The 113,791-nt window shown below is 41.6% G+C and carries 125 protein-coding genes, 10 tRNA genes, 3 rRNA genes and 1 other annotated feature (1 of these 139 running past the window's edge); of the genes, 12 read left to right on the forward strand and 126 right to left on the reverse strand.

What is annotated here, in order from left to right:
- From ACXAEY_RS20565 to acpS, 9 genes are all read right to left on the reverse strand, one after another.
- On the reverse strand, positions 1-55 hold the start of the coding sequence (locus tag ACXAEY_RS20565; protein WP_474814550.1) for an anti-sigma regulatory factor. It extends 347 nt beyond the left edge of the window; only the first 55 of its 402 coding nucleotides appear in the window; its start codon is at positions 53-55; its stop codon lies off the left edge, out of view.
- 3 nt (positions 56-58) lie between these two features.
- Positions 59-415, reverse strand: coding sequence for an STAS domain-containing protein (locus tag ACXAEY_RS20570; RefSeq protein WP_224885320.1), 357 nt, complete (start codon positions 413-415; stop codon positions 59-61).
- Between the two features lie 11 nt (positions 416-426).
- On the reverse strand, positions 427-1,251 hold the full coding sequence (locus tag ACXAEY_RS20575; RefSeq protein WP_270182830.1) for an STAS domain-containing protein: 825 nt from the start codon (positions 1,249-1,251) through the stop codon (positions 427-429).
- Between the two features lie 238 nt (positions 1,252-1,489).
- Positions 1,490-1,840, reverse strand: coding sequence for a type II toxin-antitoxin system endoribonuclease NdoA (gene ndoA / locus ACXAEY_RS20580; protein ID WP_048312992.1), 351 nt, complete (start codon positions 1,838-1,840; stop codon positions 1,490-1,492).
- 4 nt (positions 1,841-1,844) lie between these two features.
- A complete protein-coding gene (locus tag ACXAEY_RS20585; protein ID WP_270182831.1) occupies positions 1,845-2,129 on the reverse strand; it encodes a CopG family ribbon-helix-helix protein in 285 nt (94 codons plus the stop codon).
- A gap of 129 nt (positions 2,130-2,258) precedes the next feature.
- Positions 2,259-3,425, reverse strand: coding sequence for an alanine racemase (alr, locus tag ACXAEY_RS20590; RefSeq protein WP_474814552.1), 1,167 nt, complete (start codon positions 3,423-3,425; stop codon positions 2,259-2,261).
- Between the two features lie 320 nt (positions 3,426-3,745).
- Positions 3,746-4,750 carry a LolA family protein gene (locus ACXAEY_RS20595; protein WP_270182833.1) on the reverse strand — a complete coding sequence of 335 codons (1,005 nt, stop codon included), beginning with the start codon at positions 4,748-4,750 and terminating at the stop codon, positions 3,746-3,748.
- Positions 4,751-4,810: 60 nt separating this feature from the next.
- Positions 4,811-6,337 (reverse strand): NAD(P)H-hydrate dehydratase, encoded by a 1,527-nt coding sequence (locus ACXAEY_RS20600; RefSeq protein WP_474814554.1) that lies wholly within the window; start codon positions 6,335-6,337, stop codon positions 4,811-4,813.
- 57 nt (positions 6,338-6,394) lie between these two features.
- Positions 6,395-6,751, reverse strand: a complete 357-nt coding sequence (gene acpS, locus ACXAEY_RS20605) for a holo-ACP synthase (protein WP_474814556.1) — start codon at positions 6,749-6,751, stop codon at positions 6,395-6,397.
- 153 nt (positions 6,752-6,904) lie between these two features.
- On the opposite strand from acpS, the gene ACXAEY_RS20610 reads away from it, so the two are divergent.
- A complete protein-coding gene (locus ACXAEY_RS20610) occupies positions 6,905-7,666 on the forward strand; it encodes a rhomboid family intramembrane serine protease (protein WP_270182836.1) in 762 nt (253 codons plus the stop codon).
- 45 nt (positions 7,667-7,711) lie between these two features.
- Here ACXAEY_RS20610 and ACXAEY_RS20615 read toward each other — a convergent pair whose 3' ends face one another.
- From ACXAEY_RS20615 to ACXAEY_RS20645, 7 genes are all read right to left on the reverse strand, one after another.
- On the reverse strand, positions 7,712-8,461 hold the full coding sequence (locus ACXAEY_RS20615; RefSeq protein WP_474814559.1) for an STAS domain-containing protein: 750 nt from the start codon (positions 8,459-8,461) through the stop codon (positions 7,712-7,714).
- On the reverse strand, positions 8,454-9,107 hold the full coding sequence (locus ACXAEY_RS20620) for a cobalamin B12-binding domain-containing protein (protein WP_474814561.1): 654 nt from the start codon (positions 9,105-9,107) through the stop codon (positions 8,454-8,456). The genes ACXAEY_RS20615 and ACXAEY_RS20620 overlap by 8 nt, the downstream gene beginning before the upstream one ends.
- A 13-nt stretch (positions 9,108-9,120) precedes the next feature.
- Positions 9,121-9,489 carry a hypothetical protein gene (locus ACXAEY_RS20625; protein WP_474814563.1) on the reverse strand — a complete coding sequence of 123 codons (369 nt, stop codon included), beginning with the start codon at positions 9,487-9,489 and terminating at the stop codon, positions 9,121-9,123.
- Positions 9,486-9,791: an antibiotic biosynthesis monooxygenase family protein gene (locus tag ACXAEY_RS20630; protein WP_270182840.1), complete on the reverse strand. Its 306-nt coding sequence runs from the start codon at positions 9,789-9,791 to the stop codon at positions 9,486-9,488. Before ACXAEY_RS20630 ends, ACXAEY_RS20625 begins: the two co-directional genes overlap by 4 nt.
- Positions 9,792-9,809: 18 nt before the next feature.
- A complete protein-coding gene (locus tag ACXAEY_RS20635) occupies positions 9,810-11,261 on the reverse strand; it encodes a PH domain-containing protein (RefSeq protein ID WP_474814565.1) in 1,452 nt (483 codons plus the stop codon).
- The gene (locus tag ACXAEY_RS20640) at positions 11,251-11,733 is read right to left on the reverse strand and encodes a PH domain-containing protein (RefSeq protein ID WP_270182842.1); all 483 of its coding nucleotides are present in this window, start codon (positions 11,731-11,733) and stop codon (positions 11,251-11,253) included. Before ACXAEY_RS20640 ends, ACXAEY_RS20635 begins: the two co-directional genes overlap by 11 nt.
- 146 nt (positions 11,734-11,879) lie before the next feature.
- Positions 11,880-12,938 (reverse strand): hypothetical protein, encoded by a 1,059-nt coding sequence (locus tag ACXAEY_RS20645; RefSeq protein ID WP_474814567.1) that lies wholly within the window; start codon positions 12,936-12,938, stop codon positions 11,880-11,882.
- A gap of 168 nt (positions 12,939-13,106) precedes the next feature.
- On the opposite strand from ACXAEY_RS20645, the gene ACXAEY_RS20650 reads away from it, so the two are divergent.
- Positions 13,107-13,751: an O-methyltransferase gene (locus ACXAEY_RS20650; RefSeq protein ID WP_270182844.1), complete on the forward strand. Its 645-nt coding sequence runs from the start codon at positions 13,107-13,109 to the stop codon at positions 13,749-13,751.
- A gap of 55 nt (positions 13,752-13,806) precedes the next feature.
- On the opposite strand, the gene ACXAEY_RS20655 is transcribed toward ACXAEY_RS20650, so the two are convergent.
- A complete protein-coding gene (locus ACXAEY_RS20655) occupies positions 13,807-14,805 on the reverse strand; it encodes an NADPH:quinone oxidoreductase family protein (protein WP_474814913.1) in 999 nt (332 codons plus the stop codon).
- A 124-nt stretch (positions 14,806-14,929) separates the two neighbouring features.
- Between ACXAEY_RS20655 and ACXAEY_RS20660 the strand changes: the two genes are divergently transcribed.
- Positions 14,930-15,526: a TetR/AcrR family transcriptional regulator gene (locus ACXAEY_RS20660; protein ID WP_474814570.1), complete on the forward strand. Its 597-nt coding sequence runs from the start codon at positions 14,930-14,932 to the stop codon at positions 15,524-15,526.
- 200 nt (positions 15,527-15,726) lie between these two features.
- Here the strand turns inward: ACXAEY_RS20660 and uvsE are convergent, their stop codons facing one another.
- A complete protein-coding gene (gene uvsE, locus ACXAEY_RS20665; protein ID WP_474814572.1) occupies positions 15,727-16,692 on the reverse strand; it encodes a UV DNA damage repair endonuclease UvsE in 966 nt (321 codons plus the stop codon).
- A 145-nt stretch (positions 16,693-16,837) separates the two neighbouring features.
- On the opposite strand from uvsE, the gene ACXAEY_RS20670 reads away from it, so the two are divergent.
- Entirely contained in the window at positions 16,838-17,692 is an 855-nt protein-coding gene (locus ACXAEY_RS20670; protein WP_270182847.1) for a DegV family protein, read from the forward strand.
- Positions 17,693-17,804: 112 nt separating this feature from the next.
- Positions 17,805-19,754, forward strand: a complete 1,950-nt coding sequence (locus ACXAEY_RS20675) for a 2,4-dienoyl-CoA reductase FMN-binding domain-containing protein (RefSeq protein WP_474814574.1) — start codon at positions 17,805-17,807, stop codon at positions 19,752-19,754.
- A gap of 32 nt (positions 19,755-19,786) precedes the next feature.
- Here ACXAEY_RS20675 and ACXAEY_RS20680 read toward each other — a convergent pair whose 3' ends face one another.
- The 6 genes from ACXAEY_RS20680 to ACXAEY_RS20705 form a co-directional block, all read right to left on the reverse strand.
- Positions 19,787-20,116, reverse strand: coding sequence for a tRNA-binding protein (locus tag ACXAEY_RS20680; protein ID WP_474814576.1), 330 nt, complete (start codon positions 20,114-20,116; stop codon positions 19,787-19,789).
- Positions 20,117-20,179: 63 nt separating this feature from the next.
- Entirely contained in the window at positions 20,180-20,818 is a 639-nt protein-coding gene (locus tag ACXAEY_RS20685) for a nucleotidyltransferase domain-containing protein (protein ID WP_474814577.1), read from the reverse strand.
- A gap of 29 nt (positions 20,819-20,847) precedes the next feature.
- Positions 20,848-21,570 carry an alpha/beta hydrolase gene (locus tag ACXAEY_RS20690; RefSeq protein ID WP_474814579.1) on the reverse strand — a complete coding sequence of 241 codons (723 nt, stop codon included), beginning with the start codon at positions 21,568-21,570 and terminating at the stop codon, positions 20,848-20,850.
- 85 nt (positions 21,571-21,655) lie between these two features.
- The gene (gene mscL, locus ACXAEY_RS20695; RefSeq protein ID WP_270182852.1) at positions 21,656-22,144 is read right to left on the reverse strand and encodes a large conductance mechanosensitive channel protein MscL; all 489 of its coding nucleotides are present in this window, start codon (positions 22,142-22,144) and stop codon (positions 21,656-21,658) included.
- A 118-nt stretch (positions 22,145-22,262) separates the two neighbouring features.
- A complete protein-coding gene (locus ACXAEY_RS20700) occupies positions 22,263-22,727 on the reverse strand; it encodes a thioredoxin family protein (RefSeq protein ID WP_270182853.1) in 465 nt (154 codons plus the stop codon).
- On the reverse strand, positions 22,727-23,161 hold the full coding sequence (locus ACXAEY_RS20705) for a disulfide oxidoreductase (protein WP_270182854.1): 435 nt from the start codon (positions 23,159-23,161) through the stop codon (positions 22,727-22,729). The genes ACXAEY_RS20700 and ACXAEY_RS20705 overlap by 1 nt, the downstream gene beginning before the upstream one ends.
- A 658-nt stretch (positions 23,162-23,819) precedes the next feature.
- On the opposite strand from ACXAEY_RS20705, the gene ACXAEY_RS20710 reads away from it, so the two are divergent.
- The gene (locus tag ACXAEY_RS20710) at positions 23,820-24,722 is read left to right on the forward strand and encodes an aldo/keto reductase (RefSeq protein WP_474814582.1); all 903 of its coding nucleotides are present in this window, start codon (positions 23,820-23,822) and stop codon (positions 24,720-24,722) included.
- Between the two features lie 75 nt (positions 24,723-24,797).
- On the opposite strand, the gene ACXAEY_RS20715 is transcribed toward ACXAEY_RS20710, so the two are convergent.
- Complete coding sequence (locus tag ACXAEY_RS20715) at positions 24,798-25,184, reverse strand: DoxX family protein (RefSeq protein ID WP_270182856.1); 387 nt, start codon at positions 25,182-25,184, stop codon at positions 24,798-24,800.
- Between the two features lie 77 nt (positions 25,185-25,261).
- Positions 25,262-26,032: a divergent polysaccharide deacetylase family protein gene (locus tag ACXAEY_RS20720; RefSeq protein WP_474814583.1), complete on the reverse strand. Its 771-nt coding sequence runs from the start codon at positions 26,030-26,032 to the stop codon at positions 25,262-25,264.
- A 146-nt stretch (positions 26,033-26,178) separates the two neighbouring features.
- On the opposite strand from ACXAEY_RS20720, the gene ACXAEY_RS20725 reads away from it, so the two are divergent.
- Positions 26,179-26,691, forward strand: a complete 513-nt coding sequence (locus tag ACXAEY_RS20725) for an acyl-CoA thioesterase (RefSeq protein WP_474814585.1) — start codon at positions 26,179-26,181, stop codon at positions 26,689-26,691.
- A gap of 34 nt (positions 26,692-26,725) precedes the next feature.
- On the opposite strand, the gene ACXAEY_RS20730 is transcribed toward ACXAEY_RS20725, so the two are convergent.
- The 4 genes from ACXAEY_RS20730 to ACXAEY_RS20745 all read right to left on the reverse strand — a co-directional run bounded on the left by ACXAEY_RS20730 (position 26,726) and on the right by ACXAEY_RS20745 (position 31,192).
- Positions 26,726-27,073 (reverse strand): DUF1516 family protein, encoded by a 348-nt coding sequence (locus ACXAEY_RS20730; protein ID WP_270182859.1) that lies wholly within the window; start codon positions 27,071-27,073, stop codon positions 26,726-26,728.
- A 160-nt stretch (positions 27,074-27,233) separates the two neighbouring features.
- Complete coding sequence (locus ACXAEY_RS20735) at positions 27,234-29,336, reverse strand: heavy metal translocating P-type ATPase (RefSeq protein ID WP_474814588.1); 2,103 nt, start codon at positions 29,334-29,336, stop codon at positions 27,234-27,236.
- 104 nt (positions 29,337-29,440) lie between these two features.
- Positions 29,441-30,157 carry a ZIP family metal transporter gene (locus ACXAEY_RS20740; protein WP_270182861.1) on the reverse strand — a complete coding sequence of 239 codons (717 nt, stop codon included), beginning with the start codon at positions 30,155-30,157 and terminating at the stop codon, positions 29,441-29,443.
- Between the two features lie 93 nt (positions 30,158-30,250).
- Positions 30,251-31,192 carry an arginine deiminase family protein gene (locus tag ACXAEY_RS20745; protein ID WP_474814590.1) on the reverse strand — a complete coding sequence of 314 codons (942 nt, stop codon included), beginning with the start codon at positions 31,190-31,192 and terminating at the stop codon, positions 30,251-30,253.
- Positions 31,193-31,331: 139 nt separating this feature from the next.
- Between ACXAEY_RS20745 and ACXAEY_RS20750 the strand changes: the two genes are divergently transcribed.
- A complete protein-coding gene (locus ACXAEY_RS20750) occupies positions 31,332-32,642 on the forward strand; it encodes an amino acid permease (protein WP_474814592.1) in 1,311 nt (436 codons plus the stop codon).
- Here ACXAEY_RS20750 and ACXAEY_RS20755 read toward each other — a convergent pair.
- From ACXAEY_RS20755 to ACXAEY_RS20785, 7 genes are all read right to left on the reverse strand, one after another.
- Positions 32,639-33,388, reverse strand: a complete 750-nt coding sequence (locus ACXAEY_RS20755; protein ID WP_333489754.1) for a YqcI/YcgG family protein — start codon at positions 33,386-33,388, stop codon at positions 32,639-32,641. The genes ACXAEY_RS20750 and ACXAEY_RS20755 overlap by 4 nt on opposite strands.
- 62 nt (positions 33,389-33,450) lie before the next feature.
- Complete coding sequence (locus ACXAEY_RS20760) at positions 33,451-34,077, reverse strand: LysE family translocator (RefSeq protein WP_474814594.1); 627 nt, start codon at positions 34,075-34,077, stop codon at positions 33,451-33,453.
- Between the two features lie 261 nt (positions 34,078-34,338).
- Positions 34,339-34,677: a hypothetical protein gene (locus tag ACXAEY_RS20765; RefSeq protein WP_474814596.1), complete on the reverse strand. Its 339-nt coding sequence runs from the start codon at positions 34,675-34,677 to the stop codon at positions 34,339-34,341.
- 17 nt (positions 34,678-34,694) lie between these two features.
- Positions 34,695-34,964 carry a 30S ribosomal protein S14 gene (gene rpsN / locus ACXAEY_RS20770; protein WP_270182867.1) on the reverse strand — a complete coding sequence of 90 codons (270 nt, stop codon included), beginning with the start codon at positions 34,962-34,964 and terminating at the stop codon, positions 34,695-34,697.
- Between the two features lie 15 nt (positions 34,965-34,979).
- On the reverse strand, positions 34,980-36,152 hold the full coding sequence (locus tag ACXAEY_RS20775; RefSeq protein ID WP_474814597.1) for a GTP-binding protein: 1,173 nt from the start codon (positions 36,150-36,152) through the stop codon (positions 34,980-34,982).
- A 40-nt stretch (positions 36,153-36,192) separates the two neighbouring features.
- Positions 36,193-36,441 carry a hypothetical protein gene (locus tag ACXAEY_RS20780; protein WP_474814599.1) on the reverse strand — a complete coding sequence of 83 codons (249 nt, stop codon included), beginning with the start codon at positions 36,439-36,441 and terminating at the stop codon, positions 36,193-36,195.
- A gap of 238 nt (positions 36,442-36,679) precedes the next feature.
- Positions 36,680-37,330: an FAD/NAD(P)-binding protein gene (locus tag ACXAEY_RS20785; RefSeq protein WP_474814601.1), complete on the reverse strand. Its 651-nt coding sequence runs from the start codon at positions 37,328-37,330 to the stop codon at positions 36,680-36,682.
- Positions 37,331-37,645: 315 nt separating this feature from the next.
- Here ACXAEY_RS20785 and ACXAEY_RS20790 point away from each other — a divergent pair, with 315 nt between their 5' ends.
- Entirely contained in the window at positions 37,646-38,689 is a 1,044-nt protein-coding gene (locus tag ACXAEY_RS20790; RefSeq protein WP_474814603.1) for a metal ABC transporter solute-binding protein, Zn/Mn family, read from the forward strand.
- A gap of 446 nt (positions 38,690-39,135) precedes the next feature.
- Here ACXAEY_RS20790 and ACXAEY_RS20795 read toward each other — a convergent pair whose 3' ends face one another.
- The 18 genes from ACXAEY_RS20795 to sigW form a co-directional block, all read right to left on the reverse strand.
- Positions 39,136-40,992 carry a TnsD family transposase gene (locus tag ACXAEY_RS20795; protein ID WP_474814604.1) on the reverse strand — a complete coding sequence of 619 codons (1,857 nt, stop codon included), beginning with the start codon at positions 40,990-40,992 and terminating at the stop codon, positions 39,136-39,138.
- A complete protein-coding gene (locus ACXAEY_RS20800; RefSeq protein WP_474814606.1) occupies positions 40,992-42,638 on the reverse strand; it encodes an AAA family ATPase in 1,647 nt (548 codons plus the stop codon). The genes ACXAEY_RS20795 and ACXAEY_RS20800 overlap by 1 nt, the downstream gene beginning before the upstream one ends.
- Entirely contained in the window at positions 42,639-44,801 is a 2,163-nt protein-coding gene (locus ACXAEY_RS20805) for a Mu transposase C-terminal domain-containing protein (RefSeq protein ID WP_474814608.1), read from the reverse strand.
- Positions 44,782-45,609: a TnsA endonuclease N-terminal domain-containing protein gene (locus ACXAEY_RS20810; RefSeq protein WP_474814609.1), complete on the reverse strand. Its 828-nt coding sequence runs from the start codon at positions 45,607-45,609 to the stop codon at positions 44,782-44,784. The genes ACXAEY_RS20805 and ACXAEY_RS20810 overlap by 20 nt, the downstream gene beginning before the upstream one ends.
- 337 nt (positions 45,610-45,946) lie before the next feature.
- A complete protein-coding gene (locus ACXAEY_RS20815; RefSeq protein ID WP_474814610.1) occupies positions 45,947-46,420 on the reverse strand; it encodes a hypothetical protein in 474 nt (157 codons plus the stop codon).
- Between the two features lie 74 nt (positions 46,421-46,494).
- The gene (locus ACXAEY_RS20820; protein ID WP_474814612.1) at positions 46,495-49,467 is read right to left on the reverse strand and encodes a type I restriction endonuclease subunit R; all 2,973 of its coding nucleotides are present in this window, start codon (positions 49,465-49,467) and stop codon (positions 46,495-46,497) included.
- The gene (locus ACXAEY_RS20825; protein WP_474814614.1) at positions 49,464-50,840 is read right to left on the reverse strand and encodes a restriction endonuclease subunit S; all 1,377 of its coding nucleotides are present in this window, start codon (positions 50,838-50,840) and stop codon (positions 49,464-49,466) included. The genes ACXAEY_RS20820 and ACXAEY_RS20825 overlap by 4 nt, the downstream gene beginning before the upstream one ends.
- Entirely contained in the window at positions 50,840-52,879 is a 2,040-nt protein-coding gene (locus tag ACXAEY_RS20830; RefSeq protein WP_474814615.1) for a type I restriction-modification system subunit M, read from the reverse strand. The genes ACXAEY_RS20825 and ACXAEY_RS20830 overlap by 1 nt, the downstream gene beginning before the upstream one ends.
- Positions 52,880-53,574: 695 nt before the next feature.
- Positions 53,575-54,210 (reverse strand): hypothetical protein, encoded by a 636-nt coding sequence (locus ACXAEY_RS20835; RefSeq protein WP_474814617.1) that lies wholly within the window; start codon positions 54,208-54,210, stop codon positions 53,575-53,577.
- Between the two features lie 187 nt (positions 54,211-54,397).
- Positions 54,398-54,697, reverse strand: coding sequence for a hypothetical protein (locus ACXAEY_RS20840; RefSeq protein ID WP_474814619.1), 300 nt, complete (start codon positions 54,695-54,697; stop codon positions 54,398-54,400).
- 513 nt (positions 54,698-55,210) lie between these two features.
- Positions 55,211-56,044 (reverse strand): NYN domain-containing protein, encoded by an 834-nt coding sequence (locus tag ACXAEY_RS20845; protein WP_474814620.1) that lies wholly within the window; start codon positions 56,042-56,044, stop codon positions 55,211-55,213.
- Between the two features lie 337 nt (positions 56,045-56,381).
- Positions 56,382-56,597, reverse strand: a complete 216-nt coding sequence (locus ACXAEY_RS20850) for a hypothetical protein (RefSeq protein ID WP_474814622.1) — start codon at positions 56,595-56,597, stop codon at positions 56,382-56,384.
- Between the two features lie 793 nt (positions 56,598-57,390).
- Positions 57,391-59,196 carry a glutamine--fructose-6-phosphate transaminase (isomerizing) gene (gene glmS, locus ACXAEY_RS20855; RefSeq protein ID WP_474814624.1) on the reverse strand — a complete coding sequence of 602 codons (1,806 nt, stop codon included), beginning with the start codon at positions 59,194-59,196 and terminating at the stop codon, positions 57,391-57,393.
- Between the two features lie 464 nt (positions 59,197-59,660).
- On the reverse strand, positions 59,661-61,004 hold the full coding sequence (gene glmM / locus ACXAEY_RS20860) for a phosphoglucosamine mutase (protein ID WP_270182872.1): 1,344 nt from the start codon (positions 61,002-61,004) through the stop codon (positions 59,661-59,663).
- 183 nt (positions 61,005-61,187) lie between these two features.
- On the reverse strand, positions 61,188-62,147 hold the full coding sequence (locus tag ACXAEY_RS20865; protein ID WP_474814625.1) for a CdaR family protein: 960 nt from the start codon (positions 62,145-62,147) through the stop codon (positions 61,188-61,190).
- Positions 62,147-62,965, reverse strand: a complete 819-nt coding sequence (gene cdaA, locus ACXAEY_RS20870; protein ID WP_270182880.1) for a diadenylate cyclase CdaA — start codon at positions 62,963-62,965, stop codon at positions 62,147-62,149. The genes ACXAEY_RS20865 and cdaA overlap by 1 nt, the downstream gene beginning before the upstream one ends.
- A gap of 181 nt (positions 62,966-63,146) precedes the next feature.
- The gene (locus tag ACXAEY_RS20875; RefSeq protein WP_474814628.1) at positions 63,147-63,770 is read right to left on the reverse strand and encodes a zf-HC2 domain-containing protein; all 624 of its coding nucleotides are present in this window, start codon (positions 63,768-63,770) and stop codon (positions 63,147-63,149) included.
- 19 nt (positions 63,771-63,789) lie between these two features.
- Complete coding sequence (gene sigW / locus ACXAEY_RS20880) at positions 63,790-64,350, reverse strand: RNA polymerase sigma factor SigW (RefSeq protein WP_474814629.1); 561 nt, start codon at positions 64,348-64,350, stop codon at positions 63,790-63,792.
- A 211-nt stretch (positions 64,351-64,561) separates the two neighbouring features.
- Here sigW and ACXAEY_RS20885 point away from each other — a divergent pair, with 211 nt between their 5' ends.
- Positions 64,562-64,750, forward strand: coding sequence for an aspartyl-phosphate phosphatase Spo0E family protein (locus tag ACXAEY_RS20885; RefSeq protein WP_270182876.1), 189 nt, complete (start codon positions 64,562-64,564; stop codon positions 64,748-64,750).
- 24 nt (positions 64,751-64,774) lie between these two features.
- On the opposite strand, the gene rocF is transcribed toward ACXAEY_RS20885, so the two are convergent.
- From rocF to ACXAEY_RS20960, 15 genes are all read right to left on the reverse strand, one after another.
- Positions 64,775-65,677, reverse strand: a complete 903-nt coding sequence (gene rocF, locus ACXAEY_RS20890) for an arginase (RefSeq protein ID WP_270182877.1) — start codon at positions 65,675-65,677, stop codon at positions 64,775-64,777.
- A gap of 218 nt (positions 65,678-65,895) precedes the next feature.
- Positions 65,896-65,971, reverse strand: a tRNA-Ala gene (locus ACXAEY_RS20895).
- Positions 65,972-65,975: 4 nt separating this feature from the next.
- A tRNA-Gly gene (locus ACXAEY_RS20900) sits at positions 65,976-66,049 on the reverse strand.
- Between the two features lie 9 nt (positions 66,050-66,058).
- Positions 66,059-66,133 (reverse strand) — tRNA-Gly (locus ACXAEY_RS20905).
- 6 nt (positions 66,134-66,139) lie between these two features.
- Positions 66,140-66,215 (reverse strand) — tRNA-Lys (locus ACXAEY_RS20910).
- 4 nt (positions 66,216-66,219) lie between these two features.
- Positions 66,220-66,304: transfer RNA gene (locus ACXAEY_RS20915), tRNA-Tyr, on the reverse strand.
- A 9-nt stretch (positions 66,305-66,313) separates the two neighbouring features.
- Positions 66,314-66,389: transfer RNA gene (locus ACXAEY_RS20920), tRNA-Thr, on the reverse strand.
- Positions 66,390-66,472: 83 nt separating this feature from the next.
- Positions 66,473-66,548 (reverse strand) — tRNA-Val (locus tag ACXAEY_RS20925).
- 24 nt (positions 66,549-66,572) lie between these two features.
- Positions 66,573-66,647, reverse strand: a tRNA-Glu gene (locus ACXAEY_RS20930).
- A 9-nt stretch (positions 66,648-66,656) separates the two neighbouring features.
- Positions 66,657-66,732, reverse strand: a tRNA-Thr gene (locus ACXAEY_RS20935).
- A 3-nt stretch (positions 66,733-66,735) separates the two neighbouring features.
- A tRNA-Asn gene (locus ACXAEY_RS20940) sits at positions 66,736-66,810 on the reverse strand.
- 10 nt (positions 66,811-66,820) lie between these two features.
- Positions 66,821-66,937, reverse strand: a 5S ribosomal RNA gene (gene rrf / locus ACXAEY_RS20945).
- Between the two features lie 262 nt (positions 66,938-67,199).
- A 23S ribosomal RNA gene (locus ACXAEY_RS20950) occupies positions 67,200-70,129 on the reverse strand.
- Positions 70,130-70,342: 213 nt separating this feature from the next.
- Positions 70,343-71,892, reverse strand: a 16S ribosomal RNA gene (locus tag ACXAEY_RS20955).
- Together the 16S, 23S and 5S rRNA genes with 10 tRNA genes alongside form the textbook arrangement of a ribosomal RNA operon.
- 248 nt (positions 71,893-72,140) lie before the next feature.
- The gene (locus tag ACXAEY_RS20960) at positions 72,141-72,365 is read right to left on the reverse strand and encodes a hypothetical protein (protein ID WP_474814631.1); all 225 of its coding nucleotides are present in this window, start codon (positions 72,363-72,365) and stop codon (positions 72,141-72,143) included.
- Between the two features lie 118 nt (positions 72,366-72,483).
- Here ACXAEY_RS20960 and pdaB point away from each other — a divergent pair, with 118 nt between their 5' ends.
- Entirely contained in the window at positions 72,484-73,242 is a 759-nt protein-coding gene (gene pdaB / locus ACXAEY_RS20965) for a polysaccharide deacetylase family sporulation protein PdaB (protein WP_474814633.1), read from the forward strand.
- A gap of 33 nt (positions 73,243-73,275) precedes the next feature.
- Here the strand turns inward: pdaB and ACXAEY_RS20970 are convergent, their stop codons facing one another.
- Complete coding sequence (locus tag ACXAEY_RS20970; RefSeq protein ID WP_270182816.1) at positions 73,276-73,881, reverse strand: KinB-signaling pathway activation protein; 606 nt, start codon at positions 73,879-73,881, stop codon at positions 73,276-73,278.
- A gap of 151 nt (positions 73,882-74,032) precedes the next feature.
- On the opposite strand from ACXAEY_RS20970, the gene gerD reads away from it, so the two are divergent.
- Positions 74,033-74,671: a spore germination lipoprotein GerD gene (gene gerD, locus ACXAEY_RS20975; RefSeq protein ID WP_270182815.1), complete on the forward strand. Its 639-nt coding sequence runs from the start codon at positions 74,033-74,035 to the stop codon at positions 74,669-74,671.
- A 34-nt stretch (positions 74,672-74,705) separates the two neighbouring features.
- Here gerD and ACXAEY_RS20980 read toward each other — a convergent pair whose 3' ends face one another.
- From ACXAEY_RS20980 to rpmG, 55 genes are all read right to left on the reverse strand, one after another.
- Entirely contained in the window at positions 74,706-75,737 is a 1,032-nt protein-coding gene (locus ACXAEY_RS20980) for a P-loop NTPase (protein ID WP_474814636.1), read from the reverse strand.
- Positions 75,738-75,842: 105 nt separating this feature from the next.
- Positions 75,843-76,556, reverse strand: a complete 714-nt coding sequence (cwlD, locus tag ACXAEY_RS20985) for an N-acetylmuramoyl-L-alanine amidase CwlD (protein WP_270182813.1) — start codon at positions 76,554-76,556, stop codon at positions 75,843-75,845.
- A gap of 85 nt (positions 76,557-76,641) precedes the next feature.
- Complete coding sequence (locus ACXAEY_RS20990) at positions 76,642-77,070, reverse strand: DUF2521 family protein (RefSeq protein ID WP_270182821.1); 429 nt, start codon at positions 77,068-77,070, stop codon at positions 76,642-76,644.
- A 184-nt stretch (positions 77,071-77,254) separates the two neighbouring features.
- Positions 77,255-77,647 (reverse strand): 30S ribosomal protein S9, encoded by a 393-nt coding sequence (gene rpsI / locus ACXAEY_RS20995; protein WP_270182812.1) that lies wholly within the window; start codon positions 77,645-77,647, stop codon positions 77,255-77,257.
- Between the two features lie 18 nt (positions 77,648-77,665).
- Positions 77,666-78,103, reverse strand: coding sequence for a 50S ribosomal protein L13 (rplM, locus tag ACXAEY_RS21000; protein WP_270182811.1), 438 nt, complete (start codon positions 78,101-78,103; stop codon positions 77,666-77,668).
- 164 nt (positions 78,104-78,267) lie between these two features.
- Complete coding sequence (gene truA, locus ACXAEY_RS21005) at positions 78,268-79,011, reverse strand: tRNA pseudouridine(38-40) synthase TruA (RefSeq protein ID WP_474814638.1); 744 nt, start codon at positions 79,009-79,011, stop codon at positions 78,268-78,270.
- Between the two features lie 10 nt (positions 79,012-79,021).
- Positions 79,022-79,819 carry an energy-coupling factor transporter transmembrane component T family protein gene (locus ACXAEY_RS21010; RefSeq protein ID WP_474814640.1) on the reverse strand — a complete coding sequence of 266 codons (798 nt, stop codon included), beginning with the start codon at positions 79,817-79,819 and terminating at the stop codon, positions 79,022-79,024.
- Positions 79,816-80,685: an energy-coupling factor ABC transporter ATP-binding protein gene (locus ACXAEY_RS21015; RefSeq protein WP_474814642.1), complete on the reverse strand. Its 870-nt coding sequence runs from the start codon at positions 80,683-80,685 to the stop codon at positions 79,816-79,818. Before ACXAEY_RS21015 ends, ACXAEY_RS21010 begins: the two co-directional genes overlap by 4 nt.
- The gene (locus ACXAEY_RS21020; RefSeq protein WP_270182807.1) at positions 80,661-81,500 is read right to left on the reverse strand and encodes an energy-coupling factor ABC transporter ATP-binding protein; all 840 of its coding nucleotides are present in this window, start codon (positions 81,498-81,500) and stop codon (positions 80,661-80,663) included. The genes ACXAEY_RS21015 and ACXAEY_RS21020 overlap by 25 nt, the downstream gene beginning before the upstream one ends.
- A gap of 308 nt (positions 81,501-81,808) precedes the next feature.
- Positions 81,809-82,171, reverse strand: a complete 363-nt coding sequence (gene rplQ / locus ACXAEY_RS21025) for a 50S ribosomal protein L17 (RefSeq protein WP_270182806.1) — start codon at positions 82,169-82,171, stop codon at positions 81,809-81,811.
- A gap of 47 nt (positions 82,172-82,218) precedes the next feature.
- Positions 82,219-83,163, reverse strand: coding sequence for a DNA-directed RNA polymerase subunit alpha (locus ACXAEY_RS21030; protein WP_224885182.1), 945 nt, complete (start codon positions 83,161-83,163; stop codon positions 82,219-82,221).
- A gap of 241 nt (positions 83,164-83,404) precedes the next feature.
- Positions 83,405-83,800: a 30S ribosomal protein S11 gene (gene rpsK, locus ACXAEY_RS21035; RefSeq protein WP_270182805.1), complete on the reverse strand. Its 396-nt coding sequence runs from the start codon at positions 83,798-83,800 to the stop codon at positions 83,405-83,407.
- Positions 83,801-83,817: 17 nt separating this feature from the next.
- Positions 83,818-84,183 (reverse strand): 30S ribosomal protein S13, encoded by a 366-nt coding sequence (gene rpsM / locus ACXAEY_RS21040; protein WP_270182804.1) that lies wholly within the window; start codon positions 84,181-84,183, stop codon positions 83,818-83,820.
- A 21-nt stretch (positions 84,184-84,204) separates the two neighbouring features.
- Positions 84,205-84,318 (reverse strand): 50S ribosomal protein L36, encoded by a 114-nt coding sequence (gene rpmJ, locus ACXAEY_RS21045; RefSeq protein ID WP_036787716.1) that lies wholly within the window; start codon positions 84,316-84,318, stop codon positions 84,205-84,207.
- Between the two features lie 36 nt (positions 84,319-84,354).
- Positions 84,355-84,573: a translation initiation factor IF-1 gene (gene infA / locus ACXAEY_RS21050; RefSeq protein ID WP_113808059.1), complete on the reverse strand. Its 219-nt coding sequence runs from the start codon at positions 84,571-84,573 to the stop codon at positions 84,355-84,357.
- On the reverse strand, positions 84,566-84,886 hold the full coding sequence (locus ACXAEY_RS21055) for a KOW domain-containing RNA-binding protein (protein ID WP_270182803.1): 321 nt from the start codon (positions 84,884-84,886) through the stop codon (positions 84,566-84,568). Before ACXAEY_RS21055 ends, infA begins: the two co-directional genes overlap by 8 nt.
- A 16-nt stretch (positions 84,887-84,902) precedes the next feature.
- Positions 84,903-85,649, reverse strand: a complete 747-nt coding sequence (gene map / locus ACXAEY_RS21060; RefSeq protein WP_270182802.1) for a type I methionyl aminopeptidase — start codon at positions 85,647-85,649, stop codon at positions 84,903-84,905.
- Positions 85,649-86,299: an adenylate kinase gene (locus tag ACXAEY_RS21065; protein WP_270182801.1), complete on the reverse strand. Its 651-nt coding sequence runs from the start codon at positions 86,297-86,299 to the stop codon at positions 85,649-85,651. Before ACXAEY_RS21065 ends, map begins: the two co-directional genes overlap by 1 nt.
- 66 nt (positions 86,300-86,365) lie before the next feature.
- Positions 86,366-87,661, reverse strand: coding sequence for a preprotein translocase subunit SecY (gene secY, locus ACXAEY_RS21070; RefSeq protein ID WP_270182800.1), 1,296 nt, complete (start codon positions 87,659-87,661; stop codon positions 86,366-86,368).
- Positions 87,661-88,101, reverse strand: a complete 441-nt coding sequence (gene rplO / locus ACXAEY_RS21075; RefSeq protein WP_270182799.1) for a 50S ribosomal protein L15 — start codon at positions 88,099-88,101, stop codon at positions 87,661-87,663. The genes secY and rplO overlap by 1 nt, the downstream gene beginning before the upstream one ends.
- 29 nt (positions 88,102-88,130) lie before the next feature.
- Positions 88,131-88,319, reverse strand: a complete 189-nt coding sequence (rpmD, locus tag ACXAEY_RS21080; RefSeq protein WP_270182798.1) for a 50S ribosomal protein L30 — start codon at positions 88,317-88,319, stop codon at positions 88,131-88,133.
- Positions 88,320-88,333: 14 nt separating this feature from the next.
- On the reverse strand, positions 88,334-88,834 hold the full coding sequence (gene rpsE / locus ACXAEY_RS21085; protein ID WP_048313339.1) for a 30S ribosomal protein S5: 501 nt from the start codon (positions 88,832-88,834) through the stop codon (positions 88,334-88,336).
- Between the two features lie 18 nt (positions 88,835-88,852).
- Entirely contained in the window at positions 88,853-89,215 is a 363-nt protein-coding gene (rplR, locus tag ACXAEY_RS21090) for a 50S ribosomal protein L18 (protein WP_270182797.1), read from the reverse strand.
- Between the two features lie 31 nt (positions 89,216-89,246).
- Positions 89,247-89,783, reverse strand: a complete 537-nt coding sequence (gene rplF / locus ACXAEY_RS21095; RefSeq protein WP_270182796.1) for a 50S ribosomal protein L6 — start codon at positions 89,781-89,783, stop codon at positions 89,247-89,249.
- Between the two features lie 28 nt (positions 89,784-89,811).
- Positions 89,812-90,210, reverse strand: a complete 399-nt coding sequence (gene rpsH, locus ACXAEY_RS21100; RefSeq protein ID WP_224885205.1) for a 30S ribosomal protein S8 — start codon at positions 90,208-90,210, stop codon at positions 89,812-89,814.
- A gap of 29 nt (positions 90,211-90,239) precedes the next feature.
- Complete coding sequence (locus ACXAEY_RS21105; RefSeq protein WP_224885207.1) at positions 90,240-90,425, reverse strand: type Z 30S ribosomal protein S14; 186 nt, start codon at positions 90,423-90,425, stop codon at positions 90,240-90,242.
- A 16-nt stretch (positions 90,426-90,441) separates the two neighbouring features.
- Complete coding sequence (gene rplE, locus ACXAEY_RS21110) at positions 90,442-90,981, reverse strand: 50S ribosomal protein L5 (RefSeq protein WP_270182795.1); 540 nt, start codon at positions 90,979-90,981, stop codon at positions 90,442-90,444.
- Between the two features lie 25 nt (positions 90,982-91,006).
- Positions 91,007-91,318, reverse strand: coding sequence for a 50S ribosomal protein L24 (rplX, locus tag ACXAEY_RS21115; RefSeq protein ID WP_224885211.1), 312 nt, complete (start codon positions 91,316-91,318; stop codon positions 91,007-91,009).
- 43 nt (positions 91,319-91,361) lie between these two features.
- On the reverse strand, positions 91,362-91,730 hold the full coding sequence (gene rplN, locus ACXAEY_RS21120) for a 50S ribosomal protein L14 (protein WP_270182794.1): 369 nt from the start codon (positions 91,728-91,730) through the stop codon (positions 91,362-91,364).
- A gap of 45 nt (positions 91,731-91,775) precedes the next feature.
- Positions 91,776-92,039, reverse strand: coding sequence for a 30S ribosomal protein S17 (gene rpsQ / locus ACXAEY_RS21125; RefSeq protein WP_224885215.1), 264 nt, complete (start codon positions 92,037-92,039; stop codon positions 91,776-91,778).
- 20 nt (positions 92,040-92,059) lie between these two features.
- Entirely contained in the window at positions 92,060-92,263 is a 204-nt protein-coding gene (rpmC, locus tag ACXAEY_RS21130) for a 50S ribosomal protein L29 (protein ID WP_048313330.1), read from the reverse strand.
- The gene (gene rplP / locus ACXAEY_RS21135; RefSeq protein WP_270182793.1) at positions 92,253-92,687 is read right to left on the reverse strand and encodes a 50S ribosomal protein L16; all 435 of its coding nucleotides are present in this window, start codon (positions 92,685-92,687) and stop codon (positions 92,253-92,255) included. Before rplP ends, rpmC begins: the two co-directional genes overlap by 11 nt.
- A gap of 3 nt (positions 92,688-92,690) precedes the next feature.
- Entirely contained in the window at positions 92,691-93,350 is a 660-nt protein-coding gene (gene rpsC / locus ACXAEY_RS21140; RefSeq protein ID WP_270182792.1) for a 30S ribosomal protein S3, read from the reverse strand.
- Between the two features lie 3 nt (positions 93,351-93,353).
- Positions 93,354-93,695 (reverse strand): 50S ribosomal protein L22, encoded by a 342-nt coding sequence (gene rplV, locus ACXAEY_RS21145; RefSeq protein WP_270182791.1) that lies wholly within the window; start codon positions 93,693-93,695, stop codon positions 93,354-93,356.
- A gap of 20 nt (positions 93,696-93,715) precedes the next feature.
- Entirely contained in the window at positions 93,716-93,994 is a 279-nt protein-coding gene (rpsS, locus tag ACXAEY_RS21150; protein WP_224885224.1) for a 30S ribosomal protein S19, read from the reverse strand.
- A gap of 58 nt (positions 93,995-94,052) precedes the next feature.
- Positions 94,053-94,889 (reverse strand): 50S ribosomal protein L2, encoded by an 837-nt coding sequence (rplB, locus tag ACXAEY_RS21155; protein WP_270182790.1) that lies wholly within the window; start codon positions 94,887-94,889, stop codon positions 94,053-94,055.
- Positions 94,890-94,916: 27 nt separating this feature from the next.
- On the reverse strand, positions 94,917-95,201 hold the full coding sequence (gene rplW / locus ACXAEY_RS21160; protein ID WP_224885228.1) for a 50S ribosomal protein L23: 285 nt from the start codon (positions 95,199-95,201) through the stop codon (positions 94,917-94,919).
- The gene (gene rplD / locus ACXAEY_RS21165) at positions 95,201-95,824 is read right to left on the reverse strand and encodes a 50S ribosomal protein L4 (protein WP_474814654.1); all 624 of its coding nucleotides are present in this window, start codon (positions 95,822-95,824) and stop codon (positions 95,201-95,203) included. Before rplD ends, rplW begins: the two co-directional genes overlap by 1 nt.
- Positions 95,825-95,841: 17 nt before the next feature.
- Positions 95,842-96,477 carry a 50S ribosomal protein L3 gene (rplC, locus tag ACXAEY_RS21170; RefSeq protein ID WP_270182788.1) on the reverse strand — a complete coding sequence of 212 codons (636 nt, stop codon included), beginning with the start codon at positions 96,475-96,477 and terminating at the stop codon, positions 95,842-95,844.
- Positions 96,478-96,525: 48 nt separating this feature from the next.
- Positions 96,526-96,834, reverse strand: a complete 309-nt coding sequence (rpsJ, locus tag ACXAEY_RS21175) for a 30S ribosomal protein S10 (protein ID WP_224885234.1) — start codon at positions 96,832-96,834, stop codon at positions 96,526-96,528.
- A 312-nt stretch (positions 96,835-97,146) separates the two neighbouring features.
- Complete coding sequence (tuf, locus tag ACXAEY_RS21180) at positions 97,147-98,337, reverse strand: elongation factor Tu (RefSeq protein ID WP_270182787.1); 1,191 nt, start codon at positions 98,335-98,337, stop codon at positions 97,147-97,149.
- Positions 98,338-98,441: 104 nt separating this feature from the next.
- Positions 98,442-100,520, reverse strand: coding sequence for an elongation factor G (fusA, locus tag ACXAEY_RS21185; protein WP_270182786.1), 2,079 nt, complete (start codon positions 100,518-100,520; stop codon positions 98,442-98,444).
- Positions 100,521-100,570: 50 nt separating this feature from the next.
- Positions 100,571-101,041, reverse strand: coding sequence for a 30S ribosomal protein S7 (rpsG, locus tag ACXAEY_RS21190; RefSeq protein ID WP_270182785.1), 471 nt, complete (start codon positions 101,039-101,041; stop codon positions 100,571-100,573).
- A 36-nt stretch (positions 101,042-101,077) separates the two neighbouring features.
- Positions 101,078-101,500: a 30S ribosomal protein S12 gene (rpsL, locus tag ACXAEY_RS21195; protein WP_270182784.1), complete on the reverse strand. Its 423-nt coding sequence runs from the start codon at positions 101,498-101,500 to the stop codon at positions 101,078-101,080.
- Between the two features lie 112 nt (positions 101,501-101,612).
- The gene (locus tag ACXAEY_RS21200; protein WP_270182783.1) at positions 101,613-101,861 is read right to left on the reverse strand and encodes a 50S ribosomal protein L7ae-like protein; all 249 of its coding nucleotides are present in this window, start codon (positions 101,859-101,861) and stop codon (positions 101,613-101,615) included.
- Between the two features lie 86 nt (positions 101,862-101,947).
- Positions 101,948-105,568 carry a DNA-directed RNA polymerase subunit beta' gene (gene rpoC, locus ACXAEY_RS21205; protein WP_270182782.1) on the reverse strand — a complete coding sequence of 1,207 codons (3,621 nt, stop codon included), beginning with the start codon at positions 105,566-105,568 and terminating at the stop codon, positions 101,948-101,950.
- Between the two features lie 35 nt (positions 105,569-105,603).
- On the reverse strand, positions 105,604-109,146 hold the full coding sequence (gene rpoB, locus ACXAEY_RS21210; protein WP_270182781.1) for a DNA-directed RNA polymerase subunit beta: 3,543 nt from the start codon (positions 109,144-109,146) through the stop codon (positions 105,604-105,606).
- 262 nt (positions 109,147-109,408) lie between these two features.
- On the reverse strand, positions 109,409-110,008 hold the full coding sequence (locus tag ACXAEY_RS21215) for a class I SAM-dependent methyltransferase (protein ID WP_270182820.1): 600 nt from the start codon (positions 110,006-110,008) through the stop codon (positions 109,409-109,411).
- Between the two features lie 124 nt (positions 110,009-110,132).
- The gene (gene rplL / locus ACXAEY_RS21220) at positions 110,133-110,495 is read right to left on the reverse strand and encodes a 50S ribosomal protein L7/L12 (protein ID WP_270182780.1); all 363 of its coding nucleotides are present in this window, start codon (positions 110,493-110,495) and stop codon (positions 110,133-110,135) included.
- 55 nt (positions 110,496-110,550) lie between these two features.
- Positions 110,551-111,051, reverse strand: coding sequence for a 50S ribosomal protein L10 (gene rplJ / locus ACXAEY_RS21225; protein WP_270182779.1), 501 nt, complete (start codon positions 111,049-111,051; stop codon positions 110,551-110,553).
- Positions 111,052-111,095: 44 nt separating this feature from the next.
- Positions 111,096-111,229: a sequence feature (ribosomal protein L10 leader region), on the reverse strand.
- A gap of 58 nt (positions 111,230-111,287) precedes the next feature.
- Positions 111,288-111,980 carry a 50S ribosomal protein L1 gene (gene rplA / locus ACXAEY_RS21230; protein ID WP_270182778.1) on the reverse strand — a complete coding sequence of 231 codons (693 nt, stop codon included), beginning with the start codon at positions 111,978-111,980 and terminating at the stop codon, positions 111,288-111,290.
- A gap of 142 nt (positions 111,981-112,122) precedes the next feature.
- On the reverse strand, positions 112,123-112,548 hold the full coding sequence (gene rplK / locus ACXAEY_RS21235) for a 50S ribosomal protein L11 (protein ID WP_048313309.1): 426 nt from the start codon (positions 112,546-112,548) through the stop codon (positions 112,123-112,125).
- Between the two features lie 145 nt (positions 112,549-112,693).
- On the reverse strand, positions 112,694-113,227 hold the full coding sequence (gene nusG, locus ACXAEY_RS21240; RefSeq protein WP_270182777.1) for a transcription termination/antitermination protein NusG: 534 nt from the start codon (positions 113,225-113,227) through the stop codon (positions 112,694-112,696).
- A gap of 80 nt (positions 113,228-113,307) precedes the next feature.
- Positions 113,308-113,502, reverse strand: a complete 195-nt coding sequence (gene secE, locus ACXAEY_RS21245) for a preprotein translocase subunit SecE (protein ID WP_270182776.1) — start codon at positions 113,500-113,502, stop codon at positions 113,308-113,310.
- A gap of 81 nt (positions 113,503-113,583) precedes the next feature.
- Positions 113,584-113,733 (reverse strand): 50S ribosomal protein L33, encoded by a 150-nt coding sequence (gene rpmG, locus ACXAEY_RS21250; RefSeq protein WP_270182775.1) that lies wholly within the window; start codon positions 113,731-113,733, stop codon positions 113,584-113,586.
- Between the last annotated feature and the right edge of the window lie 58 nt (positions 113,734-113,791).

Here is a 113,791-nt window from a genome sequence, read left to right on the forward strand (position 1 = left end):
TCGCTTTAACGATATCCCACTCGTTTCGGACTTCCACACAGGATTGGATATTCATTGCTTATCCCCCCAATTCCTGTTGTAATTTCTCTAACCCCTGTTCTAAATCTAATGCTGTAGGGACGTTTTTCATCATGATACCTAAGTCGATCAGAGTAATTGCAACGGCAGGTTGAATGCCCGTCAATACAACTCTAGCCCCCATTAAATTCGACATGCGCACAACATCGCCCAGTACTTTTGCGATGAAGGAGTCAATCATATCGACAGATGTAAGATCGATGACAACCCCCTTTGCTCCTGTTTCATGAATCTTCTCGAGCAAATCTTCTTGGAATTGCAGGGCAGTCTTATCATCCAAGTCAACTTGAATTGTTATTAATAGATACTCATTGAGTTTTAAAATAGGAATTCGCACGGTATATCCCCCTATTCATCAAGGTCGATCATTTGTCGTTTTGTCATTTCTAAAGCCGTTTTCATACCTTTGAATAAGGTACTCTTTGTCGGAAACTGTCCTAGATCTATACCTAAATTAACAATTGTTTGGGCAATCTCTGGTCTGATACCAACGAGAATGCACTGAGCACCGACCAGACGCACTGCTTCTGCAGCCTGTATAATATGATGAGCCACCATCGTATCGACAACCGGAACACCAGTAATGTCGATCAACACGACTTGAGAGCGGTGCTTGATCACGCCGGTCAATAGGTTTTCCATAATTAACTTGGCTCTCTCTGTATCGATCGTTCCAATCAGTGGCATCACACTGATATTCTCAAAAACAGGGATCAACGGAGCCGATAATTCCTGAAGAGCTACTTTCTGAATCGAAACCGTGTTCTCCCAGTTTTTTGCGCTCTCGTTTATCAATTGGTTGATGATCGGATCGATCCATCGGTCGATTTCGTCATACATATTGAAAACTTTTTCATTCGAATGATCTGCATCGAGTAGAACCGCTAAGATAATTCTACGGAATGTTTGAAGACCTTGTGTGATGTAACTCAGTCTCCAGCCAACCTTTAATAATCTCTCAGCAAACTCTGTCATCCGTTCAGTGGGTTTATGAACATTTTGTTCGATGTGTGTATAAATAATCTCAAAAAGTTCCTTATTTGTATCTTCATAAGTTGCGTCTGTAATCGACTGCAGCCTATGATCTTCACGTACTCGGTCCATCTCATCCATCCACATGGTATAGATGCGCTGGCGACTTTCGTTCAAAATCTGAATAATTAGCTTGTCCATGGTGCTCCTCCCTACAATCAACGTGCTTACCTTCTATCTTCTCATTACGAGTAACGACTCGCAATAAATATACTTACCGAATATGCACCTATTTCATCACTTTTATCTTAACACACTTTTCGACAGAGCTAGAAAATTCCCTTCTTTAATAAACATGAAAAGTTTTACAGCTTAATAATAGGGAAGATAAACAAAAAAAACTGCTCTTAGAGCAGCTTCGTTTGCGAATATCAAATTGTTAAAAATCAATAAGCCCAAGGCTGATTTGCAGGGCTTCTTGCACCCGCTGCATCATACCCTCATCAAGGTGAGTGATTTTATCAGTTAAACGCTGTTTATCAATCGTGCGTATTTGTTCTAATAAAATAACCGAATCACGTTCAAATCCGTACCGTTTGGCATCGATCTCTACATGCGTAGGGAGCTTTGCCTTTTGAATTTGTGCAGTAATTGCGGCAACGATGACAGTTGGACTAAAACGATTCCCGATGTCGTTCTGAATGATTAGGACAGGACGTACTCCTCCCTGTTCAGAACCAACAACAGGAGAAAGGTCAGCAAAATACACGTCACCTCGTTTGACAATCAAGCCGTTACACCCCGCTTACTAAGCGGTCCACGGTGTGCTCTGCTTCCTCCTCAACAAGAAAGGCTTCTGCTGCAAGGTTCAAATTAATCTTTGCCATCTCCATGTACCCCTGGCGCATGGCGTCACGAATCTGCCGCTTCTTTCGTTCGCGAATATACATTGACGTGGCCTGTGAAATGAACTCGTTACGATCGACCTGTTCCTGTTGAATAATACCATCCACCTCATTCAAAATATGTTGTGGGAGAGTTACAACAATCGATTTTTTGTTTGCCTCTGTCACAAACATACACCTCCGAAGCACTGCTACTCATAATATAATTCCACTATTAATACTACCATTGTAAGCGTCTCATTGCAAAACAACTTTCCACAAAACTATTTCAACAAATTCTTGCAAATTCCTGTTTATATTTTATTATTTTTTTAAAATTGTATTCATTACGCCTTTTTTTTCTCCATTTTCAATGAATACTCTTGGGACACGATGACTGATGATACAAGGAATTTCATAGTTTATCGTCTCTAGCTGTTCCGCAATGTCGTCTATTGTAATTTCTTGAGACCCCTGTGATCCTATTAACGTAACTTGTGTTCCAATAGGTAGTTCATGTGGTAGGCTCACCATAAATTGATCCATACAGATTCTTCCCACAATAGGTGCCTTAATGCCGTTTACTAACACGCTCATTTTGTTAAGCTTTCTGATCCACCCATCAGCATAACCAACTGGAACTGTCCCGATCCACTCTCCTGCTGACGTTGTATAGGTAGACCCATAGCTGATCGGATCACCTTCATTCATCTGCTTCACGTGAACAAGACGACTATGAAGACTAAACGCTCGCTCTAGCTCAAATGGCTTTCCCTCTTCCATATCTGGTGAAGGGATGAGTCCGTACATCGAAATACCGACTCGAACAAGATTACCGATGCGATCCGGAATTCGCATAGAACCCGCACTATTTCCAAGATGAATCCAGCTAGGATTGATTCCGAACTCTTTAAGAATCGTAACGAACCTTTCAAACCGCTTGAGCTGTGTTTCGATGAATGGATTTTCAGGCTCATCTGCAGTTGCAAAATGCGTATAAAGACCTTCAGGAATAATAGAAGGATTACGCTTGAGACATTCTCCTATATGTTTTGCTTCTTCTTCACCCTTTATACCTAATCTTCCCATCCCTGTATCCACTTTCAGATGAACACGAAGGTTTTTTCCATCTAGCACGTCCGAAACTTGATCGATCCATTCGCTTTGAAAGGCTGTAAGTGTAATATTGTGTTCAGATGCAAGATCGGCGTATGCTGCTGGTACGTAGCCTAATACGAGAATCGGAGCATCGATACCAGATTCTCTTAAGCTAAGCGCCTCGTCTAAAATAGCGACAGCAAGATATTTCGCTCCAGCTCGGAGCGCAGTTCTAGCGGTTTCCACTGCTCCATGACCGTATCCGTCTGCTTTCACAACTGCCATGATCGAAACATGGTCAGGTACGTGTTTCTTAAATGATAAAATGTTTTGGGTTATTGCATCGAGGTCAATTTCTGCCCATGTCTCTCGATAGAACGATTGATTTTCCATAATTATTTCCTCCATCAGAAGCGAATCACTCTGGCTTCTATTTTAGGAGTTTTTGATAAAAGATGCTACTTTTAAAACCATGAGAGGGGCAGGATTCTGCATGATATCCGCGAATTTCTCTTTTTATCCGCTATAAATTAGATTTATCCGCTCTTTTCAATTTATATCCGCGAAACGAGGACCATTATCCGCTAATCTGAGAATTTATCCGCGAACCCCCAATTTAAGAACTCCTAAAAATCACTCAAGCCGTCAAATGGAAATCTTGTTTTTTGAAAAAAGGCTCAGCCATGTACTCACAGCTGAACCCTCATGAAGTCTTATTTAATTACCGTCTTACCATATACTGACCGTGCGACTGCCGCCATTTCTTCCATCGATAGGTCGGTCGATGCAAGGAAGAAGTCGACTCCGTCATAATGCCAGGATATCGTTGTATCTGTCATAACACCCATCGTAAATCCAAGGTCGATCGGCTCACCATTACTCATCGTAACTGGCGTACTCGTTTCTAGCGCCGCTTCACTTTTTTCTTCGATAAGCGTAAAGGATTTTTCACCTGTGAAGCTTAGGATGACTTTGTTCTGAGACACTTCTTTTTCATCAGTTAGCCCTGTACCCTGTGGCTCATACATTGGATACACGACTTCGAATGGTTCATTCGTAGCTGCGATCACTGGCACTTCTAACTGAGCAGCTGTCATGTTACGTTCCATGTCGAACGAGCCTTTATCGAATGAAGCGTTGAACTTCATATCAGAAAACTCGATCGTTACGAGCGGCTTCATGTCTTGATTCATGATTGAAACTTTTTCAGGAGCAAGGTCCTTTTTGTTGAGGGTAATAGACTGCTTCGATAAGTTTTTGTTTTGATAGTTCGTATTTGTTGTAAAGACATAGTCTTTATCCCTCGCTTCAAACTTAGCCGTAGAATCATTTAGAATATCCTGTACAAGCGTGTTGTAAAGATACGCTTGACTTCCATTCTCTGGCCAGTCGCTTTGGAAGCGGAAGCTCTTATTCAGAGCCGGGGTAAGAACAAAAACCCCTTCATCATTTCTTAGGATGATTTGACTTTGTTCTTTTGACGCATTCTTTAATTCAACGCGATAATAAGATGGCTTCTGATACCATACTTCAACATCGTAACGTTGCGGCTCCTCACCTGTCTCGAGTGTCATCTTGGCGTTGACTTTATAGCTATCCATCTCATTTAGCTTTCGATCGAGTGAATCCACCACATCCTGCTGACTTTTTTGTCCACACCCTATAAGCACGACCATCATCAATACGCCAAGAAGTAAAACGGAACTGAACCTTTTCACTGTATTCAACTCCTTTGCCTCATTTAAAACGACAAAGAAGGTTCCTGCGTAATGAAAAACTTATCCGTAATGATGTTTCAGAAATGAATGCAGAACAGCCGGAATCTGTTCAATGACGTCGGTTGCCAGTACATCAAGCGTAGAATGCGCAGACTGGACGAGCATATCTGCTGCTTTTCCGTGTATATAAACTGCATTACTGATTCCCTCTTGAATGGAATTACTTTGCATAACAAAGGCAAGCACCATACCTGTCAATACATCTCCTGATCCACCTTTTGCTAGAGCTGGATTCCCAGTCGGGTTCACGAACTGGTTACCATTAGGATCAGTTACAAGAGTATAAGGCCCCTTCAACACGAGATACACGCCATACTCCCGAGCAAATTGGTAGGATAACTCAAAACGATTGCGTTGCACATCTGCAATTGAACAATCTGCTAACCTTGCCATTTCCCCTGGATGAGGCGTTAATATGGTCGGAGCTTGCCTTTGTAAAAGCTGATTTTTTAATCCCCTCAAGTGAAACAGAGCATCAGCATCGAGGACAAGCAGACAATCTTCTTCCATCAAGGTCTGAACGAGCTTTCTCCCGCCCTTTTCTCGTCCAAGACCTGGTCCAGCTGCTATTCCATCAAACGAAAGCGCTTCTGGAATAGTTCCGTTGAAATGTCCACCCTCAGAAGGCCAACCTTGAAACATCGCTTCAATCAGCGCACCAGCTGTAACCGAAAGAATCTCTTCTGGCACTGCAACGTGGATTAATCCTGCTCCACTTCGATATGCTGCTTTTGCCGTCATGATAGGAGCCCCAGCCATTCCGCTTGAACCACCAATAACCAGCCCTTTTCCATGGCTACCTTTATGAGAGGACGCCGCTCGATCACTAAGGGTGCTTGCTACATCCCGATCGGTCCAAATCTTTTTGGATTGCGCTTTCTCAAATGCTTTTCGAGGAAGGCCAATGTGTAGAACTTCAAGCTCTCCATAATAGTCAGCATCTGGATGGAGGAAAGCACCTGTTTTAGGAGCTTCAAGTGTATAGGTTCGATCAGCTCTTATAGGCTCTACTTCTCCTTCATACCCACCATCGGATCGTAATCCGCTTGGTAAATCCACTGAATAGATAGAGATACCTGATTCATTCATACGCTGAATCAACTCCTTATAAGGAGTACGAATCGGGCCTGATAGTCCAAGACCAAGAAGGCAGTCGATAAGAACGGTATAACGATCAAGATGACTGAGCCATTCATTACCTTGATTCAAGGCTTTCCATTCAAAGCCTGAACGTTGGAAGATGGTAAAGTGAGTCTTTGCGTCGCCCCTTAGCTTCTCTAAAGAGGGGACGACCCAGACATCTACGTCATAGTCATGTTCTTTTAAATATCGAGAAAGCACAAAACCATCTCCACCGTTATTTCCGGTCCCTATGACAACTGCAATCCTTTGACCTTTCAACTTTTCCTTCATCGCTTCGAACAACGCTTTCCCCGCATTTTCCATAAGCATAGCACCACTTAAGCCGATCTCCTCCATGGCAAACCGGTCTGCTTCATACATTTCTTTCCCGGATACGATTCTCACAACAGGTCCCTCCTGACCGTGATAAAATATATGAGACAACTCTCGATGATATGCAGACTAGCTTGACGAGCTTTCAATAATTATCTGTGCTATAGCATGATATTTCGTATGTGAGATCGAGACATGAACGATCTTTCCAGCCGCTCCATGAATAACTGGTGCTCCTTCTTTCGATTTTTGGACAGATATGTCTTGAAAGCTTAGTTTCCCAATACCAGTCCCCACTGCTTTCGCATATGCTTCTTTCGCAGCAAACCGTCCTCCTAGAAACTCGATCCTTCTATGGCCCTTAAGATTGTTGAACTGAGCAAGTTCTTCCTCTGTTAAAATTCTCTTAGGAAAATTTTCATTTCGTTCAACCGCTTTTTCAATTCGATCTAGCTCGATCATATCAATGCCTATACCCTGTATCATCTTACTCCTCCAATTGTTCTAACCCTATGTAATGCACCATAGTTATAATAATAGTGCTCTTCTAGCAGCTATGCTAAACTAGAATTACTTATATAGTAGATAAGCCTATACCAGGCATCTTTTCAATACTTCTTATTAAAGGTGGTCGACTTCATGTTCTTGAGAAATGAAGACTTTCGCTCATTTATTCGTTATTATCCTATCATCTCCACACTTATTGGTATACATATCCTCCTCTTTCTTCTCATAAACCTTTTGGGTATGCGGTCCATCTTTAACCTGGGAGCGGGAGTTAACGGATATATTGAAGCGGGGGAATACTGGAGACTCGTTACACCGATCTTTCTTCATGCAGGATTTGCTCATGTACTCTTCAATTCCTTTTCACTCTATTTGTTCGGCCCAGCTCTTGAACAAATGCTCGGCAAGGCAAAGTTTTTAATCGGATACTTTGGTGCTGGAATTATTGCTAATATCGCTACATTTTACCTCCAGGACAGCTATTTCAGTCACGTTGGAGCTTCTGGGGCAATATTTGGGCTGTTTGGGATTTACTTTTATATGGCGTTCTACAGAAAAGAACTGATCGATCAGGCTAACTCACAGTTAATCCTTATGATTCTCGGAATCGGTCTATTGATGACCTTCATCAGTCCGAACATCAATATTCTTGGACATATATTTGGATTCCTAGGTGGTGCTGCGCTAGCGCCTATGCTACTAATAAATGCTCGTCGTTTCGTTGATCGAGGTATGGTGAGGGTTCGGTATTCAGATGATCCAGGATCCATCCGCTTCAAACCGAACAGATGGAAAAGAAGAAGACCAAGAGGCGGACAAAGCTCTGTTTCAAAAGTGCTATGGGGAATTTTCATCGTTCTTGTCTTACTTGGTTTTATCGGAAGGTATCTATAAAGGCAAAGAAACCGGGGACCCAGTGGGTTCCCGGTTTCTTTACTTTCAAGATAGGTTATATTGTGAAATCGCGTCTTTTAAGCTCCCAGTGATGTGGAACGATTGATCCACATTGAAATCATTTTCCATCAATTGAAAAACATGCTGAGGCTTTAATCCACTTAGGATTGGAGAAACGCCGATCAACTGAATCATGCGGTAAAAAGACTGAAATGCAAAAACGCCTCTCTCCTCTATTTCACCTATGCCATTAAAGTCTAGAATGACATATTCATAATTTCCATTTTGAAGGGTCGAAAGTAATTGCTGTTCATTGATCAAAAATAATTCCTCATCAAGAGAACCAAATAGTGGAATAACACTTAAGGATGACGAAATCGGAAGAAAAGGACTCGACAACCTCTTAATTTTACTCATCGCTTCTTCCAGCTCTTCTTTTTTATCAAGTAAATCAAAATTGGTTTCTGCTAACCGATCACGCTGCATTTGGAGCATTGAAGAAAGTTCCATAATTTGAGAATCTTGTCTAACACACAAGAGTTGTCCTTCGCCGTCATGCCAACGCGCAAAAACTTTAAATAGCATGTAAGGTGACTCCACGGTGTTGAGTACGAGCTCGAATTCCTCTTGATCCTTCATTAGTTCAAGCGCTTTCTGCTTACTTCCTGAGTCAACGAAATCAAGGAAAGAATCAGGTTTAGAGAACAATTCTGTTGCCAGTCGTGATTGCCCCTTAATATTTAAATCGTGATCAACAAGAAATGCAGGTAAAGGATGATGAGTAAAGTCAACCATGATTAGAGACATCACCTTTCTGTTCTTCAAGCCACAATTTAATTTCTTTAAGACCAGGAACTAACACCGTATTTTCTGAGCAATACTTGGTTAGATCGTAATTCGACGCAAGCCTTCCACCTACCAAGATTTCTGGTTGAGACTGCAGGGTTCCGAGCTCGGCAACATAATTCTTTAATTGTTCAGCATGATACAGAATTGCGACGGATATTCCCACTACCGAAGGCTGCCACTTTTTGACGGTATGAACCGCATATTCAAGAGGGAGATTTGCCCCTAATAACCTTGTTTCCCAACCATACTCTTCAAATAATAGCGAGATCATTTTCAAACCTAGATAGTGCTGCTCTTGATCGATGCATAAGAAAAGTGCACGCTTCCCATTAGGAGACTGTTTCGATTTCTTTTTTGTATATGCGTATCGAGAAAGAACATAGTCACACGTTGTCGTAGCTAGGTGCTCATCAGCAACGGTGATTTTGTTCTCCTCCCACAGCTTCCCTACTAGTTGCATGGCGCTTGTTAACACTTCGAAAGTGAGGTGACTATTTTCCATTAGCTCTGCTTCATTTTCGATCAGTTCCCATGCGCGATCTTCTTCCCCTTCTAGAAGGGTATTGGTTAGTTTTTTGATATCTATAGGCAAATGATCACCTCTTTTACAATGAAGGACTGTCTACATTCAATTCTTCTAACTCAGCTTTACCTTTTGAAAGAATTCTTAGATAGTCCTCTTTATTTTCGAAAGTCGTTTTCGATATTTCTCGTTCAAGCCGCTCAAAATTATCTATGACATGCTTCGTTTCCATTCCTCTTGTTGTTAAGAGATTATTGAGCCAAAGAGCGTAGTCGATAAAGAACTCATCTGCATCTAAATTGCGAGCAGACTCTAAGTGTTTCATATGATGGTAGTTATCTTCGATGCATTTGGATCTGCCTCGTTCACCGAATTTCTCAAGAAGTTCTGGCATATCTTTGTATATTCCTTCTACAACACGTTCAACGATCTGATCGATGGTGCTTCTCATTCTGCAACCACCTTGTAGCGATATACTTTTGGCTTAACTGCAGCAAGTTCTGCATCTGGATACTTCTTTTCTAACTCGTGTATTTCTTTATAAGCTGGACTTCTCATCCAATTGAAAAAGTGCTCCTTCGTCTCCCACTGCATCTGTACGGTCAACTCTTCTGGGCGGTGTTCACTTTGTAGTAAAGTAAAGGATTTAAAACCATCGAATTCATCGACTCTCCTTGAACGTTTCTGATAAATCCCGATGACCTCGTCCACTTTTTCTTTAGGTACGTTGATGACAGAGTTCACAATGTACATTGATTTCCTCCTTACTTTTTATTCATCCGAATGATGATTCTTTTTCGTACTATTATTGTAAGAATACCAGTTCAACAGGTCATGTCCATTCAAAAGCTCAATATCTCTAACCCTAAATTGTTTACCTGCAAGACTAGAAAGAATTGAAACCTGTATTGTCGTCAACGATTTACGCTTTTGAAACAGCGTTGAATTTAGCTCCATAGCCTGGATCCTCTTACGTGGTACATAAACACGAACCCTGCCGATCTGTCTGAACTGCAGGAGCGATGTCGTGTCTTTTATACTCCAGCCGGCGTCCTTATGGTGAAGGTAACCAAGAAAACAAGCGACCGGAAGGATACTAAATGAAAGATAACCAAATGGAACGAAATAAGTGATCAACAAAGCAGGAATGAGTGACGGTAGCATAAACCGTATCATATAACGAATTCTTGCCTTCCGAGGAAGCGGCGTGAGCTCCTGATGGACAGGTACTTCAGGAATTAACTCTTCTAAAAATGCTTGGATTCTCTTACGTTTCAGGAGTGGAAATAAGATCGTTGAAAACTGTTCATCCTTTCCACCACCGCCTCCACTTTCAACATAGATCGTAGCATAGCCAAAAGGTTGCCTTAACAAGCCTTCAACTACCCTTATTGCCTGAACACGTTGCACAGGAATCGTCAATTGGCGACGCTCTAATATCCCTCTTTTTATAATAAGGTCGTCCTCTGTTCGAGAAAGGACAAACCCTCCGTATTTCAGTACTGTTCCTAATACAGAAAAAATCCACGATAGGAGTAAAACAATTAAAGCGATCACTAAGATAAATGTGAGTGTCGCATCCATGACTCGTTCAGTAATGATCGAGTAGAATTCATCAGGCAGGATATTATCCACCTGTGAACCGATCGCAGCGATGAAGGATAAGAATACCCCTATACCTCCAGACGTGGATGCAGCGATGATTAAGTCTTTCTTCAATAACCGATATTCCTTTACAGGAGGTTCATTTACGAACGTTTCCTCAGCCTCTTCCGGCCTTCTGGATTTATATAATTCTGATCTCAATTGTTCAGCATCAAAACGACTTAGAGCTGACATGACCACCTCTGGTTCTCCACCACCGCCAGCCGTTTCGATTTGAACCTTTACTAGTCCAAAGATCCTTTGGATCACTCCTTGAGATGTATCGATCGATTGGACTCGTTCACGTGGAATAAATCGCTTCTTTCGAAAAATAAAGCCCTGATGAATTTGTAATTCGTTGTTTCTTATTTGATACGTATAAAACCACCATGATAAAACACCGTTTCCTAACGTAAATAACAAGAAGGCACCCATGATCAAAAAGTGCCACCATGAATATCCTTCTCCACCTCTACCAATAAAGACGAAAATAATGAGTGGAAGTGCTACTTCCTTCAATGAAGCTAAGAAAGCAAGCAGCATGGCAACAGGATGCAGTCGTTTTTTCTCAGACATCATCTTCGGTCACCCTTGCAAGTACCGATATTTTATCTCTTAACTCATCAGCAACTTCATTAGAGAGAGCAGGTATTTCATGTGTGGTGGCTGCTGTTGAAATGGTTACGGAAGAAAGCTTATAAGCGCGCAGTAGCGGTCCTTGCCTCGTATCAACGTGCTGAACCCGTACCATCGGTATCAATGTACGCTTGACGATGATAACGCCATGTTTTAGTTCAATTTCGTGTTCACTTACTTCATACCGCCATTTTTTGTAGCGAAGAAGCGGTAATATCCAAATTTGTAGCATGATTAACACGGCTACAACAACACAGGTTGCAACCAAACTCCAAATTGGAAGTTTAACCACTAAGTAGTGCAAGCTGAACATCCCAGCTACAATTCCGAGTAGAAGAATTGAAAGAATGACACCTGTTATCTGCCATACTTTTAATCCTCTTCGATCTATTTTTTTTGAAGGATCAGGTCGCATCTCTTACCTCGCTTTCTTGCATATCTAGTACATCATATCTTCAATTAGTATATCACTGTTATTTTATGCTATCTATAAATGACCACTAGAGTCTTTCTTCCTTGAATAAATAAAAGCCCGAGCATCGAATGCTCAGGCTTTTACATCTAAAAGAGGGTTGAAACATGTGGTCGTTCAGACTCCCTCATACTCGTTATTTCTTTTAGTCGATGGTCCCAAAGTGATAGAACTTTATCGTCTGCATCATAAAACGTAAGGTGCTTCTCCGTACAGTCGATCAATTCAACGCTTGGAATCGAACATTTTTCTTGGACGCCTGTTTTCGCGCAAATATAGACGAGCTGATCGCTTTTACCCGTTCTTCCGTTCAGACCATGTACGATCAAGCAGCCGTTCCATGAATAGATCGTACGTGGGGAGAAGTCTAGAAGGAAAGATTGTTGAACACGAAACTCTCCATCTAGTAGTAGAATCTTATCTTGTTGAGCTGCCGATATCGAAAGAGCCGCGATATAGATACCATGATCTTCAACAAGCATGTTCACTGGAGAATATCCTTTCTCTAACTCAATGACATTCTTCCCATTCTCACCAAACACCGTAAGTAGTGCTTTATCTTCTTCCACGCAATAAGAGGAAACGATCAGCTTATTGCCCTTTCGCTTCAAATCACAAAATATTCCCTTCACATGCCATTGATGAGTGATGCGGGGGTCGTCTTTTGAAAACTCATAAATCCACCCATTCCACTCTTCACCTTCGCATGCGATGCAGATGCTATTGTGATACTCATAGAAACTCGGACTACCATTAACCTGAAACGTGCGCAGCTGAGCGAGACGATGAATGAAAACATACACCTCAAAATGGTTAGGGGCTAATTGTTTTGAGAACCAATAGTTATGATTTGCGTCTTTGACAACATTTGAATAACCTTCATCACTAGTAATCGGTAGTTTAGGTACATTGACCCGATCGATAGGTTGCGCAACGGTTAAAGGGTCCTGTTCTTCGTATAACGCTTTGTTACCGTATGCCATTTTCTTAATTCCCCCTCCATAGTCAGCCGCCTTTTTCAACGATAACAGGAAAAAGGTTGGATATTTAAGACCGATCCTTGCTGTTAGTACTAGTGTAACATTGAATGATATAAGCGGGTATTGGGAAATAGCAATAACTTTTGACTCATTATTTGCGACTTTCATTTCTTAGTTTCCCAACTCTCGTTAAAAAGAAAGGGACTAAAGTCCCTTTAACCCTTATTTTCCCAGGGGTTTATTTCTAAAATTCCTTGGTTCAGGAAAGTTTCTTGACAGTAGCTACTAACTAGACAACAATAATAGCGAATAGATCGTTGAAAGGATGAGATCCGCATGGCAACAAATCACGATGACTATATTCATTTATTATTTGGCTCTGAAGATCCCCTTCTTCAAGAGGTCAACGAGCGAATCAAAGCAAATGGAATGCCATCCATCTCAGTTAAACCTGAGGTAGGCCGCTTACTCTCCATACTTGTAAAGATGAGAAACCCTCGTCATGTTCTGGAAATTGGAGCGTTAGGTGGGTATAGCGGAATCATTCTTGCCGGAGCACTTGGTAAGGAAGGCTCATTAACATCACTAGAGCTTGAACAATCTTATGCAACTGTTGCTCATAGTAACTTAGAAAAAGCTGGACTAAAAGAGAAAGTAAAGTATGTCATTGGTCCCGCTCTTCAAAACATGGAATCTCTTTATAATGCAGGTCAAAGGTATGACTTCTTCTTTATCGATGCTGATAAGGTGAATTATCCTGCTTATCTTGATATGGCCATCAAGCTTGCATCGCCAGGGGCTATCATCGCTGCTGACAATACACTCCAAGGTGACAGAGTTTTTGACGAAACGATCAAGGATGACAATGTAGAAGCAATCAGAGAATTTAACCTGAAGATGGCAAACGACGAACGTCTCGAATCGATCATTCTTCCATTATGCGACGGTCTTACAGTTGGAAGAGTAAAGGAAGCAGAATAATAAAAAAGCCTTCTAACCTGTAAAATGGCTAGAAGGCTTTTTAGTTAAATGACTTTTAATTGTTGAAAGAAACGATCGTTCTTCCTCTTACCTGTCCTTTTAGAATTGTATTCAATACGTCCGGTAGTTCATTGATCGTTACTTCATTTGTCATTGCCTCTAGTTGATGAGATGGTTTGTACTCGCTCGCGATCTTACTCCAAACCTCTTTACGCACATCCATCGGACAATAGACAGAATCGATTCCTAACACGTTTGCACCTCGAAGAATAAATGGAAAAACGGATGTAGGAACTTTCGTGCCGCCTGTTAACCCGCTTACAGCGACCGCTCCACCATACTTTAGATTACTAAGAACTGCCGCAAGTGTTGAGCCTCCAACAGGATCAACGGCGCCAGCCCACTTTTGCTTGCCGAGTGGTTTAAAGTCTTCGGGTGCTGCTTCATCTCTACTGATGATGGAGGAAGCGCCTAGCTCTTTTAGGTAGCCATGCTCTGATTCTTTTCCTGTACTTGCAGTTACGTCATATCCTTTCTTCGCTAGGATCGAAACTGCCATACTTCCCACTCCGCCAGTTGCTCCTGTTACAAGAATCGGTCCATTCTCAGGAGTGATACCAGCTTGCTCTAATCGATGGACAGAAAGGGCAGCTGTAAATCCGGCTGTTCCGAATACCATCGCTTCTTTTAAAGTTAAGTTTTCTGGAAGAGGAACCATCCACTCTGATTTCACACGTGCGTACTCACTAAAGCCACCTGAATGGGAAACGCCTAAATCGTAGCTTGTTACGATAACCTTGTCTCCTTCTTTCCATTCCGGGCTGTCGGACTCAACGACCTCACCTGCAAGGTCGATCCCAGGAACATGAGGGTATTCCTTTACGATCTTACCTTTTGGGTGTGTTGCTAACCCATCTTTATAGTTCACACTTGAATAGTGCACCTTAACAAGAACGTCACCAGTCGACAGATCTTCTTTTTCTACATCCTTCACTGATACATTTGTATCTTCATTTACTTTATCTACTACGAGTGCTTTAAACTGTGCCAAAATAATCCTCCTTTAAACTCGTTATGAACTAACAGTAACAAAAATTATTCTGACCGGTCAAATAAATTGAATTGTTTATCTTCATTACCCAATTATGTATAATGATTAGTGCAAGGAGTTGTGATGAATGAAGCAAAAAGCTGAAATGAGAAGACAACAAATCATTAAAGCAGCCTTTGAGGCTGTCGCTGATAAAGGGTATGAAGCCGTTACTCTCCAAGACATCGCTGAATACGCGGATGTCAGTAAAGGGGTATCGAACTATTACTTCAAAAATAAAGAAGATGTTCTAGCTCACTTATTAATTCAGATTACTGAACGAATCTATGAAAAAGAAAAAATGGCTGTCGAAAAAGAAACGTCGGCAGAAGCCATGTTAAGAGCATACGTGAATTCCGTGTTCGTTGGTCCTCTTGAGAATGAACGCTTTTACAAAGTTTATTTAGATTTTCTCGCTCAAGCGACTCGGAACGAGCGTTATAGAGAGATCAATGCACGCTTTTATCAAAATTGTGCTTCGATCTGTAAAATAATCCTCCATCGTGGACAAAAAGAAGGTCGTTTTACCGTGGATGATATTGATGATGCTTCAAAAACGATCAGAAGCTTAATCGATGGATTCATGGTTCAATGGTTGATGACTGGTGATCACGATCAACATGCAACATACAAAGATCTATGCCTACATGCAATCAAAGCTTATATGACTAAAACGGCGTCTTGAAGCGCCGTTTTTCTATGTCCGCATAAACCGCTTCTTCATGGAAACGATACTTGGTAAGGAGGGGTTATCATGTCAAAGAAGAAGAAACGCGGAATGAAAAAAGAGCTTGCTCAAGCTGTTGAACATGCTAACGAAACAAATCCATCTACAAAACAAAAAGATAAAAAGATCACTGAATAGAAACCGGGAGTCCCCGGTTTTTATTTTAGTTTAAACGTAGATTGATCGATTACTTCGATATCATCCCTTCTCTTTACCTCTTCCATAAGTTGAAACAATGCTCGATCCTTTTGCTTTGCTTCAATCATGCAATCGATTTGCGGCGTGCTCCCTTTAACAGCGTTCAAGAACTCAAAAAACATATCACAATCTACATAATCCGCATGACTCCGAAACTCCTTTTCGCTCTTCGGAGAAGAAATATGCATTTTCACTGGTAAGGGTGATGAGTTCCATGTAGAAACAACTCTAGACCAGTCTTTCTCCCATTCTTCCTCACTGTGACAGGCCAGGTGATGATGGTAATCAAATACGAGCGGAATCCCTAGTTTTTCGCATAAATAAAGGGTATCAAGCATTGTGAACGTCGTATCATCGTTCTCTAACATGACGGTCTCTTGAATTTTTCGAGGGATATACATCCAGTTATGAATAAAACGTTCTAACGCTTTTTCTTTGTCGTTGTATCCCCCACCAACGTGTAGCACACACCGGTGTTTCGAATCGATCCCCATTTTCTCTAGCAACCTGACGTGCATCGCAAGTGTAGTCGTAGATGTTGTTAATGTTTCTTTTTTTGGGGTATTAAGTAACACAAAGTGATCAGGGTGAAAGTCGACTCTCATTTTCTCTTTCTTAGCAAAGTCTCCCAATGCGTAAAGTTCATCTTCTAAAGCTTCCATGTAATTCCAATCTTCTAATGCTTCGTGGTTAGCGAGTGGAATTAATCTAGAACTAAAGCGAAAGAAAGAAATTTCGTTCCCTTTGTTATGTTTCAAAAGACGCAGACAGTTCTCCAAGTTTGATTTAGCAATTCGTTCAAGCTTACGAATACCTGCTTCGCGGTTCGTGAGCTTCTGAAATTGTGTATACGTCATCGTCTGAGAAGGAGAACTATTCTTTAGCTCCATACTCATTGCTACGTATCCAAGTCTTATAATTGTCATGTTGGTCCTCCAATAACTGGTCGTTTTCTTAGACTTTCCAAACCTTCTTGTTTCATAACTGTAGGTTACAATCAATTTTCTGTCGAAGCGTGGTACAATAAACGTAATACCTGGTAAAGGTAATTTGTATAAAGGGGTAATATCCATGGCGATTCGAATTATAACGGACAGCAGCATCGACTTTCCTGAAGAAATGCTAGCTGACCTAAACGTAACGGTTGTCCCACTCAACTTGCTTTTCGGAGAGAAAGAATACAAAGCTGGGGTTGATATCGATACACCGACGTTTTATCAGAAGTTAAAGCAAGCGAAAGAACTACCGAAGTCTTCTGCCCCGTCACCACAGGACTTCCTAACAAAATTTGAACAATCCGAACCAGAAGATAAAATACTTGTTATTTCGTTGTCCAAGGCATTAAGCACAACTTACGAGAATGCCGTATTGGCAAAGCAGATGTTTCATGAGGAACATCCTGATCGAGATGTTGAAGTGATCAATTCAAAAACAGCGTCATCAGGTCTTGGTATTATCGTTTGTCATGCTGCAGAAATGGCTCAGAACGGTGAAAGCTTTGAAGACATTGTTAGGGAAACCGAAATGTATACAGATGAAACGCTAACGATGTTTCTTCTCGATACGCTAGAGAACGTTATCAAAGGTGGAAGGCTTGATCGAGTGAAAGGTACGATCGCTTCTGCGCTTAATATTAAGCTGCTCATGAGAGCGGGCGATGATGGTTCACTCGAGGTACTCGATAAAGTGCGTGGAAACAAACGGGCCATTCGTCAATTCATCCAAAAAGTTGGTGAATACGGGCATAATCTTGAAGACAAAGTGGTGGCGATCGCACACAGTAATTGTGAAGACAAAGCAAGAGCTCTGATGGAACAAATTCAAGAAAGGTACAAGTTTAAGCGCGTAGTCCTCTCGACTATGGGACCTTTGATCGGCACATATGCTGGTGAAGGCGGCCTTCTTGTTGCTTTCAAAAAAAATTAGATCGACTAGAGTGAAGAGCGCCCCTCGCGCTCTTTTTTTTTGGTACTTTTAAAGGAAATGAATGGTCATTCAGCGAATCCAGTCATAAACAAAAAGGTGTGGTGATTTGTATATGAAATGGAAAAGTTTGTTTGAACCAATCAAAATTCGTAAGCTTACCTTGCCTAACAGAGTCATGATGGGCTCGATGCACCTAGGCATTGAAGGCGTTCCTGAAAAAGAAGAAGCAATGATTTCCTTTTATACGGAACGTGCTGGGAAGTATGGGCCAGGACTGATGGTTACCGGTGGCATCTCGGTATCCCCTGAAGGAGACGGGGGGCATCATTTTTTAGGCTTTTATCGAGAAAAAGACCTATCAACGATGAAACGGTTAACAACACGTGTGCACCAAGCAGGTGGACGCATCGCCGCTCAGCTTTTTCACGCAGGTCGATACGCTTATTCTGAGTTGACCGGTATTCCTGCAGTTGCTCCATCACCGATAAGATCTCCGATTCATAGGGAAACTCCAACTGAGCTAACTGAACTTGATATTCTCAACCTGCTTGAATCTTACGCTGAAGCAGGTAGAAAAGCGAAGGAAGTTGGATTTGACGCTGTCGAAATTATGGGGTCAGAAGGTTATCTTATTAACCAGTTCATGTCACCCGCTACAAACAAACGTACAGATTATTGGGGAGGAAGCTTTGAGAAAAGAACGCGCTTTCCGCTAGCGGTGCTGAATGCTGTAAGAAAAGCTGTTGGAGATGATTATCCCATTATCTATCGCCTTTCAGGAATGGACCTTGTACCAAACTCTACTACACATGAAGAAACCCTTGCTTTTGCAAAGTTAGTTGAAGAGAACGACGCAGACGTATTAAACATAGGGATCGGTTGGCACGAATCCACTACTCCAACAATATCGATGATGGTACCAAGGGCAGGTTTTATTCAAATCGCCCTCGATATTAAGGAAAAAGTATCGATACCTGTTATCGGTAGCAACCGAATCAATGATCCTGTTCTTGCCGATGACCTTTTACAGCAGTTAGATATGGTCTCGATGGCAAGGCCGTTTCTTGCAGATCCTAACTTATTGCATAAGTCTCAGGCTCAATCTCTTGATCAAATCAATACGTGTATCGCTTGTAACCAGGCTTGTCTGGATCATGCGTTTGAAGGAAAAGCCGTCTCATGTCTTGTGAATCCAAGAGCGGGAAGAGAATACAAGTGGGTTTATAAGAAAGCGAGCGAACGGAAGAAAGTGCTTGTAGTCGGTGGCGGTGTTGCTGGTCTAGAGTCAGCAAGAGCACACGCCGAACTCGGCCATTCCGTCGTCCTTTATGAAGCGAGTGACTCGATCGGGGGACAGTTCAATCTAGCTCGACAAATCCCAATCAAGAAAGAGTTCGATGAAACGGTTAGGTATTATACAACTGAATTAAAACGATTAGGCGTATCGATCAGCCTCAATCACAAACCTTCTACTGAAGACCTGTTGAATCATTCTCCTGACCTTGTCGTCATTGCAACTGGTGTTGTACCAAGAAAGCCTATTATCCCAGGCGTCGAATTTGCTATACCTTACCCAGATGTACTCTCAGGCAGGGCAACCGTAGGAAAGAAAGTCATCATTATCGGTGCAGGGGGCATCGGATGCGACCTCTCTCACTATTTGATCGAACGAGGAGATCACGAAATATTGATGCTTCGTCGTAACGGAAGGATGGGAGAAGGTCTCGGTAAAACAACGAAATGGGCGATGCTTCAGGATCTTAAAAAACATGGAGTAAAGTTCCGTACAAACCTCCACTATGAAGAAATCACCGAGGAGGGGCTCGTGATTACGGATGGTGAGACGAATAACAAAGAATTTCTAAAAGCAGATGCTGTTATTCTAGCAGCAGGTCAAGAGTCTAATCTTCCACAAGAATATGATCGATTGACCGAAAAGGGCATTCAAGTGGCTGTTATTGGTGGCGCGAGGCTTGCTGGAGAATTAGATGCCAAACGAGCCATCTATGAAGGAGCAAAGATTGCGTTCGAACCGCAATCCATTCCAACAACACAACGTTAAGAAGACGGGGCATATCGCCCCGTCTTTTTCTGTTAACCTAGCTTGTCCCCGTTCTTCACCTTCATATCTGGCTGGATTAAGACCACTCCACTTTCTCCGTAAACACCTAACACCAATACTTCAGACATGAAATCTGCAATTTGACGAGGCGGAAAGTTAATGACAGCTAGCACCTGCTTTCCGATTAAGTCTGTCTTTTCATACAGATCTATAATCTGAGCACTAGACTTCTTCACACCGATCTCGTCACCAAGATCGACCTTTAGTTTATAAGCCGGCTTTCGTGCTTTTTCAAACGCTTCTACGTCAACAATCTCTCCAACTCGAATATCTAGCTTCATAAAATCTTCAAACGTTGCCATCTCTCTACCTGCCTTTATAAAAAGATAAGTAATGCCTTCGACCTCTTTCTCTATTAGTCCTGCTCATTCACTTCTTTTCATAACGAATTCCTTAAGCAACGAGAGTATGTGAGCTGAATCTTGAATCTCGTCACCTAACAAACAAGTAGAAAAGCATTCGACCAACTTGCGATTCGTTTTATCCTGTTCAGTTGAATACAAGTCTGAAATCGTCAGCGGATATTCCAACATGGATAAATATCGTTCGATTCGCATCACATACATAACACCGTTGAGAAGATCATACATCTCCTCATTTGTAGCGCTCGTATTCAGCCTGGATTCAATCGAATGTAACAAATTGATCTTACCTGATTGAATGGACTCTTTCTTTGGTAATTGAAAAGGCGTATCGCCATATAAAACAAGCTGCTCGAAATATGGAGCTACCACATCTTTTTCTCCACTCATCGTTAGCTCGTATTCTTCAATCGTCATGCTTCTGAGATGGACTGGAACTCCAGGAAGCTGAGGTAGATAAAGTGGCTTCATCACTTCTTTATGATAGAAGCACCATACATCTAAGTCTGATTTCGGACCCGCTTCTCCCCTGGCAAAACTGCCTGTTAGGATAACCCCTCGTAGTGCAGGAGTCTTCAAGCGATTCACTAATCTTTTTGCATATGTAGCAAACCTTATAGGCGTTATCTCGGAATTTAACATAAGTTCCTTCTCCTTTTTATAACGAGACCCTAAGAAGGAGCAAGCGTATGTTGAGACTGGTCCGTTCCATTTGTTAAGAACTGATACACTTTTTGAATAACATCATCGCGATCATCACCATGACAGATTAGGTGGCGTGAACAATCCATCACGTGAAATTGCTTTTGTTTTGAACCGATCGTCTGGTAAATGGTATGTGCTGTTTTATAAGGAACCATACTATCGAGCTTCCCTTGCAGGATCAAGGTAGGTACCTTTACATCGCGAAATGAGGGTCTTAATTTCTGAACGAGCTTTCTGAATTGAAGGGATGCTTGGAATGGCGTTACTTTAAGTTTCTCTTTATAACGAATGTAAAGTTCATTTTGGCTAATTTGCCCTCTGCTCGTATCTAACACCATTCTGCCGATATCTTTTACCATCTGAACGGGATGGATGTAGCGATAGGCTGCACTCAACAATACAAGTTTCTCAACTTTGTATGCTGTAGCAAGATATCCTGCTAACACTCCGCCCATCGAGAACCCTACGAGATAAACGGTGTCACATGTTTCTAGGAGCTCTTTAAGCTTTTCTTCCGCTGTATCGATCCATTCCTGAAAGGAGACGCCATGTAATGTTTCGTACTCTCCATGGCCTGGTAACGTAGGAACAGAAATTTTCCATTCGGTATTTTCTCTAAGGTAATCTGCAAGAGGTTCTACCTCATATGGAGCACCAGTAAATCCATGAATCAACATACATCCTACCATGATCAAAACCTCATCTTTCACAAGTTATCGTGTACTACTAGTATATCACCAGCAGTGATTCACCTGTGAACGATCAAGATTCTCCCTATTTTCTGAATGAAACTTTCGGTGTATAGCGTTCGTGTTGCTCTTCCCGCAATGAGCTTGAACAGTTTGGACAAATAATGGCTTTCGAGGGGATCGCAGTACAACAAAGAGGACACTCTTTGCGTGTCATCGCGTTCATTGGATCTTGTCCTGGTTTTCGCCATCGATTAAGCTGCCGTACAACAAGAAACACGGCGAAGAAAATAATGAGGAAACGAAGACCAGTAGATAAAAACAACCCATAGTTGATCGTTGCGGCGCCAGCTTCTCTAGCATCCGCTAAGGAAGAGTAGGTATGCCCGTTCAAGCTTATATATAACTCAGAGAAATTGATTCTCGCTAGTAAGAGACCTATTGGCGGAAGGATGATATCAGTCACGAGCGAGTCTATAAAGCTGCTAAAAGCCGCACCAAGGACCATTCCTATTCCCATATCAGCTGCACTACCTCTAATTGCAAACTGTCGGAACTCATGTAAAAGACCCATCGAAAACCACTCCCTTACTACCTCATTTCTATGCAAAAAGTAAACAAGCTATGATGACGATCAATAGTTAGAGCAAAACACAAAAAAAGACCGCCGAACGTATCGACAGTCTAACACTTTATTTATTTGATTCGATCCATGTCTTAAAGTTTTCCTCAGGCTGTGAACCTACAATGCGATCGACTTCCTCACCATTTTCGAATTTAACCACGGTAGGTGTGCTTTCGATTCTGTAGTCGTTCCAACCTTGTTCGAATTCTAGGATGTTATATTTCTTAAGGTCGATGCCCATGTCTTCTGCAAGAGGTACTAATACAGGTGATGTATTTTGACAATGCACACAATCAGGACTATAGAAATAAACAAATACGTCTTCTTCATTCGAAAGCTTTTCATCTAATTCTTCAGGTAGGATTTGATTTTGGTACAAAGGATCATCTAGCTGATCGATCGTTCCTTGCTCTAATGAATCTTTTCCATAAGGGTTGTCTTCACTCTTCTCACTATTGGAATAGCTTGTAATGAAAGCTAAGGCACCGAATAATACGATGATGATTCCAAGGAATATGATGATTTTTTTCATTATTTTCCTTCCTCCTTCTTCTGCATAGCCAATACGACCATAATAACACTAATAATGGTAAACCCAGTTAAAGCTAAGAACGGGATTGTAATAAATCCGAATGCGTTAATATATTCACCAGTACACGGAACTCTTCCACATGCCGGAGAGGACTCAGCGAAGAAGGTTGTTTTCTGAATCAAGTAATGATAGAACGAAACGCAAACCCCGATAAGCGAAATAGGAAGAACATACAGCCATTGTCCTGCATCTTTCTTTACAGCTGCTATTCCAAGTACGATCACTAGAGGATACATCAAGATGCGTTGATACCAACATAACACACATGGTTCATACCCCAGGATTTCTGAGAAGTACAAGCTTCCAGCCATAGCCATTACTGCAGTGGCCCAGGCACCAAACAATAAGTACTCTTTCTTATTTTCGTAACTCATTCGTGTAACCTCTCTTAAACGATATAATGGTCTAATCTATATGGCAGCATACTTAATAAAGCCCACCTATAGCATACGTGATATGTATTCCTTTGCACAACTTTTCCTATCTAACGTTTGATAAGTTGTCACAACCCAAAAGAAAAAAGACCCTGCAGAAGCAGCGTCAAGATATAAAAGGTGAATGTATCGCAACTAAGTAAAATAGCTACCGGTGCAGGCAGCTATTTGAAGGGGGAACTTCTCTTCTTCTTTGAAATGAACAATGTCGGGGAACACAATTCATTTTCATTTCCTTATGTGATAATGATAATCTTTATCAATTAAAAAGTCAATAGCCTTTTTTAATTGTTAGGTGAGGTACTTTTTCTATAAGTCGCGTGCTTCTATTTCGTGAATATCCACTCTTTTTGGCTTCCGATCTCAGAATGAATGCAAATGTAGCAAACGATGCAATTAGAATCATGAAAAACAATAACAGCTGTATAGTTTCTACCATCATCTCACCTCTCGTCTAAATTTTAACTTATTATATCATCCATAGTTGATAATGAGAAGCATTTTCAATGAAAGTGTTAGTTCATTATAGTTGTGCAAACGCTTGTATTTTTCTATGATAGTAGGTGTACGAACTATAGCTCATTCAGGAGGTTTATCTATGCAGCGCGTTAATCTAGGCGAAGATCTATCTTTTTCACGTATTATTCACGGACTATGGCGTCTTTCAGACTGGGATCAGTCGAGCGAAGAAACGTTAGCCCTAATTGAACACAACCTTGAACGTGGGATCACTACTTTTGACCATGCAGACATATATGGTAGTTACGAGTGTGAAGAACTATTCGGTAAGGCGACAGCTCTTAAGCCGTCTTTAAGACAAGAGATGGAGATCGTAACAAAGTGCGGCATCGTTCTCGAATCTCCAAACCGCCCTTCTCATACATCTCATATTTACAACACGAGCAAAGAACATATCATTGCTTCAGCAGAGCAATCACTGAAGTCTCTTGGCACTGACTATATCGATGCGCTCCTTATTCATCGGCCCGATCCGTTTATGGACCCTGAACAAGTAGCAGAAGCCTTCTCTACTCTCCAAAGAGACGGAAAGGTACGCCATTTCGGTGTATCGAACTTTAAGCAACATCAGTTCAACATGCTTCAATCTTATGTCGATCAACCACTCATCACGAATCAGATCGAACTGTCGGCATATAACCTGGAAAACTTTGAAGATGGCACTCTTAACTTATGTCAGGAAAAGCGCGTAAAACCGATGGCTTGGTCTCCTCTTGCTGGAGGAAACGTATTTAGCGCAACTGACGAAAAGGCAGCTCGTTTACGCCAGACATTAGAAAAGGTTGCTTCAGAAATTGGTGCGGAGGGAATCGACCAAGTCCTTTATGCTTGGCTTCTTAACCATCCAGCGGACATTATGCCGATCGTTGGATCAGGTAAAACGCATCGCATCGATAGTGCGATTGGTGCGCTTTCGTTATCCTTAACACGTGACCAATGGTTTGACATCCTCACTAGCTCTATGGGCCACGACATTCCATAAAAGACAAGCGTCCGGGCACATTCCGGACGCTTTCTTTATGAACACTATTCTGTTAAACAAACGTTTGATTGAATGCTATGATTTCTCATTCGTTATGATCTCAGCTATCGAAAATTTCCTACTTCCTGTTACAGCTAAAATAATAGACAGCCCTAGTAATGATAATGGAAACTCAAACCCGCCAATCAACCCCATCTGAAGCTTCGCAAGGACGATTGCTCCAAGCATCGTCAATCCTAGAATGATTGCAGAAGGAACAACGAAAACACCAAGGATAAGTGCGGCCCCACCTGCTGCTTCAACGATAGCAGTAAAATAAGCAAGCCAAGCAGGTTGTCCAATCTTTTCAAATAGTGCAACCGTATTATCCATGCCAGCGAGTTTCTGGATTCCATGAGCAAACATGATCACTCCTAATATTAACCGCCCTGCCAAAAGACCCCATTCTACTCTACGATTCACATTATGCACCTCATTTAATGTTTTCATAGCTAACGATGCGTTTACGTCATTAGATCAGTTTAAAATCCAAACTATCGTTACGGAACTTGCTTATCGATCATATCAAAGCTTGGAATTAATTCAGATAAAGGGACGATCGTTGCGTCTGATTGGTAGATAGGGATGTATTCGTTTAACACTTGAACCATCTTCTTCCCAGCTATCCCTACGTGTCCTATCGCGATATGGTTTTCGTCGTCATTAAGAAGCTTCTCAAGCTCTCTTGCTTTCTTACTCATGTGACTGATCGTATAAATATCATCGAAGAACAGTTCATTCTCGAGATAAGGGACTCCTATTTCGTTCGCTAACTTTGGAATAACGCTTTTATCCGTTGTTTTACTATCGAGATAATACAACCCTCTTTCCCTACAAACATCCAACACGATTCTCATTACGCGTTCATCTGCGGTTGCTTTTGATCCCATATGATGATTCATCCCAACCGCATATGGAACATCGTCGATCGCACGCGAAATTCTTTTTCTTATTTCTTTATTACTGAGGTTCGTTGTTATCGCACCTGGTCCAAGCCAGCTCGACTTTCCTCTTAGTGGTTCCATAGGAATATGTACAATCACTTCATGCCCCTTTTTGTGAGCTAATTTGGCATCTTCTTTTGTAGTTGAAAGAAAAGGCATGATTGCAACCGTTAATGGTACAGGAAGTTCAAGCATTTCCTCTGTTCCACCCATATTATTTCCAAAATCATCGATTACGATCGCAAGTTCAGAACGCCCCCCGCTCTCTGCATAAGTCGGAGACCACAGGACATTTAGCGCGATTATAGTAAGAAACAAAATTCTCATTCAACAAACCTCCTTTCCATTAAAATTCCCAGCATAAACGAATTTCATGAATGTATAACCTAATCTTTCATCACATGTTTTCTTCAAAGTGTTGAAGGGCATAGTAAAGTTAGACTAGTTATTTTGCACGAAAAGGAGAGGACAACATGGAAAAAAGATACATCACAGAAACGCTTGTGGTAAAAACGAGCCACGTGTTCCCAGAAGCGACAAACAATCACAACACACTATTCGGTGGTCAGTTGATGCGTGATATCGATGACCTTGCGTCTATTGCAGCTATGAGACTTTGCAGAAGTGAAGTGGTAACAGCCTCGACCGACTCTGTTGATTTCCTACATCCCATTACACCCGATGACTCCGTCTGTCTAGAGGCTTATGTTTCTTATACCGGAAAATCCTCGATGGAGGTTTTTGTGAAGGTGATTGCGGAACACCTTTTGTCAGGAGAAAGAAAAATTGCTGCTACTGCGTTTTTGACATTTGTTGCTCTTGATGAAAATAAGCGTCCTTTAGAAGTACCGCAGATTATCCCTGAAACAGAAGAAGAAAAAAATCTTCATAACACCGCTCCCGCACGAGCTGAAAAAAGACGAGAACATCGTCAGGCAAGTAAAGAACTTGCTGGACTATTAACAACAAAACGGCCTTGGGAATAAAAAAACGACGTCCTAATTGGACGTCGTTTTTAGGTTAGAAGCTTATTACATCATATCCGATCAAGAGTACGATAAGAAGCAATACTACAAATAGAATCCATTGTGTTTTGGTGGATTCTGACCGCTTTCGTTTCCCTACGATGATCTCCATCACTCCGATTAGAGCGATCGCAACGATTCCTTTGAAAATATAGAGAATTGGAAATGACCCCATTGTAAATTGTAGAACGATCATTCCTGCACCAGAAATAATCATTATGAGATAAAAGAGTCTTTGAATCATAATTGAAATGTTCTGCTTGTAGGCAAAAAAGCTAACGAATAGCAAAAGCACAAGAATTGCCCATGAACCTGCGTGAGACTGATAAAAAATATTGTACATGATGTGTTCCCCTTCCCATCCTTTATGGATCATGACATAAGTGTCATATCCTAATAGTAGAATTGTATAACCAACGACACAAGCCCCTAATGTGAAAAGGGTACAAATTTTTCATTTCTTCGAATTTAAAAACCCCTAGCACGTGACCAGGGGTTTCCGTTTATGAATGCTGTAGCTCTGGGTAAGGCTTTCCATCAGATTTCTTTTCTTTCTTGTTCCATAAAATGGTTAAACTAATCAATGTGACAAGGATGGTTGCACCCATATCTGATAGGATAGCGATCCAAAGCGTAAGGAGACCAGGAATCGTTAAGAGCAATGCAACAAGCTTTAAGCCAAGAGCTAAAGTGATATTGAACCGGATGGTACGATTGACTCGCTTTGCAATTCCGATTGCTTCAGGTAACTTACCGAGGTGATCTTGCATCAGCACGATGTCTGCTGTTTCAATCGCACTATCGGTCCCTTTCCCCATAGCAATGCCTAAGTCAGCTGTCGCTAGAGCAGGAGCATCGTTAATACCATCTCCAACCATCGCAACGTTACCGTTCTTTGTTAGCTCCTTTACTTTCTCTACTTTATCTTCAGGCATCAAACCTGCATAGTAAGAACGCACGCCAACTCGTTTTGTAACCTTCTCTGCCGTCTTTTGATGATCACCAGTCAGCATCACTGTATTTTTTATTCCTATAGAATGAAGCGCACTCATCACTGATTCGCTTTCTTCTCTAATCTCATCTGAAATCCCGAACATCCCTAAGATCGTTGTATCATCTGCAACCAGCACTAAGGTTAACCCGTCTTCCTTCATAGACGTGATGAGAGACTGAACACTCTCATCGATAGCTGCCCCCTCCACACTCTTCTCATTTCCAATTCGATAACGTTTCCCATCGATCTTTGCCACGATTCCTTGACCTGCAACTGCTTCTAGTTCTTCTGCTTCTTTTTCTCGATAAGGGAACTCACTCACCTTATTCATGATCGCTTTTGCTAAAGGATGTGAAGAATGCTTTTCGATGGCTGCAGCAACCGTGAGGAAGTTTGCGTGATCAAATGTCTCAACTCTTTCAACATATGGTGTTCCCTTCGTCAGCGTCCCCGTTTTATCAAACGCTAACGTATCGATCATACCAAGCTGCTCCAAATGAACGGACCCTTTTATAAGAATGCCATTTCGAGCATTTCTCGTTATTCCAGATATGTTTGCGATAGGAGAAGATAAGATCAATGCACACGGGCACCCAACAATTAATACGGCTAATCCTTGATAGAACCACTCGCCAAAACTTGCATTGAAGAAAACGGGTGGAACAATCATGACAAGTGCTGAAATGATCATGATCAACGGGGTATAGTATTTAGAAAAACGATTAATAAATTGTTCTGTCGGCGTCTTCGTTTCCTGAGCTTCTTCTACAAGATGAAGAATCTTCGCAAGAGAGGAATCTTTGTACGCCTTTGTAATTCTAATTCGTAGAACACCTTCATTGTTAATACTTCCTCCGAATACACTTTCTCCAACGGCTTTTTCAACGGGCATGGCCTCTCCTGTAATCGCTGCTTCATTGACCGAGCTGTTTCCAGTTTCGATCACACCATCAGAGGGAATCTTTTCACCTGACCTCACGAGTACCAAGTCATTTACACTTAGATTAGAAATCGGAATTGTTTCTTCAGAGCCCTTACGAATGATAACTGCCTCTTTTGGTGCGATTTTAAGTAGTGAAGCCATGGATTTTCTAGCTTTTTGCATGCCTAATCCTTCTAAGTATTCGTTTAAACCAAACAGAATGGCAACGAGGGTACCCTCTCTCCATTCTCCAATCGCAACAGCACCGACCAATGCGATCGTCATCAAGGTTTCTATATTAAATTTCAATCGAACAAGGTTTTTTAACCCTTTAATAAATGTTTGATAACCACTTAGTATAATTGCGGTAATGTAAAATGGTACAGCTGTAAAACTAGTCATTCCATCCACTAGAAGTGCAAGAATAAACACACCAGTAGCAATTCCAAGATAGACTTTAATCGATGATGGATGGCTGTGACCATGCTCATCTTCTTCAGTTAGTAACGAAGCATTATCGGTTGCTAAAATCTTTTTCACCTTTTTGAGATCGATCTTCTCATCAAGTTGAATCTTTCCCGAGTTGTACTGAATTTGAGCCGATTTTCCGTAATCTAATTTTTGAATTTGTTGCTCCATATCTGAAGCACAATTTGGGCACGATAAGCCTTTTAAGCGATACTCTTTCATCTCGCTTTCCACTCCTCTATTAGGAACCTTATGTCATTATATTCTATATATGAGCATGTGTTCATATATGATGTTTATAATTTTACTGATTCTTTTGCGATTTGTCAAAAAAGTTTATGAACGATCTTCATATATGTAACGATTATAAGTATGCCCATTGAGATATATAAAAATAAAGTTCTGAGGAAGACACGTCCTTTTACCTTTAAAATGATCTCGTACCAAGCCACATAAGAAAGTGACCCGATCGCAACACCTGTAAGAAATCCGTTAACGGTATAAGAAGGCGCAACATGTGTACCAAGAGCTGCAGATAAAACCAACGCGAAGGAAATCAATGCAGCTGCTAAGATCGAATACCTACTCTTTAATCCTGAAATAGCCATGAACAAAACTAATGCGACACCTTCAGGGATATGATGAATGAAGAGTGCTAACAGTAACACCCCTCCGAATTCCCCTCCATCTCCATTGATACCAATCGCAACTCCAACTGGAATACTATGTGAAAGGAGAGCAAATACAAATGCAATAACAGGCACATATTTATTATGTACAAGCCGATTATGAAAGCTTGCTTCAATCAATACGAACAATAAGAAAGACAACAATGCCCCTAAAAGAATGCCCATCGGCTCAAATGAATGCATGCTTTCAGGAATCAATTCAAATACGATGACCCCGATCAGCATGCCACCACACAGTAAATAAAGTTCTTCCATTCTATGTGAATAATGACGATACGCTCCTCTGCCTACAGCTGCTCCAACAAGTAAACCACTGATGCCAACAAGAAAAAGGTTCGTTAATAAGGAAAACATCAATCTGCCTCCTTTTTATAGGGCAAGCTCATACCACGTCCACTAAAATATATGAGCAAAATAAAAAAACAGAAGAATAACCCTTCTTCTGTCTTATCGTCTTTCGATCGGTAGCGTCATACAGCGAATACCGCCCCCACCTTTTTCGAGTTCACCTACATTTACTTCTACTAATTTCATCTTTTTTAACTTTGGGTGGCTTTTAAAGATTTTCTTGTTAGCTTTTGTACTGATCAAGAGTGTTTCTGGATTTAGATTCAAGAAGTTAATATCAGCTAACGTATGGGTGATTTCATCCGTCCAGACAACTTCACATCCGTGACGATTTAAAAACGCATCCATCATCATGTACTTAGACGACCCTTGTAACAAGACTTTCACAGGAAAAAATCTCATGTAGCTCTTAGCAAGATATACATCTGGTCCCACTGCGTTGCAATTCATATCCAAGTGAAGCGTATCTGCTCTTCTTGGCAGATCGATGACGCCAATTTCTGAAAAACCTGCTTCGAAGACCTGCTCTTTGATCGCTTCGATGCTATCGATACTTGTCCGCACTCCAGAATTAATGAATACAGCATCTTTATTTACAATCATCACATCTCCAAATTCTAATGCTTTACAATCGTTGTTTCCTTTGATGGAAAATGTATTTTCATCGAACCATTGTTGGAAGAGTAGGTGTGATGTCACGTATTCCGGCTTCCTCATCGTCGTACCAGCCTCACCTGGTAAAATATGATTGCCAAAGACGCAGCCAAGGTCTCGCACAAAGACTCGATTGATCAACTGCTTATGAAAAGCTAGATCTTTTTGTGATAAAAACGCATCATACTTCACTACATTGACTCCAGAATCTCTTAGCCCACTTACCATGTTTTCGTGATGTTCACATGCCTTTTCATGGTTAACAGGAGCTTCCCACTGAATATAAGAAGCTATTTTCTTATCTGGTACATCTAGAGAAGACGGGGAACAAACGATGACACTTTTTAACTCGCTATATTCATTCCAACAATTTGGGGATAAATTCATAATAAAGCAATCTCCTTTTAAAAGATTTACTTTATTACTATCTCCTCACCATATAAAACCATCCCAAAACGGTTAAGAACACATATTCCATTGCTTTCCTTCTCACACTAAGACTAACTATGAACGGGGAGAATGGGTCATGAGAAAAACTACAAAATCTGAAAATCTTCAATGGTGGCAGCTTTCTTTGATCGGCGTCGGATGCATTATCGGAACAGGTTATTTCCTTGGTTCTAGTATTGCGATTCAGAAAGCGGATAATGCCATCTTGATCGCATACGCAATCGCAGGGCTAGGGACATGGTTTGTCTTTCAGGCCCTTGCGAAATTAACCGCTCACCACCCTGTTAAAGGTTCATTCCGTACCTATGCGAAACATGCATTTGGAGATTGGGCAGGATTTAGTAACGGGTGGGTATACTGGTCATCTGAAATGCTGATCATGGGTAGTCAGTTAACGGCTCTCTCGATCTTTGCACAGTACTGGTTTCCGAATACTCCGCTATGGATTTTCGCAACGATCTTTGCCATCGCCGGGCTTTCAATCATCCTCATGGGCGTTCACAAAGTCGAACAATTGGAAAATGTATTTGGAATTATGAAAGTAGCAGCGATCGCCATGTTTCTCATCATTTCGATCGCAGTCATAAGCGGGCTGATCGATCCCCTTGAACGAGCAACTCCTTCCTCTTCTCCGCTGACTGACTTATTCCCACAAAGCGGGATCGGGTTATGGACCGCTCTTCTTTATGCGTTTTATGCCTTTGGTGGAATTGAAATTATGGGACTCATGGCTGAACACTTAAAAGACCCTAAAGATGCACAGAAATCCGGAAATATCATGTTACTCGTGCTGACTTCCCTCTACCTATTATCATTTTATTTTGTATTAAAACTGACTTCATCCTCTGCGATCACGCCAGATGAGAGTCCTTTTCTAACGGTATTAATCTCATATAAGCTTCCTGTTTTCGTCCCGCACATCTTTAATAGCATCCTAGTCATCGCAGGATTCTCAACGATGGTAGCTTCTCTTTATGCTGTTACGACGATGCTCTTGACACTTGCGGAAGAAGGAGACGCACCGAAGCTTTTTGCGCAAAGTGAGAAGGAGAAAGTTCCCCTTCCCGCTTTCATTCTCACGTGTATCGTAGTTGCGATCTCGATCATCATCGCGCTTTTAGTACCCGGAAAGATTTTCGAATATTTTACCACTGCTGCTGGACTTATGCTTTTATACAACTGGATGTTTATTTTGTTGTCTTTCCGAAAGCTTATGGATCAATCGTTAAAAAGCACGATCGGTATATGGGTTGCTTTTACATTTATTGCCTTCGCAATCACCGGCACATTGTTCGATAAGGTTAGCAGGCCTGGTTTCTTTGTAAGTATTGGATTTATTGTACTCATCGCGTTAGCGACTGTCATTAAACTAAAAAGAAAGCATTAAGGATGCAAGTTCTTTATCTTGTTCTTCATTGCCATGAAAGGACACTTAGATAGAGTCGTGTCTTCCTCATCGAGAAAATACTGCTTCCATTCATAATTATCTTGCTGTCCATACCACTTTAAAGCAGGGTGAGGCTTCTTGCCATCGTATTTAACCAGCCTGTTTCTGATGACCTTCTTTAACTTTTGCCCGAGAGATGTTGAAGCATTGATTTCTTCAAAAACCCACCTCGGTTGGAAAGCAAGCATAAAATAAGGAAAGCTTCGACTCTTTCGCACGCGATGAGCGGGTGTCGCACAAAATACAAAATAGGGTTCACCGTCAAAACAAAACTCCCATGCCTGGTTATGTGGGTCTGTCGGTATGTCTTCAGGCCATGGTTTTTCGTCTAGTTGATGGACGTCGTTTAATAACGTCCAAAACGTATCCTGATAATCCTCAATACTCTTGCCATCTTGATGATCAGCCTCAAAGAACACGACTAAAGAAGCGTACTTCCCTGTTTCCCGTGAAATTTCCCCATACTCCTTTAAAATGGCCGCAAGTTGCCTAGAAGCATGCTCTTCCCATGGAGGATCCGCAAACCCAAACCTGAGAGAGTTATCGATAAAGCCCATTTTCCCAGGAACACATGGATAGGGTTCAGATTCATTGCACATCATATCTGAAAATTGTTGGTAGGCTAACACATTCCAACCCTCCAACGCTTCACTATTCTCATCTATCATACTCTTTGTAAATAACATCAACATCCCTCCCAATAGCTACACACGGTATCCTATTGAGAGAATGTTCATTAGGTGTCTGTCTAACTAAGGAGCATAGTCATCGCTTGCTTTCCAAAATACAATCCAAATGCAATAAGCACGATTCCCGAGAGAATCGATATCATCCGAAGCATAGAAGGGTTTAGGAGCCTTCTTGCCCCTGATGCAATACTCGCCATTGTTAAATCCCATATTGTGATTCCAATAAAGATACCCGTGCTATAGATCAAGAAATGATAAGTGCCTAAGTTATTTGCGTTCTGAGCAAGGATGGATCCGTAAATACCTAGCCAGAATAAGATGTTCAATGGGTTTGAAAAGGCCATAAAGAACCCTGTTCGAAAAGACTTCCCCTTCGTTTCACTCTTTGTGCCACTCCTATTCTTTTGAACTCTCGACTTCACAATGCTTTCAACACCTGTATAACTTAACACGAAGAATCCAAACAGCCAGAGGAACGTTTTCATAAATGGAGAATCCACAATATGTCCGATCCCTATGTAAATCAGCAGCATGAAGATTGCATCTGCAACCATCGCACCTATTCCAACAAACCACGCATTCAAAAAACCATACCGAATTCCTTTGTTCATCTGTGCAGCATTAATCGGACCTACAGGCGCAGATAGTGATAAACCTAACAAGATATAACTAAAATAAATGCTCATCTCCGTCCCCTCCTTCGTAACATCCTATTCAAGCATGTCCAGAAGTATTAAAGAGAAAGAGGTACTTTATAAAGACTTCCTTATAAACATTGTTAAACGAACATGATTGTTGGAATTCAATTTGTTATTTCATTTTTAAAAACGCGCGTATCATAATGACACGCGCAAAAACGTTCGATAGCTATTTGATTATTCACCTTATAACACAAACATCAACTGGGCACTCGTCAAAAGTGATCAAGCTGTCAATCGCTGTACATATTAAATGTAAAGCGTAAACTTTTTTCGATTAGAGTGATAGGAAGGAGCTTCCAACCATTTTTTCGTGATGATTTTTTCCTCCACCTGATCAGAGAGATAGACTTCTACCCGCTGCATGATTTTCCTTACTTTTGATGGGTTCATATGAAAGAATGCCCCTGCTTCATGATAAGGACTATGCTTTTGAAGCAGATTTAAATAAGCGCCAGGGGAATCACTTTTTGAGATAAGGGATGTTTCCAATTTATCAATCCACTCATACAGCTCTCTTTCTTGCCTAGGGAGTTTAGCTATAGCATCCCTAACAATAATCCTAAGCAGATGCTCGTTTACTCTCACCTCGCTTCACCCGCCTTTTACCAGCTAGACTTTTTCACTCCAGGAATCTGCCCTTTGTGCGCATACTCCCTAAATGCGATCCGCGACATTTTGAACTTTCTAAGATGAGCTTTCGGTCTTCCTGTTACTTCACAGCGGTTGGTTAAGCGCGTTGGTGAAGAATCGCGCGGAAGCTTACGAAGAGCCTCATAGTCCCCCTTTGCTTTTAATTCCTTTCTGAGCTCCGCATACTTCTGAACAAGCTCCTGACGCTTCTTTTCTTTTGCGACTTTTGATTTCTTCGCCATATTTATCTTCCTTTCTTATTGGTATTCTGGCAATGGATCTAAAAGTAAAGACCAATCCTGCTTCATTTCTTCATCTGTTAGAAGGCATTGGTCAAGTGACTGTTCAATTTGCTCCTGGTCGAGGTGAAGACCAATCATCACAAGTTCGGTCAGACGATCCCCGTAAAGGTCATCCCAACGTTCAAGAAGATCAGGATCATCTCTCATGGCTTCCTTTTGCTCATTAGCTGAAGAGGTAGCAACCCATTTACCAGCAGATTCAATGCTAAGCGATGGTCCTGCTTGGGAAAGCAAGCCAGTGATATCATTCCGGGTAGCGAGCCAGAAAAAGCCTTTTGCCCGAACAACATCTCTAGGCCATTGCTCAAGCCATGCCATCCACCTTTCAGGATGAAAAGGCCGTTTTCTGCGGTATACAAATGATGAAATCCCGTATTCTTCTGTTTCAGGAGTATGTTCTTCATTCAACTCCTTGATCCAGCCTGCACTTTGACTTGCCTGTTCAAAATCAAACAGGTTAGTGTTGAGTATTTGATTAAGATGCACGTTTCCATAGGTGCTGGTCTTAATCAGAGCATCAGGATTCAGTGTGTTTAGAATCGAAGTTAATTTTTCTATTTCTTCTTGTTCCATTAAGTCCGTTTTATTAAGAAGGAGTATATTCGCAAATTCAATCTGATCAACAAGCAAATCAACAACATCACGTTCATCACTCTGATCGGCACCTTCTTTGCGGTCTAGCAACGAGTGACGGGAATGATAATCATGCCAGAACCGGTTTCCATCAACAACCGTCACCATCGTATCCAGTCTGCACGTCTCACTGAGGTCGATGCCAAGTTCCTCATCCATATATGTAAATGTCTGTGCCACTGGAATGGGCTCTGAAATACCAGTAGACTCAATCACAATATAATCAATTTCCCCTGCTTCCATCAGCTTTTTCACTTCAAGAATCAGGTCTTCTCTTAGGGTGCAACAAATACATCCATTTTGTAGCTGGACTAATTTTTCATCTGTTCTAGAAAAGCCATTTTTGATTAATTCTGCATCTATGTTGATTTCACTCATATCGTTTACAATGACTGCTATTCTTCTCTGCTCTCTGTTTGCGAGAATGTGGTTTAGGAGCGTTGTTTTTCCTGCACCTAAATATCCGCTCAGAACAGTAACAGGGATTTTCCCCATGCATATCCACTCCTTTAAATCAAAATAATTACGATTTAATTCATATACTTTTTGCAATGCGTTCAGCTGCTTTCCTCGCCCCTATGATATTTCGTGAGCCAGGACCGATTTCAAGCTCAGCAAGAGGTCCTGAAACAAACAAACGTGAGCTCCATTCCAGCGTCTTTTCTACAATTGGATAGCCACACGCTGCACATGGAAGCACTTCCTTTTCGATGAGGTTTTGCAGCCACTTCTGCTGAGGCATCTTTGCTTGAAATCCTGTGGCAAAAAGCGTTGTTGCAGGCATCATGCTCCCTTCAGTTATAAAAAGTGCATTGGACTTCCAACAAACAGATGTCACATTGCTTTGGATTATTGAAAGGGACCCCTGTTTCTCCAAACAGTTCAATTTCTGATGGGGTTCGGAAGGGATGGATCCCCGATGACGTGCTTCCTTGATCATTCTCCGTCTTCTTCTATAGCACGCTACCTTCTCATAACCGTTTAAATATTTTGGACCAATCCAGCCAGGATCACTGTCGAAATTATGCACTCTGAACGGATGCCGCGTAATAAGACTTACTTTGCCTGGAAACCGGTAGGCCATTGAAATGGCTGCGTGTGCTGCTGTTATGCCACCCCCCAACGATGGCAATCGGAGGAGTAATTTTCTCCATATCAAGACGAGAGTCAAAAAGGTGCCAGGCATTTTTCAATTTATCTCCCCAGTCCGGATAGGCAAGATCATTGTTTCCTATTGCAATCACGCAGTTCTTTGCAAAATAAATGCGTCCATCTTCTGTTTCAATCTCCCAATATGGACCTTCTTTCGCAACATTTACAACCTTACTGCTACACCAAACCTCTTGAAGGCCGACTTCACGTAAGACTGAATCTGCATGTTCATTAAAAAGATTTAGTGCCGGGCGATCATAATAGCCATAAAAAGGATTCGTATACGATTTTTCCTTTGCATATTTCTCCAGACTGAATGGAGGAACATCAATATGATGTACAGATGGAGACCTAAGAAAAGGCATTTGAATACGCCCTGTTCTCTCTTTCCATCTTGCAAGCGGAACTGAATGAGGATCAATCATAAGAAGCTCTTCCTTTTTGACTTTCCCGCTTTTCAAAAGTGTTGCTGCAATCGTACAACCATGTATGCCTCCACCTATAATAATCCAATTATACATATCCACCACTCCACAAATCGTATCGATTACGATTTATAGTGTATATGAATTAGTAACAAAATACAACAAAAGAATGCTGCTAGATTTAGCAAAAATGAGAAGTGTTAGTTTTAAAGATTCTAGTTCAATGCCTCCTCGTTGATCTCATCTTCAGCCAGAATGATCGTTTGCTCCACCTATTCCATTTTTCCTAAATCTTTTACTAGGTCCAGTCTTATACGAGACTGTTCTTATTTTAAACCGTAATAATTTCGTTTTACAAATCGTAACCATTACGATAATATGATTTATATGTATATCTAAGGGGGAGATATTATGACGTACAAGCGCCGAAGTATGGCATCGATAATGCTAATTGTTGTATTGCTTCTAGCAGCATGTGGCAGCAATGAGGCTAGTTCAACAGCTATGGAAAACAGCGATTCAGATGAAAAGTTAATCGTTTATACCACATTGTTTCCTATTGAGGATTTCACAAGAAAAATTGGTGGCGACCATGTTGACGTGGAATCAATCCTGCCACCTGGATCGGACGCACATACCTATGAACCTACTACAAAAACCATGGTAAGCATTGCTGAAGCCGATGGTTTTATATACAACGGTCTTGGGTTGGAAAGCTATGCAGAGGCAATCGCTGACTCAATTGAAGGAAATAATGTAAAAATGTTTGAAGCATCTACCGGAATCGAAGCAATTGAGCACAAAGATAACCATCATGAAGAGCAAGGAACTTCTGAAGATGGGGAACATGCTGAAGAAGGTGAACACCATGATGACCACGGAGCTTCTGAAGAGGAAGAGCATGCTGAAGAAGATGAACACCATCATCATGGGGACAAAGATCCTCATGTATGGCTGGATCCAGTTAGAGCAATTGCAATTGCAGAAAACATAAAAAATGCTTTAGTTGAACTACACCCTGAAGCAAAAGAGGATTTCGAAGCCAATTTTCAAGAAGTAAAAGCAGACCTTAAAAAGCTTGATAATGATTTCGAAAGCTTAACTGATTCAAAAGATAAGCCTGAAATGATTGTTTCACACGCAGCTTATGGCTACTGGGAAGAGCGATACGGAATCCATCAAATTGCGATTTCTGGCCTTTCACCGTCCAATGAACCGTCACAAAAAGCATTAGAAGAAATCATTCATACCGCAAAGGAAAAGAATTTATCATATGTACTATTTGAGCAAAACGTAACGCCGAAGGTTGCGAAGAGCCTGCAAAAAGAAATTGGCGCAGAGGCTCTACGGCTTCATAATCTCTCAGTCCTGACGGATGAGGATATTGCAAATGAAGAAGATTACTTTAGCCTGATGCGTAACAACCTGGACACTTTAGATAAAGCACTTCAATAATCTATTCAATTTAATAGTAAAAGGCGTAATCCCTAACAGAATCACGCCTTTTTCTTATAGACTGCAAGATTAGCAAGTAGATAGGAAGAAATCCCTATAATCATTGATTACTGAGACTGTTAAAGAATTTTTCACCACACAAACGTTCATGAATATAAAAACGTTCCTAAAAGTAATTACTCTTAGGAACGTTTTAATTTAGTTGACCTTTACCAAATAACTTGTTGTTACTGTTAGTTCACAAAAAAGTTCTATCCTTTCATCATTATCCAACTCGCATTCCTCCGTTTAATTCTCCATGACTTTTACAAAAAAGTTTTATCCTACTTATTGATTAAAATGACTGAATTTTCTTTCTATCTAACAAAAAAATCTTACCCTATCAAGTTCTAAAAAAAAGATGTCAATCAAGTGATCGACACCTTTTTATCATTCCACCGTTAACTTTATGGGTTTTCATAGTGATTTTTGGTTACCATCTTTTCAATTTCTTGAAGCACAACCTTTGAAGATGGGAGACAACCCAACTTAATAATTCTCCATTTAGCTACTTCGGTATTCTGCTTTTTTAATTCTTCAACTGCCCAATGAACTTTTCTAATATGAAACTCATCCACACTTTCCGTTATAGTTTCAATGTACTCTTTGGTTAAATGCATTTTGTGTAACTTCTTCACCAAGAGCGATGATTTGTTAATAGCTTTTCCTATTCTTGAAACAGTTAACCTAACTGGTTTTTTCTTCTTTAAAAGGGTACTGACTACAAGTTGAATTTCTCTTTTAACCTCTTTGTCTCTTTCGTCCCAATTTATTCTATTATTATTTTTTTTAGCTTTCTTTTTCGCTGGAGAATTTTCATCTAACCATTCTTTGTCATGCCTGTACAAATAGGCGTAAGTAGCAACGTTTAATTTTCTAATTTCGCTGATTGATAAACCCGGATTTTCTCTTCTTAGCACTAACCACTTTTGTCTATAAGGTTCATTTTCTTTTGACTTATCATCATGTTCTAGATGGATTGGTGTCTCGGATGGTTTAGAATATTTTTTTACAGTACCGGGGGTTACATCCAATAGACGAGCAGTTTCTCGATAAGACTTCCCTTCTCGTAAAACGTACTCTTCTAACTGTCTTTGCCAAACGTGACCAAACGCTTTAACTCTGCCTATTTTGAATATATCACTTTCCTCAATGTCCGGTCCACTTCTTGAATATATAAATCCGCAACTACACTCAAACGTTCCGACAAGTTTACTTGTGCTGGTACATTTTGTAATTTTAACCTCCTTGATAACCCGCTTTTTAAAATGAGAACAGGCTTTATTCAAACACAAATATGGTGCTTCTCCAAAAGGGCGGTACACAACTCGGCGCCTCTGTATAATTGAGTCTATTGTTTCCCCTAAAAATAAGATTATTAACATGTGACGAATTGGATGAAAACTACTTCTGTGCTTTCTTACCAAACCCTTCAACCAACAGTTGTCGTTTTCATAATTTACTTTTGATTGAAGTAATGATAATACCTCTTTTCCGAACAGTTTTTCAAAATCTTCGCAAAGCCTTAATTGATCAGTTCTTCCTTTAGGAGTTTTGTACCCTTTTACTTGAAGGATAGTATGATATTTAGACACCAATGCCTTAATATCAAATCCAAAAGAAATAGTTGCAAGCTTTCGGGTTTCTTCAGCGATTACTTTTAACCAGTACTTTGTTTTGTCAGTAACCATAATAGATGATTTTGTATTTTTGCAGTTATCAGGAGTAGCTTGAATAAACTCGTGGTTATTTATTCCTCTTATCAAAACATCACTTTCAATAAGCAGTTCATCATGCTTAAGACAATAAAAGCTACTTGGAAGTTGTTGCGTCATCCTCCAATAAGTTTCCCCATATTGTTCCATATCTTCATTTACACATTGGGAACAATACCGAAAGTAAGAGAAAGGCTTGATGGTGCTAATTGTTAATCCTATTTTCGTCTTTATACTAGTATCTCGTGCATCATTGATCATTAAATGATAAATTGTGCGCTTCAATTCTAATGGTACGAAATTGGTGTAGTAATTATACATTGAATGCTTGTTGATCCATTCACTAACATCTGAACCATTAAAGTGTTTTATTCTTTCATATAAATAGCCTAAATTTGTCGGGAAATCTGCTACTGAATAGGCAGATTTATTACCAAACAAATCAACAGTTGTGAATTTAATGGCGGTATTACCTGATTGAACATGGTACCTTGCAAACACACTATACATCAATTCGTCAACGTGAATTTTTGGGAAAAACCCTAGCATTATACCTTAACCTCGTTAAACACAAATTCTTCTGTAGGCTTTTTGATATAGCCCCTACTAGCAAGACTATGGTAGGAGGAAGAATGGTTTTTCTTACCACCATCCACTATTTTCTTAAGCTGATTTTCTTGTTTCTCCTTAGGAATTTTCTTTTTTGTTTTTTCCTCTAACAAAGCAATAGATTTACTGAGGACTTCTTGCTTAGTTAGATCACTGGATTTCTTCATCACTCTTTTAACAACTTTCTCGACTTTAGGAGCATCGTAGTCCAGCGAGATTAAAGCATTGATTACTTGCTCGCTAAGAAACAAATCTCGAGCTTGACGCTTTTTTTCATGAGCTTCTTTTTTAGCTTGAATTTTTTCTTTCATATTAATTTCTGGCAATTGATTACTTAAGTGGTCCTGAACATCCATCGGTATAATGTCTTCATACTTTTCAATGTGAGTTCTCAATCCTGATTTTAAGGCTTTTAACATTGGTTGAACTAAACGCAATTCTTCTTTACTAACCTTCCTGATCAGTCCAGGTGTAATCTTCTCTTGATTTGTTCGTATCGCTCTTCCTTGAGAGAGAACAAACAGTTTTACCGCAATATCTACAATCCCCTGACTTTCTTCATATAAGGTATCATTCAAGTCTGATGTTAGCTCAGTATAATGATTCGTCCATTGATATACCCACATGGATTCTATTAATACATCCCAATCATCGTTTTTCTTCATTTGCTCCCATACCATATCACCTTGTCCGCTTCCCCTTCTTGCCTGTCTAAAGTCACGTTGTAATACTGCTCTTGCTTTTGTAGTTCCAATCATCATAACAGGTATTCCGATTTCATTAACTAGCGTCACAAAGAAGTTCATCATTTTCTCAGAACCGTTAGCGTTGGATGTTAGTAAATGCTGAATTTCATCAATAATTAATGCGCCTATACAATGGAGACGTGCAATTTGTCCCATTCGAGTAATCATGGAACTTATTGAGTTCCTTCTGTGTCCATATTTTTCAAGATAGTTGGTTCCGATAAGGTTATCTATCTTTAGATAGAAATCCATACAAAGTGATTTTAATGAACCATCGTGGGGGCAATTTAACTTTAGCCAAACAACTTGAATAATATTTATTGGGTTTTCGTGAACGATTAACTGAGGATATATTGAGAGAATCCTTTCTATTGCAGTTGTCTTTCCAATACCTGAAAACCCCATTAGTGTAAAGCTTGAAGCAAAAGAACGAATATCAGGTATATCCGTAATTTCTTTTCTATCCTTTAACACTTTATGAAATTCATTCAATACTTCTACATGGTGTTTTTTAAGAGGGTTCCTACTTGTGTAGCCATTTCTAATAAAACGAGAAAAACGATCATGTAAATCTAAATGTTGTCTAACTGGTTGAAAAAAACGTGTCATATTCATCAAAGCATGATAACGATACTGGGCGGATAGCTCTCGTTCTTTTGAATTGTATGGGGGGTCATAGCTTAATTGTTCAAATGCCTCTTGTTGATCCAAGATAGGAGGTAAACACTCAATAAGTGGATTTCCTTTATACATTTCAAGCTCTTGTTCTCGATATTTTGCTTGTATTGCTACTTTTCCAGACTTTAATTCCAGGGTTTGAGAATCGTTTTCTTCTATCATTTATTTATCTCTCCTCCGTTTTCGAAACATTTCACGCACAGAAGGCAAATCGTAATTTTCTTCAGAATTATTATTGGGTTGAACCTTTTCAAAATCGCCACTTGAATGGTAATTATCAGTTTTTGTTTGATCGGAATCCAAAGCAAAAACTTCTTTTTTTCGATTAGTATTTTTTTCACTAGCCCGATTTTTACGAATGTCTCCAGTCTTTTTGGCTTTACTGGTATTTTCAAGAGGAGTCTGATTTTGGTTTGCTTCTTTAACCGATTCTTCAATAATATCTTCAACTACACTCAAGAAGTTCACTTCATTTTCTAAAGTAGAGTGTTTGTATTTTTTAACATCATGGCTTTCACGTTCTCTTAGATCTTTCACTTCATCAAGCGATTTATTCTTATATCGTTCTTGGTGATCAAGGAGAGAACAAACCTCAAATAATTTCTCATCATCATGAAGATAAATATTTGTAACGTCACGTACATCGTATGAAACGCTAACTTTCCAAGTACCTCTTTGGTTGGATCTTGCTAGAGCAAACCAAGAGTCTTTTATTGCTTTTTCACAACTATAAAGCATACCGTTAAATGCAATGCCCTTGTGTGTAACTCTGGCTTCCCCAGTAGGCATAAGATAAAAACGAATTGTATCACGCGGAGCTGTTTTTAACTTTCCAGCGCGATTTGTAATTCCCCAATCCCAGATCTCTCGTGGAGTGGACTTTATACCTGCTTTAATCATCTCTTCGTTCTGTAAATAGTTCTTCATGATATTATTGTTATTGTGATGAAGAACAAATCGAATCACTACCTTAGTAAACTGCTCAATCGTTAACTTGGCTTTTAGTCGGTAATCCTCTGCACCCCGTTCCCTAAAATCAGTATCTACATAACCTGGCAACATAGGTTTTAATTTATTTTGAGCAGTATCAAACATTTTTTCAACAATCCCTTTTAACTCAGGTCGATAAGCAGAATGGTTTTCTACTTTAACGTTAAGTCCCTTGACATAAGGTTCTAACTTCGTTGATTTAATCTCAGCATTATCTGCTATGATAGTTTCGGGCAGGTGTTCACAAGCCCATTGGCTTTCTGAAATCGTGATATCATAACGCTTACAGAATTCCACTTTGTTTGTTGAAGCATTTTCTAAAGCCATCATCGCTCCAATATAAGACGGTCCTTCAAGACCGATATATAACCCTGTAATCATTCGACTATAAACATCCATTACAAAGTAAATAACAGGTCTACCTATGATCCAATTGGAATTATAGGTAGACACGAGGTAGACATTACCAATGGTAGCATCAATTTGAAATCGTGACCCCGGTCCAAAAGTTTCGTATGTTGAAGAACCTAGAATAGGACGATGATCTCGCTGAAACGCTTTTTTCCCATACCTCCTAGAAATCGTTCTTTCAACGTTAAATTCTTTTTCATACCAATAACGAAATTGCCTCTCTGATGGGGTATTATCTTCATCTTTCAGTAAGATTTTCTCTTCACCATCTTCGTAATAAACATCTGCAGCATAGTGTTTTTGTATCATTTTACGATAAGCGAATGCTAACGAATTCTTCTTTGAAGACAAATAATATTTATTTATTGCTTCCTTAATGTTATCTTTCACCTCTTGGTCAACGTTTTTACCGATAGAGTCATAACTTCTGGGTCGACCTACTTTTTTATTGGACAGTAGCTTTTCCTTACCTTTTCCTCCAGAATTTCTATAATCCGGTGTTAAAGCAGCGATTGTTTTTCCCCTTTGCCAGTAACGTCTTAAATTTCTATAAACAGTCTTACGATTGTATCCCTTTTCCTTAACCAGATTTCGAACAATCTTGCCTCTCCTTTCTCTTTGATATATATCTGGCTCTAACTCCACTACATCTTTGATCATCGTCCAAGCTTTGTGTCGATGTTTTACTTGATTGTCTGTCATCTTGTTATTGAAGTAAGAGTTGTGAAAATCTTTCAATTTTAGTAGCGAACCTGAAACAATGAGTTCTCTTATCTCGCTTGTCTTTTGTACGTAAGGCAATGATGAGTCATCATTAACATCTATGAGGTATGCAATAATCCCTCCTTCATCTATCCATAGAATGCGGTATATGTTATCTGAATCAGAATCTTGTAATACATCATTAACCGACAAGATGATCATCTTCTGATCTCCTCCCTTTTGCCATAATTGTAAACTCACTAATTGGCTTTTGAAGCTCAAATTTTTGATTCATATTAAAGGTAATCACTCTGTTGCTAATCAGATGTTTCATTAAGTGTAGGGCAGTCCCACTATTAAGTCGGTATTCTTCTTCGAACCTCTTTGTAAATACCGCCATGATGATTGAAGGATTAACCATTTCTAATTCGTTTAGAAATATGTCAACCAGATATTCTTCCTCTGCATTTTCTAGGAACTTTGCGCCATGAACCCACATAATGTTATTAATCATCTCTACAGGAATCTCTTTTTCTGTAACAATTCCCCAGTTAATGTTTTTCTTCTCCCAATATTCACGCTCTATCTCAAGCTTCTCAATTGTCCTTTTGTCTTCCAACACCTCACTAGGCTTCACTGTTCTTGCAATATACTCAACAGAATTTCCTACTCTTCTTGTGATCAAGAAATCAGTTGTCATAACAATCGGTATAGACGATCTTGGATAAACTGGATGTTTTATGCCTATAGTTTCAGCAATGGAATTCGTTTCTTCTCTCTCTAGCGGAAACTGTTCCCGAATATCAATTACATCAGTTACCCACTCTAGTAGATAAAAATAATTCCTCTCAAGGTCAGATAAGAAGTGATGAAGCCTTTCAGTTTTTATCCCTTTTATTCTGTGAGAACGTCCTTCTGAGCTTATATCTCGTACGGTAAGCCAAGGTTGGTATGATGAAAATTCTCCAACACCACGTCCCTCTTTAATCCTCTTGGCTATCTTTTCTTCTGTCCATTTTCGTTTGGACATATTAACTCCCCTTTCTTAACTAAGGCTGTTTCTATGGCAATGAGGCTCCACTACTGCCAATGAATTCATCTAGAGTTATCATAAATTTCCATAGAAATTATTTCATTGCTCATTTATATCCAATCGAAAAATACAGAAAAAAATAATGGCTTTTGAATTATTTCGAGATAAACATTTTTATCGTAAGCAATAATCACATCCTTAGCTTTCAAAATTAATCCTCCTATTTTTATTTGTTGTTTAAAAATTACAATGCAATTACATATTGATTCAAAAATGTAGTTTTGATACTACATTTTTCACAAAAAAAATCGCTGACCTGATATTTCAACTCAGGTTAGCGACCTTTTTCCTTGATACGTATGAACTTATTGAAGCTTTGTAGATTTTCAAAAAATTTATCCTGCTGATCTTCTTCGCAATACAGAATGATGTTTTTAAAAACAGCTTTAAGCTCTCTTAAGATTACTTCATCATTCAAATGGTTCCTAATAGGAATGGGCACTGGCGTATCTGAGGTAATAGATAACAGTAACTGTCTCCATGTTCCCGGGAGTTTCACTTTCCCTTTCTTTAATGCTTCGAGCGCTCCATCCACACTTAACTCATCGAGAGTTAGCAAGTAGGCTTCGAAATAATTCGCCTTTGGTTCTTTGCCGTTCACGAAGTCACTCACACGCGTTTCAAGTTCTGATGGTTTTACATTTTTATTATATTTATCTTTAAGGATTTTACGAAGGCGGAATAGGAATTGTTGACGTTCATTGTGTTCTAACTTGGCAATCGTCCTTCGAACATTGTCTAAATACATCATATTCCTCCTTCACCGTAACATGTAATGCATGAAGCAAAGGGCTCTCTAAAAGAAATAAAGTCTTTTATGGTCTATGAGTCAGGATGTGTGAAAAAGTCATAAATATGCTCTCCTATGTAGCCTTCCAGCTGCGCCTGAAAATCATCATCCTCTAATACTTTTCCAAAAAAGCCCTGGTTTTTCTCAAATCCTTCTACAACATAAGCCATAAATCGTTTCTTAAATCCTAAAATGAAATCCTCGTAAGTATTGTTCTCCGCTTGGGTTTTCAGCGACAGGTCCTCTGATGCAATGTCTACGATCTGTTGAATAGTTAACCTTTCATGTTCACCAAAATCAGTACCATTTTTTGAATTGAGCTTTTCAAGAATAACAGTCAAAGGATCTTTGGGCGGTTCCTCGTTTGATTTTCCGCCACTTACTGCAACCGAAACGCTGTGTTCTTCTCCATCTTGACCAAGCGAAATACTACCTTCATCCTTCTTTTTTATCGAATAGTATTCTAATGCAACTTTATCTTCTAAATCTACGTTATTTCCAGGCTTCAAGCTGATTTTCTTTAACAGAAAGCGAAGATACACAAAAAGTTTGTGAAGGTCGACATCTTGAAAAGGTGTAATCTGTAGTACGAACATGTAGATGCTATTCAATTTCCTTGCCTTACTAACAAAGTCCCGTTTCTCTTCTTCTTCTAATCCTTTGTATCGCTCTAGCGCTTCATCTATGTAGTAATTCAATCTTGCTGTATCTTGCTTCGTTTGCTTTTGTTTGTAAAAAATCTCTACGAACTCGTCGATTTCTGCACTACGAAGGATTTGGTACTCCTCAAGCTCTTGTTGGATGCTATACAGTTCATTTGGATCCACATCGCCCTCGAGAACGGTGTCTTCATAATACGGCTCGAATGCTTTTCGAATGTCTTCAGGATCATTTACAAAGTCTAGGATAAACGTATCTTCCTTATCTGGATGCGTACGGTTTAATCGTGATAAGGTTTGCACTGCCTTTAAACCAGTTAGCTTTTTATCAACGAACATCGTATGCAGTTTAGGCTGATCAAAACCCGTTTGATATTTCTCCGCTACGATTAATACCTGATACTCATCGCTATCAAACTTTTTCGGCAGTTGCTTTTCGGAAAATCCATTCATGTCCGTTTCCGCATATTCATTGCCTCTATCTTTTACCTTCCCTGAAAACGCGACAAGTGCTTTCATATCTACATACTTCTTTTTTCGGATATAAGCATCAAACGCAAGTTTATAACGGACAGCATGTAGACGTGATGCTGTTACAACCATAGCTTTTGCTTGCCCAGCTAACTTTTTACTTGTAATCTTTCGGAAGTGCTCGATCATAATCTCAGTCTTTTGTTCAATGTTATGGGGATGAAGACTTACAAAACGTGAGATAGCTTTCGTAGCTTTCGCGCTTTCAAACTCTGGATCATCTTCAATCTTTTTTGCCACGCGGTAGTAGGTCTTATATGTGACATAATTCTTGAGTACGTCGATGATGAACCCCTCTTCAATCGCCTGCTTCATGCTATATAGGTGAAAGGGACGTGGCTTTCCGTTTTCGTCTTCTGACCCAAACATCTTGAGCGTACTCCCCTTTGGAGTGGCAGTGAACGCAAAAAAGCTAACGTTTGGTTGCTTTCCAACACGTGATAACTCATCGATGATCTTATCTTCTGCATCCTGTTCATTCGCTTCTGCTTCCTCATCCATCGTTTGTGCTTCTTCTAAGGTTAAACTTGTTGTGAGCGCTGCCATATTCTTACCACTTGTAGAGGAATGAGCTTCATCGATAATGATCCCATAGGATTTATCACGAAGTGTTCCGAGCTTATCAAGGATGTAAGGAAACTTTTGTATGGTGGTGATAATAATCTTAACTCCGTTATTCAATGATTCAGCTAATTGTGTAGAATCCTCTTCGATTTTCTTTACCATACCCGCTTTGTGTTCCAATTGGTAGACAGCTTTTTGAAGCTGCTTGTCTAATACTTTCCGGTCGGTCACCACAATTATCCCATCAAATATCGATTCATTATCATCATTGTGAAGCGTAGCGAGTCGGTGTGATAACCACGAGATTGAATTGGTCTTGCCACTACCAGCACTATGCTGAATAAGATAAGAATGACCGGATCCGAATGATCTCGCATGCGTTAACACTTTTTGAACAGCGTCTCGTTGGTGATATCTAGGGAATATAAGGGTTTCCTTTTTAATGATCTTACCATCATCATTTTCTTCTTCATCGACCTTCAAATAGACAAATTTCCCTAATATCTCAAGTAAACTATCACGTTGCAACATATCTTCCCAAACATAATGTGTTCTCAACTTATCCTCAACCGGAGGATTTCCTTTACCACCTTTGTACCCCTTGTTATAAGGGAGAAAGAACGTTTTCTTACCGTTTAGCTTTGTTGTCATGAACACTTCATTGGTATCCATTGCAAAACAAGCAAGGGTTCGCTGCTTAAATCGAAACAATAAGTCTTTTCCAGAACGATCATACATCCATTGTTGCTTGGCATCTTCCACGTCCTGACCAGTGAATTCATTCTTTAATTCAAAGGCTAGAACTGGTAAACCGTTCAAGAAGATCACGAGATCAATTCGTTCTTCTTCTTTATGAACAAGTTCCTCCGTCACTGAGAGTCGATTTTTTTCATATAGAGCGGTTATATCAGGGTTCAATGTCGTAGGAGGCTTAAAGTATGCTAGGTGCACCTGAACACCATAATCTTTTATGCCGTTTCGCAACACATCAACCATGCCACGTCGTTTCAACTCGGTATCCAAGCGAGAAAGAATTTTCTTTCTCGCTTGTCCCTTATAAATTTCCGTTAATTTGGCAATAGCCTTAGGCTGTGTGTCTTCTAAGAATGTGAACAAATAATTTTCATCAATGGCATATTTACTATTGAAATCTTTGTTGTACCCTTCTTGATAGCCGTGGTCAGTAATCAAAAACTCTTTAATCACTGTTTGAAACGCACGTTCTTTTAGAGTATTTGGCGTTACAATCATGACGTCACCTCCTGTTCGTACGTGACATACTCACGTACGTCTATTTTCCCGGTAACCGCTTCGTAGATGAGGGATTGACGATATTTTTGAAGTTTTTCTATCTGACATTCAATCCCTATAATTATTTCTTTAATATTTTTATTAATTGAATCCAGACGGTTTGCAATTGCAATTTGTTCATTAAGAGGAGGTACAAGGATCAAACCATTTTTGATTGCTTCCTTGCCTAATCCAAACCTTGTTACACCATTCGCTTTAGTTTGGTACTGTTCATTTATTGTGATAGATTTCAAAGCATAAAACAGAAACTTACCATCCATCTGTTTATTGGGTCTGATTAGTGCAAGGTGATACCCACACACCACATCATCAAAATCCTTTGAAACCCAAGCTGGAACAGCAATATCCGAAGGGGACTCTGAATCTTTTGTTATTAATACATCATTCTTTTTTAATTTGAATCGCTTGATCTGTTCAGGTTTTGCTGTTGCCTTCATAAAATCGATTGCATCGGAGATTTCGTCATTATAATAAACATCAACATAATTACACAGAAATATCTCCTTCTGACCTTTAACACTTTTCTTGTCTACGTTACTCAGGTGCACCTCAGACGTATATTTTAGACTCTTAATTTCCCAGTGCACTGGAATATTCCCGAGCCACCTTACTCCACTTTCCTTTAGTTTCACATCAGAATTTAATCCACGCGTCACAGTTTCTGTGATGAGGGATTGACGATATTGCTTTAGGATCTCGATTTGTTGTTTCTTTTTTGAAATTACTTCGTCAATTTGTTTACTTTTCTTTCGAAGGTAGGACACAATAATCTTTTGTTCAATTTTACTTGGTAAAACAATATTGGCAGATTTGATTATCTTAGAGTTTAAGCCAGACATTATGCTACCATTTGAATTCACCTTAAATTGTTCTTTTACATAATTACTTTCATCTATTACTAACGAAATAAATTCTGGAAAAGCTTTGTTCGTATCAACCCTTATTCTCATTAAATGAGAATCCATAATTCCTTGTTGAATTGTTTCTGGCACAACCTGACATTTTCCAATAGTGCCCATCATTGAAATTAATATATCTTTAGGCTTAACCTCGTATTGAAGCAGATTATTAAACTTATTATCACTAATAAACCGTCGACCAAGAGAAAAATCTCTTGAAATAAGATTCTCCTGACCATATACCTTATATGGAAATGACTCATGCATTTCATCTAATTTCAAACTGCTACCAAATGGTCCAATCTTAATATCATCTAGTAAATATTTTAATTTCTTAACTTCCCAACTTCTTGGGATCTCACCGACTGACTCCTCACCAGATTCTTTATATTGGTCATATAATTTTAATCTCATTATACTAAAACCCTCTTCAGAAGTTCCTGCACCTCTTCTTCAAGATTAATCGCATGTTGCTTTAACACCTCAGAAGACTCAAGCACTTCGTATTTATAAAAATAGCGAGTGAGTGGAATATCATACCCAATCTTTGTTTTACTTTCATCGATCCAAGCATCCGGAACATGGGGAAGGACTTCGCGCTCAAAGTAGTCATAAATGTTTTCTTTTAACGGTACATTCTCAGTATCACGAAGAGTAGGATCGGGTTCAGGATTCCCTTTTTTATCAAGACAAATATCCGCATTTTCATCCCTCTCCGATAAACCCATATAAATCGCTTTCCATAGTCCTGCTTTTATTTCAGGAATACCTTTAAACATTGGCTTCAATACCTTTAAAAACCCTTCGCGGTTCTGATATAAAACATCTGAAACATTATCTTTTAATACTGAAATTATCTTATCTTGAAGTACTAACCCTTCATAATAGTTCTCAATCTTTTTTAGATCAACTGCTTTTTTCTTTTCCTTTTGTTTAAGCTTGTCTAACTCATCTTGATTGTACAGTTTGGCAAAAGCAGATTCATTATATAGGTTTTGAATTCGTTCAGGTGTAACCATAAAATTCAGCTTTAATGGACGTTCAACCGTAATTTTTGAATATCCAAAGTCCTGCAAATCAAAAATTTTACTACGTTCATTCTCTTTAAATTCCCCGTAAAGACGTGAAATCTCAGAAATCTGCTCTTCAGTGATCTCATGTCGCTTATTCCCCAAGCTTTTACGCATCTTCACATAAGACTGGGTAGCATCTACTAATTGTATTTTGCCTTTGCGAACAGCCCCATGAGTTAAGTTATTATTTTTACGATTCGATAATATCCAGATGTAAGTAGATATACCCGTGTTATAAAAGAGTTGATTTGGCAAAGCAACAATGCCTTCTAGTAAATCGTTCTCTATGATCCATCTGCGCACTTCGCTTTCTCCACTGCCAGCGTCACCGGTGAATAGTGGAGAACCATTAAAAATAATCGCCATTCGGCTGCCTTTTTCATCCTGTTTCATTTTGGAAACCATGTGCTGTAAAAACAACAAAGATCCATCTGAGGTTCTCGGTAATCCAGCGCCGTAACGTCCATTAAAACCCATATCTTCATGTTCGTCTTTAATGTCTTCTCCATAATGTTTCCAATCAACACCGAATGGTGGATTCATCAATGCATAACGAACATTCAAATCTTTATGACCATCAGAATCGGTTAAAGAATTCCCAAATGCAATATGTCCAGCATTTTGACCCTTAATTAGTAAGTCTGCGCATGCAATCGCATACGACTTCGGGTTAATTTCTTGCCCGAAAACTTCCACTTGTGTATTAGGGTTTAATTGAGTAATAAACTCAGTAGCTTCAGATAACATACCGCCTGTTCCGCACGCAAAGTCACCTACTTGCACTATCTTTCCTTCTTGCATGAGGTCAGTTTGGTCTTCATTTAAGATGAGGTTGACCATAAGTTTGATGACTTCTCGAGGCGTATAATGATCCCCTGCCTCAGCATTTTCTGAGAAACGACGAATAAGTTCCTCAAAGATGTATCCCATTTGTAAATTTGACACTGTGGTTACACGTAAATCGATACTTGCAAACATCTGGATTACGCTATAAAGCAAGTTATGTTCATCCAGCTTCTTGATTTCATCTTCAAAGTCAAAACGTTCAAAAATTGTCCGGACGTTTGATGAAAAGCCCTGTATGTAATTTCTTAAATTATCCGCTACGTTATCAGGATCCTTAAGCAACGTAGGGAAGTCGTATTGACTAGTATTATTGAAATCATAGCCAGTTTCTTTATTTAATATGGCATCGTGTCTGATCGTTTTCGCTTTCTGAAGCACTTTTTCTTTGGTCGGTTCTAACAAACAATCAAACCGACGTAACACCGTCAATGGTAAGATTACGTCACGGTACTCTTCTTTTGCATACGGTCCGCGTAATATCTCTGCGTTCTTCCATATAAAACTGACGAACTCATTATTTTTTAATATTTCCATTGTAAATAGCCCCCTCCATAAAGAGATGTTTATGGATTTTCATAATATCCCTTGTTATGTGTTATTTTACCATACTCAATGATCATCAATAATCGCATATTTCCCTGTTTGCTTATCTGGTTTTCTTGAAATCCGATCGTTATTTATCTTTCAAATATTAGTACACATTTACCATATATTGTTGTAACCTATAGTAGAATCATTACATAAATGATTCATGTAAACTATTTATTCCCTTCAAGGAAAGGTAGTGCCCTTACCAGGAGAATGACTTTATGTCATTTTAGCATTGCCTTTTTCTTATTAATACACTGTTTGACTAAGTGCAGTCAGTACACCATGGACTTAGTTTAGAATACAATTTGAAAATAGAACCCACAGAAATAGATTTTTCCTTCAAAATTTAAGTATACAAATTTTGTATAATGATGTATATTTTACTATAAGATCCGAGGGCATTACTTTGGGGACTGAAGGGTTTTTGCGCTTCTTTGTTTAAGGAGTTATACGGGGGAGAGTGAGCTGGTACTCACTCTTTTTTATTTGTCGTCCTGAGAACACTCTCATTGATGCCGAAAGGGTAATACACCAATCGCAATCACTACTACCGAATAAGCTAAATTCAAATATGACTAAATAGCTGATAAATAAAACCTAGGCAATTGCCTAGGTTTTATAGAAGGAGGTAATCATTTTTAGTATTTATATTTCACGACAAAATCCGGATCAACTGTATACTGAAACCCTAGAACTGTGAGTCCATTTTGGAATTTTTGAGCTTGTTCTTCTATCACTTGTCCCTGTATAGCTTCTCCTTTAGTTCCCTCACTATCATAGTTCGCACCCGCCGGCAATATTGTGGTAAACCGGACCGTTCCTCTCGGCATATCAAACCCTTTGAAAGGTATCGTAGCTCTCACATAAAAATGTCCATCACTTTCAGGATAAATTGAATACTGGTAATTCAGTTGATACACATTACCTGAAACTGGCTGCATTTTTATTGGTTGCATATAAAGAGAAGCTAACCCAAGGAAAGCATCAGATTTTGCTTCTTCTCTATTTCCGCTAGCCACTTGTTCTTGGAAATCCTTAATCTCTTGTAAGACAACAGATTTTGGTATTGGAGAAAACTCTACATTTCCAGCTTGAAATAACTTTAAGTCTTGTTCTGGGATCTTCTCTAAACTCGGTACCAAGAATTCCTCTTCCTCTGGTAATTGTGTTGATAACTGAAAATAGGTTTGAACTGTAGCTGTGTCAAACTCTTTCCCGTATCTTGATGTAGGAACTATCGTTACTACTGCATCCTGCATTGTACATTGATACATAATAGAATACCTCCTGAAATTCCTCCTTCATAAAACGTAATATTCTACAAAAGCACTTCTTATCCTCCATATATTTACAAAATAAAAGCCGTTTTATGGAATAACATGAATGATCACTTCCTTCTTTCTATTGAGAAGAAAAAGATCGAACCACATAAATTGGCTCGATCTTTTTTGCGCCGTTACATTAGATAGTAAATACTTCTGTAATTTTCTCAATATCCTCTTCTGTTAATGAGGCAAATGAAGATCTCATATCAAACGATTCATCCAATTTTCTAATATAAAAATGTCTACCTATTTGAAAATTCCCATTCTCTATATCTAATTCTTCTTTATTTGCAACAATAATTGTTTCTTTAATAGGACTAGATACATAAGCGTAATCATTTCCCAGAACTTCCTCAAAAGCTTTTCTACTAATTTTGATACTTATCCTTTCAGGCACAATGTCATGAACATTTCTATAAAATAGTATATTTACCATTTTTATCCCCCTCTTTCCCTAATTATAGCATAACTGATCTTAGTCAATACTTGTTCTTTTTCCAATTCAATAAATTTGAGGGGGCATCTTTAGAGACAGGATGAGTTTTCTTTTGGAAGTTAACCACAATGAATTAAAGTTTCAAAAAACCTCGAACCAACATTTATTGGTTCGAGGTTTTTTAATCTTTTGTTTCTATATCAGTTCCCAACTCTTTTGTCCGGTTCCCGACTCTTTTATAATTCTACATCAGTTCCCGACTTTTTTGTCATTCTACAATTGAGTTACTTAATTTGAAATGTGAAAAATTCACCATAATAAAAAGAAGGCAAGTAGATGAATTCATCTACTTGCCTTCTTTTTTTACTTATCTTAAATTTCTGTGGTTCAAATAATTGTTTCAATATTATCATTGATATTTCGATGATTCGATGGTATTTCTATGGTTCGATGATATTTCTGTACTTCAATAAATTTTCGATGTTTCTATTATAGTATTCTTCTTTATTGTCATTATACCTTATTTCTTAATTCAATGTCAACATTTTTTTCCATTGTAATGACTTCTTTGTTAGTCTTGTTTAGTTTAAGAGTATCTTGAGTACCAGTACTTGAATGATGTGGTTGTTTTCCTCTTGCAAAAATCCCATGTTCGCATCCCTCTTCAATAATACTCATTATATTACTTATATTGTTAAATGGTGGGGCGGTCTTCCCTTGTTTCTCTCGCATCCGTTTAACTCCGTGAGCAACACCGATCCAAGTTAGTTCTGACTCATTTATCGCTCTCATCATATGAACTACCTTATGTAATACCACTTCCATATCTCTAGAGATAGGATTTATTTTTTCAAATGAATCTTCATCTTTAGTTTGTTGAAATCCGTAAATATCAAAGATGTCATCCAATAACTTTACTGGTAAATCGCAATCAGAAAATTTTTCGAAGCAACTTTTTTTTAATGCAATGAAGGAAACCTTCTTATCCTTTTCTCCTTTTAAAAATAATGCTGGATGTAGAAAAATACTATCTCCACTAACTATTATTACTTCTTCAAACTCTTCACTAGTTGTTAACACTTCTACCACCATTTTACCATCAGAACTATTACGTGCATTAACTACGGAGTCAATCATACTTAAATTCAAACTAGTGATTGTCTGTTTTAAGTGCTGGAAGTTATCCCAAACAGCAATGAGCTTAATATCTGACGACTTAGTTATGCTCCACTGCTTAATTAAATAATCTTTAAATTTCTTATAACCTTTAGGTGTTAACCTTAATCCATAGTTGTTTTCCAATGAATTATACAGGTTTTCAAAATCCACATAACATATAGTTGACATGTATAAACGCCACTCCTCAATACTCAGAATTAATTTTCCGTATAAAAACCTTACATTCTTGAATTAATGTACCCTAGACAACTTGTGCTGCTTTGATAAACACCCAATGTTTAGTCCTGTTACTATAAGATTTTGATGCAGGAACACTCAATAAAGTACTTGCGTGCTCACTCCTTCATAGGAAGTATAATTCTACTAAAACCAATCAATATCCTCCATTTTTTTACAAGTATATTAATGATTTTCATATATCTGTTATCCTGTAAAAAGTTCACCCTTAGAATATAATATTTTTTTGTTTTTGCTGACAACCTCTAACTGTTTTTCTCGATTTACATTAAAATCTCTTGTGATTGTTTTCTATTATTATTTTATTTGTAGCTTCAACCCAAGTAATAACTTCTTGTAAATCAACTTCGTTGTTCCAAAACTTCAGTTTAGTTCTTTCTAACTTTCGAAAAGTATCCATTTCAGATCCTCCCAAGAGATAGCCCTCACCAATAGCTAAGTCTATATACTGTTTTTCATTGGTGCTAGTTGCCCAAAGATCCATTCTTTCCTCTAGATGTTCAAAATCATTTCTAATGTTCCTCAGTGTCTGTGGAGGCGGGGGCATACCGGGGTTTCTTTCGTGGAGTATTTTAGCTCTTTCTTTAGATCTATGTACACATCTAGATCCAAGAGCATCGAGATCTATAATTCTGACCAATACCATTGCATGATTAATTATTGAAATTGCGTGGTTAAATGCATTAGTTGGAGGTTTAACCCTTAGCGCCTAGTTAAAGTTAATAGCTTCTTGTTTAATCCAATTATTCCGCACGTCAAATTCGTGTTCATAAATTCTCATAACTTTACTAAGTTCCGTGTCATCATTTGGGAAAAATTCATTCCTCATATATACCCTCCTATCCAATACAAACAAAACCTATGGACAGGTTATTGTCAAGATACAAAAACCAAATATTGATGATATTAAACTTTCTTTAGTTTTAAAAAAGCTCGAACCAGTTTTCGATAGCTCGAGCTTTTTCTAACATTATTCTTGATCAATAAGTGACTTTTGTGACATTATGCACTAGATAATTTTTTTCAATGATCAATATATACTTTTCGAGATAACACCTTCGAAACTAAACCAAGCATTTAAAAAAACCCCAAACCATTAATTCGGTCCGGGGTTTTATAATATTTCCCTTTTTAATCGGTTCACGACACTTTTGTCCTTTTACATTAGGGTAAAGCTTTTTTGTGAAGGATACATCTTTTTTGTAAAGGATACATCTTTTTTGTAAAAGGCAAAACTTTTTTGTAAAGCGTCAGTTACTGGTAACGGACGCTTCTATTTATTCTACAGTTACAGATTTAGCAAGGTTTCTTGGCTTATCAACATCACATTCACGGTGAAGTGCTGCATAATAAGCAAGCAGTTGTAGTGGTACTACAGAAACAAGTGGTGTTAAGTGCTCATGCACTTCATCGATTACGATTGAGTCGTTTTTCTCTTCAAGACTCTTCGTCGTTACGATACAAGGAGACGCGCCACGAGCAACTACTTCTTCAACGTTTGAGCGGATGCTTCCGTTCACGTGCTTCTGAGTTGCGATCGCAATAACAGGCGTACCTTTTTCAATAAGTGCAATCGTACCATGCTTAAGCTCTCCTCCAGCGAATCCTTCAGCCTGGATGTAAGAGATTTCTTTTAGTTTAAGTGCAGCTTCTAGACATACGTAGTAGTCTACGCCACGACCGATGAAGAATGCATTACGCGTTACAGAAAGAAATTCACGAGCTACCGCTTCAATCTTTTCTTTCTGATCGACGATCGATTCAATTGCATTCGCTACAATTCCTAGCTCCTGAAGAGGATCGAAATCAAGCTTAATGCCTTTAGCTTGTGCCGTATCAACCGCAAGAATGGTTAATACCGCCATCTGAGCTGTATAAGCTTTTGTCGATGCTACAGCGATCTCAGGACCCGCATGTGTGTGAAGCGTGTAATCTGCTTCACGTGAAAGCGTTGATCCAGGAACGTTTGTAATCGTGAGTGACTTGTAGCCTTTTTTCTTCACGTTTACAAGAACGCCACGACTATCTGCCGTTTCACCACTTTGTGAAATAAAGATGAATAGTGGATTTTTTGAAACGAGTGGCATATTGTAGAGGAACTCACTCGCAATATGCGTTTCAACAGGAACTTGAGCGATGTTCTCGATAAGCTGCTTTCCAACAAGACCAGCATTGTAACTTGTTCCGCAAGCAATGATGTAGATTCGATCCGAATCCTTAACAGCGTTTCGAATATCTTCATCTAGCTTGATGTTGTCATTATCATCTTTATATTTCGTGATGATATTTCGGATTGCAAACGGCTGCTCGTCGATTTCTTTAAGCATATAGTGCGGGTACGTACCCTTTTCAATATCGCTTGCATCGATTTCAGCAGTGAATGGCTCACGTTCAACCGTTTTTCCATCCATATCTTTGATCGTGATTGAATCACGCGTTACAAGAACGACCTCTTCATCCATCAATTCGATGAATTCATTCGTTACTTGAAGCATCGCCATAGAATCACTTGCGATCACGTTAAATTCATCACCTACTCCTACAAGAAGCGGGCTTTTGTTCTTTGCAACAAATAACGTGTCAGGATTTTCATTATCGATCAGTGCTAGTGCGTAAGAACCGTGAAGTTCTTGAAGCACTTGATGAAATGCCTCTTCTACTTGCATGTTGTGCTTTACTACAAATGTCTCAATCAGTTGTACCACGACTTCAGTGTCAGTAGCACTAACGAATTCAGTTTCGGATAAGAAGTTGCGTTTGATTTGTTGATAGTTCTCAATTACACCATTATGCACTAGCGTAAAACGTTCTGATGCACTTTGATGCGGGTGTGCGTTTATTTGACTTGGTTCACCGTGTGTTGCCCAACGTGTATGTCCAATTCCAGTAGTCGCTTCTACACTCTCATCAACTTGTTTACGAAGATCTGCAATACGTCCTTTTTCTTTCGTAAGGTGCAAGCCTTCGTTATTAAGAAGAGCGATACCAGCTGAATCATAACCACGATACTCAAGTTTTTCTAGCCCACGCAATAAAATTTCTCTAGCATCTTTATTTCCAATATATCCAACAATACCACACATAAAAAGTCCTCCTTCAGTTGAAGGAACAGGTGTACCTCGGGGCAGACCTGCCCCTTCTTTTCCGATTATCAAGTACGTTTCTTCACCAAGGTTTTGGTTTTGTACAGAAAGTCACCTTCCTGTTTTAACGCAAAACCGTACGATTGTGGTGAGCAATCGAGAGGTATCCGCCGATGTTCGATGAACCTCTTCCTCGTCAACTGTTCTCTACCGCTCGAGAGCAGTCCAGGCGCTTATCGTAGTAATAAACCCGCTTCCCTCACTTTCCCTTCTTGAATAGGATTAAACATAACTACAATAATACATTAGATGTAAAATAATGGTCAATCCTTTTTTTCAAAAAACGAAAATTAGTTCCGTCCGATTTACTAGTAGTTTTCTTTTAAATAATAAAAGGTATGCATGTATAGCTTGTTGTGTGCTACACACGCATACCATTCGTACTAAATCCATTTTTGTGTCGATTACGCTCCTAGTTCTTCCTCAACCATCGATACGACACGTTGTACATACTCATCACAAAGTTCTTTTGTAGGTGCTTCAGCCATTACACGTACGAGAGGCTCTGTTCCCGATGGGCGTACAAGGATTCGTCCTTCACCGTTCATATCGCTCTCAACTTGTTGGATCGTCTCCTGAATACGTTCGTTTGAATCAACCTTTGTTTTGTCAGTCACTCTAACATTCACAAGCGATTGAGGGTACTTCTTCATTTCAGCTGCAAGCTCAGACAATGGCTTCTGTGTCACTTTCATGATATTCGCTAACTGAAGTGCGGATAACATGCCATCTCCTGTTGTGATGTAATCGAGGAAGATAATATGGCCGGACTGCTCACCGCCAAGGTTATACCCTTCCTTACGCATTTCTTCCATCACGTAACGATCTCCAACTTTTGTTTTGAGAGAAGTAATTCCCGCTTCTTCCATCCCTTTGTGGAAACCAAGATTACTCATGACAGTTGAAACAACCGTATCATGACGAAGGTTCTTTTGCTCTTTCATGAACTTCGCACAAATGAACATAATTTGGTCGCCATCAACAATTTCCCCATTTTCATCGATTGCAATCAGGCGATCACCATCTCCATCAAACGCTAATCCTAGATCTGCGTTCTTATCCTTCATGAATTCAGCTAGTGCCTCTGGATGTGTAGAACCTACGCCAGCATTAATGTTTGTCCCTGTAGGATTCGTACCGATCGTAGAGATATCCGCTTCTAAATCAGCAAACAGGTGAGGTGCTAGCGAAGAAGTTGCACCATGAGCACAGTCGAGCGCGATATGAAGGCCAGAGAAATCTTCATCGATTGTTTGTTTTAAGTATTGTAGGTACTTCTGACAGCCCTCAAAATAATCACTAACAATTCCAAGATCTTCACCTGTAGGACGAGGAACCGTATCTTCATCACTATCGATAAGTGCCTCGATCTCTTCTTCTTGAACATCTAAAAGTTTAAACCCATCTGGTCCGAAGAACTTAATACCGTTGTCACCTACCGGGTTGTGAGATGCCGAAATCATGACACCTGCTTGAGCACTAAGAGCTTTTGTTAAGTGGGCGACACCTGGCGTGGAGATCACACCTAATCGCATGACTTCAGCTCCGATCGATAGTAACCCTGCTACAAGAGCACCTTCTAGCATGTACCCTGAAATTCGTGTATCTCGACCAATTAAAATCTTTGGCTTTTCAGCGCCTTTCGTTAGTACATGCCCACCAAAACGTCCTAATTTAAATGCAAGCTCTGGTGTTAATTCAGTATTTGCGACACCTCTAACACCATCGGTTCCAAAATATTTACCCATCGTAATTTCTCTCCTTTGTATCGCGCAGTTCAGTTATGTGTTAACGATTTTATATCATAAAAGCAGCTTTTGTTGACAAGGATGCAAGATATACCTCATAAAGCCGCAAAAAATATGAGCAACGGTTGCAGTAAGACCATCCGTTGGCCCCCTACCTTTTATGGGTATATCATCAAATGCTTTTTATCCTTCATCACTCAATACGATTTTCACCTTAACCTTTTGTGGTTCTACTTTCGTCATTCCATCAGGTACAGGCACATCAAGCTCCACCGTCGTATCTTCTGTAATCTCCGAAAGATCGATCGATGCCCCATTCAATACTTCTAATTTCTCAAGCGATTCTAGCGGTCCGAACACAGCTACTTCTTTTGGTTCGACCGTAATTGAAGAAATGCTTAATCCCTCAGGAAGCTCGCCTTCTTGCTCTACTTCAACAGGAACCTTCTTAGATGGGTTACTTATCGGCACTTCGACATCCACGATAGCCGGCTCGATCGTAAGCCCTTGGATCTCGTCCATATTTCCATCGTACACGTTGAGCGTAACCCGAGCGTTAATCGCTTCCTTTGCATTACTCACATCAACGTATCCTCTTACAAATGCTACTTGTTCGAGTTTTGAAGATCCACCTGTTACGGTTACTGTTTCAGGAGTGACAACAGGGTTTTCAGCTTGATAGCCTTCAGGCAGTTCTTCTGCTTTCAACAGATTGATTCCAGCTTGATACGTGTTCGATTTCTTTTCTTCGATCGTTACAGAGACTCTCGCTGGATCAATCGTTACATCGACGTTCTCAGGGAAATCTCGATGTTTAACCGTCACAAGGTGCTGTCCAGGAGTCAGATTGCGGAGATCGACGTAAACCTCTTTATTGGTCATCCTAGAGATCATTACTCCATCAGTTCTACCCTCTACGATCACGTCTACCGTTTCTGGCAGTTCGGAAACGACGACTTCTTCTTCATCATAAAGCACTTCTAGCTTCATATCAGATATAGGATAGGAGTCTCCCTCAGGATTGAGCAATCCATCCCCTCCAGAAGTTGAAGCGTCTGGCATAGCAACAATAGTATAGAGCATAAGGGCAAGAAGAAACGAGATAATCTTGACAAACCAATTACTTGTCAGCAACTTGTCCATTATTTTTTCCCCCTCCAACTACTCCAACGATTGGAAGTATCGTTCTTCGTAACAGCCGTATTGAGTTCTCCAGTGAGTAGGTCGCGAAGTACCTCCTCTGATACATTTCGATGAAGCTCTCCATTTTTAGCGAGTGAAATACTACCAGTTTCTTCAGAAACAACAAGAGTCAAGCTGTCCGTCACTTCACTTATTCCTAATGCTGCCCTATGTCTCGTCCCGAGTTCTTTCGAAATGAAGGGGCTCTCAGACAATGGGAGATAGCAGGCAGCTGCCAAAATTTCGTCCTTCTTTAAAATAACAGCTCCATCATGAAGCGGAGTATTCGGTATAAAGATGTTGATGAGAAGCTCAGAAGTTAATTTCGCATTCATCTGAATACCAGTTTCTACATAATCGTTTAACCCCGTTTCTCTTTCGATCGAGATTAATGCACCGATACGTCTCTTCCCCATATAAGAGGTAGATTTGATAATCGCTTCGATCATTTTGTTCGTTTCTTCTTCCTCTACTGCAGAACGAGTGAACAATCGACCTCTACCAAGCTGTTCTAATGCCCGTCTTAGTTCTGGCTGGAAAATGATGATGATCGCGAGTAATCCGTAAAGCACCACCCGCTCCAGAATCCAATGCAGCGTATTAAGTTCAAAGAAGCTACTCAAAAACCATGCCGCAATAATAACGGTGATTCCTTTTAAAAGCTGAACAGCCTTAGTCCCTCGAATCAACATGATAATTTTATAAATCACATAAGTAACTAGCAAAATATCTATAATTTCTGTTATGTAGTCAAGTACATTCACATTAGCAACAGGCAGCACGGCTCTTCCTCCAAACATAGTGAATTTAGCCTGTGGTTCCTAACCGTTACACATCTTGAAAACGTTGGTAACTTTTTAATTATATCATATTTTTAGTATGTTCAAAGTCAACCGTGTTTGTTCAAATCGATTTAAAATCGAAAAAAAACCGCTCGGTTAAGAGCGGTTTTAAGTGTGATTACTTATCAGATGAAAACACATCACCAATATCTATAAATACTTGTCTTAAGTGATACCATGTCCAATCAAGAATATGATCGACTTCCTCGATCTCCCCTGTTACTTGACCCGCAGAAGCCATATATTGCTCTCCATTAATAACGAGAACATCACCTTCGACTTTCCCCTCGATTTCAAGATTGCGGTTCTTAACAGTTAAATCTCCTTTTATTACTTCACCTTCCGGAACGATAACCGTATTTGTTTCCTTATCAAACGTCAGATTACCAGATAAAGCTGTCATTTGATCTTCACTCGTCCATGAAGAATATACTGATCCTGCCATTAATACTAGAAAGAGAACTGCAGCTGCCATCAGCGGATGAGATTTCATCCATCTCTTAATCCAAACGGTCTTCTTTTCTTGAGGAAGTTGCTGCATTACCTTTGATGTAAAACCATCGGGTGCCTTAAGAGAAGGCGTGCTGAGGAGAAATGATTCTGTTTTTTTAAGTTCATCATAATGGTGCTTACAGTCAGCACAGGTTTTTAAATGGTTTTGCACCGTAAGTTGTTCTTCTCTCGTTGCTTCATCATCAAGTACGTCATGCATCATTCGTACAATTTCTTCAGGGCATTTCATAGTTTCTCCCCCTTTCACATCACTCACGTAACTTCTTTCTAAGTGCTTCTCTCCCACGGTGGATACGGGTCTTCACAGTACCGACTGGTAATTCAAGAATTTCACTAATCTCTTTTAGTGAAAGCTCTTGAATATACTTAAGTGTAATAGCAGAACGATACTTCAAAGGAAGACTTAATATCGCTTGATGAATACCCTCTTGTGCTTCAAGAGAAACAACTTCATCATCAGGCAATTGATCAGTAGCAGCTACTTGTGAGTACATCGTTAGGCCATCAGTGCCAGAGACTTCAGCATCAAGGTAATAATCCGGCTTCTTCTTTCTCATTCGATCGATCGCCAAATTTGTTGCAATGCGATATAACCATGTTGAGAACTTTCGATCGATTTGATAGCGATCAATGTTTGTATAAGCTCGAATAAATGCCTCCTGCGCCACGTCTTCAGCTTCTTGACGGTTACCAAGCATTCGGTAAGTAAGTGCAAAAACACGATCCTTATAGAGCTCCACAAGCTCACCAAAAGCATCGTGGTCCCCTTTCCTTACTTGTACTATTATTCTTTTTACAATGGCATCCATATATCCAACCCCCGCTATTCCCTGCGGCTATTATTCAATACGTTCCAGGAAAAATAAAGTTTCGTTTTTTTTTATAATTTTTTTATCCTCCCCTATTTTAGCACGAGAAAACTTTATTAATAACCAAAATACATATATTTCTAAAAAAGAGGTTTTCAATCCATACATATCGGGTATATAGAGGAAAATGAATGAAAGGGATGGTCTGCAAATGGATTTTGCAAAGGGGCGGGAAAAAGAAATTTTACTTAAGGAAATTGAAGACTCTCGTAAGAAGATGAATCTCTTAGCAAGAAAGCAGCCATTAAGTTCCTCAGAAATAGTAGAAATCAGCACTTATCTTGATAACCTACTGAATAAATACGATGAATGTAAAAATAATAAAACAGCGGCTCTCTAACTTCTTAGAGAGCCGTTAATCATGTTATTTTAATTTTTCTCCGAATAAAGATCCCATCAGTGCAACAGCTACTGTTGCTGTCTTATTCTTCTCATCCAAAATAGGATTCACTTCAACGAACTCAGCAGAAGTAAGGATATCCGATTCCGCAAGCATCTCCATAGCGAGGTGGCTCTCACGATAGCTGATTCCTCCAAGAACTGGTGTACCAACACCTGGTGCATCGTGAGGATCTAGTCCATCAAGATCAAGACTTAGATGAACACCATCTGTGCCATTGGACACATGGGCAATTGCTTCTTCCATCACTTTTGTCATTCCCAATCGATCGATTTCATGCATCGTAAACACTTTGATTCCTTTTTCCTCTATCAACACTCGCTCACCTTCATCAAGAGAACGAGCTCCGATAATGACGATGTTCTCAGGTTTAATCTTTGGACTGTAACCTGCGATTCCTGTTAACGACTCATCGCCAATACCTAGACTCACCGCAAGCGGCATACCATGGATATTACCGGATGGTGATGTATCTGCAGTATTTAAATCTCCATGAGCATCGTACCAAATCACACCAAGATTATTATAGCTCTGCGAAACTCCTGCGAGTGTACCAATTGCGATACTATGATCTCCTCCAAATACGAGCGGGAAGCGCTTACGTTCAATCACTTCGTTAACCCTTGAAGCAAGCTTTTCACTAGCATCTGCAACTTCTTTTAGATTCTTTAACTGATGGTCTTGATTCTCTGGACGTTGCTCAGGTCTACCGATTTCAATATCTCCAAGATCTTCTATATCATAATTCAGTTTCTCTAATCGTTCTACAATTCCTGCGTACCTTATTGCGCTTGGTCCCATATCGACCCCACGTCTCATTTGACCTAAATCCATAGGTACTCCAATTATCGATAGTTGATTATTCATATCTCGTCCTCCTAGAGTTATGTCTACCTATATTGTAACCATTCCGTTTTTAATGACTCAACTGGACAGTTTTTTGAATAAGTATTCATGTCATGACAACATTTCTACGAATTTTCGGATATTTATAAGTACAAGAGGAGAAGTAATTCCGAGAAGAGGTTTAATAGTTGAGGAAATTTAGACATAAAAAAAACCTTATACCGATATATAAGGATAAATGGTGGAGCCTAGCGGGATCGAACCGCTGACCTCCTGCGTGCAAGGCAGGCGCTCTCCCAGCTGAGCTAAGGCCCCATTATGGAGCGGGTGATGGGAATCGAACCCACGACATCAGCTTGGAAGGCTGAGGTTTTACCACTAAACTACACCCGCATATGATATTGGAGCGGAAGACGGGATTCGAACCCGCGACCCCCACCTTGGCAAGGTGGTGTTCTACCACTGAACTACTTCCGCGAAAAATGGTGAGCCATGAAGGACTCGAACCTTCGACCCTCTGATTAAAAGTCAGATGCTCTACCAACTGAGCTAATGGCTCTAAATGGTGGAGGGGGACGGATTCGAACCGCCGAACCCTGAGGGAGCGGATTTACAGTCCGCCGCGTTTAGCCACTTCGCTACCCCTCCACAAATAGATGGTGCCGGCCAGAGGACTTGAACCCCCAACCTACTGATTACAAGTCAGTTGCTCTACCAATTGAGCTAGACCGGCGAAGTATATCTGAACTTACAAACAAAAAACAGTGCACTCTGTTTAGAGTACTCCTGAGAATGTAATCTTCATTATAAATGAAATGGTGGAGGATGACGGGCTCGAACCGCCGACCCTCTGCTTGTAAGGCAGATGCTCTCCCAGCTGAGCTAATCCTCCACAGAGTAAAACAATAAATTAAGTTGGTGACCCGTACGGGATTCGAACCCGTGTTACCGCCGTGAAAGGGCGGTGTCTTAACCGCTTGACCAACGGGCCATGTTGTCTTGGAGCTTCCAACCGGATTCGAACCGATGACCCCTTCCTTACCATGGAAGTGCTCTACCTGCTGAGCTATGGAAGCAAATGGCTCCACAGGTAGGATTCGAACCTACGACCGATCGGTTAACAGCCGATTGCTCTACCACTGAGCTACTGTGGAATAATGACAAGCCTGGCGACGTCCTACTCTTGCAGGGGGAGAGCCCCCAACTACCATCGGCGCTGAAGAGCTTAACTTCCGTGTTCGGCATGGGAACGGGTGTGACCTCTTCGCCTTCATCACCAGACTAATCAATGGTTGATCCACCACAAAGTGTTTAACCAAGGACAAGATATATATTACTATATGCTTGAAAGAAAATCAAGGAATTTTTTCATTCCCTGAAAACTAGATAGCACTCGCAACGTATTCCAATAACATTTTTCGCGATGTCTAGTGCCGCAGGCTATATTCTTGCCCATTTCACTCTTTCACTTCAGGCGGAAAACGCCTTCTGTTCAAGAGCTCCAATGGTCTGCGAATATGACCAAGCCTGCTTTACTTTTCGTTTGGTTAAGCCCTCGATCGATTAGTATTCGTCAGCTCCACGTGTCGCCACGCTTCCACCCCGAACCTATCAACCTCATCATCTCTGAGGGATCTTACCAGCTTGACGCTGTGGGAAATCTCATCTCGAGGGGGGCTTCATGCTTAGATGCTTTCAGCACTTATCCCTTCCACACGTAGCTACCCAGCTATGCTCCTGGCGGAACAACTGGTACACCAGCGGTGTGTCCATCCCGGTCCTCTCGTACTAAGGACAGCTCCTCTCAAATTTCCTGCGCCCGCGACGGATAGGGACCGAACTGTCTCACGACGTTCTGAACCCAGCTCGCGTACCGCTTTAATGGGCGAACAGCCCAACCCTTGGGACCTACTTCAGCCCCAGGATGCGATGAGCCGACATCGAGGTGCCAAACCTCCCCGTCGATGTGGACTCTTGGGGGAGATAAGCCTGTTATCCCCAGGGTAGCTTTTATCCGTTGAGCGATGGCCCTTCCATGCGGAACCACCGGATCACTAAGCCCGACTTTCGTCCCTGCTCGACTTGTAGGTCTCGCAGTCAAGCTCCCTTGTGCCTTTACACTCTGCGAATGATTTCCAACCATTCTGAGGGAACCTTTGGGCGCCTCCGTTACTCTTTAGGAGGCGACCGCCCCAGTCAAACTGCCCACCTGACACTGTCTCCGCACCGGATCACGGTGCTGGGTTAGAATGTCAGTACAGCCAGGGTAGTATCCCACCGACGCCTCCACCGAACCTAGCGGTCCGGCTTCTATGGCTCCTACCTATCCTGTACAAGCTGTACCAAAATCCAATATCAGGCTACAGTAAAGCTCCATGGGGTCTTTCCGTCCTGTCGCGGGTAACCTGCATCTTCACAGGTACTATAATTTCACCGGGTCTCTCGTTGAGACAGTATCCAAGTCGTTGCACCTTTCGTGCGGGTCGGAACTTACCCGACAAGGAATTTCGCTACCTTAGGACCGTTATAGTTACGGCCGCCGTTTACTGGGGCTTCGATTCAGAGCTTCTCCCGTAAGGGATAACCCCTCCTCTTAACCTTCCAGCACCGGGCAGGTGTCAGCCCCTATACATCGCCTTGCGGCTTGGCAGAGACCTGTGTTTTTGCTAAACAGTCGCTTGGATCTTTTCACTGCGGCTCCCCTGGGCTATTCACCCGAGGAAGCACCCCTTCTCCCGAAGTTACGGGGTCATTTTGCCGAGTTCCTTAACGAGAGTTCTCCCGATCGTCTTAGGATTCTCTCCTCGCCTACCTGTGTCGGTTTGCGGTACGGGCACCTCTTTCCTCACTAGAGGCTTTTCTTGGCAGTGTAGAATCAGGGACTTCGGTACTTAAATTCCCTCGCCATCACGACTCAGCCTTCACGGTGAACGGATTTGCCTATTCACCAGCCTAATCGCTTGGACGCGCATTTCCAGCAGCGCGCTCTCCCTATCTTTCTGCGTCCCCCCGTCGTTCAAACGGAAAGGAGGTGGTACAGGAATATCAACCTGTTATCCATCGCCTACGCCTTTCGGCCTCGGCTTAGGTCCCGACTAACCCTGAGCGGACGAGCCTTCCTCAGGAAACCTTGGGCTTTCGACGGACAAGATTCTCACTTGTCTTTCGCTACTCATACCGGCATTCTCACTTCTAAGCGCTCCACCAGTCCTTTCGGTCTGACTTCGCAGCCCTTAGAACGCTCTCCTACCATTGTCGTAAGACAATCCACAGCTTCGGTGATACGTTTAGCCCCGGTACATTTTCGGCGCAGCGTCACTCGACCAGTGAGCTATTACGCACTCTTTAAATGATGGCTGCTTCTAAGCCAACATCCTGGTTGTCTAAGCAACGCCACATCCTTTTCCACTTAACGTATACTTTGGGACCTTAGCTGGTGGTCTGGGCTGTTTCCCTCTCGACTACGGATCTTATCACTCGCAGTCTGACTCCCGCGGATAAATCGTTGGCATTCGGAGTTTGACTGGATTCGGTAATCCGGTAGGGACCCCTAGTCCAATCAGTGCTCTACCTCCAAGATTCTTGCCGCGAGGCTAGCCCTAAAGCTATTTCGGAGAGAACCAGCTATCTCCGGGTTCGATTGGCATTTCACCGCTACCCACACCTCATCCCCGCATTTTTCAACATGCGTGGGTTCGGGCCTCCATTCAGTGTTACCTGAACTTCACCCTGGACATGGGTAGATCACCCGGTTTCGGGTCTACGACCACGTACTCTTTCGCCCTATTCAGACTCGCTTTCGCTGCGGCTCCGCCTTCTCGGCTTAACCTTGCACGGGATCGTAACTCGCCGGTTCATTCTACAAAAGGCACGCTGTCACCCATTAACGGGCTCCAACTAGTTGTAGGCACACGGTTTCAGGTTCTCTTTCACTCCCCTTCCGGGGTGCTTTTCACCTTTCCCTCACGGTACTGGTTCACTATCGGTCACTAGAGAGTATTTAGCCTTGGGAGATGGTCCTCCCGGATTCCGACGGGGTTTCACGTGTCCCGCCGTACTCAGGATCCGTCTCGGAGGGCAGCGGATTTTGACTACAGGATTGTTACCTTCTCTGATGGACCTTTCCAGGTCGCTTCGTCTATCCGTGCCTTTGTAACTCCAATGAGACGTCCTACAACCCCAGAGGGCAAGCCCTCTGGTTTGGGCTGTTTCCGTTTCGCTCGCCGCTACTCAGGAAATCGCGATTGCTTTCTCTTCCTCCGGGTACTGAGATGTTTCAGTTCCCCGGGTATGCCTTTTACTTCCTATGTATTCAGAAGTAAATACCATCCCATTACGGATGGTGGGTTCCCCCATTCGGAAATCTCCGGATCAAAGCGTACTTACTGCTCCCCGAAGCATATCGGTGTTCGTCCCGTCCTTCATCGGCTTCTAGTGCCAAGGCATCCACCGTGCGCCCTTAGTAGCTTAACCTTAGATTTCGTTAGAAACAGTGTTCTAACGTCATCGATGCACATCGTTAGATGTGACTAACTAAGTTATAACGCAAAAAATAATAATTATTGGATGTCGTTGTTTGTGCTATCTAGTTTTCAAGGAACATGAAAGAATACAATCATTCTTTCAAAACTAAACGAAACGCTCATGCAAGTTTGGCAACCAATGTTGCCTCGTAATTCTCCATAGAAAGGAGGTGATCCAGCCGCACCTTCCGATACGGCTACCTTGTTACGACTTCACCCCAATCATTTGTCCCACCTTCGGCGGCTGGCTCCAAAAGGTTACCTCACCGACTTCGGGTGTTACAAACTCTCGTGGTGTGACGGGCGGTGTGTACAAGGCCCGGGAACGTATTCACCGCGGCATGCTGATCCGCGATTACTAGCAATTCCGGCTTCATGCAGGCGAGTTGCAGCCTGCAATCCGAACTGAGAACGGCTTTATGGGATTCGCTTCACCTCGCGGTGTTGCTGCCCTTTGTACCGTCCATTGTAGCACGTGTGTAGCCCAGGTCATAAGGGGCATGATGATTTGACGTCGTCCCCACCTTCCTCCGGTTTGTCACCGGCAGTCACCTTAGAGTGCCCAACTGAATGCTGGCAACTAAGATCAAGGGTTGCGCTCGTTGCGGGACTTAACCCAACATCTCACGACACGAGCTGACGACAACCATGCACCACCTGTCACTCTGTCCCCCGAAGGGGAACGTCCTATCTCTAGGAGTGGCAGAGGATGTCAAGACCTGGTAAGGTTCTTCGCGTTGCTTCGAATTAAACCACATGCTCCACTGCTTGTGCGGGCCCCCGTCAATTCCTTTGAGTTTCAACCTTGCGGTCGTACTCCCCAGGCGGAGTGCTTAATGTGTTAACTTCAGCACTGAGGGTGGAACCCCCCAACACCTAGCACTCATCGTTTACGGCGTGGACTACCAGGGTATCTAATCCTGTTTGCTCCCCACGCTTTCGCGCCTCAGCGTCAGTTACAGACCAGAGAGCCGCCTTCGCCACTGGTGTTCCTCCACATATCTACGCATTTCACCGCTACACGTGGAATTCCACTCTCCTCTTCTGCACTCAAGTCCCCCAGTTTCCAATGGCCCTCCACGGTTGAGCCGTGGGCTTTCACATCAGACTTAAGAGACCGCCTGCGCGCGCTTTACGCCCAATAATTCCGGACAACGCTTGCCACCTACGTATTACCGCGGCTGCTGGCACGTAGTTAGCCGTGGCTTTCTGGTTAGGTACCGTCAAGGTACCGCCCTATTCGAACGGTACTTGTTCTTCCCTAACAACAGAGCTTTACGACCCGAAGGCCTTCGTCACTCACGCGGCGTTGCTCCGTCAGACTTTCGTCCATTGCGGAAGATTCCCTACTGCTGCCTCCCGTAGGAGTCTGGGCCGTGTCTCAGTCCCAGTGTGGCCGATCACCCTCTCAGGTCGGCTACGCATCGTGGCCTTGGTAAGCCGTTACCTTACCAACTAGCTAATGCGCCGCGGGCCCATCCTACAGTGTTAGCCAGAGGCCAACTTTCAACGTTGCATCATGCGATGCTATGTATTACCCGGTATTAGCTCCGGTTTCCCGGAGTTATCCCAGTCTGTAGGGCAGGTTGCCCACGTGTTACTCACCCGTCCGCCGCTGAGAAATGGGAGCAAGCTCCCATTTCTCCGCTCGACTTGCATGTATTAGGCACGCCGCCAGCGTTCGTCCTGAGCCAGGATCAAACTCTCCGATAGAAAGTTCAATCTAGCTTTAAAACAATGTTTGTTTCCGTAGAAACAATTTCTTGCATGGCGTTTCGTTCAGTTTTCAAAGATCGATTTGTTTCTTTCAATGTCGTTTTCAGCGACTTTATTAATGTAACACATTAACTCGTCCGAAGTCAACATCTTTTTTTTAATTCGTTTTTGTGTCGGCCGTTTGTTATCGGCGACCTTTATAACTATACAGCCCGAACTACTATTTTGCAATAGGTTTTTAAAAATTAATTCGTATCTTTTTTTAGTATCCTTCTATACTTCGATACATCAGTAGCTGAAGCTGTCCTTTTATAGATACCTAAGAGCAAGAGGTAGCGCTCTTCCATAGCCCGTTTAACAATTTTCTCTAATCGATGATCATCAAGACTCATCAGCATTTCTTCCATCTCCCGCTTAAGGAGATACTCTATTTCTTTGCCTTCCTTTTCACTCAGTAGAAATCCGATCATGTAATACCCTCCTTTCAAACCATTATGACCATCCTTCCTACCCTTTATGAGTTGGCAAAAAGACTTTGTACATAGTTGTTTACTATAGCGCATATGAATGGGACAAAGGGGGTGCGAAATGAAGTTTTTTTGGGTGTGGAGAGGAAAGAGAATCAAACAAAGCATGGTGATTATAGCAGCTGCTTTTTTTGCGGCACTCATTTTATTTGTTGAAGGTAGAGATCTTGCTGTCTTTACTTCAAACGGGACACCATTGGCAGTCGATCAAGTAAAAAGCCAAGGTAAACAGCTGGCATTGACCTTTGATATCAGCTGGGGAGAGACTAAGGCTATTCCTATACTTGAGGAACTTAACAAACAAAACATATCAGCTTCTTTCTTCATCTCTGGAGCTTGGGCAGAACGACATCCAGAAATTGTAGAACAAATCGTAAAAGGCGGGCATGAAATTGGGAGTCTTGGTTATCGTTATGAAAACTATACCTCTATGGAAGATATAGAAATAAGAAAGGATATCATTCGTGCTCAAGAAGCGATAAAAAAAGTGTCGGGTGTGCAAACAGAGTTGATAAGGCCACCGAATGGAAATTTTAATAAGAGAGTATTGGAGGTTTCCAATAAGCTTAATCATACTGTCATTCACTGGAGCTTAGATTCTAATGATTGGAAGTACCCTGGTGCAACAGAAATTATTACTAATGTAGTAAAGGAAGCACATTCTGGGGATATCATCCTTCTTCATGCATCCGACTCAGCGAAACAAACGAGTGCCGCTCTACCGGAACTGATCACTCAACTTAAAAAGAAAGGCTATGAACTCGTTACAGTGAATGAACTAATTTCCAATGCGAATATAAATAGTAAAGAAGTAAAATAAAGCAGCCCTGCTACTTACGCAGAGCTGCTTTATTTACGTGTTTTTCGTTTCAGTAATTCGGTGTAATGTAAGGATCTGCCACACGTTACTCGTTAATAGCGGAATAAAGATTAACCAGACCCACTTCTGATCGTCGCTTTGCAAACCTGGAATCCATTCTAAAATCGTTACGACGACAATAAAGAATAGAGCCGGAATAAAAGCATGTTTATTGGTTTCTTTACTCTTGATATAAGCCGTGCCAAGACCGACCACCAATAGAAGAAGTGCTACCCCAATGTATCCCAATAAACTATCTCCTGGTTCTGCAAAGATAACGTAGCGGAAATAAACGAGGTCAAATAGCGCTACCGCTATCAGTACAACCTGTATGGTATTCCACAGTTTGACGGATTTAAAAATCCCAAGACCGAAACGGTGAATGGTTAAATATGCGAAAAACCCCATCTGACTAATCAAACTAAAGATACTGGATACACCTAAGAGCCAGAGCATAACGATCAAGAACGAAACAAATTCTCCATTCTTAAGATCATTCCAATATTGCGTCCACTCCATAGCAAGTCCAGCAATCATACCTGCTGTTGAGCCAATCAGAAGGGTTGAAAAGAATAAGTAAACAAGATTTCTTGTCTTCACATTCAAGCCCCCGATATTAATAATGTTCCTTCTCTGTAGAATTGTACCAATGCCTTATACAAATTACCACCTTTCCTTTAATCTACGCGTATAATTTCAAAAAATCGCCTAATATTAAGGATAAGACTATCCTGAAAGGAGGATAAGCGATATGAGTTCACGATTGAATCTGCTTACTATTGGATTAGCATTCCTTCTGATTACAGCCGGGTGTGCTTCAGGAGCTGCAGAGGGTTCTGAAGCAAATTATGAAGAAACTAAGAAAATGCTTGTGGATTTATTGAAGACGGATGATGGAAAAAAAGCCATCCAGGAAGTTATGTCAGATGAAGAAATGAAACAGCAGCTTGTGATGGAACAACCTTTTGTAAAAGAAACCATTCAAAAAGTACTGACTTCAGAAGAAGGAAAGAAATACTGGCAAGAGTTGCTCAAAGATCCTAAGTTCGTTGAGAACTTTGCAAAAAACATTCAGAGTGAAAACGAAAAGCTATTCAAATCACTTATGGATGATCCAGATTTCCAAGAAAAGATGATGGATTTGCTACAAGATCCTGAGATGGAGAAACATTACCTTCAACTTTTAGAAAGTAACCAATCAAGAAAACAGATGAAAGAACTAATCACTGAAACGTTAGACAGTCCTTTATTCCAAGCAAAGATACAGGAAATATTAATGAAAGCAAGCCCTGAACAAAGTAAAGAGGCTGAAGGTGGTAAAGAAGGCGAAGGCGAAGACGAGAAAAGCAAAGAAAAAGGCGGTAGCGAAGAATCAGGTGGACAGGAATAAAAAAAAGGACATGCCTCGCATGTCCTTTTGACTGTTACTGCGTTTTGGTGATGATTTCTTTTGCAATCTCTAAATATTGTTTTCCAATCGGGTGATCCGTTTGATAAATAGATGGAGCAAAGTCCTCTTCATCATAATCAGGTTGACCTAAAGGCAGCTTACCTAGTAAATCGGTGGATAGTTCAGAAGCAAGCTTCTCTCCGCCTCCCTGACCAAATACATATTCTTTCTCACCAGTTACTTTACTTTCAAAGTAAGCCATGTTTTCGACTACTCCGAGAACTTCATGCTTTGTTTTCAAAGCCATCGCACCCGCTCTAGCCGCTACAAATGCTGCCGTTGCATGTGGAGTGGTTACGATGATCTCTTTCGAAGCAGGTAACATCGTGTGGACATCTAATGCTACGTCCCCTGTACCTGGAGGAAGATCAAGAAGTAGATAATCAAGCTCTCCCCACTCTACTTCACTAAAGAAGTTGTTCAACATTTTCCCAAGCATAGGTCCGCGCCAGATGACAGGGGCATTATCTTCAACGAAGAACGCCATCGACATTACCTTCACGCCAAAACGTTCTACCGGATAGATTTTCTCCGATACGACCTTTGGACGAGTTTCAATACCCATCATATCTGGAACGCTAAACCCATAAATATCTGCATCGATGACGCCGACTTTCTTACCCAATCTCGCTAGTGATGTTGCAAGGTTAACCGTTACAGTGGATTTACCCACCCCACCTTTACCACTAGCTACAGCGATAAACTGAGTTTTGCTTTCAGGAGATAACAAAGGAGGTAAATCCGGATTTGCAGACGCTCCTTCAGGCAGCTCATCATCTGCAAGCTGCTCAAAACGTAACCCAACTGACTCTGCGCCGGCTCCTTTTAGAATATTTACGATTTCTTGCTGCACCTTCATTTGTTCAGCATTTTCAGTTTGAGCAAGTGCTACTTTGACACTTACATAGCCTTCCTTCGTTTTCACATCACGAATTGTAATACTTTTATGTAAGATAGGATCTTGCACCTTATTTAATAATTCAACGACCTGATCTTTCGTTAACATTGGGGCACCACCTTCTTTGAATTCGATTACATTGCTAGTATAACATATGTTCTCAGGCATTCAGAGAGTAGCGCTTGCATGCTTTACTAAATAAAAAACCAGCACCTACTCTTCAGGTACTGGTTCATTTGTTGAAAATCTAACGATGCCTTGATAAATCGAAGCAGCGACTTTGTTTTGGTACGTCTCCGTTTTCAGTAATTCTCGCTCGGTCGGATTTGATAAAAAGCCAACTTCGACGAGTGATCCCGTGATATCAGCCTCTCTTAGTAAATAAACACTATCTAAGTTCTTCGCAAATCGGTTTGTATTCTCAAGATTTCGCTTAATTTCGGATTGAATAAAGCGAGATAAAGCTTTACTATCTTCATTCGCAGGATTATAAAACGTTTGTGCGCCGCTCCATTTAGAAGAAGGGATCGCATTAAGATGTATGCTTATGAACATATCATTGCTTGAGTCATTGATTATTTCAACGCGCTTTCTAAGATCTTCAGCCTTCCTGTTGCTAAGTCCCCTTGTTCCTTCAGATGCTAAATCCGTATCCGTCTCACGCGTCATGATGACGAGTGCCCCCGCTTCTTGCAAGTAATCACGTAACTTGAGAGAAATGTCTAGAGAAATATCTTTTTCAACGACGTTGTTCCCTACCGCTCCACCATCAGGACCGCCATGTCCTGGGTCGATCACGATTACTTGACCAGATAACGGCAAGTGCCAGGCATCCCATGAATGGTCGATGGCAAACTTATAATTGATGATAAAAAGTAAAACGAGAACACCGGCTGCAACACCTAGCCGCTTCCACCATTTCTTCATACTGTTCCAACACCGCCCTTCTCCCTGTCCTATTTTTATTTATATGGGACGAGTGAAGGAAATAGTATTGAATTGCTTTAAGAAGTTAGTGAAGGCGAAGACGCCGTCTCATAACCCCTTTTTCATAGCCCTTCTTCCACCAATTTGAAACAAATACGTCACATGCGATCTGAAGGGAGTCTTCATATCCACTGCTTGAACGCCAGAAGGTCCAATACTCAAAAAGCGCTTCGATCAAAGCCTTCTCTAACAGGAAACACCTCTCCTGAACCTTTCTCATCGGCTCCCCATGACTTGAAAACTTACTGTATTCTGCTCCGAGTAAGTATGCCTCGATCGCAATATCGATACACACGTTTTCTACATCACCTTTATAAATAATCGCATCAGAAAAGAATGGAGAAAACATTTCTTTTATATCCTCAGTTAGTTCAGTAAGGGACACCTCTGTCAAAATACGCCGCTCGAATTCGATCCGCTTATGTCTCTGTCTTTCTTTAAATACTGTAATCACATTATCCAAGTCATTCACCCTCTCACTGCTCTTTACCATTTAGTGTTCAACGAGCAAGAGAGAGTATTCGGAAATGCTACTGGTAATTCATTCAGGCATCTTGGAATAATTACCTTCGTATGTGATTTGGCTGAACGCAAAAAACCTCCGGCAATCGAATGCCAGAGGTTTTTGAGTAAAGATATTAACGCTTTGAGAACTGAGGTGCACGACGTGCTGCTTTAAGACCGTATTTCTTACGTTCTTTCATACGAGCATCACGAGTTAGGAATCCAGCGCGCTTAAGAGTTCCGCGGTATTCTGGATCAGCTTCAAGAAGTGCACGAGCAATTCCGTGACGGATTGCGCCAGCTTGTCCTGTGAAGCCGCCACCTTTAACGTTTACGAAGATATCGTAAGTGCCTTCAGTGCCAGTTTCAACTAGTGGCTGCTTAGAGATAAGTTTAAGTGTTTCAAGGTCAAAATAGTTGTCTAGTTCACGACCGTTAACTACCATGCGTCCGTTACCAGGAAGTAGACGTACGCGAGCTACAGAGTTTTTACGTCGGCCAGTGCCGTTGTATTGTACTTGTGCCAAAATGAGTCCCTCCTTCTATTATCCTCTTAGTTCGTATTTTTCAGGCTTTTGTGCTTGATGGTTGTGCTCGCTTCCAGCATATACGTGAAGCTTCTTAGCCATCTGGCGTCCAAGGCTATTCTTTGGAAGCATACCTTTGATCGCAATTTCAAGCATTTGCTCAGAACGCTTAGTACGCATTTCAAGAGCAGTTCTTGATTTCAAACCACCTGGGTGTCCGCTGTGACGGTAGTACATCTTGTCAGTAAGCTTCTTACCAGTAAGTTCGATTTTCTCAGCGTTAAGGATGATCACGTGATCACCAGTGTCAACGTGAGGTGTAAATGTTGGTTTATTCTTTCCGCGTAGGATCGCTGCTACTTCACTTGCAAGACGGCCAAGTGTTTGACCTTCAGCATCAACGACATACCATTTGCGTTCTACTTCGTGGCCTTTTGCCATAAATGTCGTACGCATGAGTTTCCCTCCTAAAATCATTCCATGTATTTTAAAAACTGCCTAAAATTATTTGTCGGTTGTCAGTTAGATTTCTAAATCCGGGGCTAGTGGATGTAGAAATACCAAAGAATATCTTATAACAAACAAGGGCAAATGTCAAGGTTATTTAAATCAATAACTTATTAATTACAATAATTGACTTCCCACAAATATAGCCCTTGTGGAGAAGCGGTTTTTCCAGCTACATCGCGGTTCTTTGCCTTTAAGATCTCGACCACTTCTTCTGTGCCTCTTTCGCCTCTTCCTACCTCTAAGAGGGTACCCGTTAAGATTCGCACCATATTATATAAAAAGCCGTTGCCTTCAAATAGGAAAGTAATTTCGTTATTCACCACTTCGATTTCGATCTTGTACAGCTCTCGAACTTTATCTTTGACTTCAGATCGTGCTGAACAGAACGAAGTAAAGTCATGTTCTCCGATAAGCAGTGCTGCAGCCTCCTTCATTGCCGACACATTAAGAGTGCGTGGCTCATGCAGAGCAAAGTTCCTTCGAAAAACATTAGGTGTTTTATCGTTATCAACACGATAGACATATGACTTCCGTACAACATCGTACCTTGCATGAAACGTGGAAGAAACCTCGTCTGCTTCAAGAACTCTCACATCGTTCGGAAGGAGTGTATTCAATGCTTTCGGCCACCGATCAAGCGGAATAGCGAGGTCTGTATCGAAGTGCACGACTTGCCCCGCTGCATGGACACCAGCATCCGTTCTCCCTGAACCCGTTACGTGCACGGTCTTACCTTTATGAACCTTCTGCAGTGCTCTTTGCAGTTCTTCTTGAACAGTACGTCCGTTAGGCTGAATCTGATAACCGTTAAAAGCGGTGCCGTCATATGAAATCTTTAATTTTATCCTAGTCATCCTATCCTCCCTAGCTCCTTAACAAAATCAAAGCAGTTGTGAGCAACAGAAGGAATACGAACAATAGACTATCCTTTGCATCCCATTTTAACAAGCGGATACTCGTTCTTCCTTCACCGCCTCGATACCCTCTCGCTTCCATCGCCATCGCGAGGTCCTCTGCACGCTTAAACGCACTAACAAACAAAGGAACGAGTAAAGGTACGATACTTTTAAGCCTCTCCTTGATCGGACCAGTAGAGAACTGCGCACCTCGTGCAGCCTGTGCCTTCATGATTTTCTCCGTCTCTTCAAGAAGTGTCGGAATGAAGCGAAGCGCGATCGACATCATGAGCGCAAATTCATGGACTGGAAGGCCAAATCGTTTAAATGGTCCAAGAAGGGTTTCAAGTCCTACCGTTATATCGATAGGTGTTGTCGTTAAGGTGAGGAGAGAGGTGATCATAATGAGAAACAAGAGTCTCATGGAAATGAATACCCCCTGCTCAACGCCTCCCTGGTACACCTCGATAAATCCTAGACTGAAAAGCAGTGGACCCTCTTTTGTTAAAAACACATGAAGAAGAAAGGTTAGTATAATGATCAATAGAATTGGCTTCAACCCATTATAGATAAACCGTATTGGAATGCGCGATACCCCAATCGCACTCAACGTGAACGCGCCGAGTAATGCATATGAAATCCAGTTATTCGCAAGAAAGACAATAATAACGAACAAAAACGTTGTTAATAGTTTCGCTCTGGGATCAAGGTTGTGAACATATGATTTTCCAGGTACATATTGACCAATAATAATGTTTTGCATCATGAGCGCTCCTCCTTTCTAAGAAGGGAGACAGCCGCTTCAACCGTTTTTTCTAACGTGAAAACACTCTTTGGAAGACTCGTACCAAACCGCGTTTCAAGACGGTGAATAAACTGCATCGTCTCAGGAACATCTAGGCTTAGAGCTGTGAGAGCATCTGCATCACTGAAGACCTCTACCGGCGTACCTTGAAGAGCAACCGTGCCTTTTTCCATGATGACGATTTGGTCAGAATACCGTGCTGCATCTTCCATGCTGTGAGTCACGAGAATCGTAGTAAGGTTCTCTTCATTATGCAGTCGATAAAACAATTCCATGATCTCTTTTCTTCCACGTGGGTCGAGACCTGCAGTTGGCTCATCGAGAATAAGGATAGAAGGTTTCATCGATAGCACACCTGCGATCGCTACTCTCCTCATCTGACCTCCACTTAAGTCAAACGGTGAACGCTGCAAAAAGGACTGATCGAGTCCAACAAGGTCAATCAGATGTGCAGCGCGCTTCTTTGCTTCATCTTCTGCTACTCCAAAATTCATTGGACCAAAAATAATGTCTTTTTCAATTGTTTCCTCAAACAACTGATGTTCTGGGTACTGAAAAACAACACCCACATGTTTTCTCAAGTCTTTGAGACGCTTTTCCTTTTCTCCCGATTTAATATGGAAATCTCCAATTTGGATACTTCCTGAAGTAGGTTTTAAAAGTCCATTTAAATGTTGAATGAGAGTGGACTTTCCTGAACCTGTATGTCCAATTATGGAGAGAAACGTCCCTTGCTTAATAGAAAGGTCCACATCTTTTAATGCGATCCTTTCAAACGGTGTGCCTTTACTATATAAATGTTCTAAATCTTTGATTGTAATGTCCATATCTCGTCTACCAGTTCCTCCTGTGATAGTGTGAGCGAATCAAGAGGAAATCCTCTCTCTTTCAATGCACGGTGCATCTGTAAAGGAAATGGCAAATCAAGACCGATTTCCTCTAGCATATCCCCTTTTTGAAAGATGTCTTTCGGAAGTCCTTCATCAATGACCTCACCCTTATTCATCACGATCATTCGATCTGCTTTTGCAGCCTCTTCAAGATCGTGTGTGATCGAGATTACAGTCATTCCTTCTTCCTCTTTCAACTCTCTCATCGTTTCTAGCACTTCTTTTCTTCCTGCAGGGTCAAGCATCGAAGTAGCTTCATCGAGAATAACGATCGATGGCCGTAAAGCCACAATTCCAGCTATCGCTACCCTTTGCTTTTGCCCACCTGATAAACGATGAGGCTCCTGGTCCATGTATTCTTCCATCTTCACTCTCTTGATACTTTCGGTGATGCGTTCAATCATCTCATCTCGAGGAACACCATTGTTCTCAAGACCAAACGCTACGTCATCTCTTACTGAAGTACCAACGAATTGATTATCTGGGTTCTGAAAAACGATACCAACTCTTCTTCTTACTTCCCAAATACTTTCCTCATCTCTACTATTGTATCCTTCGACAAGAACGTCACCCTTCTCAGGCTGTAACAAGCCATTCAGGTGTCTGGCTAACGTAGATTTTCCTGAGCCGTTATGACCTACGATCGCAAGCCACTCACCTTTCTGAACTGTTAATGAAACGTTATTAAGCACGTAAGGCTGCTCTTCTTGATAACGAAATGATACGTTTTGAACGGATATTAAATCGCTCATATTCGTTCCTCCTGACTCTATGTCTCTGCTAGTATAACCAACTCTATACGTATGCTGGTGCGAAAAAATGGCGGGTCTTTTACACCGCCACTTTTTCCTATCAGCATAAGATACCCTTCACTAGAAGCAATACCTTCTAAGGTGTTAGTAAAAAAAGCCTGGCGTCTGCCAGGCTTTCATAATGGCAACCAGCATGCTACCACTCTTTTAAAACATTATCGTGCGAATTAAAAAAACGCACTAAAAAAGGGCATAGAATCAGTATCCATAGTCGAGATCCTGTCCCGCCCTTTTTAATAAAGTGCGATTTAGACTAGCTCAATGATGACCATTTCAGCACCGTCACCGCGGCGAGGTCCAAGTTTGCGGATACGAGTGTAACCACCTTGGCGCTCTGCATAACGAGTAGCGATATCGCTGAATAGTTTTTGTAGTGCGTCTTGGCCAGTTTCTTTGTCCGCGATTTCGTTACGTACGAAAGAAGCTGCTTGACGGCGAGCGTGAAGATCACCGCGCTTACCAAGTGTAATCATTTTGTCGATGAAAGAACGAAGCTCTTTTGCTTTCGATTCTGTAGTTTCAATACGTTCATTAATGATCAAATCTGTAACAAGGTCACGGAATAACGCTTTACGCGTATCACTTGTACGACCTAACTTTTGGTATGCCATGAAGTATTCCCTCCTTTGTTGTTTCTTAGATCAACAACTTTGTATATCTATTCTTCGTTGCGTAGTCCAAGTCCAAGCTCTTCAAGCTTCTCTTGAACCTCTTCTAAAGATTTACGTCCTAGGTTACGAACTTTCATCATGTCTTCTTCAGACTTATGAGTAAGTTCCTGGACAGTATTAATGCCAGCACGTTTCAGGCAGTTATATGAGCGAACTGAGAGATCGAGCTCTTCGATTGTCATCTCAAGCACTTTCTCTTTTTGGTCCTCTTCTTTTTCGACCATGATTTCAGCATTTTGAGCCTGATCCGTTAAGCCAACAAAAATATTTAAATGTTCATTTAAAATCTTTGCACCTAACGATACCGCTTCTTCAGGTCGAATGCTTCCATCTGTCCAAACGTCGAGGGTTAGTTTGTCATAGTTTGTTACCTGGCCGACACGAGTGTTCTCAACCTGGTAGTTCACACGAGAAACAGGAGTGAAGATCGAGTCAACTGGAATTACACCAATTGGCTGTTCATCATTCTTGTTTCCTTCCGCTTGTACATAACCTCTTCCACGAATTGCAGTAATTCTCATGTGGAAGCGAGCACTTGCAGAAAGGGTAGCAATATGAAGGTCAGGGTTTAAGATCTCCACGTCGCTGTCATGAGTAATATCACCAGCTGTTACCGTTCCAGGGCCCTGCACATCAACTACTAATGTTTTCTCTTCTTCAGAGTAGATTTTCATTGCTAGCTTCTTAAGATTGAGAATAATAGTAGTTACATCTTCGTGTACACCTTCAATTGTAGAGAACTCATGGAGTACTCCTTCAATTTGCACGGATGTCACAGCGGCACCTGGAAGAGATGATAACAAGATACGACGTAGGGAGTTCCCTAGTGTAGTTCCATAACCACGTTCTAATGGTTCTACAACAAACTTTCCGTATTTAGCATCCTCGTTGATAGCTACCGCTTCAATTTTTGGCTTTTCGATTTCGATCATCCAACAAACCCTCCTTCAAAACGTCGAACTTCGGTTAGACATTGTGTCTAACCGAATAATCCCTTTAGGCGGTTCCATTACCAACAACCTAATTATGATTCGTCAACCGTCAACAATTTATACATTATCATTATTGACATGTTCATTAATTGTATACCGATAGATTGAATCTTTCTATAAGAGATTTTTCAAAACCAGGCATTCACCCTAAGGGAACATCTACGTTTGAATTCTCTATTAATTATACTCTACGACGTTTTGGCGGACGGCAACCGTTGTGAGGTACTGGAGTTACGTCACGGATGGAAGTAACCTCTAGACCTACAGCTTGAAGCGCACGAATAGCAGCTTCACGACCAGCACCAGGGCCTTTAACGGAAACTTCGATCGTCTTCATGCCATGCTCTTGAGCTGTCTTTCCAGCTGTTTCTGCAGCCATTTGAGCTGCGAATGGAGTAGACTTACGAGAACCTTTGAAGCCCATGTTCCCAGAAGTAGCCCATGATACAGCATTTCCGTGAGTGTCAGTAATAGTTACGATTGTGTTATTGAAAGTAGAACGAATGTGAGCTACTCCACTCTCAATATTCTTTTTGACACGCTTTTTACGTGTATTAGCTTTACGTTGTTTAGCCATTTGTTAGTTTACCTCCCTTACTTCTTCTTGTTTGCTACTGTACGGCGAGGGCCTTTACGAGTACGAGAGTTGTTCTTCGTATGTTGGCCTCGGACAGGAAGACCGCGACGGTGGCGAATACCACGATATGAACCGATCTCGATTAGACGCTTAATGTTAAGGGAAACTTCACGACGAAGGTCACCTTCAACTTTAATCTTGTCTACCTCTTCACGGATTTTTCCGAGCTCTTCTTCAGTCAAGTCGCGAACGCGTGTATCTTCAGATACACCAGCATCAACTAGGACTTGTTTAGCAGTAGTTTTACCGATTCCATATACGTAAGTTAACGCGATTACGATGCGCTTTTCGCGTGGAACATCAATACCAGCAATACGTGCCATTACGTTGCACCTCCTTATATATTAACCTTGTTTTTGCTTGTGTTTAGGGTTATCACAGATAACCATTACTTTACCTTTACGGCGAATAACTTTACATTTTTCACAAATTGGTTTTACTGATGGTCTTACCTTCATTGTTTTTTACCCTCCTTGTATTCGGAGATTAACTTTTTATTTATATCGATACGTGATTCGACCACGTGATAAGTCATATGGAGAAAGCTCAACAGTTACTTTGTCGCCTGGCAAAATACGAATGTAATGCATGCGTATCTTCCCGGATACGTGAGCAAGGATCTTATGACCGTTTTCGAGTTCTACTCGAAACATTGCATTCGGTAGAGGTTCGATAACTGTGCCTTCCATTTCAATAACATCTTCCTTAGCCATCTACTTGCTCTCCCTCCTTTAAATCAATGACATATTCATTCATATACTTTGAGATCGCGAAACGCAGCTTGCCATTTGTGACACGGCTCGTTTCCTCAAGACTTCGCTTTACCTCAGGGGATACATAATTCGTTAGCTCCAGGTGTGCGAGGTTCTTTCGCTTTGGACGATCAAATTTTCGTTTGTCGCCATCTGCGATGAAAACATAACGATCATCTATCAGTTCAACAATCACGCTATATTGTTCAGCGTCTCTTCCCCGTTTGTTCCGCACGATCCGACCGATCTCGGGCACGGTTTCCGACTCTTTCAAGAACCATCACCTTCACTTAGGCCTTTGTTAAAATTTCATATCCTTCTTCTGTAACAGTAAAAGTATGCTCAAAGTGAGCGCATTTTTTACCGTCAGTTGTTACTACAGTCCAGTTATCTGAAAGCGTCCGAACATACCGAGAGCCCATATTCACCATTGGCTCAACCGCAAGGACCATGCCTTGTTTGAGCCTAGGTCCTTTTCCTGGAGGACCATAATGAGGAATTTGAGGATCTTCATGAAGGTCCTGTCCTACACCATGACCAACATATTCTCGTACGATCGAAAAACCTTCAGCTTCCGCATACGTTTGAATTGCATGAGAAATGTCGGAAAGTCTTTTCCCGATTTTCGCCTCAGCCAATCCTTTATATAACGATTCCTCGGTAACTTTTAACAACCGTTCGTCTTCTTCTGAGATAGTGCCAACAGGATAGGTCCAGGCTGAATCGCCATGATAACCTTTATATTTAGCACCGATATCGATGCTGATAATATCTCCCTCCGCCAACACGCGATCTCCTGGAATACCATGTACCAGCTCTTCGTTTACAGAAGCGCAGATACTTCCAGTAAATCCATTGTAACCCTTAAAGGAAGGAATTGCATCAAGCTGACGAATAAACCGATCGGCAATCGTATCCAGCTCTTTTGTCGTAACTCCAGGCTTAATGTGCTTCTGCAGTTCTTGATGCGTTAATGCGACAATTTTGCCCGCCTCTCGCATGATATCAAGTTCGCGAGGAGTCTTGCAAATAATCATTACGACAACCCTCCGAGGAGTTGATCGATGTCTTCAAACACCACATTGATGTCTTTGTTGCCGTCAATGGTTTTTAGATAGCCTTTGCCTTCATAAAAGGTCAACAACGGTTGCTGTTGCTGCTTGTTGACATCGAGGCGTGTGCGTACAGTTTCTTCTTTATCATCATCTCGTTGATAAAGTTCTCCTCCGCACTTATCACAGACTCCTTCTTCCGTTGGAGGATTGAAGATCGCATGATAAGTTGCTCCACAGTTCTTACAAACACGACGCCCAGTCAATCTCTTCATAAGTTGATCTTCTTCAACAGCGATATTAACAACATAATCTAGTTGTTTATCCATATCGGAGAGGATCTTCTCAAGAGCTTCTGCCTGAGCTACTGTTCTTGGGAAACCATCAAGGAGAAAACCTTTTTCGCAATCATCTTTTCCTAAACGGTCTCGTACTATACCAATCGTTACTTCATCGGGTACGAGATTTCCGGAATCCATGTACTCTTTTGCTTTTATACCAAGAGGTGTTCCTTCTTTAATCGCTGCTCGGAACATATCTCCTGTTGAGATATGAGGGATGCCATACTTTTCGACAATCTTTTCTGCCTGGGTTCCTTTTCCGACACCCGGGAGCCCCATTAATACTAGATTCATCTAATCCCTCCATACGTCACCCAATCGAGGATGAAGGAGGGGAAGAAAGTTCTTCCCAGTTTATCCTCAAGATTTAATAAAGCCTTTATAATGACGTTTAATTAATTGACTTTCAATTTGCTTCATCGTATCAAGCGCTACCCCAACAACGATCAGCAAGCTTGTTCCGCCGATTTGCAGCGTTTGCGGCAGTCCTGCTACGGTTGTGAAAAACACCGGAATAATCGATACAACTGCAAGGAATAGAGCTCCTACAAATGTTAAACGATAGAGAATGCGTGTAATGTACGTTTCCGTAGCATTACCTGGACGGATACCAGGAATATATCCACCCTGCTTTTTCAGATTCTCTGCCATCTTCTCCGGATTCACCTGGACAAACGTATAGAAATACGTAAAGCCAATGATGAGTAACGCATACACGACCATGCCGATAGGCTGTGTGTAATCAAAGATTCTGACGATCCAATCTGTTACCGAATTACTTCCGAACAGTCTTGCAACTGTTGGAGGAGTAATGATAAGTGAAATTGCAAAGATAACTGGAATAACACCTGCTGCATTTACCTTGATCGGTAAGTGTGTTGATTGACCGCCAACTTGTCTGCGGTTAACAGTACGCTTAGCGTATTGGATTGGAATCTTACGTAGACCTTGCTGTACAAAGATAACAGCTACGACGATCGCTAATGCTGCTAGAGCAATAATAGCAAGTGTAACGATGTTAATGAACAGCTCATCTTGCGCTCCTTCAAACATCTGTGCGTACAACTGGTTAAGACCAGGAGGAATTGCAGCTACAATTCCGGCAAAGATGATGATGGAAATTCCATTACCAACGCCTTTAGCAGTAATCTGCTCGCCTAACCACATCAAAAAAGCCGTTCCGGCTGTAAGAACTAGAGCAATATTAAGGTACGTCAAGAAACCTGCATCTGAAATCAACTGGCCTCCAACCATGTTGTTGAAACCGATAGATAGCGCGATACCCTGGATAAATCCAAGACCGATCGTTCCATATCGAGTAACTTGAGTGAGCTTTTTACGCCCGGCTTCGCCCTGTTTTGACCATTCGGTAAACTTAGGGACGACATCCATCTGTAGAAGCTGCACAATGATTGAAGCAGTGATATAAGGCATGATTCCCATGGCAAAGATGGAGAAGTTTTGCAACGCTCCACCGCCAAAGGTGTTGAGTACTCCGAAGAGACTCATTTGATCTTGAAATTCTAATACTTCTCTGTTCACACCAGGAACCGGTATGAATGTTCCGATACGGAACACGACAAGCATGAGTAGCGTAAAAATGACTTTGTTTCTAATATCACCTACGCGCATAATGTTGGAGATTGCTTGGAACATTAGATCACCTCAGTATTTCCGCCTGCCGCTTCAATAGCTTCCTTAGCAGAAGCTGAGAACTTGTGGGCTTTCACGGTAAGCTTTTTCTCTAGCTTACCATTACCTAGAATCTTAATTCCAGCTTTTTCTTTGCTGACAACGCCAGTTTCTAGCAATAGCTCTGGGGATACTTCAGTTCCATCTTCAAAACGGTTTAGCGAATCAAGATTAACAATCGCGAACTCTTTACGGTTCATGTTTGTAAATCCACGTTTCGGTAGACGTTTGAAAATCGGAAGCTGTCCTCCCTCGAAACCTGGGCGTACTCCGCCGCCAGAACGAGACTTTTGACCTTTTTGACCGCGACCAGATGTTTTACCGTTACCTGTTGCAATACCGCGACCAAGTCTGTTGCGTTCTTTACGAGAACCTTCAGATGGTTTTAGTTCGTGTAGTTTCAATGTGGGCACCTCCTCAATGTATAGATTTTTTATGCATCGATTTCGTTAACAGTTACAAGGTGAGATACCTTGTTAACCATACCGCGAATAGCAGGGTTGTCGTTATGAACAACCGTTTGATGCATCTTGTTCAGTCCAAGAGTTTTTACCGTCACGCGTTGGTCTTGAGGGCGACCAATCACACTACGTGAGAGGGTGATTTCTAATTTCTTAGCCATCTGTTATCCCTCCCTTAACCTAATAGCTCTTCTACAGATTTTCCACGAAGCTTTGCAACGTCTTCTGCACGCTTGAGGTTTTCAAGGCCGTTAAGTGTTGCACGCACCATGTTAATCGGATTGTTAGATCCAAGAGACTTCGATAGAATGTCGCCTACACCAGCAAGTTCTAATACCGCACGTACAGGTCCACCAGCGATAACTCCAGTACCTTCAGAAGCTGGCTTCAATAGTACATTACCTGCTCCGAAATGACCTGTAATTTGGTGAGGGATTGTAGTTCCAACAACAGGAACAGTGATCAAGTTCTTCTTCGCATCTTCGATAGCTTTGCGAATTGCTTCAGGAACTTCCTGCGCTTTACCAGTTCCGAAGCCAACGTGACCGTTTTTATCTCCGACTACTACGATTGCTGCAAAGCGGAAACGACGTCCACCTTTTACAACTTTCGCTACACGGTTAACGGTAACTACGCGTTCTTCAAGTTCTAGTTTGTTAGCATCAATGCTACGCATGGGTTAACCTCCTTTTTATTAAAATTTCAGTCCAGCTTCACGAGCTGCGTCTGCAAGAGCTTTAACACGTCCGTGGTATAGATACCCACCGCGGTCAAAAACCACTTCAGTATGACCTGCTTCAACAGCACGCTTTGCAATTGCTTCTCCGACTTTAGTAGCAGCCTCAGTGTTACCGCCGTTGTTAACGTCCATTCCTTGCTCCATGCTAGATGCTGATACCAAAGTTACGCCTTTAACATCATCAATAAGCTGAGCATAAATGTTCTTGTTTGAACGGAAAACGTTTAGACGAGGACGTTCAGCTGTGCCGGATACGTTACGACGAACGCGAGCGTGTCTTTTTTGACGCGCTTTGTTTTTATCGGCTTTAGTGATCATGAAATGTCACTCCTTTCCGCTAGGTTTTTACCTATTTACCAGTTTTACCTTCTTTACGACGAACATATTCGCCTTCATAACGGATACCTTTGCCTTTATAAGGCTCTGGAAGACGTACTGAACGGATGTTAGCTGCAACAGCTCCAACACGCTCTTTATCGATACCTTTTACTACAACCTTCGTGTTTGAAGGAACTTCAACTTCGATGCCTTCTTCTGGTACGATCTCAACTGGGTGAGAGTAACCAACGTTAAGCACTAGTTTCTGACCGGATTTGTTAGCACGCCAACCAACCCCGATGATTTCAAGGCCTTTTTCAAAACCTTTAGTCACACCTTCAACCATGTTTGCGATCAGGCTGCGAGTTGTTCCGTGTAGAGCACGGTGCTCTTTATTTTCTGAAGGACGAGCAACAGTTAGCACGTTATCTTCGATAGTTACTTTAATATCGGAGTTGAACGTACGAGAAAGTTCACCTTTCGGTCCCTTTACTGTTACAACGTCGTCTTTAATATCAATTGTTACACCACTTGGGATTTCAATCGGTTTAAGTCCGACACGTGACATAATTACACCTCCATTCCGCTTTTAAGAATTACCAAACGTAAGCGAGTACTTCGCCGCCTACTTGCTGTTGACGAGCTTCTTTGTCCGTCATAATTCCTTTAGAAGTAGAAACAAGAGCGATTCCTAGGCCGCCAAGTACGCGTGGTACTTCGTCAGCTTTAGCGTAAACGCGAAGACCAGGTTTACTGATTCGCTTTAAGCCAGTGATAACGCGCTCGTTGTTAGAACCGTACTTAAGAAAGATACGGATGATGCCCTGCTTGTTGTCTTCAACGATTTCAACATCGCGTACAAAACCTTCACGCTTGAGGATTTCAGCAATGTTTCTCTTTGAATTAGATGCAGGTAATTCTAGTTTTTCGTGACGCACTGTGTTTGCGTTACGAATACGTGTAAGCATATCTGCAATTGGATCAGTCATGACCATTAGTAATTACCTCCTTCCCTATCTCGGGTTTACCAGCTAGCCTTTTTAACGCCTGGGATTTGACCTTTGTATGCAAGTTCACGGAAACAAATACGGCAAAGCTTAAATTTGCGAATAACTGAATGAGGACGTCCACAACGCTCACAACGTGTGTATTCCTGAACGTTAAACTTAGCTTGGCGCTTTTGTTTCGCGATCATTGATTTTTTCGCCACAATTTTCCCTCCTTACTTACTTTTGAAATGGCATACCTAGTTGTGTCAACATTTCACGGCTCTCTTCGTCCGTTTTAGCTGTTGTTACGATAACGATGTCCATTCCGCGCACTTTGTTTACATTATCGTAATCAATTTCAGGGAAAATCAACTGTTCTTTGATGCCTAGTGTGTAGTTACCACGGCCATCGAATGCTTTCTTAGAAACACCTCTGAAGTCACGTACACGAGGTAGTGATACAGATACTAGCTTATCTAAGAAATCATACATACGAGTGCCACGAAGTGTAACCTTCGCACCGATTGGCATACCTTCACGAAGTTTAAAACCAGCGATGGATTTTTTAGCTTTCGTGATGACAGGCTTTTGACCTGAGAGTAACTGAAGCTCTTCTACAGCCGTATCTAGAGCTTTCGGGTTCTGCACAGCGTCACCAACACCCATGTTGATTACAATTTTCTCAACTTTTGGCACTTCCATAACGGAAGAGTAATTAAATTTCTCCATAAGAGAAGGTTTTGTTTCGTTTTGATACTTTTCTTGAAGACGGTTCATCGGATAGACCTCCTTTCGCTAAAAACTACTTATCGAGTACTTCACCGGATTTTTTTGCGATACGAACTTTTTTGCCGTTTTCCTCTTTATAACCAACGCGAGTAGGTTCACCAGATTTCGGATCTAGTGCCATTACGTTAGAAACATGGACAGCTGCTTCTTGTTCAACAATTCCACCCTGTGGGTTAGCTTGAGAAGGCTTGGAATGTTTCTTAACAAGGTTAACACCTTCCACGATTACTCTATCTTTTTTCGGGTAAGCTTCAAGGATCACACCTTGCTTTCCTTTGTCCTTACCAGAGATAACTTTTACTTTATCACCTTTTTTAACGTGCATAACGTCCTGCGCACCTCCTTACAAGGCATCTATTTTCAAACGATTAAAGAACTTCTGGAGCAAGAGATACGATTTTCATGTACTGGTTGTCACGAAGTTCACGAGCAACCGGTCCGAAAATACGAGTTCCGCGTGGTCCTTTGTCATCACGGATTACTACCGCTGCGTTTTCGTCGAACTTGATGTAAGAACCATCTGGACGACGAACTCCGCTCTTACTGCGTACGATAACAGCTCTGACAACTTCACCCTTCTTAACAACGCCACCAGGTGTTGCCTGTTTCACCGAACAAACAATTACGTCACCGATGTTAGCTGTTTTACGACCAGTACCACCGAGAACCTTAATGCATTGCAATTCACGAGCACCAGAGTTGTCTGCAGATTTCAAACGAGATTCCTGTTGAATCATTTAGATAGACCTCCCTTCGGACATGAGTAAATGATCCGAGTTCATTTAGATAATTACAGCTTCTTCAACAACTTCAACAAGACGGAAACGCTTATCTTTAGATAGCGGACGAGTTTCCATAATACGTACTACGTCGTTGATCTTTGCAGAGTTGTTTTCATCATGCGCTTTAAACTTCTTAGAGTATTTCACGCGTTTACCGTATAGTGGGTGCATTTTATAAGTCTCAACCATAACTGTGATTGTTTTATCCATTTTGTCTGAGACAACACGACCTACATATACTTTGCGATTATTGCGTTCGCTCATTTCGCAAACCTCCCCTCATATTAACCGTTTGTGATTCCTAACTCTCTCTCACGCAACACTGTGTTAGCGCGAGCGATTGATTTACGGACTTCACGAATGCGGGCTGGGTTTTCCAGTTGACCTGTAGCGAGTTGAAAGCGAAGATTGAAAAGCTCTTCTTTGAAAGACTTCGCTTTCTGTTCGATTTCAGCAGTGGTCAAGTTACGAATTTCCTCAGCTTTCATTTGTGTCACCACCCACTTCTTCGCGTTTTACGAACTTAGTTTTAACAGGCAGTTTGTGAGAAGCAAGACGAAGAGCTTCACGCGCTACTTCTTCAGAAACACCTGCGATTTCAAACATGATTTTCCCTGGCTTTACTACAGCTACCCATCCTTCAGGAGCACCTTTACCGGAACCCATTCGAACTTCTAGAGGTTTAGCAGTATAAGGCTTAGATGGGAAAATTTTGATCCATACTTTACCGCCACGTTTCATGTAACGAGTCATAGCGATACGAGCAGATTCGATTTGACGGTTTGTGATCCAGCTAGCATCTAGTGCTTGTAGACCGTATTCGCCGAAAGCTACTTCAGTGCCACCTTTAGCACGTCCGCGCATTTTTCCGCGATGTTCTCTGCGGTATTTAACACGTTTAGGTAACAACATGATTTATTTTCCCCCTTCCTCTTTTTGCGTTCCTTTCGTTGGAAGGACTTCACCACGGTAGATCCAAATCTTCACACCAAGCTTACCGTAAGTAGTATCTGCTTCTGCAGTACCATAGTCGATGTCAGCACGAAGTGTGTGAAGAGGCACAGTACCTTCACTGTATGATTCAGAACGAGCAATATCTGCACCGTTTAGGCGTCCAGATACTTCAGTTTTAATACCTTTTGCACCAGCTCTCATCGCACGTTGAATCGTTTGCTTCATAGCACGACGGAATGAGATGCGGTTTTCAAGTTGACGAGCGATGTTTTCAGCAACTAGAGTTGCATCGATGTCAGCTTGCTTGATTTCGAAAATGTTAACGTGAACTCGCTTGCCTGTTAGTTCTGTAAGAGACTTACGAAGAGACTCAACTTCAGAACCACCTTTACCGATTACCATACCAGGCTTAGCAGTTTTCACTGTTACGTTTACTCGGTTTGCTGCACGCTCGATTTCAACGGCTGAAACAGATGCGTCTTTCAAGCGTTTTTCAATATATTCACGAATCTTGATATCTTCGTGTAAAAGGTCAGCGTAATCTTTGTCTGCGTACCATTTAGACTCCCAATCACGGATAACGCCAATTCGAAGTCCTACTGGATTAACTTTTTGACCCACTCGTTATCCCTCCTTCTTTTCTGATACCACTACTGTGATATGGCTAGTGCGCTTGTTAATACGGCTAGCACGACCCATAGCACGTGGGCGGAAACGTTTCATTGTTACTCCTTCGTCTACAAACACTTGAGAAACCGTAAGATCGTTCGGCTCTAGTTCAAGATTGTGTTCTGCGTTAGCAATAGCAGAATTAAGCACTTTCTCAACTAATGGAGAAGCAGCTTTGTTTGTGTTGCGAAGAATGGCAATAGCTTCACCAACTTGCTTTCCCCGAATGAGATCTACGACTAAGCGTGCTTTACGAGGAGCAATACGCACGTGTTTTGCAACAGCTTTAGCTTGCATTCGTTGTACCTCCCCTCAAATTAACGTCTAGTTTTTTTATCATCTGCAGCATGCCCGCGATATGTGCGAGACGGAGCAAATTCACCAAGCTTGTGTCCGACCATGTCTTCTGTAACATAAACCGGTACGTGCTTGCGTCCATCGTATACTGCGAAAGTGTGTCCAATAAACTCTGGGAATACTGTTGAACGACGAGACCAAGTTTTAATAACTTTTTTGTCGTTCTTTTCATTCAAGTCTTCGACCTTTTTCATTAAATGATCGTCGACAAAAGGTCCTTTTTTCAAACTACGACCCATTTGTGAACCTCCCTTTTGTGATTAAGCTACGGCCCCTGCGAACCGTAGGTTAATCGCATTATTTTTTCTTCTTACGACGACGTACGATGTACTTGTCGGAGTCTTTGTTCTTCTTACGCGTTTTGAAACCAAGAGTTGGTTTGCCCCATGGTGACATTGGTGATTTACGTCCGATCGGCGCACGACCTTCACCACCACCGTGTGGGTGATCGACTGGGTTCATTACAGAACCACGAACTGTAGGACGGATACCCATCCAACGAGAGCGTCCAGCTTTACCAACGTTGATAAGTTCATGTTCAAGGTTACCAACTTGACCAATAGTAGCACGGCAAGTAGAAAGAATCATGCGAGTCTCTCCAGAACGAAGACGTACAAGTACGTACTTCCCTTCTTTACCTAGTAGCTGAGCTTCTGCACCAGCAGAACGTACTAGCTGTCCACCGCGACCTGGTTTAAGTTCGATGTTATGAATCGTTGTACCAACTGGAATGTTGATTAGTGGAAGAGCGTTTCCTACTTTAATGTCAGCTTCTGGGCCAGACATAATTTCAGTTCCTACTTTTAATCCTTTTGGAGCAAGAATGTAACGCTTTTCTCCATCAGCATAGTTGATTAGAGCGATGTTAGCAGAACGGTTTGGATCGTATTCGATTGTAGCAACGCGTCCTGGTATTCCATCTTTGTCTCGTTTAAAGTCAATAACACGGTATTTACGTTTGTGACCGCCACCTTGGTGACGAACAGTTAAGCGACCTTGGCTGTTACGTCCGCCTTTCTTGTGAAGCGGCGTAAGCAACGATTTTTCCGGCTTGTCTGTCGTGATTTCAGCAAAGTCAGATACTGACATTCCACGACGACCGTTAGTGGTCGGTTTATACTTTTTAATCGCCATTCTCATTTCCCTCCTTCACAATTGTTCTTAGCCTTCAAAGAAGTCCAATTCTTTGCTATCCGGTGTAAGCGTCACGATAGCTTTTTTACGACGTGGTGTAAATCCGCTGTGGCGGCCAACACGTTTCTTTTTACCCATATAGTTCTGAGTGTTCACTCCAGCAACTTTAACTCCGAAGATCTCTTCTAGAGCACTCTTGATTTGAGTTTTGTTAGCACGAGTATCAACTTCGAACGTATATTTTTTGTCTGCCATTACGTCTGTAGTAGCTTCAGTAATAACGGGGCGCTTGATGATGTCACGAGCGTTCATTACGCTAGCACCTCCTCTACTTTTTCCAAAGCGTCTTTTGTCATAACTAGTTTATCAGCTTTAAGGACATCAAGGATGTTGATACCAGCTGAAGTTACAACAGTAACACCAGGAATATTGCGCGCAGATAATGCGACTGCTTCGTTATAGTCACCCGTAACGATTAGCGTTTTGCTATCTGCAGAAAGATTTGAAAGAACAGTTACCATTTCTTTTGTTTTTGGAGCATCAAAAGAAAGGCTTTCTACAGCTACAAATTTTTCTTCTTGTACTTTAGAAGACAATGCAGATTTGATCGCCAAACGACGAACTTTTTTAGGTAGCTTGTAAGAATAGCTTCTTGGTGTTGGACCGAATACTACTCCACCGCCAACCCATTGTGGTGAACGGATTGAGCCCTGACGAGCACGACCTGTTCCTTTTTGACGCCATGGCTTAGCTCCACCACCGCGTACTTCTGAACGGTTTTTTACGTCATGGTTACCTTGACGTAAAGATGCTTGCTGCATGATTACCGCATCATACATAACACTTTCGTTTGGTTCGATTCCGAAGATCGCTTCAGCGAGTTCTACATCGCCTACCTGTGCTCCGGATTGGTTGAACATAGTTACTTTAGGCACTTGGATATCCTCCTTTCTTACTTAGCTTCTTGTGCTTTAGTTGCACTTTGGATAGTCACATAGCTCTTCTTAGCTCCAGGCACGTTCCCTTTTACTAGAAGTAGATTACGTTCTGTATCAACTTTAACAATTTCAAGGTTTTGAACTGTTACACGCTCTCCGCCCATACGTCCAGGTAGAAGTTTACCTTTCATTACGCGCATCGGATCGATAGGACCCATAGCACCAGGACGACGGTGGTAACGAGAACCGTGAGTCATTGGTCCGCGAGATTGGTTATGACGCTTGATAGCACCTTGGAAACCTTTCCCTTTAGACGTACCAGTTACATCAACTACGTCACCTTCGTTAAAGATATCAACTTTGACTTCCTGACCAATTTCGTAACTACCTTCAGCGTTACGAATTTCCTTCACGAAGCGCTTAGGTGTAGTGCTTGCTTTTGTAGCATGGCCTTCCTCAGGCTTGTTGTAACGAGACTTTTTCTTGTCAGCGAATCCAAGCTGGATTGCTTCGTAGCCATCAGTATCAACAGCTTTCTTTTGAAGAACAACGTTAGGTTCTGCTTCAACCACAGTTACTGGGATGATATCACCGTTGTCAGCAAAGATTTGAGTCATGCCTACTTTTCTTCCTAAGATTCCTTTGGTCATTAGTCACACCTCCTAAATGTGTTTTAAATAGTTTTATATAGCGTTCTATTAAAGTTTAATTTCAATGTCAACGCCTGACGGTAGATCTAAACGCATTAGAGAATCAACCGTTTGTGGTGTTGGCTCAATGATGTCGATTAGACGCTTGTGCGTACGCATTTCGAATTGCTCACGAGCATCTTTGTACTTGTGAACCGCACGTAGAACTGTATAAACAGCTCTTTCCGTCGGCAACGGGATTGGTCCGGATACTTTTGCACCTGAACGTTTTGCTGTTTCTACAATTTTCTCAGCAGATTGATCAAGAATACGGTGATCATATGCCTTTAAACGAATACGAATCTTTTGCTTTGCCATTATTTCCCCTCCTTTTTCGCCCATATTTTAATAGACAGTTCTCCGTGAAAATAACCCCAACACACTCGCCATGGCAAAGGGGCCGGGTGTGTCAGCAACCTTCCACTTCATCGCTGTTTATGACCAACATTCTTATTATACTAAAACCTCTGCATTTACGCAAGGCTTTTGTCTAGATAATGAATATGTCGATCGCACACTTTTAATATTATAACGGGCTACTTTAAAAATTGCAAGATGCATTACTATTTTCGCAATATTTCATATAAAAAAGCACCCGGTTAATATCCGGGTGCTTTTAAAATATCGATACTACTCGATGATTGTTGCAACAACGCCTGCGCCTACAGTACGTCCACCTTCACGGATAGAGAACTTAGTTCCGTCTTCGATTGCGATCGGAGCGATAAGTTCAACTGTCATTTCGATGTTGTCTCCAGGCATAACCATTTCAACGCCTTCTGGAAGTTGAATTGTACCAGTTACGTCAGTTGTACGGAAGTAGAACTGAGGACGGTAGTTAGCGAAGAATGGAGTATGACGTCCACCTTCTTCTTTTGAAAGAACGTAAACTTCAGCTTTGAACTTAGTGTGAGCCTTAACAGTACCAGGCTTAACTAGTACTTGTCCACGCTGAATGTCTTCACGAGCTACACCACGAAGTAGTGCGCCGATGTTGTCGCCAGCTTCTGCATAGTCAAGAAGCTTACGGAACATTTCTACACCAGTAACTGTTGTTTTCTTGCTCTCTTCTTGAAGACCAAGAATTTCAATTTCGTCACCGACTTTAACTTGTCCACGCTCAACACGTCCAGTAGCAACTGTACCACGACCAGTGATTGAGAATACGTCCTCAACTGGCATCATGAATGGCTTGTCAGTGTCACGCTCTGGAGTTGGGATGTACTCATCAACAGCGTCCATAAGTTCGAAGATTTTCGCTTCGTACTCATCGTCGCCTTCTAGAGCTTTAAGTGCAGAACCTTTGATTACTGGAACTTCGTCGCCATCGAAGTCGTACTCAGAAAGAAGGTCACGAACTTCCATTTCAACTAGTTCAAGTAGCTCTTCGTCATCAACCATGTCACACTTGTTAAGGAATACAACAAGCATAGGTACACCAACCTGACGAGAAAGAAGGATGTGCTCACGAGTCTGAGGCATTGGGCCGTCAGCTGCAGATACTACAAGGATTCCTCCGTCCATTTGTGCAGCACCAGTGATCATGTTTTTAACATAGTCAGCGTGACCTGGGCAGTCAACGTGTGCATAGTGACGGTTTTCTGTTTCGTACTCAACGTGTGCAGTTGAGATTGTGATTCCACGCTCACGCTCTTCTGGAGCACCATCGATTTGGTCGTAAGCCATAGCAGTACCGCTACCAGAACGCTTGTGAAGCACAGAAGTGATCGCAGCTGTTAGAGTAGTTTTACCATGGTCAACGTGTCCAATTGTACCAATGTTAACGTGGGGTTTCGAACGGTCGAATTTTTCTTTTGACATTAGTGTTTCCTCCTTTAATTACCAAAGAATTATCTATGCCAAGATAGGCGTATGAATATAATTCTCGCCTATCTTAGATTACAACAAAACTTGCTTTGCTACAATTATTCGCCTGTAGCTTTTTTGATGATTTCTGCAGAGATTGATTTAGGCACTTCTTCGTAGTGATCGAAGGACATTGTGTAAGTACCGCGCCCTTGAGTACGAGAACGAAGTGTAGTTGCATAACCAAACATTTCAGATAGTGGTACGAACGCGTTGATAACCTGTGCGTTTCCGCGAGCAGCCATACCTTCTACGCGTCCACGACGGCTTGTTACGTCGCCCATGATATCGCCCATGTATTCTTCTGGAACTACAACTTCAACCTTCATCATTGGCTCAAGTAGTGCAGGGTCACAATGGTCTTTAGCTTTCTTAAGAGCCATTGAAGCAGCTACTTTAAATGCCATTTCGTTTGAGTCAACGTCGTGGTAAGAACCATCGACAAGACGAGCTTTAACGTCGATTAGTGGGTAACCAGCTAGTAGCCCGTTATCCATTGCATCGCGAAGACCAGCTTCAACTGCAGGTACGTATTCACGTGGAACTACACCACCAACAATTTTGTTTTCAAACTCAAAGCCAGCGCCTTCTTCGTTAGGTTCGAATTCAACCCATACGTGTCCGTATTGTCCACGACCACCAGACTGACGTACGAATTTACCTTCAACCTTAGCACCCTTCTTAATAGACTCACGGTATGCAACCTGAGGAGCACCAACTGTTGCATCAACTTTGAACTCACGACGTAGACGGTCAACGATGATATCAAGGTGAAGCTCACCCATACCAGAGATGATCGTTTGGCCAGTCTCTTCGTTAGTTTCAGTTTTGAAAGTTGGATCTTCTTCAGCTAGCTTAGCAAGTGCTACTGCCATCTTATCTTGGTCACTCTTCGTTTTTGGTTCGATCGCAACCGAGATAACTGGATCTGGGAAGTCCATAGACTCAAGGATAACTGTATCCTTTTCGTCACATAGAGTATCACCAGTAGAAGTGTCTTTCAGACCAACTGCCGCTGCGATATCTCCTGCGTATACAGTAGAGATTTCTTCACGAGAGTTAGCGTGCATCTGAAGAATACGTCCTACACGTTCACGCTTGTCTTTTGTAGAGTTCTTAACGTAAGAACCTGAAGATAGCGTTCCTGAGTAAACACGGAAGAATGTAAGCTTACCAACGTAAGGGTCAGTCATTACTTTAAATGCAAGTGCAGAGAAAGGACCGTTATCGTCAGCAGAACGAAGTACTTCTTCTTCAGAATCTTTTAGATGTCCTTTGATTGCAGGTACATCTAATGGAGAAGGAAGATAGTCTAGAACAGCATCAAGAACTAGTTGAACACCTTTGTTCTTAAATGCAGATCCGCATAGTACAGGGTAGAATTCAACGTTACAAGTTCCTTTACGGATTGCAGCCTTGATTTCTTCCTCTGTAAGCTCTTCACCTTCAAGGTATTTCATCATTAGATCTTCTTCAAGCTCTGCTACAGCTTCGATCAACTTCGTACGGTACTCTTCAGCTTGTTCCTTGTATTCAGCAGGAATTTCGCGAGCTTCTGTACGAGAACCTAGTTCATCAAGATAGTAGAAAGCCTGCATCGAAATAAGATCGATGATACCTTCAAACTCATCCTCAGCACCGATTGGTAGCTGAACAGGGTGAGCGTTAGCTTGCAGACGTTCATTAAGTGTGCCTGTGGAATATAGGAAGTCCGCACCTAGTTTATCCATCTTATTGATGAATACGATACGTGGAACCCCGTAGTTTGTAGCTTGACGCCAAACAGTTTCTGTTTGCGGTTCAACACCTGATTGCGCATCAAGTACCGCAACTGCTCCATCTAATACACGTAAAGAACGTTCAACTTCTACCGTGAAGTCTACGTGACCAGGCGTGTCAATGATGTTAACACGGTGGTCTTTCCACTGGGCAGTGGTAGCAGCAGAAGTGATCGTGATTCCACGCTCCTGCTCCTGCTCCATCCAGTCCATCTGAGAGCCACCTTCGTGAGTCTCACCGATTTTGTGGATACGCCCTGAATAGAAAAGAATACGCTCGGTTGTTGTTGTTTTACCAGCATCGATGTGTGCCATGATACCGATATTACGTGTATCTTTTAAGGAGAATTCTCTTGCCATTAGTATTTCTCCTTCCTTTTATAAAGATAGTAGTTTTATTTAACTGGCGATTACCAGCGGTAGTGAGCAAACGCTTTGTTTGCTTCTGCCATTTTGTGCATTTCTTCACGCTTCTTAACAGAAGCACCAGTGTTATTAGCTGCATCCATGATTTCGTATGCTAGTCTTTCTACCATTGTTTTCTCACCGCGAAGACGAGAATAGTTAACAAGGTAACGAAGTCCTAGAGTTGTACGACGATCTGGACGTACCTCAACCGGTACCTGGTAGTTAGCACCACCAACACGACGAGCGCGTACTTCAAGTACTGGCATAACGTTTTTCAAAGCTTGATCGAATACTTCCATAGCTTCTGTGTTAGTACGCTCCTGGATAAGATCGAATGCTTTGTAAAGAACTTGTTGTGCCTTACCTTTTTGGCCGTCTACCATAAGACGGTTGATTAGGCGAGTTACAAGCTTGGATTTGTAAATTGGATCTGGTAATACGTCACGACGTTCTACTGGACCTTTACGTGGCATGGGAAGACCCCCTTTCTCAATTGTTGTTTAAAATTATTACTTCTTAGCTGCTTTCGGTCTCTTAGTACCGTATTTAGAACGACCTTGCATACGATCGTTAACACCTGCAGTGTCAAGTGCACCACGTACGATGTGATAACGTACACCCGGTAAGTCTTTAACACGTCCTCCACGGATAAGCACTACACTGTGCTCCTGAAGGTTGTGACCGATACCAGGGATATAAGCAGTAACTTCGATTCCGTTAGTAAGACGAACACGAGCGTATTTACGCAATGCAGAGTTCGGCTTCTTTGGAGTCATCGTACCCACACGAGTACATACACCACGTTTTTGTGGAGATGAAAGATCTGTATGAGTCTTTTTGAAGCTATTATATCCTTTGTTCAATGCAGGAGAGTCAGATTTCTTAGTCTTAGAAACGCGTCCCTTGCGAACAAGTTGGTTAATAGTTGGCATTTTGTTTTCCTCCCTTCTTAAGTGATTAGCAAGCCCACACATCCAGGTGGTTCATGTATAGATAAAAGGAAAGTTTTTGCCGGTCAGTTCATACTGAACCAGACAAAAACGGTTATGCTTTTATCGTTACTGTTGCCGCCCCTACTTCGATGCCGCATGCCTTGCCAAGTTTTTTCATTGAATCAACCCGGTGTATAGGAATGCTCTTCTCTTTAGCGAGAGCAACAACCTTAGAAGTAACCCTGCGATCAGCGTCGTCAGCAACAAATACTTCCTTCGCTTCCCCAATCTGGAGGGCCTTAAGAGTTTGTTTTGTCCCGATTATTAATTCATCTGCCTGTGATACTTTTTCATAAGACACAGATATATCCTCCAAAGCAACAGGATTATCGGGAGCACCTTGGATATAATATCACCCTGTACTCCCGATGTCAACACTTCCCCTGTTTATTCTTGATTCACTAAAGCACTTTCGTCCTGCTCAAGATGTTCTGTTGCTTCTTGCGCTTCTCCAGCAACATTGATCCTGCGGTAACGTTGCATACCAGTACCTGCCGGAACAAGCTTACCGATAATAACATTTTCCTTTAGACCAAGAAGTTCGTCACGTTTACCTTTAATCGCAGCATCAGTTAGGACACGAGTTGTTTCCTGGAATGATGCAGCAGATAAGAAGGATTCAGTCTCAAGAGATGCTTTCGTAATTCCGAGAAGTACCGGACGTCCAGTAGCTGGCAATCCGCCCTTAACAAGAACTTTTCTATTCACATCTTTGAACTGATGGATGTCAACAAGTGATCCAGGAAGTACTTCCGTATCACCTGCATCGATAACGCGGATCTTACGCATCATCTGACGAACCATTACTTCAACGTGCTTATCACCGATTTCAACACCCTGCATACGGTATACCTTCTGCACTTCTGCTAGGAGGTATTCTTGTACGCCGTCGATACCGCTGATCGTTAGGAGCTGCTTAGGATCGATTGAACCTTCTGTTAAGGCTTGACCAGCCTGAACGACATCTCCTACTGCTACTTTAAGGCGTGCACCATAAGGTACTGGGTAATTACGAGTTTCGGTTTCACCCTGTACAACGATTTCCTTCTTCTCTTTGACTTCAGCCATATCGATGACTGTTCCATCAAGTTCAGAAATAACCGCCTGACCTTTTGGATTACGGGCTTCAAATAGCTCCTGGATACGCGGAAGACCTTGAGTGATGTCATCTCCGGCAACCCCACCTGTGTGGAATGTACGCATCGTCAACTGTGTACCAGGTTCTCCGATAGATTGTGCAGCGATGATTCCAACTGCTTCTCCAACTTCTACGCGAGTACCAGTCGCAAGGTTGCGTCCATAACACTTTTTACATACGCCGTGGCGTGTGCTACATGTGAAGGCAGAACGGATATGAACATTCTCGATACCAGCTTCGACGATTGCCCCAGCAATGTCTTCCGTGATAAGAGAGTTTTTCTCCACAAGAACTTCGTTCGTTTCTGGGTGTTTCACTTTCTTGAACGCTACACGTCCAACAAGGCGATCGTATAACCCTTCGATCAATTCGTTACCGTTCTTGATCGCACTAACTTCAAGTCCACGATCTGTTCCACAGTCGTCTTCGCGAACGATAACGTCCTGCGCAACATCTACAAGTCGACGAGTCAGATAACCTGAGTCCGCTGTCTTAAGTGCTGTATCGGCAAGACCTTTACGCGCACCGTGAGTAGAAATAAAGTATTCTAGTACCGTTAGACCTTCACGGAAGCTTGACTTGATCGGTAGTTCGATGATTTGTCCAGATGGGTTAGCCATCAAACCACGCATACCAGCTAACTGTGTGAAGTTAGATGCGTTACCACGAGCTCCTGAATCACTCATCATAAAGATTGGGTTATCTGTTTCAAGAGTCTTCATCAGTTTCTCTTGGATGCGGTCTTTTGCACCACTCCAGATCGAGATAACTCGGTCATAACGCTCATCGTCAGTGATTAGACCACGACGGAACTGCTTGAGAACTTTTTCTACTTTTTCTTCAGCTTCAGAAATGATTTCTTGCTTTTCAGCAAGTACTACGACGTCAGATACACCAACTGTAATACCAGCTTTTGTTGAATATTTGAATCCAAGGTCCTTCATTCGATCTAGCATGCGAGAAGTTTCCGTTACTTTGAAACGCTTGAATACTTCAGCGATGATCTTACCGAGTATGCCTTTCTTGAACGGAGTGATGATCTCACGCTTTGCGATCTCTTCTTTCACATTTACACCATGTGGAAGGAAGTACCTTTCAGGAGTTGCTACTTCAAGGTTAGTCGTCGTTGGCTCGTTAATATACGGGAACGACTCCGGTAAGATCTCGTTGAAGATCAGCTTACCGACCGTTGTAACTAACAACTGTTTATTCTGCTCTTCAGTAAATGCAGATTTATTAAGAGAAGAAGCTGGGATTGCAACACGAGAATGAAGGTGTACATATCCATTCTGGTATGCGATCAGCGCTTCGTTTGTATCTTTAAATACAGAACCTTCTCCAATTGCTCCTTCACGTTCCATAGTAAGGTAGTAGTTACCTAGTACCATATCCTGTGATGGTGTTACAACTGGCTTACCATCCTTAGGGTTTAGAATGTTCTGTGCTGCAAGCATCAAGATACGTGCTTCAGCTTGAGCTTCTGCAGATAGTGGAACGTGAACTGCCATTTGGTCACCATCAAAGTCAGCGTTGTATGCTGTACAAACGAGCGGGTGAAGACGAATAGCACGTCCTTCTACAAGAATCGGTTCAAACGCCTGGATACCAAGACGGTGAAGAGTTGGCGCTCGGTTAAGAAGAACAGGGTGTTCTTTAATAACGTTCTCGAGTACGTCCCAAACTTCAGGATGAACCTTTTCAACTTTACGCTTAGCACTCTTAATGTTGTGAGCAAGACCTTTAGATACAAGCTCCTTCATCACGAATGGCTTGAATAGTTCAAGTGCCATTTCTTTTGGTAGACCACACTGGTACATCTTAAGGTGTGGACCTACGACGATAACGGAACGGCCTGAGTAGTCAACACGCTTACCAAGAAGGTTTTGACGGAAGCGTCCCTGCTTACCTTTCAACATGTGAGAAAGAGACTTCAATGGACGGTTACCAGGACCTGTAACAGGTCGGCCACGACGACCATTGTCGATTAGAGCGTCTACTGCTTCTTGCAACATACGTTTTTCGTTCTGAACGATGATACTCGGTGCCCCAAGATCTAAAAGTCGCTTCAAACGATTGTTACGGTTGATCACACGACGGTAAAGATCGTTAAGGTCAGACGTCGCAAAACGACCACCATCAAGCTGAACCATCGGACGAAGTTCTGGCGGGATTACCGGTAGAACATCTAGGATCATCCATGCTGGATTGTTACCAGAGCCACGGAACGCTTCAAGTACTTCTAAACGTTTGATCGCTCTTGTTCTACGCTGTCCTTGAGCCGTCTTCAATTCTTCTTTCAAAACATCTACTTCTTTATCAAGGTCGATGTCAAACAGTAATCTACGGATTGCCTCGGCACCCATTTCAGCTGAGAAAGTTTTCCCGTACTTCTCGCGATATGCACGGTATTCTTTCTCTGAAAGAAGTTGTTTTTTCTCTAGAGGCGTGTCACCTGCTTCTGTTACAACGTAAGAAGCAAAGTAAATAACCTCTTCAAGTGCGCGTGGAGACATGTCAAGAACAAGTCCCATACGACTTGGAATCCCTTTAAAGTACCAGATGTGGGAGACAGGGGCAGCAAGCTCAATGTGCCCCATTCTCTCACGACGTACTTTTGCACGTGTTACTTCAACTCCACAGCGGTCACAAACGACTCCTTTATAACGGATACGCTTGTATTTACCACAGTGACATTCCCAGTCCTTAGTAGGGCCGAAGATACGCTCACAGAAAAGTCCATCTTTCTCTGGCTTTAAGGTACGGTAGTTAATGGTTTCTGGCTTCTTCACTTCTCCTCTTGACCAGGAGCGAATTTTATCCGGTGACGCCAGACCGATTTTCATATACTCAAATTTATTGACATCTATCAAGGGGCCTACCTCCCTTTAGAATTCAGGTTTAACCCTTACTCACTCGCCTGATTTGACCCAACATTCAAGTTTAATTTCTCACTGGATTGGTCTTCTTCATCGTCTAACTCTTTCATTTCGATCTCTTGCTCATCACTAGCTAGCATTTTCACGTCCATACCTAGAGATTGCAATTCTTTGATCAGAACTTTAAACGATTCAGGAATACCAGGCTCAGGAACATTTTCACCTTTTACGATTGCTTCGTAAGTCTTAACACGTCCAACAACATCATCTGACTTAACAGTTAGAATCTCTTGTAGTGTATATGCAGCACCGTATGCTTCAAGTGCCCATACCTCCATCTCACCGAAACGCTGTCCACCGAATTGTGCTTTACCACCAAGCGGCTGCTGTGTAACGAGTGAGTATGGTCCTGTAGAACGTGCGTGAAGTTTGTCATCAACCATGTGAGCAAGTTTGATCATATACATGACACCGACAGAGATGCGGTTGTCGAATGGTTCACCTGTACGACCATCGTAAAGAACAGTTTTACCATCACGTGGCATACCTGCTTCTTCAAGCGTTTCCCACACATCTTCCTCGCGGGCTCCATCAAATACTGGAGTTGCAACATGGATGCCAAGCGCACGCGCTGCCATTCCGATGTGCATCTCTAACACCTGTCCGATGTTCATACGAGACGGAACACCAAGCGGGTTCAACATGATATCGATCGGCGTACCATCAGGTAAGTACGGCATGTCTTCTTCAGGAAGTATCCTTGAGATAACACCCTTGTTACCGTGGCGTCCCGCCATTTTATCTCCTTCATGAATCTTACGCTTCTGTACGATATATACGCGAACTAGCTGATTTACTCCCGGAGGAAGCTCATCGCCATCTTCTCGGTTAAAGATCTTCACGTCGAGCACGATTCCGTCGCCGCCATGAGGGACACGTAATGAAGTATCACGTACTTCACGAGCTTTTTCTCCGAAGATTGCGTGAAGAAGACGTTCTTCAGCCGTAAGTTCCGTAACACCCTTAGGCGTTACTTTACCAACGAGGATATCGCCGTCTTTTACTTCAGCACCCATGCGAATAATTCCTCGCTCATCAAGGTTACGCAGAGCGTCTTCCCCAACGTTAGGAATATCACGAGTGATTTCTTCAGGTCCAAGCTTCGTGTCACGAGCTTCTGACTCATACTCTTCAATATGAATTGACGTATAAACGTCATCTTTTACGAGACGTTCGCTCATAATAATAGCATCCTCGTAGTTGTAACCTTCCCATGTCATAAATCCGACAAGGACGTTACGACCGAGTGCCATTTCGCCTTTTTCCATTGAAGGACCGTCACCAAGAATTTCTCCTTTAACGACGCGGTCACCTTCGTCTACGATCGGCTTCTGGTTATAGCAAGTTCCTTGGTTGGAACGGATAAACTTCAGTAATCGATAGCGATCGAGGTCGCCTTTCACTTCCTGACCATCTACAACGGAGATACGACGAACGTGAATTTCTGCAGCAGACGCATACTCGACGATACCGTCGTGTTTACAGATGACAGCAGCACCGGAATCTTTTCCGTTAACGTGCTCCATCCCTGTTCCTACGATTGGTGATTCAGGAACCATCAAAGGTACAGCCTGACGCTGCATGTTCGCACCCATTAGTGCACGGTTGGAGTCATCGTTCTCAAGGAACGGGATACAAGCCGTTGCAGCCGAAACAACCTGCTTCGGGGATACGTCCATGTAATCGATCTTGTCACGGTTGATGATGATGTTTTCATCACGGAAACGCGCAACAATATCTTCTTCTTTAAATGATCCATCATCGTTTAGCTTAGCGTTTGCCTGTGCCACAACGTAATTATCCTGTTCATCAGCAGTAAGGTAATCAATAAACTCTGTTACCTTTCCTGTTTCAGGATCTACTCTGCGGTAAGGCGTCTCGATAAACCCAAACTTGTTAACTCGCGCGTATGAAGATAGGGAGTTAATCAGTCCGATGTTTGGACCCTCTGGTGTTTCGATCGGACACATTCTTCCGTAGTGAGAATAGTGAACGTCACGAACTTCGAATCCTGCACGCTCACGAGTTAGTCCACCCGGTCCAAGAGCAGATAAACGACGCTTGTGAGTAAGCTCAGCTAGCGGGTTTGTCTGGTCCATGAACTGAGATAGCTGTGAGCTACCAAAGAATTCTTTGATCGATGCAATTACCGGACGAATGTTGATTAGCGCCTGTGGCGTGATCACATTTGTGTCCTGGATTGACATACGCTCTCTTACTACACGTTCCATTCTGGACAAACCAATACGGAATTGGTTTTGTAGCAATTCACCTACTGAACGAAGGCGGCGGTTACCAAGATGATCGATATCATCTGTGTTACCAACCTGGTGAAGAAGGTTAAAGAAGTAATTGATAGAAGAAATGATATCTCCAGGCGTGATGTTTTTCACTCCGGAGTCAATTCCACCATTACCCATAACATTAATCACACGTTCACCTTCAGGATCGTCAGGTGCATATATCTTAATAGATTGTAATCCTATAGAATCATCTTCAATTACCCCGCCATGAGGTTCAACGTTTTTAAATCCAACGTTTGTTTCAATAGCAGGTAGAATCTTATCTAGCAGGCGGCGATCAAGAATCGCGCCTTCTTCCGCAATCACTTCGCCTGTCTCAGGGTCAACGAGCGTTTCTGCTAAACGTTGATTGAATAGACGGTTCTTAATATGAAGCTTTTTATTAATCTTGTAGCGTCCTACATTTGCTAAGTCATAACGCTTCGGATCAAAAAAGCGGGAATCAAGTAAGCTTTTTGCGTTATCGACAGTCGGTGGCTCACCAGGACGTAAGCGTTCATAGATTTCTAGAAGCGCTTTTTCTGTTCCGTCCGTGTTGTCCTTTTCCAGGGTATTGCGAAGATATTCATCTTCACCTAGGAGATCTATGATTTCTTGATCAGACCCAAACCCTAACGCTCTGAGCAATACCGTAATCGGTAGCTTTCTAGTACGGTCGATCCGTACGTAGACAATATCCTTGGCATCAGTTTCAAATTCCAGCCATGCTCCTCGGTTTGGAATGACAGTAGCTGTATATCCCTTTTTGCCGTTCTTATCAATCTTCTTGCTATAGTAGACACTTGGAGAACGCACAAGCTGAGATACGATGACTCGTTCTGCCCCATTAATAATAAAAGTACCTGTTTCAGTCATCAACGGGAAGTCACCCATGAATACTTCTTGTTCCTTAACTTCACCCGTCTCTTTATTGATTAGGCGCACTTTTACTCGTAAAGGTGCAGAGTATGTCACATCTCGCTCTTTGGTTTCTTCCACGGGATACTTTGGTTCACCCAGGCTATAGTCAACAAACTCTAGCACAAGATTACCAGTGAAATCTTCAATCGGAGAAATATCCTGGAACATTTCTCGTAAACCCTCATCAAGAAACCATTGATAAGAAGCCGTTTGAATCTCAATTAGATTTGGTAAATCTAATACTTCTTTGATTCGCGCGTAGCTTCTTCTTTGGCGGTGGCGTCCATACTGAACTAGTTGGCCTGTCAAATGATTCACCCCTCAAATCCAGCGTATTTATTTTTTTTGCCCCTCGATTTCCTCTATAAAAAGAAAACTATCGTTGGACAAAAAAGAAAAAGGGCACAAATTAGTTTTTCCCCTTATCTATAAGCGATTATATTAGTTTTCCCAGTCTCAAGTATAATATACTTCGCGTCTTTTCGACACAAAAAAGGCCTGGAAAATCCATCATTGGCATTATAATATATTAGCACAGCCTGTCTACGAAGTCAAAGGATAATCTAATATTTTACTTGACTGCTTTAAGAATATAGTATCCTTTCTTTTTGACAACCGTTTCGACCGTTTGGAACATTTCTTCAAGCTTTGCAATAGCGGACGGCGCACCCTGTTTTTTCTGGATCACGACCCAAAGGGCTCCGTTTTCCTTCAATACATCATGGGCTTCTTCAAAAATACCATGCACGACTTGCTTGCCTGCTCGAATAGGCGGGTTTGTAATAACGCACGCAAATGTTCGGTCTTTTACAGAACTTAGCTGATCACTTGTCATCACGGAAAGGTTTGACACGTTGTTACGAGCTGCATTCGACATCGCTAAATCGACTGCACGCTCATTAATGTCCAACATGTAAAATCGGCGTTCAGGAAACTGAGATGCGAGTGAGATTCCAATCGGTCCATACCCACAACCAACATCAGCAACGTCTCCTTCTACTTCCGGATCTACAAATGATTCAATAAGAAGTTTACTGCCAAAATCAACTTCCTTCTTCGAGAAAACTCCGGAATCCGTCGTGAATTGAAACTTAGACCCTCGCAAAACTTCCGTGATTTGGTTGGGTTGACTTTTCACTTCAGGCTTCCTCGTATAGTAATGCTCTCCCATCGCAATCCCTCTTTTCATTGCCATCATCTACAAGCATATCCAGCTTTAAACCATTCATAACCTACAATTACTTTTAAACTACAAAAAGCTCGCTTTTAAAAGCGAGCTTTTTGTTTCAAACCAATTACTTAACTTCGATTGCAGCGCCAACTTCTTCAAGCTTAGATTTCATTTCGTCAGCTTCTTCTTTTGATACGCCTTCTTTAATCGGGCTTGGAGCACCGTCAACTAGTTCTTTAGCTTCTTTCAAGCCAAGACCAGTGATTTCGCGAACGACTTTGATGACTTTGATCTTGCTGCTTCCAGCAGATTCAAGTACTACGTCAAATTCAGTCTTCTCTTCTGCAGCACCTTCAGCTGCGCCACCTGCTGCTGCTACTGGAGCCGCTGCAGTTACACCAAATTCTTCTTCGATAGCTTTAACTAGGTCGTTAAGCTCAAGAACTGTCATTTCTTTGATTGCTTCAATGATTTGCTCGTTACTCATGAGTAAATCCTCCTTAATAGTTGTTTTTTATTAACCGAATTGATAGGCCGTAAACTTACGCGCCTTGATCTTCTTTTTGATCGGCAACAGCTTTTGTAGCCAATGCCATGTTGCGCATAGGTGCTTGTAGCACAGATAGCAACATAGAAAGTAGTCCGTCGCGGTTCGGTAGATCCGCAAGTTCCTTGATCTTTTCGTATGAAACAACGCTACCTTCGATTACACCAGTCTTGATTTCAAGAGCTTGATGATCTTTAGCAAAGTTGTTCAAGATTTTAGCAGGAGCAACAACATCTTGATTACTGAACGCGACTGCCGTAGGTCCGACAAGGTGTTCATTTAAATCAGTAAGTTCAAGCTCTTCTGCAGCGCGACGAGTCATTGTGTTTTTGTAAACACGGAATTCAACATCTGCATCACGCAATTGTTTACGAAGTTCAGTTACTTCACTTACATCAAGTCCACGGTAGTCAACAAAAATTGTTGATTGGCTATCGCGAAGTTTGTCTGCAATTTCCGTAACTAGCTTCTTTTTTTGTTCAACTGCACTGCTCATTGTTCCACCTCCTATAGAAATGTGTCTATACCGTTCCGGAGTATGAGGTCATATAAAAAGCCTTCACATCCGAAGACATGAAGGCATTAACGATCACTTGTATCGAAACACTTCACACCTCGGCAGGATATTAAGTGCCTAGCACCCCTGCTGTCTACGGTACAGAAAGTATTAACTTATCAAACAACATTTTAAAGTATATAAAATATAAACGCTAAAGTCAATAGCTAATTTTATTAGCGGTAGCTAGAAGCGTTAACTTTTACACCAGGTCCCATTGTAGATGTTACAGAAACGTTCTTGATGTAAGTTCCTTTTGCAGCTGCAGGTTTAACCTTGATAAGCGTTTCAACTAGAGTGTTCAAGTTTTCAACTAGCTTATCAGCTTCGAAAGATACTTTACCGATTGGTGCGTGAACATTTCCAGCACGATCTACGCGGTACTCTACTTTACCAGCTTTGATTTCGTTAACAGCTTTCTCAACGTCGAATGTTACTGTTCCAGTTTTCGGGTTTGGCATTAAACCTTTTGGTCCTAGTACACGACCAAGCTTACCAACTTCGCCCATCATGTCTGGAGTCGCAACGATTACATCAAACTCGAACCAACCTTGGTTGATTTTGTTGATGAACTCAGCATCTCCAACATAGTCAGCGCCTGCTGCTTCAGCTTCTTTAGCTTTTTCGCCTTTCGCGAATACAAGAACGCGTTGAGTTTTACCAGTTCCGTTAGGAAGTACTACCGCGCCACGAACCTGTTGGTCGTTTTTCTTAGGGTCTACTCCTAGACGTACTGCTGCTTCAACTGTTCCATCAAAGTTTCCAATAGAAGTCTTTTGAACGAGTTCTACTGCTTCTTGAGGCTCGTAGAAAGTTGTACGATCAACTAGCTTCGCAGCCTCTTGGTATCTTTTACCTCTTTTTGCCATTTTGTGTTCCTCCTTGAATGTGGTTTAGCGGATTAACCTCCCACTATTTATGACACCAGGATTACCCGATATCATAATAAAAGTTGCGAACCTGTAAAGTTACAGGCAGGAATCCCTTTTAATCGCAACAGCTTGTGACACATTAGTCTTCGATCGTAATTCCCATGCTGCGTGCAGTTCCTTCAACCATACGCATTGCGGAATCAACATTAGCTGCGTTAAGATCTGGCATCTTTGTTTCAGCGATCTCACGCACTTTATCACGCTTTACAGTCGCAACTTTGTTGCGGTTAGGTTCACCAGAACCTGACTCGATACCTGCTGCTTTCTTAAGAAGAACTGCAGCTGGTGGAGTTTTTGTGATAAATGTAAATGAACGGTCTTCAAAAACCGTGATTTCAACTGGAATAATCATGCCAGCCTGGTCAGAAGTACGAGCATTGAACTCTTTACAGAATCCCATGATGTTAACTCCAGCCTGACCTAGTGCAGGTCCAACTGGCGGTGCGGGATTCGCCTTCCCAGCCGGGATTTGCAACTTAACAACTTTAATTACCTTTTTAGCCACGCGACACACCTCCTTAAGTCCGTGATGTGGTATTTGGGTGTTTTCACCCTCCCACCTTTATATCAAATAATGTCTCGATTGGTATGAGACTCATGAAACATTAAAATTCTATCATTAATAAAAATGTTTTTCAAGAGCTTTTCTTTTAGATCTTCTCAACTTGTCCAAAATCAAGCTCTACAGGAGTCTCACGACCAAACATGTTAACGTGTACTTTCACCTTGCCTTTGTCTGTGTCGATGCCTTCGATCGAACCGACAAAGTCAGCGAAAGGACCTTCTTTAACCTTAACTTTTTCCTGTAGTTCGAAATCAACATCCGCTTTCGGCTGTTCCATCCCCATCTGCTTCAGAAGATTTTCAACTTCTTCAGGAAGAAGTGCTGTTGGCTTTGAACCTGCACCTGCTGATCCTACGAAGCCAGTTACCCCAGGGGTGTTACGAACTACATACCATGAGTCGTCTGTCATAACCATTTCAGCTATAACATAACCAGGGAATACTTTCTTTAGAACGGTTTTCTTCTTACCGTTCTTAACTTCAGTTTCTTCCTCTACTGGTACAAGAACACGAAAGATTTTATCTGTCATGCCCATTGATTCAACTCTTTTTTCAAGGTTTGTCTTTACTTTGTTTTCATACCCAGAATACGTATGAACAACATACCATCTTTTTTCCATATATACAGGACTAGTCGTCCTTCCCTCCCCAACTCATTTACTCTATCATTCTAACCTGATAGTGAAAGATTTATAACGAATTAACCTAAAATGAGGCGGATAAGTGAAGAAATACCCTGGTCAACCAAAGCAAAAAATACCGCTACGAAAATAACTGTTGAAACCGTTACGATCGTATAGCGTGTTAGATCCTTGCGCGTAGGCCAACTCACTCGCTTCATTTCTCTTGTCACTTCACGTAAGAACTTACCAGAACGTTGTACAATACTTGCCATTACCTGCTACCCCCAATTGTCTGGTGGAAATAAACTCCCCCGAGAATCATTATAATTGTTCGTCCGATATTCGAACGCCCTTTACTTTGTTTCACGATGCACTGAATGCGCATCACAGTATTTACAATACTTGTTCACTTCGATGCGGGCTGGGTTTGCTTGAGAGTTTTTCATAGTTGTGTAGTTACGGCTATTGCATTGGACACATGCTAGTGCTACTTTTTTACGCATAATGACACCTTCCTAAGCCACGCAGTTTGAAGTTTGATAAGCCGATCATACCGAAATT

The organism is Anaerobacillus sp. ABA4_114 (genome assembly GCF_056159065.1).

What these genes read in the sequence shown, in the direction of transcription:
- ACXAEY_RS20575 (WP_270182830.1), bottom strand. Translation starts at nt 1,251, where the DNA reads ATGGACAAGCTAATTATTCAGATTTTGAACGAAAGTCGCCAGCGCATC.
- ACXAEY_RS20585 (WP_270182831.1), bottom strand. Translation starts at nt 2,129, where the DNA reads ATGTTTGTGACAGAGGCAAACAAAAAATCGATTGTTGTAACTCTCCCA.
- alr (WP_474814552.1), bottom strand. Translation starts at nt 3,425, where the DNA reads ATGGAAAATCAATCGTTCTATCGAGAGACATGGGCAGAAATTGACCTC.
- acpS (WP_474814556.1), bottom strand. Translation starts at nt 6,751, where the DNA reads ATGATACAGGGTATAGGCATTGATATGATCGAGCTAGATCGAATTGAA.
- ACXAEY_RS20610 (WP_270182836.1), top strand. Translation starts at nt 6,905, where the DNA reads ATGTTCTTGAGAAATGAAGACTTTCGCTCATTTATTCGTTATTATCCT.
- ACXAEY_RS20615 (WP_474814559.1), bottom strand. Translation starts at nt 8,461, where the DNA reads ATGGTTGACTTTACTCATCATCCTTTACCTGCATTTCTTGTTGATCAC.
- ACXAEY_RS20625 (WP_474814563.1), bottom strand. Translation starts at nt 9,489, where the DNA reads ATGAGAAGCACCATCGATCAGATCGTTGAACGTGTTGTAGAAGGAATA.
- ACXAEY_RS20630 (WP_270182840.1), bottom strand. Translation starts at nt 9,791, where the DNA reads ATGTACATTGTGAACTCTGTCATCAACGTACCTAAAGAAAAAGTGGAC.
- ACXAEY_RS20635 (WP_474814565.1), bottom strand. Translation starts at nt 11,261, where the DNA reads ATGATGTCTGAGAAAAAACGACTGCATCCTGTTGCCATGCTGCTTGCT.
- ACXAEY_RS20640 (WP_270182842.1), bottom strand. Translation starts at nt 11,733, where the DNA reads ATGCGACCTGATCCTTCAAAAAAAATAGATCGAAGAGGATTAAAAGTA.
- ACXAEY_RS20645 (WP_474814567.1), bottom strand. Translation starts at nt 12,938, where the DNA reads ATGAAAGTCGCAAATAATGAGTCAAAAGTTATTGCTATTTCCCAATAC.
- ACXAEY_RS20650 (WP_270182844.1), top strand. Translation starts at nt 13,107, where the DNA reads ATGGCAACAAATCACGATGACTATATTCATTTATTATTTGGCTCTGAA.
- ACXAEY_RS20660 (WP_474814570.1), top strand. Translation starts at nt 14,930, where the DNA reads ATGAAGCAAAAAGCTGAAATGAGAAGACAACAAATCATTAAAGCAGCC.
- uvsE (WP_474814572.1), bottom strand. Translation starts at nt 16,692, where the DNA reads ATGACAATTATAAGACTTGGATACGTAGCAATGAGTATGGAGCTAAAG.
- ACXAEY_RS20670 (WP_270182847.1), top strand. Translation starts at nt 16,838, where the DNA reads ATGGCGATTCGAATTATAACGGACAGCAGCATCGACTTTCCTGAAGAA.
- ACXAEY_RS20675 (WP_474814574.1), top strand. Translation starts at nt 17,805, where the DNA reads ATGAAATGGAAAAGTTTGTTTGAACCAATCAAAATTCGTAAGCTTACC.
- ACXAEY_RS20680 (WP_474814576.1), bottom strand. Translation starts at nt 20,116, where the DNA reads ATGGCAACGTTTGAAGATTTTATGAAGCTAGATATTCGAGTTGGAGAG.
- ACXAEY_RS20685 (WP_474814577.1), bottom strand. Translation starts at nt 20,818, where the DNA reads ATGTTAAATTCCGAGATAACGCCTATAAGGTTTGCTACATATGCAAAA.
- ACXAEY_RS20690 (WP_474814579.1), bottom strand. Translation starts at nt 21,570, where the DNA reads ATGGTAGGATGTATGTTGATTCATGGATTTACTGGTGCTCCATATGAG.
- mscL (WP_270182852.1), bottom strand. Translation starts at nt 22,144, where the DNA reads ATGGGTCTTTTACATGAGTTCCGACAGTTTGCAATTAGAGGTAGTGCA.
- ACXAEY_RS20700 (WP_270182853.1), bottom strand. Translation starts at nt 22,727, where the DNA reads ATGAAAAAAATCATCATATTCCTTGGAATCATCATCGTATTATTCGGT.
- ACXAEY_RS20705 (WP_270182854.1), bottom strand. Translation starts at nt 23,161, where the DNA reads ATGAGTTACGAAAATAAGAAAGAGTACTTATTGTTTGGTGCCTGGGCC.
- ACXAEY_RS20710 (WP_474814582.1), top strand. Translation starts at nt 23,820, where the DNA reads ATGCAGCGCGTTAATCTAGGCGAAGATCTATCTTTTTCACGTATTATT.
- ACXAEY_RS20720 (WP_474814583.1), bottom strand. Translation starts at nt 26,032, where the DNA reads ATGAGAATTTTGTTTCTTACTATAATCGCGCTAAATGTCCTGTGGTCT.
- ACXAEY_RS20725 (WP_474814585.1), top strand. Translation starts at nt 26,179, where the DNA reads ATGGAAAAAAGATACATCACAGAAACGCTTGTGGTAAAAACGAGCCAC.
- ACXAEY_RS20730 (WP_270182859.1), bottom strand. Translation starts at nt 27,073, where the DNA reads ATGTACAATATTTTTTATCAGTCTCACGCAGGTTCATGGGCAATTCTT.
- ACXAEY_RS20735 (WP_474814588.1), bottom strand. Translation starts at nt 29,336, where the DNA reads ATGAAAGAGTATCGCTTAAAAGGCTTATCGTGCCCAAATTGTGCTTCA.
- ACXAEY_RS20740 (WP_270182861.1), bottom strand. Translation starts at nt 30,157, where the DNA reads ATGTTTTCCTTATTAACGAACCTTTTTCTTGTTGGCATCAGTGGTTTA.
- ACXAEY_RS20745 (WP_474814590.1), bottom strand. Translation starts at nt 31,192, where the DNA reads ATGAATTTATCCCCAAATTGTTGGAATGAATATAGCGAGTTAAAAAGT.
- ACXAEY_RS20750 (WP_474814592.1), top strand. Translation starts at nt 31,332, where the DNA reads ATGAGAAAAACTACAAAATCTGAAAATCTTCAATGGTGGCAGCTTTCT.
- ACXAEY_RS20755 (WP_333489754.1), bottom strand. Translation starts at nt 33,388, where the DNA reads ATGTTATTTACAAAGAGTATGATAGATGAGAATAGTGAAGCGTTGGAG.
- ACXAEY_RS20760 (WP_474814594.1), bottom strand. Translation starts at nt 34,077, where the DNA reads ATGAGCATTTATTTTAGTTATATCTTGTTAGGTTTATCACTATCTGCG.
- rpsN (WP_270182867.1), bottom strand. Translation starts at nt 34,964, where the DNA reads ATGGCGAAGAAATCAAAAGTCGCAAAAGAAAAGAAGCGTCAGGAGCTT.
- ACXAEY_RS20775 (WP_474814597.1), bottom strand. Translation starts at nt 36,152, where the DNA reads ATGGGGAAAATCCCTGTTACTGTTCTGAGCGGATATTTAGGTGCAGGA.
- ACXAEY_RS20780 (WP_474814599.1), bottom strand. Translation starts at nt 36,441, where the DNA reads ATGCCTGCAACAACGCTTTTTGCCACAGGATTTCAAGCAAAGATGCCT.
- ACXAEY_RS20785 (WP_474814601.1), bottom strand. Translation starts at nt 37,330, where the DNA reads ATGTATAATTGGATTATTATAGGTGGAGGCATACATGGTTGTACGATT.
- ACXAEY_RS20790 (WP_474814603.1), top strand. Translation starts at nt 37,646, where the DNA reads ATGACGTACAAGCGCCGAAGTATGGCATCGATAATGCTAATTGTTGTA.
- ACXAEY_RS20795 (WP_474814604.1), bottom strand. Translation starts at nt 40,992, where the DNA reads ATGCTAGGGTTTTTCCCAAAAATTCACGTTGACGAATTGATGTATAGT.
- ACXAEY_RS20800 (WP_474814606.1), bottom strand. Translation starts at nt 42,638, where the DNA reads ATGATAGAAGAAAACGATTCTCAAACCCTGGAATTAAAGTCTGGAAAA.
- ACXAEY_RS20805 (WP_474814608.1), bottom strand. Translation starts at nt 44,801, where the DNA reads ATGATCATCTTGTCGGTTAATGATGTATTACAAGATTCTGATTCAGAT.
- ACXAEY_RS20810 (WP_474814609.1), bottom strand. Translation starts at nt 45,609, where the DNA reads ATGTCCAAACGAAAATGGACAGAAGAAAAGATAGCCAAGAGGATTAAA.
- ACXAEY_RS20815 (WP_474814610.1), bottom strand. Translation starts at nt 46,420, where the DNA reads ATGTATTTAGACAATGTTCGAAGGACGATTGCCAAGTTAGAACACAAT.
- ACXAEY_RS20820 (WP_474814612.1), bottom strand. Translation starts at nt 49,467, where the DNA reads ATGATTGTAACGCCAAATACTCTAAAAGAACGTGCGTTTCAAACAGTG.
- ACXAEY_RS20825 (WP_474814614.1), bottom strand. Translation starts at nt 50,840, where the DNA reads ATGAGATTAAAATTATATGACCAATATAAAGAATCTGGTGAGGAGTCA.
- ACXAEY_RS20830 (WP_474814615.1), bottom strand. Translation starts at nt 52,879, where the DNA reads ATGGAAATATTAAAAAATAATGAGTTCGTCAGTTTTATATGGAAGAAC.
- ACXAEY_RS20835 (WP_474814617.1), bottom strand. Translation starts at nt 54,210, where the DNA reads ATGTATCAATGTACAATGCAGGATGCAGTAGTAACGATAGTTCCTACA.
- ACXAEY_RS20840 (WP_474814619.1), bottom strand. Translation starts at nt 54,697, where the DNA reads ATGGTAAATATACTATTTTATAGAAATGTTCATGACATTGTGCCTGAA.
- ACXAEY_RS20845 (WP_474814620.1), bottom strand. Translation starts at nt 56,044, where the DNA reads ATGTCAACTATATGTTATGTGGATTTTGAAAACCTGTATAATTCATTG.
- ACXAEY_RS20850 (WP_474814622.1), bottom strand. Translation starts at nt 56,597, where the DNA reads ATGGATCTTTGGGCAACTAGCACCAATGAAAAACAGTATATAGACTTA.
- glmS (WP_474814624.1), bottom strand. Translation starts at nt 59,196, where the DNA reads ATGTGTGGTATTGTTGGATATATTGGAAATAAAGATGCTAGAGAAATT.
- glmM (WP_270182872.1), bottom strand. Translation starts at nt 61,004, where the DNA reads ATGGGTAAATATTTTGGAACCGATGGTGTTAGAGGTGTCGCAAATACT.
- ACXAEY_RS20865 (WP_474814625.1), bottom strand. Translation starts at nt 62,147, where the DNA reads ATGGACAAGTTGCTGACAAGTAATTGGTTTGTCAAGATTATCTCGTTT.
- ACXAEY_RS20875 (WP_474814628.1), bottom strand. Translation starts at nt 63,770, where the DNA reads ATGAAATGCCCTGAAGAAATTGTACGAATGATGCATGACGTACTTGAT.
- sigW (WP_474814629.1), bottom strand. Translation starts at nt 64,350, where the DNA reads ATGGATGCCATTGTAAAAAGAATAATAGTACAAGTAAGGAAAGGGGAC.
- ACXAEY_RS20885 (WP_270182876.1), top strand. Translation starts at nt 64,562, where the DNA reads ATGGATTTTGCAAAGGGGCGGGAAAAAGAAATTTTACTTAAGGAAATT.
- rocF (WP_270182877.1), bottom strand. Translation starts at nt 65,677, where the DNA reads ATGAATAATCAACTATCGATAATTGGAGTACCTATGGATTTAGGTCAA.
- ACXAEY_RS20960 (WP_474814631.1), bottom strand. Translation starts at nt 72,365, where the DNA reads ATGATCGGATTTCTACTGAGTGAAAAGGAAGGCAAAGAAATAGAGTAT.
- pdaB (WP_474814633.1), top strand. Translation starts at nt 72,484, where the DNA reads ATGAAGTTTTTTTGGGTGTGGAGAGGAAAGAGAATCAAACAAAGCATG.
- gerD (WP_270182815.1), top strand. Translation starts at nt 74,033, where the DNA reads ATGAGTTCACGATTGAATCTGCTTACTATTGGATTAGCATTCCTTCTG.
- ACXAEY_RS20980 (WP_474814636.1), bottom strand. Translation starts at nt 75,737, where the DNA reads ATGTTAACGAAAGATCAGGTCGTTGAATTATTAAATAAGGTGCAAGAT.
- cwlD (WP_270182813.1), bottom strand. Translation starts at nt 76,556, where the DNA reads ATGAAGAAATGGTGGAAGCGGCTAGGTGTTGCAGCCGGTGTTCTCGTT.
- rplM (WP_270182811.1), bottom strand. Translation starts at nt 78,103, where the DNA reads ATGCGTACGACATTTATGGCAAAAGGCCACGAAGTAGAACGCAAATGG.
- truA (WP_474814638.1), bottom strand. Translation starts at nt 79,011, where the DNA reads ATGACTAGGATAAAATTAAAGATTTCATATGACGGCACCGCTTTTAAC.
- ACXAEY_RS21010 (WP_474814640.1), bottom strand. Translation starts at nt 79,819, where the DNA reads ATGATGCAAAACATTATTATTGGTCAATATGTACCTGGAAAATCATAT.
- ACXAEY_RS21015 (WP_474814642.1), bottom strand. Translation starts at nt 80,685, where the DNA reads ATGGACATTACAATCAAAGATTTAGAACATTTATATAGTAAAGGCACA.
- ACXAEY_RS21020 (WP_270182807.1), bottom strand. Translation starts at nt 81,500, where the DNA reads ATGAGCGATTTAATATCCGTTCAAAACGTATCATTTCGTTATCAAGAA.
- rplQ (WP_270182806.1), bottom strand. Translation starts at nt 82,171, where the DNA reads ATGGCATACCAAAAGTTAGGTCGTACAAGTGATACGCGTAAAGCGTTA.
- ACXAEY_RS21030 (WP_224885182.1), bottom strand. Translation starts at nt 83,163, where the DNA reads ATGATCGAAATCGAAAAGCCAAAAATTGAAGCGGTAGCTATCAACGAG.
- rpsK (WP_270182805.1), bottom strand. Translation starts at nt 83,800, where the DNA reads ATGGCTAAACAACGTAAAGCTAATACACGTAAAAAGCGTGTCAAAAAG.
- rpsM (WP_270182804.1), bottom strand. Translation starts at nt 84,183, where the DNA reads ATGGCACGTATTGCTGGTATTGATGTTCCACGCGAAAAGCGCATCGTA.
- rpmJ (WP_036787716.1), bottom strand. Translation starts at nt 84,318, where the DNA reads ATGAAGGTAAGACCATCAGTAAAACCAATTTGTGAAAAATGTAAAGTT.
- infA (WP_113808059.1), bottom strand. Translation starts at nt 84,573, where the DNA reads ATGGCTAAGGAAGATGTTATTGAAATGGAAGGCACAGTTATCGAACCT.
- map (WP_270182802.1), bottom strand. Translation starts at nt 85,649, where the DNA reads ATGATTATTTGCAAGACTCCTCGCGAACTTGATATCATGCGAGAGGCG.
- ACXAEY_RS21065 (WP_270182801.1), bottom strand. Translation starts at nt 86,299, where the DNA reads ATGAATCTAGTATTAATGGGGCTCCCGGGTGTCGGAAAAGGAACCCAG.
- secY (WP_270182800.1), bottom strand. Translation starts at nt 87,661, where the DNA reads ATGTTCCAAGCAATCTCCAACATTATGCGCGTAGGTGATATTAGAAAC.
- rpmD (WP_270182798.1), bottom strand. Translation starts at nt 88,319, where the DNA reads ATGGCTAAGAAATTAGAAATCACCCTCTCACGTAGTGTGATTGGTCGC.
- rpsE (WP_048313339.1), bottom strand. Translation starts at nt 88,834, where the DNA reads ATGCGTAGCATTGATGCTAACAAACTAGAACTTGAAGAACGCGTAGTT.
- rplR (WP_270182797.1), bottom strand. Translation starts at nt 89,215, where the DNA reads ATGATCACTAAAGCCGATAAAAACAAAGCGCGTCAAAAAAGACACGCT.
- rplF (WP_270182796.1), bottom strand. Translation starts at nt 89,783, where the DNA reads ATGTCACGTGTCGGACTTAAACCGATTGAAATCCCAAGTGGTGTAACA.
- rpsH (WP_224885205.1), bottom strand. Translation starts at nt 90,210, where the DNA reads ATGGTCATGACTGATCCAATTGCAGATATGCTTACACGTATTCGTAAC.
- rplE (WP_270182795.1), bottom strand. Translation starts at nt 90,981, where the DNA reads ATGAACCGTCTTCAAGAAAAGTATCAAAACGAAACAAAACCTTCTCTT.
- rplX (WP_224885211.1), bottom strand. Translation starts at nt 91,318, where the DNA reads ATGCACGTTAAAAAAGGTGATAAAGTAAAAGTTATCTCTGGTAAGGAC.
- rplN (WP_270182794.1), bottom strand. Translation starts at nt 91,730, where the DNA reads ATGATTCAACAGGAATCTCGTTTGAAATCTGCAGACAACTCTGGTGCT.
- rpsQ (WP_224885215.1), bottom strand. Translation starts at nt 92,039, where the DNA reads ATGAGCGAACGCAATAATCGCAAAGTATATGTAGGTCGTGTTGTCTCA.
- rpmC (WP_048313330.1), bottom strand. Translation starts at nt 92,263, where the DNA reads ATGAAAGCTGAGGAAATTCGTAACTTGACCACTGCTGAAATCGAACAG.
- rplP (WP_270182793.1), bottom strand. Translation starts at nt 92,687, where the DNA reads ATGTTGTTACCTAAACGTGTTAAATACCGCAGAGAACATCGCGGAAAA.
- rplV (WP_270182791.1), bottom strand. Translation starts at nt 93,695, where the DNA reads ATGCAAGCTAAAGCTGTTGCAAAACACGTGCGTATTGCTCCTCGTAAA.
- rpsS (WP_224885224.1), bottom strand. Translation starts at nt 93,994, where the DNA reads ATGGGTCGTAGTTTGAAAAAAGGACCTTTTGTCGACGATCATTTAATG.
- rplB (WP_270182790.1), bottom strand. Translation starts at nt 94,889, where the DNA reads ATGGCGATTAAAAAGTATAAACCGACCACTAACGGTCGTCGTGGAATG.
- rplW (WP_224885228.1), bottom strand. Translation starts at nt 95,201, where the DNA reads ATGAACGCTCGTGACATCATCAAGCGCCCCGTTATTACTGAAGCTACT.
- rplC (WP_270182788.1), bottom strand. Translation starts at nt 96,477, where the DNA reads ATGACCAAAGGAATCTTAGGAAGAAAAGTAGGCATGACTCAAATCTTT.
- rpsJ (WP_224885234.1), bottom strand. Translation starts at nt 96,834, where the DNA reads ATGGCAAAGCAAAAGATTCGTATTCGTTTAAAGGCATATGATCACCGT.
- tuf (WP_270182787.1), bottom strand. Translation starts at nt 98,337, where the DNA reads ATGTCAAAAGAAAAATTCGACCGTTCGAAACCCCACGTTAACATTGGT.
- fusA (WP_270182786.1), bottom strand. Translation starts at nt 100,520, where the DNA reads ATGGCAAGAGAATTCTCCTTAAAAGATACACGTAATATCGGTATCATG.
- rpsG (WP_270182785.1), bottom strand. Translation starts at nt 101,041, where the DNA reads ATGCCACGTAAAGGTCCAGTAGAACGTCGTGACGTATTACCAGATCCA.
- rpsL (WP_270182784.1), bottom strand. Translation starts at nt 101,500, where the DNA reads ATGCCAACTATTAACCAACTTGTTCGCAAGGGACGCGTTTCTAAGACT.
- ACXAEY_RS21215 (WP_270182820.1), bottom strand. Translation starts at nt 110,008, where the DNA reads ATGGGAGAGCATTACTATACGAGGAAGCCTGAAGTGAAAAGTCAACCC.
- rplL (WP_270182780.1), bottom strand. Translation starts at nt 110,495, where the DNA reads ATGAGTAACGAGCAAATCATTGAAGCAATCAAAGAAATGACAGTTCTT.
- rplJ (WP_270182779.1), bottom strand. Translation starts at nt 111,051, where the DNA reads ATGAGCAGTGCAGTTGAACAAAAAAAGAAGCTAGTTACGGAAATTGCA.
- rplA (WP_270182778.1), bottom strand. Translation starts at nt 111,980, where the DNA reads ATGGCAAAAAGAGGTAAAAGATACCAAGAGGCTGCGAAGCTAGTTGAT.
- nusG (WP_270182777.1), bottom strand. Translation starts at nt 113,227, where the DNA reads ATGGAAAAAAGATGGTATGTTGTTCATACGTATTCTGGGTATGAAAAC.
- secE (WP_270182776.1), bottom strand. Translation starts at nt 113,502, where the DNA reads ATGGCAAGTATTGTACAACGTTCTGGTAAGTTCTTACGTGAAGTGACA.
- rpmG (WP_270182775.1), bottom strand. Translation starts at nt 113,733, where the DNA reads ATGCGTAAAAAAGTAGCACTAGCATGTGTCCAATGCAATAGCCGTAAC.